Source organism: Escherichia sp. MOD1-EC6162, assembly GCF_002965125.1.
Classification (GTDB): domain Bacteria; phylum Pseudomonadota; class Gammaproteobacteria; order Enterobacterales; family Enterobacteriaceae; genus Escherichia; species Escherichia marmotae.
Genome location: NZ_PTSB01000001.1, coordinates 173,014 through 287,181 on the forward strand (window position 1 = coordinate 173,014; position 114,168 = coordinate 287,181).

Sequence of the window (114,168 nt, forward strand, 5' to 3'; positions counted from 1 at the left end):
GTTCCGTCGCCGGTAACGACCCATGAATGTCCGATGCAAACATCAGTTTCATCACTCACTCCTCGTCGAAAAAACGTAAGCTATGATACTGGATTCTGTCGTTGCTATCAGCCAGATTGCTTTGCTGAAAGTGCAATAAAACGCTGAACTGAAGCCCGCTGCCACTGGAATGCCGCATAATCCACCAGACGTTCCGACACCTCATCACCATGTAGTACCAGACGATTAATCATTAACGCTAAATCAGTATCCGCAATACACCATTCGCCAAACAGATTCGGCTGACCATGCGCCAGTAAATGTTCTGCCATCGCGAACAGTTTCTCCGCGCTGGCTTTTCCCATTGCCGATAGTGGCGCTTTCTTCGCACCGGCAAAAACGACATCCGTAGAACGTTCTTCGCGGATGGGCATCAGATCGCTGCGTAGCCAGGCCTGAATCTGCCGTGCCCGCGCCCGGTGTTGTAAATCAAGCGGATAAATACGCTCCCAGGTCGGCGGCGCAAAACAGTCCTCCAGATATTCTGCAATGGCAGAGGATTCACTCAACTCAAAATCATCAATTTGTAACAACGGCACGCGCCGTGTCTGCCCATAACCTTGCCACGTCGGCTGCAAATGTTCACCGCTGTCGAGGTCGATGGTCTTCATATGAAAAGGCAGACCTTTTTCCTGCAACGCCACCCAGGCGGATAACACATAAGGGGAGAAAAAATGGGCATCTGACCAAAGCGTGATAGCGGGTTTACTCATTATGTCCTCAGCGATAAATGGGCTTGCTATCAAACTATAGAGCCTTTTTGTCACCGTTACGTGATGAAAACTCACACAAGTCGCCACGGTTTCTATACTTGAGATGTTCAGATTATTAGATAACCGGAGCTGCGATGATCGATCTCTATTTCGCCCCCACACCGAATGGTCACAAAATCACGTTGTTTCTCGAAGAGGCAAGGCTGGATTATCGCTTAATCAAAGTTGACCTCGGTAAAGGCAGTCAGTTTCGCCCGGAGTTTTTGCGCATTTCACCGAACAATAAAATTCCGGCAATTGTCGATCACTCCCCAATTGACGGCGGCAAACCATTAAGCATGTTTGAGTCGGGGGCTATTTTGTTGTATCTGGCAGAGAAAACAGGACTCTTTTTGAGCCATGAACCACGTGAACGCGCCGCCACATTACAGTGGTTATTCTGGCAGGTTGGCGGCCTGGGGCCGATGCTCGGGCAAAATCATCATTTTAACCACGCTGCACCACAAAGCATTCCTTACGCAATTGAACGTTATCAGGTTGAAACCCAACGTCTCTATCACGTACTGAATAAGCGGTTGGAAAACTCCCCCTGGTTGGGCGGAGAAAACTACAGCATTGCAGATATTGCCTGCTGGCCGTGGGTCAATGCCTGGGCTCGCCAGCGCATTGACCTCGCGATGTATCCGGCAGTAAAAAACTGGTATGAGCGAATCCGTTCGCGTCCTGCTACCGGGCAGGCGCTGCTAAAAGCGCAAGTAAATGATGAGATTTCGAATAGTTAACAGAACCGGGTTCTCGTGTATTATTTAATCCTAAATAAAACAACGGAGAACCTGCAATGGCACAACCTGCCGCTATTATTCGTATAAAGAACCTTCGTTTACGTACGTTTATCGGAATTAAAGACGAAGAGATTAACAACCGTCAGGATATTGTTATCAACGTTACGATCCACTACCCCGCCGATAAAGCGCGCACCAGCGAAGATATTAACGACGCGCTGAATTATCGCACCATTACTAAAAACATCATTCAGCATGTAGAGAATAACCGTTTCTCTTTGCTGGAAAAATTAACTCAGGATGTGCTCGATATCGCACGTGAACATCACTGGGTGACGTATGCTGAAGTGGAGATCGATAAACTTCACGCGCTGCGCTACGCCGATTCGGTATCAATGACCTTGAGCTGGCAGCGTTAACCGCCATATCGGGAGGCTGCATGAATATAGTGATCACCGGAGGGACGGGATTAATTGGTCGTCATTTAATCCCTCGTTTGCTGGAGTTGGGGCATCAGGTCACGGTGGTGACGCGTACCCCGCAGAAAGCCAGCTCCGTCCTCGGCCCTCAGGTGACACTATGGCAAGGGCTTGCCGATCAACGCAATCTCAACGGCGTGGATGTGGTGGTCAACCTGGCTGGTGAACCCATTGCTGATAAACGCTGGACTCACGAGCAAAAAGATCTCCTCTGTCAAAGTCGCTGGAATATCACGCAAAAACTGGTGGATTTGATTAACGCCAGTGACTCGCCGCCGTCAGTGCTTATTTCAGGCTCGGCGGCGGGATATTATGGCGATTTAGGTGAAGTGGTGGTCACCGAAGAAGAACCGCCGCATAACGAATTTACCCATAAACTCTGTGCCCGCTGGGAAGAAATAGCTTGTCGGGCACAAAGTGACAAAACACGAGTATGCCTGCTACGAACCGGTGTGGTGCTGGCACCAGATGGCGGTATCCTCAGCAAAATGCTGCCACCGTTTCGCCTTGGTCTGGGAGGTCCGATTGGCTCCGGTCGGCAGTATCTGCCCTGGATTCATATTGATGATATGGTTAACGGTATTCTCTGGCTGCTGGATAACGATCTGCGGGGACCATTTAATATGGTTTCGCCATATCCGGTACACAATGAACAATTTGCCCACGCGCTAGGCCATGCACTGCATCGCCCGGCGATTATGCGCGTCCCTGCCGCAGCCATTCGCTTGCTGATGGGGGAATCATCGGTTCTGGTATTGGGCGGACAACGTGCGCTGCCAAAAAGGCTGGAAGAAGCGGGGTTCGCTTTTCGCTGGTACGATTTAGACGAAGCGCTGGCGGATGTTGTTCGCTGATACGCTTTGCCGCGAACATCCGCCAGGTAGCCTCGGGGTTTACTGGATCAGTGACTTTGCGCCAGAAGCTCGTCTGGCGAAAGTCGGGTTACCATCAGAACTAACTCTCTGTCTAAACCTCTCTCCAGCATCTCCTGGGCAATACGCAGAGCTTCTTCGCGTTTACCCTGCATTGCGCCCTCTTCACGTAATCTGTCAGCAATAGTCATCAGTTTCTCCTTTTCTTGTGGTGCTCGTTCCGCTATCTCACCAATAAATGCACGGAAACGCTGGGCATCCCCCGTTTGTAAAACGTAATTAAACAGTGCTTGTAGCTGCCTGTCATTAGTGTTCCCTGTAACTAAAAGAGAAACAATTTGCTCCACTAAACCCAATAAGTCGCGCTGGCGAATATGTTTCTGAATTAACTCCAGCAATGCCATTTTACGGTGTTGCATAATCTCGTCATCCGGCACTACAGTAATATCTACCAACGGAAAAGCCGATGAGTAAATTTTGCGGGCAATCGCAGGTTCTGCAAATTCATCAAGCCAGCAGAGAGAATAAGGATAAGGACTTCTGCAACCATGATAAAACAGCATTGGGATCACCAAAGGAAGTTCTTTATAGCCCGCATCCAGATGGTTTTGCATCGCCGCGATGGAATAACGCATCATGCGAAAAGCCATTAATTCTTCCGCCTTACTTTGGTGTTCAATGACGACATAAATATACCCCATCCCCTCCTGTGTTTTCACTGACCACAAGACGTCGGAGTAATATTGTCGCAGGTTTTCATCAATAAAACTGTTTGGTTCCAGTTTTAACGTTGTTAAATCACACAGATTGCGCAGCGGTGCTGGAAGATGAATATCAATAAAATCTCGTGCTGTATCTGGATGGCGTAAAAAGGATTTAAATACTGCATCATGCGGCGTGGAAGTGGTCAATATTGTCATGGCGTTCCGTCACCCATCAAATTTAAGAGGACGAGACAATAACTACCCTTTATAACCAATGCAGTAGGCAGTTTTTATATTTGGACAACGAATTCAGAAGTATTTTAAGTGGGCTGAAATATATACATTTCAATGGAAGCTAACTCGCAAATTAGCCTTGAAAATACTCCGGCAGCATTAGCCGCCGGAGAGGCAATTATTTCAGTGATCCTTTAAGGAACTGTTGCAGACGCGGGCTTTGCGGGTTGCCAAATAACTGTTCCGGCGTCCCCTCTTCTTCTATTTTCCCCTGATGGAGAAAAATGACGTGGGTAGAGACATGGCGAGCAAAGCCCATTTCATGAGTCACCACCACCATGGTTTTCCCCTCTTCCGCCAGTTGCTGCATAATGCGCAGAACTTCGCCTACCAGCTCTGGATCGAGCGCTGAGGTAGGTTCATCAAACAGCAAAACTTCCGGTTCCATTGCCAGCGCCCGTGCAATGGAAACACGCTGTTGCTGACCACCGGAAAGATGCACCGGGTATTTCCCCTGCGCACGTTCGTCTATGCCAACTTTCGCCAGATATTTCACTGCCCGCTCGCGTGCTTCCTGCTTGCTCAGCCCCAACACCTGAATCGGCGCTTCCATGACGTTTTCCAGCACCGTCATATGGCTCCAGAGATTGAAGTGCTGAAACACCATCGTCAGGCGCGTGCGCAGTAAACGTAGCTGATTTTTATCGGCAACTTTGAGTTGGCCGTCTTTATCGCGCACCAGATTGATGTTCTGCCCGTTAACCACGATCGCGCCTTCGCTCGGTTTTTCGAGGAAGTTAATACAGCGCAAAAAGGTACTTTTCCCCGATCCCGACGATCCGATGATACTGATCACATCCCCGGCGTTCGCTTGCAGTGAAACGCCTTTCAGCACTTCGTGTTCGCCGTAGCGTTTGTGCAAATCGATAACGTTTAATTTATTCTCGGACATCGTATTCTCAGTGCGTTGAAGAAGGTTTCACATGCTGCAACCAGCGTTTTTCCGCTTTGCGAAAGAGACTGATCAGGACATAAGAGATGATTAAATAGAGCACCGCGGCAATGCCAAAGGCAGTAAAAGGTTGATACGTGGCGGCGTTGATATCGCGGGCAATTTTCAGCAGATCCGGCACCGTGGCAGTAAACGCCAGCGCAGTAGAGTGCAGCATCAGAATCACTTCGTTGCTGTAGGCCGGTAATGCAATACGCAGTGCCGACGGCAAAATAATGCAGCGATACATTTTAAAGGTTGAGAAACCATAGGCTCTGGCAGCTTCAATTTCCCCATGCGGCACCGACCGGATCGCCCCGGCAAAAATCTCAGTGGTGTAAGCACAGGTGTTGAGCGTCAATGCCAGCACGGTACAGTTCAGGCCACTGCGGAAAAAGGTGTTAAGGAACTCGGTGCCTTTAACAATCTCCAGCGTGTACATGCCGGAATAGAACACCAGCAACTGAACATACAGCGGCGTACCGCGAAAAATATAAGTAAATAACCAGATGGGAAACTGAATGTATTTATTACTTGAGACGCGCCCAATCGCCAGAAACAGCGCCAGAATCCCCCCCATCACCACCGACAGAATCAGCAACCAGAGAGTGATCGCCACACCGGTAAAGCGATAACCGTCAGTCCACAGCAGCGGTTTCCAGTATTCATGTAAGATTTCGATCACAGGTCGGCCCTCTTCACACCCACGGAGTAGCGGCGCTCAAGGAACAGCAGCACACCATTGGAAACGGTGGTAAAAACCAGATAAATCACGCCACAGACGATGGCGAAATAGAATGGTTCCCAGGTACTTTTGCCTGCCAGTTGAGTGGCTTTCACCACATCTTCCAGTCCGAGTAACGAAACGAGAGCCGTTGATTTAAGAATGACCTGCCAGTTGTTGCCAATCCCCGGTAGGGCGTAACGCATCATCGCCGGGAACATAATCCGCCGAAACACTTGCCCACGGGTAAAGCCGAATGCTGTTGCCGCCTCAATATGCCCTTTCGGCACCGCCATAAACGCGCCGCGGAACGTTTCGGTGAAGTAAGCGCCGTAGATAAACCCCAGGGTTATAATACCGGCGACCATCGGGTCGATATCAATCTGTCCGACGCCCATCGCCTCCGTCACCGTGTTTAGCGCGATCTGCAAACCGTAGAATATCAGCAGCATTAACACTAAATCCGGCACACCGCGTATCAGCGTGGTATAGCCTTCGAAAATCAGTCCCGATAACCGATTTTGCGAAAGCTTACCGCCAGCGCCAATAAGACCGATAATTACAGCGAGCACTACAGAGCTGATAGCCAGCTCCAGCGTGACGAGCGCCCCCTGTAAAATTACACCTGAAAACCCATACAACATGCTGCCTGTCCTGTTGTGTGTGGTGAATTTACCGCCTCTTATCTCCCTCCGGTGCCTCGAAGGGAGCGGGCTTTCTTTCACCGATGGCGATTAGCCACCATAAACATCAAAATCGAAGTACTTTTTCGCTAATTTCTCGTAAGTACCGTCAGCGCGCATTTCAGCAAAGGCTTTGTTCAGTGCCTCGCGCAGTTCGTTATCTTCTTTACGCAGCCCCATGCCGGTGCCTACGCCAAACAGTTTTTCATCTTTAACAGACGGACCACCGAATTTGTAATCTTTACCGACTGGCTGTTTGAGGAAACCTTCACTGGCGGCAACTTCATCCTGGAACGCGGCATCAATACGTCCGGCAGTCAGGTCTGAGTAAATATTGTCCTGCCCCTGATAAGAGACGATTTCAATGCCTTTGGGAGCCCAGTGTTCGTTACCAAATGTCTCCTGGGTGGTGCCCTGCAATACCCCTACCCGCTTGCCTTTCAGCGATTCTACTGTCGGCTGGATGTCAGAATTTTTCGCCACCACCAGACGAGAATCGGCAGCATACAGTTTGTCGGTGAAGGCAATTTCCTGCTGACGTTTTTCCGTGATGGAAAGTGATGACATGATGGCGTCAATCTTCTTCGCTTTTAATGACGGAATTAACGCATCCAGCGGATTCTCAACAAAGGTACATTGCGTATTGATGCGTTTGCACAACTCCTTCGCCAGATCAATATCAAAGCCAACCAGTTCGCCTTGTGAATTTTTTGATTCAAATGGTGCATAGGTTGGATCGGTGCCGATACGGATATTTTGCGGAATAGCAGCAAACGCAGCGGTTGCGCTGGAGAAGGCCAGAACCAGAGAGAGCGATAGCACCAGTTTTTTCATAATGTCCTCAACTGACAGTCTTTTTATAGGGAATATTTACAGGTTTGTTACAGTTATCGTGCCATAAAATTGACCAACAAGGCAAAATATCCAGGCCAGTTAGCCGTATTTTTTTTCATTAAAATTGCTTAAGTATGCATTTTAATGCACCACGATAGTGCAACAAACCTGGAATGCACCATGATGATTCCCCATCAGGCGCTACTTCCCTGCGACGTATCAGCCACCATAGACATTAAAGTCGAAATACTTTTTTGCCATCTTGTCGTAAGTGCCATCCTGACGCAGTTCGCCAAGCGCCTTATCAAAGGCGGCTTTCAGTTCGGCATCATCTTTACGTAGCCCTACACCTGTACCATCACCGAAGTATTTTTTGTCTTTCACTGATGAACCAGCAAAGGCGAACTCTTTACCGGCGGGTTGCTTGAGGAAACCTTCGCTGGCAGCGACTTCATCCTGCAGAGCGGCATCCAGACGACCTGCATCCAGATCGGAATAGACCAAATCCTGGTTAGCATAGGCCACCACATCGACGCCTTTACTGCGCCAGTTGTCATTGGCGTACGCTTCCTGGGTGGAGCCTTGCAGCACACCGACATGTTTACCTTTCAGCGAATCCAGCGTTGGTTGGATCGGTGAACCTTTAGCTGCAATCAAACGAGAATCCGCGGCATACAGCTTGTCGGAGAAGGCAATCTCCTGCTGACGTTTATCAGTAATAGAGAGCGATGAAATAATGGCATCGATTTTTTTCGCTTTCAGTGACGGGATCAGCGCATCAAAGTCACTGGCAACCCAGGTACATTTAACCTGCATGCGTTTGCACATCTCGTTACCCAGATCGATATCAAAGCCAACAAAGTCACCTTTGGCATCTTTCGATGAGAACGGCGCATAGGTGGTATCCGTTCCGATACGTACCGTCTCCGGCAGTGCCGCAGAGCTGGAAGCTGCTGCGGACAGACCGACTAACAAAGACAGAGCAAGAATCGACTTCTTCATACATAACCCTCAAGTGAAATGGCTTTTTTATGTTGTGTATTGTGTTGTGTGTTTGCAGGCTCGTTCATGCAGGTCTTATGCCATCTTGACAACAGCTCAAACATATAACGTTAAATATGTTAATAAGACGTTGCATTATTGTCCTAAAGTTGAAGATAGCAGGTATGCCGGTTGAATCGCAGCGTTTCGATTCAATGGCAGGAACAAAATGTCGAGGATTTGATCACGGTTGCAAAATTGCCCCGAAACAGGGCAACAGCAAAGTTATGCGCCCTGCCAGCGGGCAAAGAGATCTTCGGGAAGGGTTATCGTAAACTGATCAAGTACACGGTTAACCGTTTGATTTATCACATCATCAAGCGATTGCGGACGATGATAAAACGCCGGAACGGGAGGCATAATTACCGCACCAATTTCCGCAGCCTGAGTCATTAAACGCAAGTGTCCTAAGTGCAGCGGCGTTTCACGCACGCAGAGCACCAGTGGGCGACGCTCTTTCAGTACCACATCTGCTGCTCGGGTCAGTAAACCATCGGTATAGCTATGGACAATGCCGGAAAGGGTTTTGATTGAACAGGGTAAAATCACCATCCCCAACGTCTGGAAAGACCCGGAAGAGATGCTGGCGGCAATATCGCGCGCATCATGGGTGACATCGGCTAATGCCTGAACTTCGCGCAGGGAAAAATCCGTTTCGAGGGATAAAGTCTGGCGCGCTGCCTGGCTCATCACCAGATGCGTTTCAACATCTGCGACATCACGCAGAACCTGTAATAAACGTACGCCATAAATCGCGCCGCTGGCACCGCTGATGCCTACAATGAGTCGTTTCATAGATAATTGCCCTGTCAGACTTGCAGGCAGACTTTGCAGGATTTCGGCGGGAGTTGCAAGTCAGGGTGCCAGACCGGCACCCTGAACGAAGGTATTATCCTTCGTTATGCATTTCCAGGTTTTCAACTTCGTTCTGACGTTGCACTGCTTTAGCGTCGTCATTACGTAAAGTATCGAGGAAATCGAGGTAGCCTTGATCAACGTCTTTGGTGACATAGACGCCATTAAACACCGAGCATTCGAACTGCTGAATATCCGGATTTTCAGCGCGAACGGCTTCGATCAGATCGTTTAGATCCTGGAAGATAAGCCCATCAGCACCGATGATCTGGCGGATTTCATCCACTTCACGACCGTGTGCGATCAGTTCCGTGGCGCTCGGCATATCAATACCATAAACGTTCGGGAAACGAATTTCCGGCGCGGCAGAGGCGAGATACACTTTCTTCGCTCCGGCTTCACGCGCCATCTCGATAATCTGCTCAGAGGTGGTGCCGCGGACGATGGAGTCATCGACCAGCAGAACGTTTTTATCGCGGAACTCAGCGCGGTTGGCGTTCAGTTTACGACGAACAGACTTACGGCGCAGTTGCTGGCCCGGCATGATAAAGGTACGGCCAACGTAGCGGTTTTTCACGAAGCCCTGGCGGTACGGTTTACCCAGAATGCGAGCGATTTCCAGTGCGATATCGCAGGAGGTTTCCGGAATCGGGATCACCACGTCAATATCCAGATCTTCCCATTCACGGGCAATTTTTTCGCCAAGCTTGGTGCCCATATTAACGCGGGCGCTATAAACGGAAATTTTGTCGATGAACGAATCCGGGCGGGCAAAGTAAACATACTCGAACAGGCACGGATTGCTGACCGGATTGTCGGCACACTGACGGGTAAACAACTGCCCTTCTTCAGTGATGTAAATCGCTTCGCCCGGTGCGACGTCACGCAGGAACTCAAAGCCCAGGGTATCGAGCGCAACGCTTTCAGAGGCAACCATATATTCTGTGCGATTGTCATCAACATCGCGTTTTCCCAACACCAGCGGACGAATGCCGTTAGGATCGCGGAAAGCAACCATACCGTGGCCGATAATCATCGCCACACAGGCATATGCGCCACGGATCAGACGGTTAGTGGCGGCAATGGCGGCGAAAATGTTATCGGCTTCCAGCGGATAGTGGCGGAAGTTATCCAGTTCGCTGGCGAAGATATTAAGCAAAATTTCCGAGTCAGAAGTGGTGTTGATGTGGCGGCGTTTTTCTTCAAACAACTTTTTACGCAACTCGTGAGCGTTAGTCAGATTGCCATTATGGGCAAGCGTGATGCCATACGGAGAGTTAACGTAAAACGGCTGCGCTTCAGAAGCGCTGGAGCTGCCAGCCGTAGGGTAACGCACATGACCAATGCCCATATTGCCCTGCAAACGCTGCATGTGGCGAGCTTCAAATATATCGCTCACCAGACCGTTCGCTTTACGCAAACGAAAGCAGTTATTGGCATCAATGGTGATGATGCCTGCGGCATCCTGACCGCGATGCTGAAGCACCGTTAAGGCATCATAAATCGACTGGTTAACCGGCATAACACCGGCGATACCGACAATACCGCACATACGTCTTTTTCCTCGTTAAGCCACATCTCAGAGCACTTACGCTCTGGGCAAGAAACTTGACGAGCTTTGCAGATAATCAAAAAACCATCTGATGATAAAACTGAACTGTGGGATCAGCTGTGATTTGCTCCAGTCTTCGCTTTTCGACACTCCGGTAAAGGAGTCGAGAAAGAAAAGAATAGCGGCAACAATCAATACGCCGCGCAACGCACCGAAACAGACGCCCAGCACCCGATCGGTGCCTGACAACCCCGTTTTCTCCACCAACTGACCTATCACGAAGTTCACGATAGCGCCAACGATAAGCGTAGCGATAAACAGTACCGCGATGGCAATCCCATTTCGAACCAGTTCGTCTTCAAAGCCCGTAAACCAGGCTGACAGGTAAGTGTAGTAATGACTGGCGACAAAGAACGCACAACCCCATGTCACCAGCGATAATGCTTCACGAACAAAGCCGCGGATCAGGCTAACCAGAGAAGAAAAAGCAATCACCGCGATTATGGCGTAATCAATCCAGACCATATGTGTCCCACGATTTTACGCCCTGTCATCCTGTTCGGGGCGCATTCTAACAGAAAAAGAAAACGTTTGCGTAGGGATTTCCTTCCCGCGCATCAATAAAAATGGCGCTGAAAAAATATTCAACGCCATCGACTTTTTGTGCCTTTGCGGCACCGGCTATACGTGTCGGATGCGGCGTGAACGCCTTATCCGACCTGGGGTTATGCTCCCGCGTAGACCTGATAAGACGCGTTAGCGTCGCATCAGGCAAACCGTATTAATTCGGCGTATAGCCCATCACCACGCCGCTCAAGCCAGAAAGCTGCCTCAACTCACCCAGCGAACCTTTCAGCTTCTCTTTAGAAGCATCCGGCCCAACCAGAATGCGGGTGATTTTACCCTGCACTGGCGTCGACGGCGACGTATAAACGCGATATCCCGCGCCACGCAGCTTAGCAACAATCTCATTCACTTTATCGGCATTTTTCAGCGCGCCCAGTTGCACTACATACGCTTTACCCGTCGGTGCCGCTTTTTCTTCGACGGCAGGTTTTGGTTCTGGCTTCGGCGCTGGTGGCGTTTCCACCTTCGGCTTCGGCGGTTCCACAGGTTTCGGCTTCGGTGGAGCAACCGGTGCAGGTTCCGGTTCAAACTCAGTATTATTGGCTGCAATGATTGCCGGATCGAGTGACGGTGCCGCTGCATCTCCCGCACGCACCTCCTCTGCAGCCCCTTCTGGCGGCTGTGTCGGCAACGCCTGAGTGGCGGCTGGCATCATATCAGGCTCGTCACGATCGCCAGCTTTCGGCACCAGCGGGATCGCTGCGAACTCATCCTGATAATGTTTTTTCTGCCCATCGAGCAGCCCTGGAAGCACAATCACCCCCAGCGCCACCAGCACTATTGTGCCAACTAACCGATTCTGAAACTTACTCGCCACCGCTTCTCCTCGCGTCAATCACTTCCATGACATGTGCGACCGTATGGAATGAACCACACACCAGCACGGTATCTTCCGGTTTAGCGTCCGCCATCGCGGCATCCCATGCCTGCGCAACGCTGTCAAATGGTTTGCCATTACCCAGATGTTCCAGCAGTTGCTCTGCTGTAGCACCGCGTGGCCCTTCCAGTGGCGCACAATACCAGTCATCAACTACGCTTTTCAACCAGGCCAGAGTTCCGGCAATATCTTTATCATGTAGCATACCGATAACCGCCAGCACGCGCCCGCTTTTCGGTAACGCTTGCATACGTCCGGTGAGATATTCTGCCGCATGTGGATTATGGGCGACATCAAAAATGACGCGTGGCAACTCACTCACAATCTGGAAACGTCCCGGTAAAATTGCACTGGCAATGCCCTCGCGAATTGCCTGTTCACTGACCTCCAGGCCGCTGGCGCGAAGTGCTGCCAGCGCCGTTGCGGCATTTGGTTGTGGGACAAGCGGCAACGGCAGGTTTTCTAGCGTACCGTGAGCATCGGTAAACGACCAGTCATGGTCTGTGACAGAATAATTCCACTCAACACCGCGACGTTGCAGCAATGCACCTTTTTCCTGCGCCACATCGGCAATGGTGTACGGCATTTCCGGTTCACCGACAATCGCCGGTTTTTCACTGCGGAAGATCCCCGCTTTCTCGCGACCAATGCTTTCGCGATCTGGCCCCAGCCAGTCGGTATGATCAAGCGCAATGCTGGTCACTACCGCGACATCAGCATCAACAATATTGGTGGCATCCAGACGACCGCCCAGCCCGACTTCCAGAATCACCACGTCAAGTTGTGCCTGTTTGAATAGCCACAACGCCGACAGCGTACCGTATTCGAAATAGGTCAGAGAAATATCACCGCGTGCCGATTCAATCTCAGCAAAAGAGGCAGTATGGGCCGATTCCGGTAATTCCTGACCCTGCACACGAACGCGCTCGGTATAACGCACCAGATGCGGCGAACTGTAGACCCCCACTTTGTACCCTGCCGCCATCAGAATCGACTCCAGCGTGCGACAGGTTGTGCCTTTGCCATTAGTACCCGCGACAGTAAACACAAACGGTGCTGGTTTCAGAACGCCGAGACGCGCTGCCACCTGGCTTACGCGCTCAAGGCCGAGATCGATAGTCTTACTGTGCAGGTTTTCCAGATAAGAAAGCCACGAAGCCAAAGGCGACGCGGCTTGAGGTGTGCGTTTGATAATCATGGTATCCGCTGATTCATTACGGGGATAATAGCAAAAGGGCAGAGCCAGCGGCCCTGCCCTTATCAGTTATCAGGCCTCTGGTTCCTGATCCGGTGCTGGTGGCACCACTTCGCCTTCGCGTGGCGCTTCAGGATTTGGCGCTGGCAGATTCATCAGCTTCGCCAGGATGCTCGCCAGTTTCAGGCGCATTTCCGGGCGGCGGACAATCATGTCGATCGCGCCTTTCTCGATCAGGAACTCACTGCGCTGGAATCCCGGCGGCAGTTTTTCGCGAACGGTCTGTTCAATAACACGCGGACCGGCAAAACCGATTAACGCTTTCGGTTCAGCAATGTTGAGATCGCCCAGCATCGCGAAACTCGCAGAAACACCGCCCATGGTTGGGTCAGTCAGCACGGAGATGTACGGCAGACCGCGCTCCTGCATTTTCGCCAGCGCAGCAGAAGTTTTCGCCATCTGCATCAGCGACATTAGCGCTTCCTGCATACGTGCGCCACCGGAAGCGGAGAAGCAGATCAGCGGGCAGTTGTCTTCCAGCGCCTGCTCAACGGCACGCACGAAACGCGCACCCACCACAGATCCCATTGAACCACCCATAAAGGCAAATTCGAATGCCGCAGCAACGACCGGCATTCCATACAAGGTGCCTTTCATTACTACCAGCGCGTCTTTTTCGCCGGTTTCTTTCTGTGCAGATGCCAGACGGTCTTTATACTTTTTGGAGTCACGGAACTTCAGCACATCTTTCGGCTCAAGCTCGCTACCCAGCTCCACAAGGCTTCCTTCATCCAACAGGCTATGCAGGCGATTACGCGCCGTCATACGCATGTGATGGTCACACTTCGGACAGACCTCAAGATTACGTTCCAGCTCAGCACGGTATAAAACCTGACCGCAGCTATCACACTTAGTCCACACGCCTTCAGGAATGCTCGCCTTGCGGGTGGGAGTAATGTTGCTTTTAATTCGTTCAATCCAGCTCATTAGGGACCTTTCTGTCTGAACCTGGTTCGATGCCAGCTTTATCTTTGGGGACGCATAATGCCATTTTTGCCCCCAACAGACCATGAATGTTGCACATTAAAACATAACAGCCCGAAACTTTGGATAAAAAAGTGGTCGAACCGCGGAGTTACTTTTTATTTTGCGGCGCGTGCCGCAGCGCGTTTGTGACGGATAATTTCGATGACGCCCGGCAGAATGGAAACCACAATAATCCCGACGATCAGCAGCTTAAGGTTATCCTGAACCATTGGGATTGTACCGAAGAAATAGCCTGCGTAGGTAAAAAGTAGAACCCACAACAGCGCGCCGATCACGTTATAAGCGGCGAAATGACGGTATGACATGTGGCCCATCCCCGCAACGAACGGGGCGAACGTTCTGACAATTGGCACAAAACGGGCGAGAATAATGGTTTTGCCGCCATGTTTCTCATAAAACTGATGGGTTTTGTCGAGATAACTGCGACGGAAAATTTTCGAGTTCGGATTGCTGAATAATTTCTCACCGAACAACCGCCCAATAGTGTAGTTAACGGCATCGCCAACAATCGCGGCAACCAGCATCAGTACTACCATCATATGGACATTGAGATCGTTAGTTCCCAGCGAGGCCAGCGCCCCGGCAACAAACAGCAGCGAATCTCCCGGCAGAAACGGTGTCACTACCAAACCAGTTTCACAGAACAAAATCACAAACAAAATGGCATAAACCCAGACGCCATACTGCGCGACCAGTTCCGCCAAATGCACGTCAATGTGCAGGATAAAATCGATGAGGAAATAAATCAGGTCCATATTTGCCTATGCCTTGTACGACTAAAATTAGTCCGCCAGAAAGAGCGGGCCCATTGGCGGCTTTGGAAGATCGAATCTGTCCGGGTAATCCACCGCGACCAGATACAACCCTTCCGCTTTCGCCGTTGCTGCCGCCAGCGTCCTGTCCTTAGCCGCCAACAGCTCTGCTATCCAGCTCTCCGGCTGGTTGTGGGCACCCACTTCCATCAGGCTGCCGACAATATTCCTCACCATATGATGTACAAAGGCATTCGCTTTGATATCTACCACCACATAGGGACCGTGACGCGTGACGTTGATATGCATAACGTTACGCCACGGCGTTCGGGACTGACACTGCACCGCGCGGAACGAGGTGAAATCATTCTCGCCCAACAGGCATTGTGCCGCCCGATGCATCCGTTCGGCATCCAGCGGTTCGTAAAAGTGGGTAACACCTTTACTCAGTACCGCCGGACGCAGTCGATGATTGTAGATGATGTAGCGATAACGGCGAGCCGTAGCGCTAAATCGGGCGTGAAAATCATCGGGTACAGCTTTAACCCAACGCACGGCGATGTCACCAGGTAAATTCGCATTTACGCCTAACGTCCACGCAGCGTCTTTGCGTAACGCGGTGGTTTCAAAATGCACTACCTGCCCGGTGCCGTGTACCCCTGCGTCGGTTCGCCCGGCACAGAACACGGTGATGGGTTCGTTCGCTACCTGCGAGAGCGCCTTTTCCAGCTTTTCCTGCACACTGCGGACTTCATTCTGCCGTTGCCAGCCGTAATATCTGCTGCCGTCGTACTCAATACCCAGCGCAATTTTATAAACTGGCGGTTGTTGCTGGTCGGACATTAGTACAGGTACTCCTGCACCAGTTTTTCAGCGATCTTCACCGCCATCAGTGCCCCCCCAAAACGGACGTTGTCGGCCACCGACCAGAACTGGATTTGCTCTGGCATACCATAGTCATTACGAACACAGCCGACAGAAAGATGCGGAGAACCAGACGCATCACCCACCTGCGTTGGGAATTCATTCTCTTCAGAAAGCACAATATCTTCGCTTTGGGAAAACGCATCACGCGCTTCTTCTGCCGCCAGCGGACGTAATGCTTCGAAGTTGACCATCTGAGCATGACCGTAAAATACCGGTGCCTGAACGACACTAGCCGAAATCATCAGCCCTTCGTCCTGCATAATTTTGCGCACTTCATCGACAATACGGCGCTCTTCGCGTACGTTACCTTCGCGATCCGGTAGCAAGGGCAGCATATTAAACGCCAACTGACGACCAAAGAAATCATCTTCATCAATCGGAATACCGTTGAGCAATTTCGCGCTCTGCCCTGCTAATGCATCCACCGCTTTTTTGCCCTGAGCGGAGGCAGAAATCAGGCTGGTAACGCTGATGCGCGACAAACCGCCCTGATCGATTAACGGTTTCAGTGCAGCCAGTAACTGGCTGGTCAGGCTATCAGGAACAGCAATAACGTTACGGTTACGGTAGTCCGCCAGTACAAACGGATTCACGTCCGGCACCACCAGCGGAACATCAGGTTCGAGAGCAAACAGGCCGCTGCTATCAATGACCAGACATCCCGCGTTAGTGGCTTCTTCAACCCAGGCGGCGGTAGCTTCTTTACCTGCAACAAAAAACGCCAGTTGCGCCTGCGTCCAGTCAAAATCGGCAGCATCCTGCACGGTGATTGTCTTACCACCAAAACGCAGATGTTCACCTGCGCTTTCGTTACGTGCCAGTGCATAAATTTCCCCAACCGGGAACTGACGTTCAGCCAGCGTTTCAATCAGGGCTTCGCCCACAGCGCCAGTTGCGCCCAGGACAGCAATGTTCCAGCCTTCAGACATGGTGGTTTACTCCAGAAATAACAAAACTCCCTGCCGATATTACAGCAGAGAGCATGAAGAAGAGATTAACGTGCCGGATGATGAACGGCGTTAAAACCCAATTTACACAGTAATGCCGCCGCGTTGGCGTCATCGCAAATCACATACAGAGACGACCATTCACGGCGTTCAAGGTAATTTTTGCGCAGTTTATCGAACTCACCCGGTATCCCGGCGACTTTACGCAGCGGTGCGTCATCGCGGCGCACATCATACACCAAATGCACCAGCCTTTTTAGCGTTGGCTGATCGAGCGAGCCATGCAGCGTAATACGGCCAAATTCTGGTGTTGGCAATAAGGTATCCAGCGCGATGTGCTGTTCATGACCAATAAACTTGCTATAAGCCTCAAACACTTGCGTGGTGCCACGCGCTTTACCTTCGAGGGTATAGCCCGCGATATGCGGCGTGCCGATATCCACTTTTTGCAGCAGCTCGACGTTGAGTTCTGGCTCGCCCTCCCAGACGTCCAGCACCACGCTTAACTTCTGGCCTTCATTCAGACAGGTCAGCAGTGCGGTATTATCGACGACTGCGCCACGGCAAGCGTTAATCAGAATCGTCCCCGGCTTCAGGCTGCGGATCAGTTTTTCATCCGCCAGATGCCGCGTTTTGTACGGACCATCTTTAAAGAGTGGTGTATGGAACGTCAGAATATCCGCGTGCTGAACCAGCTCATCAAGAGAACGGAAATCTCCCTCATCCCCACGATCGGCGCGTGGCGGATCGCAAAGCAAGGTTTTAATTCCCAACGCCTCCAGCCGCGCCTGTAATCGACGACCAACGTTACCAACTCCCACGATCCCCACGGTACGGTCATGCAGTGAAAATCCATCGCGTTCGGCAAGCATTAGCAACGACGAGAAAACATATTCCACTACCGCAATCGCATTGCAGCCAGGTGCGGCAGAAAAACCGATCCCTGCCTGCTGCAACCATGCCTCATCAACATGGTCGGTCCCCGCAGTGGCGGTGCCAACAAATTTTACTGATTTCCCCGTCAGCAGCGACGCGTTCACTTTCGTGACCGAACGCACCATCAACGCATCCGCGCCATCCAGTTCTGCGACTGGAATTGGACGCCCCGGAACCGCTTTCACCTCACCCAAACGGCTAAATAATTCGCGGGCATAAGGCATATTTTCATCAACAAGGATTTTCACGTTTGTGCTACCTGTATGAGAACGAGAGTTAACCGGACAAGTGTGCCATAATCTCGCGGCCAGGCATACTTGCGATGATTTCAGGTATAAGGATACGTAATGATACAACCTCTTTCAGGCCCTCCTCCTGCGCAACCACCAGGTCAGGGGGATAACCTGTCGTCTGGCGCAGGCAATCAGCCTTTATCCAGCTTGCAACGTACCGCGTTGGAAAGTTTGATGATCAAAGTGACTTCGCTAACGCAACAGCAGAGCGCAGAGTTGTGGGCCAATATAAAGCACGACATCGGTCTGCCGGGTGATTCACCTTTGCTTTCACGCCATTTCCCGGCAGCAGAACAAAACCTTGCGCAACGTTTGCTGTCTGCGCAAAAAAGTTATTCTGTCCGCCAACTTTTGGCCCAATTGGGGGAGTATTTACGTCTGGGAAATAATCGTCAGGCCGTCACGGATTATATCCGGCATAACTTTGGTCAGACGCCGCTAAATCAACTCTCACCAGAGCAATTAAAAACCGTCCTGACGCTACTACAGGAAGGGAAGATGGTTATCCCGCAGCCGCAACAGCGCCAGGCGACCGACCGACCTTTATTACCAGCGGAACACAATACGCTCAAGCAACTGGTCACCAAACTCGCGGCGGCAACAGGGGAACCCAGCAAACAGATTTGGCAATCGATGCTGGAACTTTCAGGGGTGAAAGATGGCGAGTTGATTCCGGCGAAACTGTTTAACCATCTGGTCACCTGGTTACAGGCTCGTCAGGCGTTAAGTCAGCAACACACTCCGACGCTGGAGTCACTCCAGATGGCGCTAAAGCAGCCACTGGATGCAAGCGAGTTGACGGTATTATCGACGTATGTTGAGCAAAAGTATGGGCTTTCAACACAATCAGCCCTGACGTCTGCACAGGCCGAAGATATCCTTAACCAGCTCTATCAGCGGCGGGTGAAAGGCATTGAACCGCGTGATATTCAACCGCTGCTCAATCCCTTTACCCCATTAATTGACACGATGAAAGAAATGTCAATGCGCCCCAGCCTGTGGATATTATTCGTCGTCATCATTGTGATGTTGATCTGGCTAGTGGGTTAACCCCGGCGAAACGACAGTATCGTCACAATAATCCCCAGCACCGCCGATATCGCCCCGGCAAGAAATACCGAAGAGTAGCCAAACGAGGTCGCCAGAACACCCGCCAGCGGCCCGGAAACACCGAGGGCGATATCCTGAAACGCGGCATAGCCACCGAGCGCTGTGCCGCGCACCTGGGAAGGAACGCGTTTAACCACTTCCACACCCAGGGCCGGGAATATAAGCGAACACCCAGCCCCGGTTAACGCCGCGCCCGCTAATGCGACCCACGCTCCCGGTGCCTGCCAGAGCATCAACAAGCCGGCCGTTTCTACCAGCAGAGAGACTATCGCCACTTTTACGCCACCAAAACGGTCTGGCATCCAGCCAAACATTACGCGCATTACGACAAATGCGCCGCCAAAGGCGGTGAGCGTAAAGCCCGCCATCGCCCATCCTTTGCTGGCAAAGTAAAGCGAAACGAAGGTCCCGATAACCGCAAAGCCCACGCCCTGAAGCGCCAGGCCCAGCCCAGGCTTCCAGATAAGACCGACGACACTCCACAGCGAGGGGCGTTCTCCCGCCAGAGCTGGTACTTTGCGCACCGTGCCATTGCAGGCCCACGCCAGCAACGGCAGTATCATTGTCGTAAGTGCCAGGACGGCAAAACCGTAATGACTATGGATCAGTAAGCCAAGCGGTGCGCCGACAGCCAGTGCGCCGTAAATCGCCATCCCATTCCACGACATCACTTTTCCGGAGTGTTTTGGCCCGACGATGCCTAATCCCCAGGTCAGAGCACCAGTCAGCAACTGACTTTCACCAAAGCCAAGGATCAAACGCCCGACGACCAGCAGGGCAAATTTAATCGGCGCAGAAACAGGTAAAAGCGCAGCCAGCAATAAAGCACCACCGGCCAGGCCACAGGATAACATGCCCTGAAGTGCTGAACGTTTTGCCCCATATTGATCGGCCAGCCGTCCGGCATAACCTCGTGTTAATACCGTAGCCAGAAACTGAATGCCAACGGCAATTCCGACCATGGTGTTGCCATAGCCTAGCTCATGATGGACAAAAAGTGGGATCACCGGCAAAGGTAACCCTACGGTCATGTAGGTCAAAAAAACCGCAAAAGCGATGCGAAAAAGCGAAAAATTGGCAGAAGATCGTGTTTCTGTTTGGCTTACAGCAGTCATGCATTACTCCAGAATGCAGCGCAAGGCGAAGAATTTCCCCGTCTTATCTCTCTGGTTTTCAGGGTTACAGTGCGTTGGAAGGGTTTAACGCGTACGTATTTTCAGCAGGAAATCGACAAAGCAAGAAGTTTGCCTGGAACAAACAGCGATTGTCAATGATGTGAAAAAGGGAACCATCAGGCTCCCTTTTGCGTTACTGCCGAATGCGGAGCTGGCGCGTAATGTCGGATGCGACGCTTACGCGTCTTATCCGACCTGCTCCAACCGACTCCGACATGTCGCAGAATTAATCTTTCAGCTTACGCATTACCAGCGTGGCGTTGGTGCCGCCGAAGCCGAAGCTGTTAGACATAACGGTGGTCAGCTCGCGATCGGTCGTTTCGGTTACGATGTTCAGTCCCGCAGCCTGCTCGTCCAGCTCTTCAATGTTAATGCTTGGGGCGATAAAGCCGTGTTCCAGCATCAGCAGAGAGTAGATTGCTTCCTGCACACCCGCAGCGCCCAGTGAGTGACCGGTCATCGCTTTAGTTGCAGAAATCGCCGGGCTATTATCACCGAACACTTCCCGGATAGCTGCCAACTCTTTCACATCGCCAACCGGAGTCGAAGTACCGTGAGAGTTCAGGTAGTCGATTGGGGTATCAACGCCGTGCATCGCCATCTTCATGCAGCGAACCGCGCCCTCGCCAGACGGAGCAACCATGTCTGCGCCATCAGACGTTGCGCCGTAGCCAACGATTTCAGCGTAGATGTGAGCACCACGAGCCAGCGCGTGTTCCAGCTCTTCAACCACCACCATACCGCCGCCGCCAGCGATAACGAAACCATCGCGGTGAGCGTCATAAGTACGGGAGGCTTTTTCCGGGGTGTCATTGTATTTGGTAGACAGCGCGCCCATCGCGTCAAATTCGCACGCCATTTCCCAGCACAACTCTTCGCCACCACCAGCAAACACGATGTCTTGTTTGCCCAGTTGGATCTGCTCGACTGCGTTACCGATACAGTGTGCGGAAGTCGCACAAGCGGAGCTGATGGAGTAGTTAACACCGTGGATTTTAAACGGTGTGGCGAGGCAGGCAGAAACGCCAGATGCCATCGCTTTGGTGACCACATACGGGCCAACCGCTTTCAGGCCACGCGGGCCGCGCATTGCGTCAGCACCGAACACCTGGAAACGCGGGGAACCGCCGCCAGAACCTGCAATCAGGCCAACGCGCGGGTTATTCTGGTAAGCTTCCGGGGAGAGGCCAGCATCTGCGATTGCCTGCTCCATAGAAAGGAATGCATAGATGGATGCGTCGCTCATAAAGCGCACAACTTTGCGGTCAATGAGGCCAGTGGTATCCAGTTTTACGTTGCCCCAGACGTGGCTACGCATGCCGGAATCCTTCAGCTCCTGAGAGAAAGTGATCCCTGAACGTCCTTCACGCAGAGATGCCAGGACTTCCTGCTGGTTATTACCGATGCTGGAAACAATGCCCAGGCCAGTAATCACTGCACGTTTCATTCAATACCTCTGTAAGTCGCACATAGAGTAAGTTTCGAATGCACAATAGCGTACACTTGTACGCCGAACAAGTCCGATCAGACAATTTATAGAGAAATTTGCGCAGCCTGACACACATCGCTAAGATCGAGCCACCGCCTGTAAGACGAGTAACTTACGTGAAACACTACGCTATACAACCTGCCAACCTCAAATTTAATGCTGAGGGTACACCTGTTTCCCGAGATTTTGACGATGTCTATTTTTCCAACGATAACGGACTGGAAGAGACGCGTTATGTTTTTCTGGGGGGTAACCAATTAGAGGCACGTTTTCCCACACATCCACATCCTCTGTTTGTGGTAGCAGAGAGCGGCTTCGGCACCGGATTAAACTTCCTGACGCTATGGCAGGCATTTGATCAGTTTCGCGAAGCGCATCCACAGGCACAATTGCAGCGATTGCACTTCATTAGTTTTGAGAAATTTCCCCTCACCCAGGCTGATTTATCGTTAGCACATCAACACTGGCCAGAACTGGCACCGTGGGCGAAACAGCTTCAGGCGCAGTGGCCTTTACCCTTGCCCGGTTGTCATCGTTTATTGCTCGATGAAGGCCGCGTAACGCTGGATTTATGGTTTGGCGATATTAACGAACTCACCAGCCAACTGGACAATTCACTAAATCAAAAAGTGGATGCCTGGTTTCTGGACGGCTTTGCGCCAGCGAAAAACCCGGATATGTGGACGCAAAATCTGTTTAACGCCATGGCGCGTCTGGCACGTCCTGGCTGCACGCTGGCAACCTTCACGTCTGCCGGTTTTGTCCGCCGGGGCTTGCAGGAAGCTGGATTCACGATGCAAAAGCGTAAGGGTTTTGGGCGGAAACGGGAGATGCTTTGCGGCGTGATGGAACAGACATTATCACTGCCCTCTTCCGCACCGTGGTTTAATCGCACAGGTAGCAACAAACGGGAAGTGGCGATTATTGGCGGCGGTATCGCCAGCGCGTTGTTGTCACTGGCGCTGTTGCAGCGCGGCTGGCAGGTAACGCTTTACTGCGCGGATAACGCTCCCGCGCTTGGTGCTTCTGGTAATCGTCAGGGAGCGCTGTATCCGTTATTAAGCAAACACGATGAGGCGCTGAACCGCTTTTTCTCTAATGCATTTACTTTTGCCCGTCGGCTTTACGGTCAATTACCCGTTAAATTTAATCATGACTGGTGCGGCGTAACGCAGCTAGCCTGGGATGAGAAAAGCCAGCACAAAATCGCGCAGATGTTATCGATGGATTTACCCGCAGATCTGGCGATGGCGGTCAACGCAAATGAGGTTGAAAACATTACAGGTGTTGCGACAAATTGTGGCGGTATTACTTATCCGCAAGGCGGCTGGCTATGTCCGGCAGAACTTACCCGTAATGTACTGGAACAGGCGGAACAGCAAGGTTTGCAGATTCGTTATCAACATCAGTTGCAGGATTTATTGCGTAAGGATGACGGGTGGCAACTGACATTTGCAGATCATCAGCAGGTGATGCATAGCGTGGTGGTACTGGCGAACGGGCATCAAATCAGCCGATTCAGCCAGACGTCACCTCTACCGGTGTATTCGGTTGCCGGACAGGTCAGTCATATTCCGACAACGCCGGAACTGGCGAAACTGAAGCAGGTGCTGTGCTATGACGGTTATCTCACACCACAAAATCCGGCGAATCAGCACCATTGTATTGGTGCCAGTTATCACCGCGGTAGTGAAGATACGACCTACAGTGAGGACGATCAGCAGCAGAATCGCCAACGGTTGATTGATTGCTTCCCGCAGGCGCAGTGGACGAAAGAAGTTGATGTCAGTGATAAAGAGGCTCGTTGTGGTGTACGTTGTGCCACGCGCGATCATCTGCCCATGGTGGGAAATGTCCCCGATTATGACGCCACGCTCGCGGAATATACCTCGCTGGCGGAACAGAAAGATGAAGCGGTAAGCGCACCAGTCTATGACGATCTCTTTATGCTTGCTGCTTTGGGTTCGCGCGGTTTGTGCTCTGCCCCGCTGTGCGCCGAGATTCTGGCGGCACAGATGAGTGAAGAGCCTGTTCCGATGGATGCCAGTACGCTGGCGGCATTAAATCCAAATCGGTTATGGGTACGGAAGTTATTGAAGGGTAAAGCGGTTAAGGTAGGGTAATCTGCTTTGGCATTGTTTGTCGGATGCGGCGTGAACGCCTTATCCGACCTACGTGTGACCTGTAGGCCTGATAAGACGCGGTAAGCGTCGCATCAGGCATGGTGCTCCCAATGTCGGATGCGGCGTGAACGCCTTATCCGACCCACGTGTGACCTGTAGGCCTGATAAGACGCGATAAGCGTCGCATCAGGCATGGTGATCCAGACGCCACAACTTACTGCTGTGAAGCCTGCTGAAACAGGTGTTCCCACATATCGGTCACCAGCGCCTGATCGCGTGGCGACAATTCACCCGCACCAATCGCTTTCTCCAGACTCTGGCTAACGGTTGTATGCACCGCCTGGGCGGAGTGGTCATCACCACTTTCCAGTTCTGCGATGGCTAACGTCAGGTGGCCACGCAAATACCCACTGGCAAACAACTCATCATCACTGGCATGGTCAACCATACCGTCGATTAATGCCAGAATGCGTGATTCAAACTCCGCGATCATCTTCTTTCCTCATTGTAAACGTGGCGCTGGCTTCAGTTGAGCGCTTCCGGCCACGGGAACTGTTCCGCCGTAAGTTCCGGCGTGTGATAATAATTTCGTAATGCTTTTATGAAGCGTGCCGGACGTTCAGGAATACCGTTCGCCAGATAATCCATCACCTGCGCATGAACCCGTCGTTGGAATACCACACGATCCGGTTCGACGTCGCCTTCCAGGTTGTCGCAACTGACGTTAAACGGATATCCCGCCGCCACGCAGAACAACCAGTCAAGCGCCTGCGGCTTAACTTCAACATCTTCAAACTGGCTTTGCGTCCGGGCATCGCGTCCGTCAGGGCAATACCAGTAACCAAAATCAACCAGTTCACGGCGCGCTTTCCCGGCAATACACCAGTGCGAAATCTCGTGGATAGCACTGGCGTAAAAGCCATGAGCAAAGACGATTCGGTTATATGGAACTTCCGCATCAGCAGGAAGATAGATCGGTTCGTCGTCGCCTTTAATCAGACGGGTATTAAATTCATCGGCAAAGCAGCTATTAAAAATTTCAATCAACTGCTTGTAGTGGTGTGTACTGTTCATTAGTTCATCCCCAACCAGTGGAGGATCTCCTGTCCATGGCTATCATAAAGTAATTTGGCACTCATCACCGCCGAGACGATAACGATCATCGGGCGGATCAGTTTTTGTCCTTTGCTCAACACCAGTCTTGAACCCATACGCGCGCCGAGGAACTGCCCCACCAGCATCACGAATCCTGTCGCCCAAATCACTTTGCCGCCGAGAATAAACAGCAGCAGACCGCCGATGTTTGACGTTGCGTTAAGTAATTTGGCATGGGCGGTGGCTTTGGCGAGGTTAAAGCCGCACAGCGTAACGAAGGCCAGTGCGTAAAACGATCCGGCTGCCGGGCCAAAGAATCCGTCGTAAAAACCAACGCAGCCCCCTGCGACCAGCGCAAATGGCAGCCCATACATCCGACGCTGGCGATCTTCTTCTCCCAGTTTGGGCATCAGTAAGAAATAAAGACCGATACAAATCACCAGAATCGGTAAAATTTGCCGCAGCACATCAGCTTTAACATACTGCACCAGCAGTGCGCCGCTCATCGAGCCGACAAAGGTCATGGCGATATTGAGTTTCTGATCGCTTAAGCTGACGACTTTGCGGCGAATAAAGTAGATGGTGGCGGAAATAGAGCCACCGCAGGCTTGCAGTTTGTTAGTTGCCAGCGCGTTAGCCGGAGACATCCCCGCCGCCATCAATGCCGGAATAGTGAGTAACCCACCACCACCGGCAATCGAGTCGATAAATCCCGCCAGTATCGCGACAAAAAAGAGAACTCCCAGCAACAGCGGGGAAACCATAAACAGGCTATTAAACGTTTCCATTAGATCACGTGCTCATCCAGTAGCGCCTGGCAGGAAGGCGGCAACGGAGGCGGTGTCTTCTTCTCAGGCTTTGTTGTTCCCGGTTTTGGTGGTTCAAACCAGCTTTGCAGTTCTGCCCCGCAACCATCGCCCGGCGGTGGTAAAGGTTGGTCTTCACACTCCAGGCTATCGGCAGGACAACGTAATCGTACATGCATATGTGCGCGATGCTGGAACCAGGGTCGCACTTTCCGCAACCAGTCACGATCGGTGCCTGCATCAAGGCAAAGTTGTTGTTTAATCGCCGGATTAACAAAAATGCGCGTCACGTCTTTGTCCTGCGCAGCAAGTTTGATCAGACTGAAAATTTCCGGCTTCCACAGCGTTGGGACGACATGCTTGCCATCACGGGAAACCAAATCCAGCGCCTGCGGACGCAAAAGTTGCGCGGCGGTCCAGCGAGTTTTCGGCAGTTGCAGGAAGATATCGACATCCAGTCCGGTCTGGTGGCTGGCGTGGCCGCCGTTGAAACGCCCACCTGCGGGCATCCCCATATCGCCAATCAGCACCGTCCCCATACCCAGATTGTTCACCTGGCTACTCAGACGCTGGATAAACATCACCAGATCCGGATGACCGAAATAGCGACGCTGATCGGTACGCATCACCTGATAATGTTCGGACTGTATCGGCAGCGTGTCAGCGCCGACGATACAGCCATTGGAAAAACTGCCTATCGATTGTGCGCTACCCGGCACAGGTTGGGTAATTTTTTGCCACGGCGTTGCTGCCAGGCTGGTGCTACTGGCAAGCAGGGCCAGCAGCGCAATCGCAGTTTTGTTCATTTTTTACCAGCGTGGAATATCAGTCTTCACATCGGCATTTTGCGCCCGTTGTCGTAACAGGTGATCCATCAAAACGATTGCCAGCATCGCTTCAGCGATCGGCACCGCGCGGATCCCGACACAAGGATCGTGACGGCCTTTGGTGATCATCTCAACTTCTTCGCCAAAGCGGTTAATTGTACGCCCAGGCACGGTAATGCTGGAGGTCGGTTTTAGCGCCATATGGGCAATGATTTGCTGCCCGCTGCTGATACCACCGAGAATACCGCCCGCATGGTTGCTCTGAAAACCTTCTTTGGTGATTTCGTCGCGGTTCTGGCTGCCACGCAGCGCCACCACGTCAAAACCGTCGCCAATTTCCACGCCTTTCACCGCATTAATGCTCATCAACGCGTGGGCGATGTCAGCATCCAGGCGATCAAATACCGGTTCGCCAAGTCCGGCGGGTACGCCACTGGCAACAACAGTCACTTTCGCACCGATGGAGTCGCCCTCTTTTTTCAGCGCGCGCATCAACTCATCTAACGCGTCGATTTTATCCGGGTCCGGGCAGAAGAACGGATTTTGTTCAACCTGCGACCAGTCTTTGATTTCCAGTGGAATGTCGCCCATCTGGCTCAGGCAGCCGCGAATTTCGATGCCAAATTTTCCGGCGAGATATTTTTTAGCAATTGCTCCAGCCGCAACGCGCATGGCGGTTTCACGGGCGGAAGAACGTCCGCCGCCGCGATAATCGCGCAGGCCGTATTTTTGTTCGTAGGTGTAATCAGCATGACCCGGACGGAAAACGTCTTTAATTGCGCTGTAATCTTGAGAGCGCTGGTCGGTGTTTTCGATCAACAAGCCAATACTGGTGCCGGTGGTGACACCTTCAAAAACGCCGGAAAGAATTTTGACCTGATCCGGTTCACGACGCTGGGTGGTATAGCGCGATGTCCCCGGGCGACGCCGGTCGAGATCGTGTTGCAGGTCTGCTTCCGTCAGCGGGATGCCTGGCGGAACACCATCGACGATGCAACCGAGCGCAAGCCCGTGCGATTCACCGAAGGTGGTTACGCGAAAGAGTTGTCCAATTGTGTTTCCAGCCATCACGGCTCCGTTATTGTTGTGTTTGCATTTTTTACTCTAAATAATTCAAGTTGCAGGAAGGCGACAAGTGAGTGAATCCCCAGGAGCTTACAGAAGTAAGTGACTGGGGTGAACGACAAATCCGCATGGAGCGGATTTGAACGCTACTTGCAGCGGCCCCGTAAGGGGGAGGCCCATGGATGAGCCGAATAACCCGCAGACGCAGCACATGCAACTTGAAGAATGACGAGTAAATTTAATCTTTATAAATACCAAAATGTTCTCGTGCCGCAATAAGCTGCGCTTTGGTGAGCATAAACACACCATCGCCACCGTTATCAAACTCCAGCCAGGTGAACGGAACATCCGGATATTGTTCCATCAGATGTACCATGCTGTTGCCGACTTCACAAATCAGTACACCATCATCAGCAAGATAATCCGCCGCGTTGCCGAGAATGCGACGTGTCAGTTTCAGGCCATCAGTGCCAGACGCCAGCCCCAGCTCCGGCTCGTGACGGTATTCGTTTGGCAGGTCGGACATATCTTCCGCATCGACATACGGCGGGTTGGTGACGATCAGGTCGTACTGCACTTTCGGCAAATCACGGAACAGATCGGAACGAATCGGTATGACGTTGTGGATCAGACCATGTTCTTCAATGTTCTGTTCGGCTACCGCCAGCGCGTCGGGAGAGATGTCCACCGCGTCGACTTCCGCTTCCGGGAAGGCATAAGCGCAGGCAATAGCAATGCAGCCACTACCGGTACACATATCCAGAATATGTTGCGGTTGCTTGCTGATAAGTCCGGCAAATTTATTGTTGATCAGTTCACCAATCGGTGAACGCGGCACCAGCACGCGTTCATCGACGTAAAATTCATGGCCGCAGAACCAGGCTTTGTTGGTCAGATAGGCAACCGGAACGCGCTCGTTGACGCGGCGGATCACGCGCTCAACAATACGGTGTTTTTCGCTGGAGGTCAGGCGGGCGTTGCGCATATCTTCCGGAATATCCAGCGGCAGGTAGAGCGACGGCAATACCAGTTGCACCGCTTCGTCCCACGGGTTGTCGGTGCCATGACCGTACCAGATATTTGCCGCGCTGAAGCGGCTAACCGACCAGCGCAACATGTCCTGAATGGTTTGCAGTTCATTTACTGCTTCATCAACGAAAATTTTATCCACGTATTCCTCCAGGGCATGGTCGCATTAATTTCGGCGGCTAGTTTGCCATGAAGATGACGATAAATCAGCATTCACGCGGCAATGACGCAGGAAAATTATGTTTTGGCCGATCGATTGCGCTACGAGTCGGGTAAACTGTAGGAAAAATAAAATAGAGATGCATAGATGAAAAAGAAAACAACTCTCAGCGAGGAGGATCAGGCCCTGTTTCGCCAGTTGATGGCGGGTACTCGCAAGATTAAGCAGGACACGATTGTCCATCGACCACAACGAAAAAAAGTCAGCGAAGTGCCGGTCAAGCGGTTGATTCAGGAGCAGGCTGATGCCAGCCATTATTTCTCTGATGAATTTCAGCCGTTATTAAATACCGAAGGCCCGGTTAAATATGTCCGCCCGGATGTCAGTCATTTTGAGGCGAAGAAACTGCGACGCGGTGATTATTCGCCGGAGTTGTTTCTTGATTTGCACGGCCTGACGCAGCTACAAGCCAAACAGGAACTGGGCGCATTAATTGCCGCCTGTCGCCGTGAACATGTGTTTTGCGCCTGTGTGATGCATGGGCACGGTAAGCATATTTTGAAGCAACAAACACCGCTGTGGCTGGCACAGCATCCGCATGTGATGGCATTTCACCAGGCACCAAAAGAGTACGGCGGCGACGCGGCGTTATTGGTATTGATTGAAGTGGAAGAGTGGCTGCCGCCAGAACTTCCCTGACATTCAATACAACAAGAGCCACTTAAGTGGCTCTCTGAAAGTTGATATGCGATATAAACGTTGCGTAATTATATCGCTTTTGCCATTTTCAAATTACACGGGCTCATCTGCCAGTTAAATTCGCCTTTTCCGCTTTCATCAAGCGTTACGCTGGCAATAGCTGAAGTGGTAAACATAGGCGGCGTTTCGCCCGGACATAACTCGGCTACCAGATAACCGACTAAGGGTAAGTGAGAGATAACCAGTACCGACCCGACTCCCTCGTTGGTCAATGCCTGAAGATAAGCACTAACCAGACCGACATCGCCGCAGGGCGTCAATTCTGGCAGAACTTCGACACTGGATGGCAGTTCCATACAATCACCTACGACATCCAGAGTTTGCTCGGCTCGCAGGAACGGGCTCACCAGAACACGTTCGACTTCCACTTTTTGACCTTTCAGCCAGTTCGCCATCAGGCGAGATTCGTCACAACCGTTAGTGGTCAGAGGACGAACCGAATCACTGGCGGCATCGAGGGCTGCATCGCCATGACGCATGATAAAAACTTGCATATTGCACCGCTTTTGTTAACCAGATTCACCCGTCTTCTTTCATCTGAAACCAGAGAAAGAAGACGGTGGCCGGCATTGTGCCTTATCCATTCACCGAATGAAACGCTGTTTTTTACCTCAATGGCGTAAGTATAGTCAATATGCGTTTACATTTTAACCAAAGCTCCACCATTCAGCGCGGATTCATATAGCTTTGACCTTCTTATTGCAGGTCAGTTGCAGTTGTTTTCCAAAAACTTTCCCCATGCTCACTCATCTCAAGTAAACGCTCGCAAGGGGTAAAACGGGAACCATATTGCGCGGCCAGTCGTTGCATTATTGCAACCACTTCGCCCGCGCCGAGAGAATCGATATAGCGGAACGGACCACCGAGAAATGGCGGAAAACCAATTCCAAATACTGCGCCAATATCCCCGTCTCGCACGCTACGGATAACCTGCTCGTCCAGACAACGTACTGCTTCATTCAGCATCAACATCACACACCGTTCAGCAACCTGCGGTGCGGACAGTCGCCCCTGCCCTTGCGCGCCAATCAACGGGTAAATGGCGGGATCAACCTGTTTTTTGCTTTTACGCCCTTTTTGGCGGTAAAGATAGAAACCCCGGCCATTTTTTCTACCTTTGCGATCGTCGTTCAAAATTGAAGAAACAACATTTGCAGGCGCACTAAAACGTTCTCCATAAGTTGCTTCCAGTACAGGAATAATTTTAGTCCCTGTGTCGATTCCTACCTCATCCAAAAGTTGGATTGGTCCCACCGGAAAACCAAATTTAACCAGTGCGGCATCAATGTGCTCAACACGCTCACCTTCGGTCAACATGCGGATAGCTTCATTAATGTAAGGAGCCAGAATGCGATTAACGTAAAATCCGGCTTTATCCTGCACCACGATTGGCGTTTTGCCCTGTTTTTTCGCCAGTTTTACCGTGGTGGCGAGGGTTTGCGCCGATGTCCCGGCGTGAGGAATGATTTCTACCAGCGGCATTTTTTCCACCGGGCTGAAGAAATGCAGGCCGATAACCTGCCCTGGTCGTGAGGCGTGAGCGGCAATATCGCTAATCGGTAAAGATGAGGTATTGGAGGCAAAAATTGTATGAGGGGCGCAGTTTTGCTCCACTTCCGCCACCATCTGTTGTTTTAATTCGAGATTTTCAAACACTGCTTCAATAATCAGATCGCGATGGGAAAAACCGTGATAATCCATAGAACCTGAAATCAGCGCCAATTGTTTGTCGCGTTCACTGGCTTTGATATGCCGGCGGCGCACTTTCCCCTCCAACTGATCCCAACTGTATTTCAAAGCATGATTTATGCCCTGGGCGTTGATATCTTTAATTCTTACAGGTAGCCCCGCTTTACCGGCTGTAACGTAAGCAATACCACCGCCCATCAAGCCACCACCTAATATCCCCACGCTATTTAATGGGGCGGGGGCAACATCGCTGCCAGGATCTTTCTTCACGTCGGTACTGGCAAAAAAGATATTACGCAGAGCCTGTGATTGCGATGTCATTGCCAGTTCGCCAAAGGCTCGTGCTTCAGCGTCATAACCGCTACTGGAGCCCTGCGCTAATCCTGTTTCGATAACCTCAAGAATGCGTTCTGTCGCCGGGTAGTTGCCCTGGGTTTTCTGTTCTGTTTTCTTGCCTGCCATTTTGAATAACAGCGCACGACCTAATGGCCCGGCCATCACTCGTTCACGAATCGGGAGAGTCCGAGAAACTGTACGCTCCTGCTTCGCCAGCTCTACAGCGGCTTCCAGTAAAATAGAATGCGGAACGACGTCATCCACCAGCCCCAGCTTTAACGCCTGCTTTGCCCGTAGTTGCTTGCCAGTGAGGATCATCTCTAGTGCTGTGCTGACGCCGATCAGGCGCGGTAAACGCTGGGTGCCGCCTGAACCAGGTAACAACCCAAGTTGTACTTCCGGCAAGCCGAGCACGGTTTTAGGGTCGTCTGTACAGATACGACCGTGGCACGCCAGTGCCAGCTCCAGACCACCGCCCAGGCAAGCGCCGTGAATGGCGGCAATAACAGGAACTGGCAAAGCATGAATTTCCGCCATCAACTGTTGGCCCTGCCGCGCCAGTGCTTCCGCTTCTTGCGCGGTTTTGCAGTTGCCAATCATGTTGATGTCTGCACCGGCAATAAAGTTGTCCGGTTTAGCGGAGATAAACACTACGCCTCGAAGTTCTTTATTTTCGCGGAGTTGTTTAATAATGGCGCGCACCTGCGAGGCAAACTCTGCCTTCAGGGTATTCATTCTTTCGCCGGGAACGTCAATGGTGATGACGGCAATATTGTCCAGACGTACATTGAGGGTAAAAGCCGATACCATTTCCATTATTCCGCCTCCAGAACCATTGCCGCACCAAGTCCACCTGCGGCACAGGCGGTCACTAAACCAAATCCACCGCCGCGACGGCGAAGTTCGTGTAATGTCTGGGTAATCATCCGCGCGCCTGTTGCCGCGAAGGGATGACCATAAGCAATGGAACCGCCAAGCACGTTAAATTTGCTATCGTCCACTTCGCCAGTGGCATGTGCACGCCCCAGCACATCGCGGGCAAAACGTTCGCTACCCAGCAACTGAATATTTGCCAGCGTCTGGGCGGCAAATGCTTCATGCATATCAATCAATGTCAGATCGGCCATCGTCAGGCCTGCTCTCTCCAGCGCCAGCGGCGTTGACCAGGCCGGACCAAGCAACATATCCTGCCAGACATCAATAGCGGTAAACGCGTAACTGCGCAGATATCCCAGCGGCACCAGTCCTAATTCTTTCGCTCGCGATTCGGTCATCAGGATCACTGCCGCCGCGCCATCGGTCAGAGGCGTACTGTTCGCCGCAGTTACCGTTCCGTGTTTACGGTCAAATGCCGGACGCAGTTTTGCGTAATCAGCAAGCGTGGAATTACCGCGAATATTGTTGTCTTCCGCGAGGGGTTGTTTATAAGGAGGGATAAAGGCGGTCATCACCTCTTCTTTGAGTTTGCCTTCTGACCATGCCTGGGCAGCACGCTGGTGCGAACGGTGCGCCAGTGCATCTTGCTGTTCGCGGGTGATACCGTAGGTTTTCGCCATTTGTTCGGCGGTATCGCCCATTCGCAAACCTGTGGAATATTCCGCTACCGCAGGCGGAACAGGCATTAAGTCACGCAAACGCAAGCTGGAGAAAAGTTTAAGACGCTGGCTCAGCGTGCGGGCTTTGTTGACATCAACCAACACGCGCGCCAGTTTTTTACTGACGCCAATTGGCAATACCGAAGAGGAATCGGCCCCGCCAGCAATACCGGCGCGGATGGTTCCCGCCATCAGGCTTTCGGCCACGTTCGCAACCGCCTGGAAACTGGTAGCGCAAGCTCGGCTGACGCTGTATGCGTCGGTATGGACGTTCATTCCAGTGCCAAGAACAATTTCACGCGCAATATTGGGAGCCTCTGGCATTTGCACAACCTGACCAAAGACCAGTTGTTCAATCACTTCGGCGGGGATCTCACTACGTGCCAGCAGCTCACCGACGACCATCTTCCCCAAATCAACAGCGGGAATGCCATGAAAAGCCGTTGCCTGGCGAGCAAAAGGCGTACGTAACCCGCTAACGATGGCGATGCGATCGCCCTGGCGGGTAACCAGCGGTAAAACCTGACCCATAACACTCCCCTGTAAAAAAAGACATAAAGTGGTCTGACCTGATCATAGTCTTAACTATTTTTTTACATTTAGCCAAGTGGAGAAAAGGGAAAGTGGGAGCTATGACACAGAGAGAAAAGAAGAAGAGAAAATAAAACGCCCCTGCCAACAACCTGGCAGGGGCGTATGTACCCGAGAGGAATTAACGCAGACCCAACTGGAAAATCAGCATTTCAGCTTCGCAGGCAAAAGTGAAATCAATATCCAGGCGAACACCGTCAGACTCTTCAGTGAAAGTCGGGGTGATTTTGCATGGTTCGGATTCTACGCTACGGGCTTTTTCAGTCAGCGCCGCCAGCGTTTGTTCTGCTTCTGCGCGGTTTGCAAACACGCGGCTGTAAGACGCGGTGCAATCGGAGTTGTCCATAATGGTGCCAACATCCATACAGCAGCAAACCGGGGTTTCATCAGCACTACATTTACTCATCGTTGATTTCCTCTGTATGTGCACCCAAGGTGCCAGATAAACGTTACGGATATTTTACGCTTCTGAAAAGTGCTGCTCCAGTTGTTAATTCTGCAAAATCAGATAAGTGACCGAAATCACACTTAAAAATGATCTAAAACAAAATTCACCTGGATGAATGAGTGCGCCACCTCCAAATTTTGCCAACTGGATCGCGTTTCTTAGATCATATTTGAAAAAATATAGAAACATAGTTGCAACATTCCATCTGGTCAGACCTATACTCTCGCCACTGGTCTGATTTCTAAGATGTACATCAGCCCCTACACTTCGCGCTCCTGTTACAGCACGTAACATAGTTTGTATAAAAATAAATTATTGAGGTTATGGTCATGAGCCAGAAAACCCTGTTTACAAAGTCTGCTCTCGCAGTCGCAGTGGCACTTATCTCCACCCAGGCCTGGTCGGCAGGCTTTCAGTTAAACGAATTTTCTTCCTCTGGCCTGGGTCGGGCTTATTCAGGGGAAGGCGCTATTGCCGATGATGCTGGTAATGTCAGCCGTAACCCCGCGTTGATTACCATGTTTGACCGCCCGACTTTTTCTGCGGGTGCGGTTTATATTGATCCGGATGTGAATATCAGCGGAACTTCTCCGTCTGGTCGTAGCCTCGACGCGGATAACATCGCACCTACAGCATGGGTTCCGAACGCACACTTTGTTGCGCCGATTAACGACCAATTTGGTTGGGGGGCTTCCATTACCTCTAACTATGGTCTGGCGACAGAGTTTAATGACACTTATGCAGGCGGTTCTGTCGGTGGTACAACCGACCTTGAAACCGTGAATATGAATTTAAGCGGTGCCTACCGCTTAAACAACGCCTGGAGTTTCGGTCTTGGTCTTAACGCCGTCTATGCTCGTGCAAAAATTGAACGTTTTGCAGGTGATCTGGGGCAACTGGTTGCTGGTCAGATTATGCAATCTCCCGCCGGACGGACACCACAGGGACAAGCGCTGGCTGCAGCCGCTAATGATATTGAAAGTAACACCAAAATTGCTCATCTGAACGGCAACCAGTGGGGCTTTGGCTGGAACGCCGGGATCCTGTATGAACTGGATAAAAACAACCGCTACGCGTTGACCTACCGTTCTGAGGTAAAAATTGACTTCAAAGGTAACTACAGCAGCGACTTGCCAATTGGCCTGAATAACTACAATCTCGGTTTGCCTGGTGCTACAGGTGGCGCAACGCAGTCGGGTTATCTGACGCTGAACCTGCCTGAAATGTGGGAAGTGTCTGGTTATAACCGTGTTGATCCGCAGTGGGCGATTCACTATAGCCTGGCTTACACCAGTTGGAGTCAGTTCCAACAACTGAAAGCAACCTCAACCGGTGGCGATACGCTGTTCCAGAAACATGAAGGCTTTAAAGATGCTTACCGCATCGCGTTGGGTACAACTTATTACTACGATGATAACTGGACCTTCCGTACCGGCATTGCCTTCGATGACAGCCCAGTTCCGGCACAGAACCGTTCTATCTCCATTCCGGATCAGGACCGTTTCTGGCTGAGCGCAGGTACTACTTATGCATTTAATAAAGATGCTTCTGTAGATGTCGGCGTCTCTTATATGCACGGTCAGAGCGTGAAGATCAACGAAGGTCCATATCAATTCGAGTCTGAAGGTAAAGCCTGGCTGTTCGGGACTAACTTTAACTACGCGTTCTAATAACACGTTAGCTTAATAAGAAAAAAGGTGAGTTTTACGACTCACCTTTTTTATTTGCATCTTATTCAGAATCGATATCTTTTAAATCATCCTGAATCGCTTGCGCGTTCGGGTTTTCCTGCGGTTTGAGTTCGCCGCCATTGGCGATGAAATCATGACGCTGGAAGTAAGCCTCGCGAACCATAATATAAGGATCGGACGACTGACGAAGCAGACCGTCGGAATCCAGCAACTGCGCACGGGTTTCGATCCCTTCAAGCGTCCATTTACCCACAGACATCGGCCAGGTCAACCAGGAAAGTACCGGGTAAAGAGCATCTGCCATATCACCGCCGTCATCACGCAGCGTGAAACTACCGTAGAACGGTAACTGAACATACGGCCCATAGCCCACGCCATAGTGACCGAGCGTACTACCAAAACGGTGAGGTTCAGTACGTTGCAGTTTCGGATTCGCCATCCCCGCAACATCAATAAAGCCACCCATCCCCAAAATGGTGTTCAGGAAAAAGCGGGTAAAGTGAACCATCCCCTGATAAGGGTCGCCCTGCAGGAAATAGTTAACCATCACCGCAGGTTCTTCAAGGTTGCCGGTAAAATTGCTCAAACCGTTACGCGCCGGTTGCGGAACATAATCACGCCAGGCGACAGCTACCGGTCGAACCACATACGGGTCTAACACATTGAAGTTAAAATTGTACATGGTGCGGTTGAACCCTTCTAACGGGTCTGAACGCCCTTGCTGATCTGTACCGGAACTCGCACACCCCACCAGAAGCGTAGTTCCCAGAGCAAGCGCCGACAGGCGAAGCTTCATAAATGTCTCCCTGTTTTTTATGGCTTTTTATGGCTTATGCAGTTTGCCATCCATGACGGAACGATACCGTATCCGCCTGTTTAGGTGTGGGCGATTGTAGCAGCACGTCAACTGATGTCCAGACGCCCTGAAATGCTGATTTGATCATAGCCTGGTAATCGCCGCCCTGTAGGCTACTTGATTCCGTAGAAACAGAAAAAGGCAAACGCGGCCTTTTATACATTTTCAGAGTAACTCCCGCCAGTTGCGAGCAAAAAAGCCGCTACGCTTTAGCTATGCGTGCTAATTCAAGAGACGACACCATGGATAACGACAAAATAGATAAACACAGCGACGAACTTGAAGTAGAGAGTGAAGAAAAAGAACGCGGGAAAAAAATAGAAATAGATGAAGACCGACTCCCCTCCAGAGCGATGGCTATTCACGAGCATATCCGCCAGGACGGCGAAAAAGAGCTGGAACGCGACGCAATGGCGCTACTGTGGTCAGCTATTGCTGCGGGCCTGTCGATGGGCGCTTCGCTACTGGCAAAAGGTATATTTCATGTCGAACTGGAAGGTGTACCGGGGAGTTTTTTGCTGGAGAATCTGGGTTATACCTTTGGTTTTATTATCGTCATTATGGCACGCCAGCAATTATTTACTGAGAATACCGTAACTGCGGTACTGCCGGTAATGCAAAAACCGACTATCGGCAACATCGGCTTACTGATGCGGTTATGGGGCGTCGTGTTGCTGGGTAATATTCTTGGAACAGGTATTGCGGCGTGGGCGTTTGAGTATATGCCTATCTTTAATGAAGAAACCCGCGATGCGTTTGTCAAAATCGGCATGGATGTAATGAAAAACACCCCCAGCGAGATGTTTGCCAACGCGATTATCTCCGGCTGGCTGATAGCCACAATGGTATGGATGTTCCCTGCGGCAGGAGCGGCAAAGATTGTGGTAATTATATTAATGACGTGGCTTATCGCCCTGGGTGACACCACCCACATCGTCGTGGGCTCTGTAGAGATCCTCTATCTGGTATTTAACGGCACGCTGCACTGGAGCGATTTCATCTGGCCATTTGCGCTACCTACTCTGGCGGGGAATATTTGCGGCGGCACTTTCATCTTCGCGTTAATGAGCCATGCACAGATCCGCAACGATATGAGTAACAAGCGTAAAGAAGAGGCCCGCCAGAAAGCAGAATGTGCGGAAACCATTAAGAAAAATGATAAAAACCCGGTGTAAGTGGCGAGGGTTTAAGCAATCGAGCGGCGGTGTACTTACTCCGCTGTTTAATAGCGGTTATACTCATGCCGCATTGTCCTCTTAGTTAAATGGATATAACGAGCCCCTCCTAAGGGCTAATTGCAGGTTCGATTCCTGCAGGGGACACCATATCTCCCCCTCATTACCGCCTTCCATACCCCACCATAAAGCGGATCATCAAGCCACAAGCCGGGGCAAGAAACATAAATATCCCCGTTGCCAGCTCATTACCGCCAGTTAACCACATAGTGAAGTAATAAATGAGTGCGGCAAGGATCACCATGCCAAAAAAAGAAGAAACGGCAGATGCTATATTCAGTACCTGACCGATATACCCACTAACACAGACAATGCAAAGCGCGAGAAACATCCATAAATAAATCATAGCTCAACCTCCTGCCGTGCTAAAAAACCTGTAACTTCAGTTACTTTTATAGTAAGACAATCCTTATATACTTGCAATTTATGCAACAATTTATCAACATTCTTCTCTTACCCGACCAGCAGTGGAGTTAAAACAAGGTGTTACAAACGGTTCTTTGTCAGGTGGAAAAATATTTATTCAGCATGATTAATAAAAAGTGGCTGAAAACGATCTGCCAGTGTTACAGTAGAAGTACCGCATTCATGCTCCTCGTGGTTTTGTCCTGGCTAGTCTTTACACTCTTTACAGGAACCATTGTCGTACATGATGGCCTAATATATTGAGTGTACCGCTGTCGACATGGAATCTTCTGCGATACAACAATTAGTATCTACAGAAGGTAACTATGTTTCCACAACGCAAATTTTCCCGCGAGTTTCTCCATCTTCGCTACTGGCTCACGTGGTTTGGTCTTGGCGTACTCTGGCTTTGGGTACAACTTCCTTATCCTGTTCTGTGCTTTCTTGGCACACGTATCGGCACGATGGCCAGACCATTTCTGAAACGTCGCGAATCCATCGCGCGTAAAAACCTTGAACTTTGTTTCCCGCAGCATTCTTCTGAAGAACGCGAGAAGATCATTGCCGAAAACTTTCGCTCGCTTGGTATGGCGCTGGTTGAAACCGGAATGGCGTGGTTCTGGCCCGATCGTCGCGTGCGTAAGTGGTTTGATGTCGAAGGCCTGGATAACCTGCAACGCGCACAAATGCAAAATCGTGGCGTAATGGTCGTCGGCGTACATTTTATGTCGCTGGAACTGGGTGGCCGCGTAATGGGACTTTGCCAGCCAATGATGGCAACTTATCGTCCGCATAATAACCAGTTGATGGAATGGGTACAGACTCGTGGTCGCATGCGCTCTAACAAAGCGATGATCGGCAGAAATAATCTGCGCGGTATTGTCGGCGCTTTGAAAAAAGGTGAAGCCGTATGGTTTGCCCCCGACCAGGATTATGGTCGTAAGGGTAGCTCCTTCGCCCCGTTCTTTGCGGTAGAAAATGTCGCAACAACCAATGGCACCTACGTATTGTCTCGCCTTTCAGGTTCCGCCATGTTGACTGTGACAATGGTTCGAAAAGCCGATTACAGCGGATACCGTTTGTATATCACCCCAGAAATGGAAGGTTACCCGACTGATGAATGTCAGGCTGCCGCTTATATGAACAAGGTTATTGAGAAAGAGATTATGCGTGCACCGGAGCAATATCTCTGGATCCACCGCCGCTTCAAAACACGTCCGGTGGGTGAAGCGTCGTTATACGTTTAACAAACGACCCGTTCTCTTTCCCTCTTCAAATTAGCCACAATAACTCAATGGTTTTTATGGCTTTTTTCTTAAGGCTTTTCCCTTCGCTAAATCGTGAATTATTACTGGCAGAAATTAAACTGTCGTCGATATGAGACACTCGTAAGTTACTAAAAGTAAATAAGAAAATGCCACTTGTTTCAATTTAGTTTTAGGCGTACATTAGCGCCGTCTCGAGCAAATCAGCTCAGAATTCTGGGATGATGCCCACGGCAAAGCTGAGGACTTTTAAGGTCGTTTTGCCCGGTGTCAACTCACTGTACCAGATGTAGTGAAGTCATTCAGGCGTAACAGTAATTACGCGGAGAGATGTAAAGTGAAATATTTCTTTATGGGCATTTCTTTTATGGTCATCGTTTGGGCCGGTACTTTTGCCCTGATGATCTAAAAGCAAACTGTGCAATGAAAAACAGGAGCCGTCTGGCTCCTGTTTGCTTTTCTGAGAATACATTTATTCGCCGTTTTCGTGAATATGTTTACTGCTGGCTGGCAGTAAGCCATCAGCGCGGAACATTGCTTTGATGCCTCTGACAGCCTGACGAATGCGGTCACGGTTTTCAATTAACGCAAAGCGTACATGGGTGTCACCGTAGTCACCAAAACCGATACCCGGCGAGACGCAAACCTTCGCTTCATTGAGCAGCTTTTTGGCAAATTCCAGAGAGCCCATCGCTGCATATGGTTCCGGGATTTTTGCCCAAACATACATTGAGGCTTTCGGTATTTCGACCATCCAGCCCGCTTCATGCAGCCCTTTTACCAGCACATCGCGACGGCGCTTATACTGTTCGGCAATGTCGCGCACACACTGCTGATCGCCTTCCAGCGCCGCAATAGCCGCCACCTGCAACGGTGTAAAGGTGCCGTAATCGTGATAGCTTTTGATGCGTGCCAACGCGCTGACCAGCGTTTTGTTGCCAACCATAAAGCCGATACGCCAGCCTGCCATGTTGTAACTTTTCGACAGCGTAAAGAACTCGACCGCTACGTCGCGTGCGCCCGGAACCTGCATAATTGACGGCGCTTTCCAGCCATCGTAGACGATATCGGCATAAGCCAGGTCATGAACCACCAGCACATCGTAGCGTTTCGCCAGCGCAACAACCTTTTCGAAGAACTCCAGTTCCACACATTGCGCGGTTGGGTTCGACGGGAAGCCGAGGATCATCATCTTCGGTTTCGGATAACTCTCGCGAATAGCACGTTCCAGTTCATTGAAAAAATCAACACCCTCCACCAGCGGTACTGAACGTACCTGCGCCCCGGCAATCACCGCACCGTAGATATGAATCGGGTAGCTGGGATTAGGCACCAGCACCGTGTCACCGTGATCCAGCGTCGCCAGCATCAGGTGCGCCAGCCCCTCTTTCGAGCCAATGGTGACGATGGCTTCTGATTCCGGGTCGATTTCAACGTCGTAACGATCCTGATACCAGCGAGAAATGGCGCGACGTAACCGTGGAATGCCGCGTGAAGTGGAGTAACCGTGCGTATCCGGGCGCTGTGCTACAGTGCATAACTTTTCAACAATATGCGGCGGAGTTGCGCCGTCAGGGTTACCCATACTGAAATCGATAATATCTTCGCCGCGCCGACGCGCAGCCATTTTCAGTTCAGCGGTAATGTTAAAAACGTAAGGCGGGAGACGATCAATACGCGTAAAGCGACGTTCAGGGCGAGTGTCAGCCATAATTTCCTCAGATTAACGTGAGCGCCCGGACCGTCCGAGCGACGCTACCACGATAGGTGGCTGTTTTGAAAATAGCCTGAATAAAATCTGTCTGTCGAGCGTTTTAGCAAAAAAATTTTTGCTGCCATAAAAGAGGAACATCAGTAATAAAACAGGAAATTCTCACCTTTTCCCAAGAAAATACCACCACATTAATTAACATTATAATTTCAATAAATTTACCAACCTGATGTGCATTATCAAGATATGTATTGCCAATGCACCATTTACCTGACAATCCCCTTTTAAATTTGTGGTTTTTCCTCAAAAATGGTCTGCTGGTCATCAGCCCTCAGGTTACCTATCATAGAGGTTTAATCCTTATCCAGAGTTACCCGTGCACGAAATATTCAACATGCTGCTGGCGGTCTTCGATCGGGCAGCGTTAATGCTTATCTGCCTGTTCTTCCTTATTCGTATCCGCCTGTTTCGCGAGTTGTTACACAAGTCGGCGCACTCACCAAAAGAGTTGCTTGCCGTTACCGCCATTTTCTCGTTGTTCGCCCTGTTCAGCACCTGGTCCGGCGTGCCGGTGGAAGGCTCGCTGGTTAACGTGCGTATTATTGCGGTAATGTCAGGCGGGATTTTATTTGGCCCGTGGGTGGGCATCATTACCGGCGTAATAGCCGGGATTCACCGCTATCTTATTGATATTGGAGGCGTGACGGCGATCCCCTGCTTTATCACCAGTATTCTGGCGGGCTGTATTTCTGGCTGGATTAACCTGAAAATCCCCAAAGCGCAGCGTTGGCGCGTCGGTATTCTGGGCGGTATGCTCTGCGAAACACTAACCATGATTCTGGTGATTGTCTGGGCACCAACCACCGAGCTGGGGCTGGATATCGTCTCCAAAATCGGGATTCCGATGATCCTCGGCAGTGTCTGTATCGGCTTTATTGTACTGCTGGTGCAAAGCGTTGAAGGCGAAAAAGAGGCCAGCGCTGCGCGGCAGGCCAAGCTGGCGCTGGATATTGCCAATAAAACCCTGCCGCTGTTTCGTCACGTGAATAGCGAATCGTTACGTAAAGTCTGTGAAATTATCCGTGACGATATTCACGCCGACGCGGTGGCGATTACCAATACCGAGCATGTACTGGCCTATGTCGGTGTGGGCGAGCATAACTACCAGAATGGCGATGACTTCATTAGCCCAACGACGCGTCAGGCGATGAATTATGGGAAAATCATCATTAAAAACAATGATGAAGCCCACCGCACACCGGAAATCCACTCGATGCTGGTGATCCCATTGTGGGAGAAAGGCGTTGTGACCGGAACGCTGAAAATTTACTACTGCCACGCGCACCAGATTACGTCCTCATTACAGGAGATGGCGGTAGGACTGTCGCAAATTATCTCCACCCAACTGGAGGTTTCCCGTGCCGAGCAGTTACGTGAAATGGCAAATAAGGCAGAGCTTCGCGCCCTGCAAAGTAAAATTAATCCCCATTTCCTGTTTAACGCACTGAACGCAATCTCCTCATCGATTCGTCTGAATCCAGATACCGCTCGCCAGTTGATCTTTAATCTGTCGCGTTATCTGCGCTATAACATTGAATTAAAAGACGATGAGCAAATCGATATTAAAAAAGAGCTATATCAAATCAAAGACTATATCGCCATTGAGCAGGCCCGCTTTGGTGACAAGCTGACGGTTATCTATGATATTGATGAAGAGGTGAATTGCTGTATTCCCAGCCTGCTGATTCAGCCGTTGGTGGAGAACGCCATTGTCCACGGCATTCAACCCTGTAAAGGAAAAGGTGTTGTAACTATTAGCGTCGCAGAGTGCGGTAATCGGGTCCGCATTGCGGTCAGAGATACCGGGCATGGCATCGATCCACAAGTGATTGAACGAGTCGAAGCGAACGAAATGCCAGGTAATAAAATAGGCCTGTTGAATGTGCATCATCGCGTGAAGTTATTGTATGGCGAGGGGTTGCATATCCGCCGTCTGGAACCCGGAACGGAAATTGCGTTTTACATTCCTAACCAACGCACCCCTGTCGCCTCACAGGCTACGTTATTGCTTTGAGCCGGAGTGATATTGTGAAAGTCATCATTGTTGAAGACGAATTCCTGGCGCAACAGGAACTGAGCTGGCTAATTAAAGAGCATAGCCAGATGGAGATTGTCGGCACCTTTGACGACGGTCTGGACGTGTTGAAGTTTTTGCAACATAACCGCGTCGACGCCATTTTTCTGGATATCAATATTCCGTCGCTGGATGGCGTGCTGCTGGCGCAAAACATCAGCCAGTTCGCCCATAAACCGTTTATTGTGTTTATCACCGCGTGGAAAGAACATGCGGTAGAAGCGTTTGAACTGGAGGCGTTTGACTACATTCTCAAACCGTATCAGGAATCACGCATCACCGGGATGCTACAAAAACTGGAAGCGGCCTGGCAGCAACAGCAAACCAGCAGTACGCCTGCGGTAACAGTAACGCGGGAGAATGACACCATTAATCTGGTGAAAGATGAGCGAATTATCGTCACGCCAATTAATGATATTTATTACGCCGAAGCGCACGAAAAAATGACCTTTGTCTATACGCGGCGTGAATCCTACGTGATGCCGATGAACATCACCGAGTTTTGCAGCAAATTGCCGCCGTCGCATTTTTTCCGCTGCCATCGCTCATTTTGTGTCAATCTGAACAAAATCCGCGAAATCGAACCGTGGTTTAATAACACCTACATTCTGCGACTGAAAGATCTGGATTTTGAAGTGCCTGTCAGCCGCAGCAAAGTTAAAGAATTCAGACAATTAATGCATCTATAAATCGGGGATATCCATGAAAGCAACAGGCTTGCCCGCCGATCAACAATTTTTCGCAGATCTGTTCAGCGGCCTGGTGCTTAACCCACAGCGACTGGGGCGCGTCTGGTTTGCCAGCCAGCCCGCCTCGTTGCCGGTAGGCAGTTTATGTATTGATTTCCCCCGGCTGGATATTGTGCTGCGCGGCGAATACGGCAATCAACTGGCAGCAAAACAGCAACGCATGGTGGAAGGGGAAATACTGTTTATTCCGGCGCGCGCGGCTAATTTACCGGTCAACAACAAACCTGTTATGTTGTTAAGCCTGGTGTTTGCACCAACATGGCTGGGGTTGTCGTTTTACGATAGCCGTACCACCACACTGTTACATCCGGTTCGCCAGCTCCAGCTTCCCAGCCTGCAACGCGGTGAAGGTGAAGCAATACTCACCGCCCTCACCCATCTCAGCCGTTCGCCGCTGGAGCAGAATATCATTCAACCGTTGGTACTCAGTTTGCTGCATCTTTGCCGCAACGTGGTAAATATGCCGCCGGGTCATTCGCAGCCGCGCGGCGATTTTCTCTATCACAGCATTTGTAACTGGGTTCAGGATAATTATGCCCAGCCGCTCACCCGCGAGAATGTGGCGCAGTTTTTTAATATCACGCCAAATCACCTGTCAAAACTGTTTGCGCTGCATGGGACGATGCGATTTATCGAGTATGTGCGTTGGGTGCGGATGGCAAAGGCGAGGATGATTTTGCAGAAATACCACCTGTCAATTCATGAAGTAGCACAACGCTGCGGCTTTCCGGATAGCGACTATTTTTGTCGCGTCTTCCGGCGTCAGTTTGGTCTGACGCCAGGAGAGTACAGCGCCCGTTTTCAGGGCTAAATTTAAAAAGTTAGCTCTGTTTCGAGCAGTGTCAGAATACTTTGAGCATCTTTGGCGGCAAACAGCGATTGGCGGAAGTTTTTATTCACCAGTTTGCGCGCCAGTTGCGAAAAGACTTTCACATGGTTCATTCCTTCGCTAGCGCCCAGCGTCAACATGATCACCAGTTCGACATCGCCCATCTCTGACTGCCAGTCGACAGGTTTCACCAGGCGGGCAATACTGATACTGGAATGGCGGATCCACTGAGATTTGGTGTGCGGGATCGCCACGCCAAAACCAACGCCAGTGGTGACAATCTCCTCACGCTGCCAGACATCTTCTTCCAGCTCGAACGGATGCTCAGTACGCCCGTTAACGCCAAGGTTGCCGCACAGGAACTGAATAGCCTGCTCTTTATTGCTAAAAGTCTGATCAACGAAGATATTCTCCAGCGCCAGCAGCGGACGAACGTCTTCTTGCGGTGTAAACGCAGTGAGTAACGCTTCAATTTCCTGCGCGCTGCGGCACTCGCACGCCTGACGCGCCAGTTCCTGACACGCCTCGCTATCCAGTTGCCGAAGCTGGTTTTTCACCGCCGGAATGCGTGGGCTACTCATACTTAACTCATCCAGACCCAGCCCAAGCAGTAGCGGCAGATAGCGGCTTTCGCCACCCAGCTCCCCGCAAATTCCCACCCATTTGCCCCGCTGATGCGCAGTGGTAATGATCTGCCGCAACATGCGCAGGAACGATGGCGTAATCGGGTTATACAGCGGCGATACGCGCGGATTATTACGATCGACCGCATACAAATACTGGGTCATATCGTTGGAGCCGATACTGAAGAAATCGACCTCATCACAGAAGTGGTCGATGATGTAACACACCGACGGCACTTCCACCATGATCCCAAGCGGGAGCGATTCTGCATGGCGCAGGCCATCGCGTTTAAGCTCAACGATTGCCTTCTGGATCTCACTCTTTACCCATAAGATCTGATCGAGGCTGTGCACCATTGGGATCATCAACTGAGCGTTGCCAAAACTGGCAGCACGCAAAATAGCCCGCAGTTGAGTGCGGAACAGACCAGCAAATTCCGGGTAAATACGTACCGCACGATAGCCGAGGAACGGGTTCTCTTCCTGGGGAATGTTGAGGTAAGGAATGCTTTTATCGCCGCCGATGTCCATCGTACGGAAGATAATCGGCTTTTCGCCCGCTGCCAGTAACACCTGCTGGTAGGCTTCAAACTGTTCCTGCTCGTCCGGCGCACTATCGCGATCCATATACAGCATTTCGGTACGGAACAGCCCGACGCCTTCCGCGCCGTTAGCAAACGCGCCTGGTGCTTCCAGAGCAGTGCCAATATTCGCAGCAATATCAATACGCTTGTGATCGCGGGAGTACGCCTGTTGCGCAGCGGCAAGTGCTTGTTGCTGCTGACGTTTATCCGCCAGCGTCTGTGCCACCTGGTAATAACCACTCACCGCGTCATCAGGATTAATCGCCAGCACGCCGCACTGGGCATCAAGCACCGCCGGTTGTCCGGCATAGCGTGCTATCGCATCCAGCGGCAGGCCGCTAAGAACGGGGATCATCGAAGCACGTGCCAGAATCAGGGTATGCGAGGTGCGCCCGGTTTTCTCCAGAATCATGCCCGCGAGATTTTTTAGATCAAGGCTCAAAAACTGGCTTGGCGTTAAATCCTCAGCAACCAGAATGGTCGGTTTTTCAAGCACCAGATTATTGCGTGGCTTCAGCTCCGGCCAGGTGATATGCAACAACTGTTCGCTGATATCGCGGATATCGCTGACCCGCTCACGCAGGTAATCGCTGGCAGAGGCAGAAAGTTTGTCGCAAACCTGTTCCATATTACTGATGATCGCCGCGCCCAGCCCCTGATGCTGTTCAGCCATCAGCCGACGGATATTGCCTGAAAACTCGTCATCCTGAATCAGTGACAAATGGGCGCTGAGAATAGTTTTGCTTTCGCCGTCACGCTCACGCAGTTGCTGGTTCAGTTGCTCGGCAAGCGTTGCCAGGCTGTGTTCCAGTCGGGTGGAATCTTGTGCACAGGCGGGGATCACGCGATAACTGTCGAGATTATCGCTCTGTAATAAGGTCAGTGTACCAACGCCGATACCGCTCGCCAGCACATTTCCATACAACAAATCTGGATTCAGGCGGCTTAATGAACGCGGTAACGGATGTGCCATCAGCTCTGCCTGCGTCGGCTGGACGCTGTCGCTGTCGATAAAGCGCACCTGGATATATTCTTCCAGCACGCGCCGCGCCTGCTCTTCATCGCTGCCGCTAATGTTCAGGCTGCAACTGTCATTAAATAAGGTTCCGGTGCCAATCAGTGCCAGCGAGCTTTTTGCATCGGCCTTCGCATTCTGGCGATGGTTGATGAAGGTCACTGCACTTTGCCACTGGCTGCACTGTTCTTTAAGTTCCCACGCCGGGCGAGCATGAAGACCGTTAGGCAAAGGGCAAAGAAATTGAATCGTTAACATAACCGCTCCGGGTTAATCAGGAGATCATCTGAAATCCGTCAGTTGAACAACGGTCTCACGCGTAATACGTTGAATAAGTGCAGATAAAAGTTGCTGCATCTGCAAAATGTCGCGGCAATCGGCAATCGACGCGGCACAATGGCCGTGGCGGGTGGCAGGGCCCATCACCACTGTGGGTATGCCTGTGCCGGTTAAGTGAATCGCTCCACCGTCCGTGCCGCCGTTGCTGAGCATATCCGCCTGCAACGGCACACCAATTTCTGCCGCCACGCTTTCAATCCACGCGATGAATTTTGGCGGCACAATCAGCGATTTATCACTTAACACCAGCATCGGGCCGTTACCAATCTGGCGATGGTTAGCCGCGCCATAATCAAAGTTTTTCGCCCAGCAGGCGGTATCCAGCACAATGGCGACGTCCGGCGACACTGCGCGGGTGGCGGTTTGCCCGCCGCGTAAGCCAACCTCTTCGCTGGAACTGGCCACCAGCCAGACTTCCACAGGGAGTTCGGCGTCGTGCAGCTCGCGCAGTAAAGTCACCAGCAGGTAGCAACCGAGGCGGTCATCAAAGGCTTTGCCCATTACCCGCTGGTGAGGGAGAACCTGAAAAGTGGTATCGAAGGTGACGCGATCGCCCGGACGAACTCCCGCCTGCATGACTTCGTCATAAGAACGTGCGCCAATGTCCACGCGCATTGCGCTAACGTCATTTCCCTGCCTTTCGCCATCGAGCAGGCCTGGAATTTTGCATTCTTCACGGGTGGTGATCCGCACCGGCTGAAGCTGGCGGGCGGCCATGCGCACATTACCAACCGGCAGCACGTCGATAGCACCCTCACAGGAGATGCTGCGTACCATAAATCCCACTTCGTCCATATGCGCGCAGATCATCACCTTCGGACCTGTCGATTCATTGAGGCGGATCAGCACCGATCCCAGACCATCAAAACGGACCTTTTTTTGCAGGCGATCCGCTTCCTCCAGCAGGATCTGCCGCACTTCCTGTTCCGAGGAGGCGATCGCATCTGCCTCGCTCAACGCTTTTAATAGCGATAAATCCATTATGCCTCTCCCGTGAGCAACACTGTTTTCGGCATGGCGTACAGCACTTCTGCGCCTTGCGGGGTAACCAGCACGACATCTTCGATGCGCACGCCCCCTTGCCCTGGCAAATAAATCCCCGGCTCCACGGTCAGTAACATACCTGGCAGGAGCATCGTGCTGTCCCGCGGTGAAAAGCGCGGATCTTCATGCACTTCAATACCGATGGCGTGACCGGTGTTATGACCGAAATACTCGCCATAACCAGCCTCGGTAATCACCCGACGCGCGGCGTCGTCAACCTGCTGACAACGCACACCGGGGCGAATCGCAGAGATTGCAGCCAGTTGCGCCTGCAGGACAATCTGATACACGTTAAACAGCGGGTGAGATTCGGCGCTCACCCCTTCGCCATTCACCAGAAAGGTGCGCGTCATATCAGAACAGTAGCCCTGATACAGCGCACCGAAATCGAGAGTGACAAACTCGCCCGCGGCAACAATCTTGTCGCTGGCCTTGCCGTGCGGTAGCGCCCCACGCCAGCCACTGGCAACAATGGTGTCAAAAGAGGCTTTTTCCGCGCCCTGCTGGCGCATAAACCACTCCAGTTCAGCGGCTATCTCACGCTCGCTCATCCCCGCCTGTATAAACCGGCGGATATGTTGCGCACCGCGATCGGCAATCCCACAGGCGAGGCGGATTTTCTCTACCTCCTCCGGCATTTTGATTTGCCGCAGTACGTCCGGCGTGGCGCTGACCAACGTTGCATTGAGTTCAGTCTGCCAGCGATGTGCGCTTTCCCAACTCACCTGCTGGCTTTCAAAACCAAGCGTTTGCAGTTGCTCATCGGCAATGAGCTGATTGACGATGGTTGCAAGCGTCTGCGCCGCATCGAGTAAATGTAGCTGGTAGCCTTGCGCACGGGCTTCCACATCCGCGTAATAGCGTGAGTCCACCAGAATGTGCGCGCTCTCACGGCTAATCACCACATAGCCTGATCCGGTGGAGAGTCCCAGATGTGGCTGCTTGTTCTGCCGTGAAGAGAGAAGCACCGCATCAAGCTGTTGTTCCGCAAGCCAGTCGCGCAGCGAAGCGAGTAATGTCATCAGGATTGTCCTTCTTACAGGCTATCGATTAACAATTTGCCTTTGCGGAACATCATCAGACGCAGGAACACCACCATCAGCGCAGTGATGATTGCCCCCAACGCGATCCCCGCCATATAGACGCCGAGGTTAGTAACCAGCGGCCATGCCCAGATAGCAGATTCCGGGAACCACTGCACTGCACCCAGCCAGACAGCGGCGGTGGAACCAACAATCGCACCTACCATATAGGACGGAATGGCGGTGATGGGACTTTCCAGCGCGAACGGAATAGCACCTTCACTGATACCCATAAACGCAAGGAACATGGCGGTTTTGCCCTGTGGATAAAGCTGGGCGTTGAACAGGCGTTTGCCGGTTAAACGACGGTCGATAATGGTCGCCAGGCCCAGACCAATCGGCGGAATAACAATAGCGATAGAACGCGCGGTGACGGGTAGTACGTGGTCTGTCGTAAAGCTGAAGGCAACGAAACCTGCCGCTTTGTTGATTGGCCCCCCCAGGTCAATTGCCGTTGCTGCGGCAATTCCCATTGCGTACATCAGCGCGCCTTTTTCACCTGCTGCCGTCAACATGGCGCGAATGCCACCGTTGATCCAGCCACCAAACGGCGTGATCACGTAATACATCGCCAGCATGACAAAAATGGCGGAAAGAATTGGTAATAAAAAAGTGGTTTTGAACGCTAACAGGAAATCCGGCATCTGGATTTTCTGGTTCATCCATTTCACGAGGTAACCCGCGACAATAGAAATAATCAGCGCGCCAATGAAGGTGGACGGCACGGGCGAAGAGGTCGCCCACTGCATGGTGCTGGGGTCAAAATTCAGCAGTTGCGTGGGCTGGGTAGACATCAACCCGCCGATAAACCCTGCCGGGAACGCCAGTTTGCCACCAATGGAGTTAGCCACAAAGGCGGCGAACATCGGAATGGCAAAGCCAAATAGCACGCCGCCAAACGACTGCGACAGCCAGGCAAATTTCAGTAACGAGAGGTCGAAACCGGTAAATTTCCCACTATTGAGCGCATCCATAATGCCAATGTCAGCGGGAATTTTCAGCCAGCTATAAGCAATCAACTGGCTGAAAGCGAGGATCACACCGCCCATAATTAAGGTCGGCACCATGCGTGAAATCCCTGACATCACGTGCTGCGGGAGTTCACCCCAGAAGCTGCTTTTAGAGGCCTGCGGATTCTTAACTGCCGCTGCCGCACCGGATGCGCCAGGCACAACGGTTGCACTGCGTTTTTTAATGGCCATAACAATATCCCTGTAAAAAATTACGCCTGTTCAGCGGCAATCATCTCTTCGATTTCTTTGATGATGCCCGCAGCGTTTTTAATTGCGTCCTGCAAAGTGATTTCATAAACATCGCGTGACTCAAAACGTTCGTTATCTTCCGGGGTAACCGCCACGGAGTGGATGATGATGGTCGCCTCTGCGATATCTTGCGCCGTAAGACGGTTCTGGATGCCATCTGCGCCCTGGGTTTCAATTTTCACTTCATAGCCTGCTTCTACCGCCGCTTCTTCCAGCGCCTGGGCAGCCATAAAGGTGTGCGCCAGCCCCATCGGGCAAGCACACAGGGCAATCAGTTTCTTACTCATCGTTATTTCCTCGCTTGGTTATAGTTAGCGAGTGAAATTATGAACGTGCAAAATAAATCGCTGTTACCAGACAAATAATGCTTTTACTGGATAATTAATCCCGTTATACGGAAGTGTGACGCAGGTCGGCCTTGTGATGAAACACAAAGAAAAATCTAATTAACTCTATGATTTAAATGACTATCGGGAGAGATTCCTCCCGATATGACAGGAAGGTTTTACAGGATGTGGCCTAAGGTCTGGCGTAGATGTGCGCCCGAACCGAGAAGTCCCGGATTGTCATGGACGATGAGATAAACCGGAATATCATGGACATATTCTTTAAAGCGGCCTTTGTCTTCAAAAGCGGCGCGGAAACCAGAAGCTTTGAAGAACTCGAGGAAACGCGGCACGATACCGCCTGCAATATACACACCGCCAAATGTCCCGAGATTGAGCGCCAGATTGCCGCCAAAACGTCCCATTATGACGCAAAACAGCGACAATGCCCGACGACAATCGGTGCAACTGTCGGCCAGTGCACGTTCGGTAATATCTTTCGGCTTGAGATTTTCCGGCAGGCGGTTATCGGCTTTCACAATCGCACGATACAGATTCACCAGCCCAGGGCCAGAAAGCACGCGCTCCGCCGAGACATGGCCAATTTCCGCACGCAGTATTTCGAGGATAATGGCCTCTTCTTCGCTATTTGGCGCAAAATCAACGTGACCGCCCTCACCCGGCAGGCTGATCCAGCGTTTATCTACATGGACCAGATGCGCAACCCCAAGCCCTGTTCCGGCACCGTACACCGCGATTGGTTTACCTTCTACTGGTTCTGCTCCGCCAAACTGGATCAGGTGCTCTTTTTTCAGCATCGGGATCGCCATCGAAACCGCCGTAAAATCATTGATAATTTCCAGATGGCTAAAACCGAGGCTCTTTTTCATTTCAGCAATCGAAAATGCCCAGGTGTGGTTGGTCATTGCCACCCAGTCACCGGTGATTGGGCAAGCGATGGCAATACAGCCGTCTTTCACCTCAACCTTATGTTCTTCGAGATAAACGCGAATGACCGCTTCCAGGCTGGGATAATCAAGCCCTGAATAGGTTTTAGCCTGCGAGATTTCGCCACTGGCAATATCACACAGGGCAAGACGTGCGTTGGTGCCGCCCACATCACCGACTAATGCATACTTTGTCATTCTTCTACTGCTCCGCTAAAGTCAAAAGAATTCTTTCTCACACTGTAAATACCTGGGGGCATAACAACAACGCCGGAAAGGCTGGCTCCCTGTAAATATCGATCTGGGTCACACAATTACTTTATCGTTTCAGCACCAATTGCAGCGATGCCTTTATGCAAGCTGGGCAAACTAAGTATCTGATCCCGCATAAGGAATAGAACATGCTCCATCCGCGAGCCAGAACCATGTTGTTATTATCGCTTCCCGCGGTGGCAATTGGGATTGCGTCCAGTCTTATTCTGATTGTAGTGATGAAAATCGCCTCGGTATTACAGAGTTTGCTCTGGCAACGACTACCGGAAAGTCTGGGGTTAGCTCAGGACTCACCGCTGTGGATCATCGGAATATTAACGCTGACAGGGATCGCGGTAGGACTGGTTATCCGTTTCAGCCAGGGTCATGCCGGGCCAGATCCGGCCAGTGAACCACTGATCGGCGCACCGGTTTCCCCCTCTGCGCTACCGGGACTGATCCTGGCATTAATTCTCGGTCTTGCTGGTGGCGTCAGCCTCGGGCCGGAACATCCGATCATGACCGTTAATATCGCTCTCGCAGTGGCGATTGGCACTCGTCTGTTACCACGAGTTCACCGGATGGAGTGGACTATTTTAGCCTCAGCCGGAACTATCGGCGCGCTGTTTGGTACACCTGTTGCGGCAGCGTTGATATTTTCGCAAACCTTAAATGGCAGTAATGAAGTCCCGCTATGGGATCGGCTCTTTGCACCGTTAATGGCGGCGGCGACTGGTGCTCTGACCACAAGTCTATTTTTTCATCCTCATTTTTCGCTACCCATTGCGCATTACGAACAGATGCAGATGACCGACATCATCAGCGGTGCCATTGTGGCGACGATTGCCATCGCTGCGGGGATGGTTGCTGTGTGGTGTCTGCCACGGTTGCACGCGATGATGCATCAGATTAAAAACCCAGTACTCATGCTGGGAGTTGGCGGTTTTATGCTGGGTATTCTGGGCGTCATCGGCGGATCTGTCTCACTGTTTAAAGGACTGGATGAGATGCAGCAAATGGTGATGAATCAGGCTTTGAGCGCCAGCGATTACTTTTTGCTGGCGCTCATTAAACTTGCCGCCCTGGTTATTGCCGCCGCCAGCGGATTTCGTGGTGGGCGAATCTTCCCGGCCGTGTTTGTTGGCGTAGCGTTAGGGTTGATGCTGCATGAACATGTTCCCGCAGTCCCGGCGGCAATTACCGTTTCCTGCGCTATTCTCGGCATAGTACTGGTGGTGACGCGCGATGGCTGGTTAAGTCTGTTTATGGCGGCGGTCGTTGTACCTGATACCACTTTGCTACCGCTGCTTTGTATCGTCATGCTTCCGGCGTGGCTATTGCTGGCAGGTAAACCAATGATGATTGTGAATCGCCCGAAGCAACAGCCCACCCACGATAAGCTTTAACAAAAAATGCTCTCCCTCACGATTTAAGAGTTATGGCGATGAAACGGGGCTTTACCTCCCCGTAATATTGCGTTAACAGGCCGCTGACGGCTTCGATCGTGAAGGAGAATAACAATGTTCAGGTCACTGTTTCTGGCGGCCGCCCTGATGGTATTTACCCCACTTGCGGCAAACGCAGGTGAAATTACCCTACTGCCATCGATAAAATTACAAATTGGCGATCGCGATCATTACGGTAATTATTGGGACGGTGGTCACTGGCGCGACCGTGATTACTGGCACCGTAATTACGAATGGCGTAAAAACCGCTGGTGGCGTCACGATAATGGATACCACCGTGGCTGGGATAAGCGTAAAGCGTATGAACGAGGCTACCGCGAAGGCTGGCGCGACCGTGATGATCATCGCGGAAAAGGTCGTGGACATGGGCACCGTCATTAAACACATTCGCCAATGGAGTACGATGCCTGATGCGACGCTGGCGCGTCTTATCAGGCCCACAAACCCGCGCCATTAAACACGTAGGGCGGATAAGGTGTTTACGCCGCATCCGCCAGTGGCACCACATGCGACGCCAGTTGAACTACAACCCCAGTGCCGTTCCCACCAGCAGCCAGATATTCAACGCGACCACCAGTACTACAATCACCCAACCGGTTTGTTTAACCCATTTGCTGTTAACCAGATCGCCCATCAACTTACTGTCACTGGTGAAAATCAACAGTGGCACCAGCGCCAGGGCAATACCAAAACTTAGCAGCACCTGACTCATGACCAGAATCCGCGTCGGATCCAGCCCCATCAGAATAACAATAAAAGATGGCAACATGGTCACGGTACGGCGCACCCACAGCGGAATATGGAAGCGAATGAATCCCTGCATCACTACCTGCCCCGCCAATGTTCCCACCACCGTTGACGAAAGCCCCGCCGCCACCAGACTTAAACCAAAGACCGTCGCGGCAGCATTGCTTAACAGCGGTTGCAGCGTCAGGTAGGCTTCGTCAAGATCAGCGACCCCCGTATGACCGGAAAAATGGAACGCGGCGGCAGCCGTTGCCATCATCGCCAGATTAACAAAACCGGCAATAGTCATGGCAATAGCCACATCCCATTTGGTGGCGGAATAACGTTGTTGACGCGAACCACCATGTAAATGCTGAGTGAGCGAAGAGTGCAAATAAATCACGTGCGGCATAATCGTCGCCCCTAACACGCCAGCCGCCAGGAAGACCGCCTCCGAGGTTGGTAAACTCGGAATCACCATCCCTTTACTCAACTGCGCCAGGTTAGGCTGAGAGAAAATCAGCTCGACAATGTAAGCCGCGGCGACAAACAGCAGTAGCCCGCCAATCACTTTCTCCAGCGGTTTTTGCCCGCGACGTTGCAGCATTAAAATCAGGAAAGTCGCGATACCCGTCAGCACCGCCCCCTGCAACAACGAAACACCAAGAATCAGTTTGAAACCGATCGCTGCGCCAATAAATTCCGCCAGGTCGGTCGCCATCGCAATAATTTCCGCCTGAACCCAATAGAACCACACTACGGGGCGCGGGTAGTGATCGCGGATTTGCTCTGCCAGATTTTTACCGGTGGCTATCCCCAGTTTGGCTGAAAGAATCTGAATCAGCATCGCCATCAGGTTCGCCCAGACAACAACCCATAGCAGTTGATAGCCGAAGCTGGCTCCCGCCTGAATATTGGTCGCAAAGTTACCGGGATCGATATAACCAATCGCTGCAATGAACGCAGGTCCCATTAATGCGAGCCTCATCTTGCGCGCCGCCCGTCCACTGCTACTCTCAACGCGATAGTTTGTCATCTTGTTGTGCCTCTAAAACATAGCCTTTGCTATGTTTCATGCTATGCTAAACGAGAATGATTATCAAATTCATTTAATTGGATTAGGGTGATTTCTCTGATAGGCCAGGATTATGACTACGAAAAGATTGATGAGTTAAATGTTATGATTATGTTTAATGTTAGCACATTTACATAACTTTCAGCTTCCATACACAACATAGCAGAAATGTATAACAGCTCACTATTTTTGAAGCTTGTCACAGGACATCATTATAGTGTGTGTCAGATCTCGTTTTCCTTAACCATGTTACATAGAATGTGCACGGAAACTTAACCTGCCTCATATTTGGAGCAAATATGGACCGCGTCCTTCATTTTGTACTGGCACTAGCCGTTGTTGCGATTCTCGCATTGCTGGCAAGCAGCGACCGCAAAAAAATTCGTATCCGTTATATAATTCAACTGCTTGTTATCGAAGTGTTACTGGCGTGGTTCTTCCTGAACTCTGACGTTGGTCTGGGCTTCGTGAAAGGCTTCTCCGAAATGTTTGAAAAACTGCTCGGGTTTGCCAACGAAGGTACTAACTTTGTCTTTGGTAGCATGAATGATCAAGGCCTGGCGTTCTTCTTCCTGAAAGTGCTGTGCCCAATCGTCTTTATCTCTGCATTGATCGGTATTCTCCAGCACATTCGCGTGTTGCCGGTGATTATCCGCGCGATTGGCTTCCTGCTTTCCAAAGTCAACGGAATGGGCAAGCTGGAATCTTTTAACGCCGTCAGCTCCCTGATTCTGGGTCAGTCCGAGAACTTTATCGCCTATAAAGATATCCTCGGCAAAATCTCCCGTAATCGTATGTACACTATGGCAGCCACGGCGATGTCCACCGTGTCGATGTCCATCGTTGGCGCATACATGACGATGCTGGAACCGAAATACGTGGTTGCAGCGCTGGTACTGAACATGTTCAGCACCTTTATCGTACTGTCGCTGATCAACCCGTACCGTGTTGATGCCAGCGAAGAAAACATTCAGATGTCCAACCTGCACGAAGGTCAGAGCTTCTTCGAAATGCTGGGTGAGTACATTCTGGCGGGCTTCAAAGTAGCCATTATCGTTGCAGCAATGCTAATCGGCTTTATCGCCTTGATCGCAGCACTGAACGCCCTGTTTGCTACCGTGACTGGCTGGTTTGGCTACAGCATCTCCTTCCAGGGCATCCTGGGCTACATCTTCTATCCGATTGCATGGGTGATGGGTGTTCCTTCCAGTGAAGCACTGCAAGTAGGCAGCATCATGGCGACCAAACTGGTTTCCAACGAATTCGTTGCGATGATGGATCTGCAGAAAATTGCCTCTACGCTCTCTCCGCGTGCTGAAGGCATCATCTCTGTGTTCCTGGTATCCTTCGCTAACTTCTCTTCTATCGGGATTATCGCGGGCGCGGTTAAAGGTCTGAACGAAGAGCAAGGTAACGTGGTTTCTCGTTTCGGTCTGAAACTGGTTTATGGTTCTACGCTGGTGAGTGTGCTTTCTGCATCAATCGCAGCACTGGTGCTGTAAGGCAATCCATTAAAAAAGCCGGGGATTATTTATCCCCGGCTTTTTTATCCCTGCTAATCAACTAATGGCTGCGGGCGACCAATTAAATATCCTTGCAGATATTGCACCCCAAGTTTATGCAATAGCGCTTGCTGCTGTTGCGTCTCTACAAACTCTGCAACCACACTTAACGACTTCGCTTTCGCCAGATCGGTAATCGAGCGCACAATCATCGCATCCAGCGTGTTCGTGACGATATCTTTCACAAAGACGCCATCAATCTTGATGATATCGGCCTTCAAACGTTTTAACCGCTCGTAGTTGGCATAGCCAGTGCCAAAGTCATCAATCGCAATACGGAAGCCAAATTTATGCAGTTGTTCAATGTTATACATACTGCTTTCTGCGTTAGAAAACGCCTGCTCCTCGGTGATTTCGAGAATGACAGCCTCCGGGGAGATGTGATAACGCTTAAACAGGCGAATAATCCGTCCGGCGATATTTTTTTGTAGCAGAGTGAGCGGCATTAAATTTACCGAATATCGCGGTCCTTTTTTGTCACAAGGGTGAGTTGCCAGCCACTTCAACAGGGATTCCAGCACCTGCAAATCGAAACGCGCGCTTAGGTTAAACTGGGCGATAAGTGGCAGAAATTTATCCGGCGTCATAATGCCGCCGTCATATTTCAGACGAGCAAGGATCTCATCATAGCCTTGTCCCTCTTTGTTACGAATGGGCTGGGCGTAGAGAAGCAAATCACCATTATCTAATGCTTTACGAATGGTGTTCAGCAATAGCACCTGTTTGGTAGTCTGCCCGGACGCCATCTCCTCTCGATTATCCAACGCCAGAACGTGATGATGAACGCAGGATTGTTCCGCCAGCCAGCTTAACTGCCCCAGCATGGGCTGCAGGGTTTCCTGATTGCCATCAAAACGCCCCCAGGCCGCGCCGTAGCCCATATCCAGGCCGGTGTTGTTCCAGTGAATCTGCCGACTATTGAGGACATTAACCATATGCTGTAGCCGCCCTTCCGTTTCCGGCCCGGTCAGTACCAGCAGCAATTCACTGCCCGGTAGTTGATACAACTTTTCGTTTTCCTGCATCAACGGTAGCAGTGTACGGTAAATTGAGCGGATGCAATGAACGCGCATCACCAGACCGTAATGACGACTCATAAACTCAAGATTATCAATACGCAGGCAGCAAAAACTCTTTCCGGCCTCTTGCTCTTGCGATTGCTCCAACGCGCGAAAGTTGGGTAATAGCGTTAAAGGGTCGGTCAGCGCCTGCAAATGCCAGCGACGGTTAAGCCATTCACTACGATAATAAATGCGCACCATGTAGAGCAGGCAAACGCTAAAAGAAATCAGTACCGCCAGAATAAATGCCAGCGAATATTCTGTTTCCACCCCTTGTAAAAAGTTCTGGTTGTAATTCAGGAGGAAAAGAGTCGAGACAGCCCAGGTGAGATTTAAAAACGGATAGCGAAGCTTACCGACACCAAGAGTAAAGATGATAAAGAAAACGGGCACCAGATAACCGGCAATGAAGTCGTTTTCATAAGGCGTACACATCAGAAGTAGCAGCACGGTAAGAACAGCAAGCCAGCTTAAGGTAAATGCACGTTTCTCTTTGTTCAGTGACGGTGCGATATCTCTGCGCCACAATATCTGCGCAAAGTGGGGACTTACAATCATGCGAGTGAGATAGTAAAAGAACATGTTGTAAATCAACACCGCAGTGAAAAGGCTAAGCAAATCAACGACCGTGAAAATAGCATCTGCATCCCCGAAAAATGTCGATATTTTTAGCGGGAAATCAAAGAAGTTGCCTACAAGATACATGCTGCATTTGATGCCGATCGGCGTCACCAAACCAAGCCAGAAGAGACGTTGCCAGACGTTTCGGGTGGTCAAGCCATAACGCCAACGCGTTCCCAACTGCCAGCGTAATATTGCACAGGCACACAACACAGCGAAAGTCTGGCTGCCAAGCATGACAGCGGTTTGCAAAAATGAGAGATGAAAATTCCACAGATTAGTGCAAAACATCCCGCATAAAACGGGAACGACACCACGCCAGCCAAAGATGAACACTATTGACAGCATTACGCACAGAGGCATCCACGCCAGAAAGATATAACTGGAATGGATAACTGCAAGTGGCGAAATAAAACGAGATAGCTGAATAAGTACCACGGTGAGCGTAAACGCCAGTGTGAATATCTTGATATTTTTTATCAGGTTATGCTCCACAAACATGAGTACACTACTCTCACTGATCGGGTTTTTCAGGCACACAAATAATAAGTTTATTCGCATCGCGAAGCAAACAGGGGCCGGCCTGCTGCTGTTTTTTTGTCCAGTGATGTTTTCACCAGGCGGCGCTAACCCGGGCGTGGACTGTATTACAAAAGCGGCAAAAAGCAGAGACAAAAAACCCCCGCTTCGCAGCGAGGGTTTGAAATTTGGTGGAGCTAAGCGGGATCGAACCGCTGACCTCTTGCATGCCATGCAAGCGCTCTCCCAGCTGAGCTATAGCCCCACGAGGCGTTTACGTACCAAATTTGCTGGGTGCAAAATTTGGTGGAGCTAAGCGGGATCGAACCGCTGACCTCTTGCATGCCATGCAAGCGCTCTCCCAGCTGAGCTATAGCCCCGTCACGTAAAGCTTGTCGAGTTGACGGGCGGCATCATATGAATTCCGCCCTTATGTGTCAACGGCAAATTGCAGCACCTGGTTTCAATCGCTGAAAAATCAGGCAAATGAACATTTTTGGATTACGTCTCGCATTCAGTAGTTATTCATATCACGGTTTCCTGTAAATTGATGCTATAAAATGAACACTTAATAGACCCACAACTATTCAGGGAATTGTTATGTTCAAGGAGAGGATGACGCCAGATGAACTTGCCAGACTGACCGGTTATAGCCGCCAGACCATTAATAAATGGGTACGCAAGGAAGGCTGGACGACATCACCAAAACCAGGCGTCCAGGGTGGCAAGGCCCGACTGGTACACATCAATGAACAGGTTCGTGAATATATTCGCAATGCAGAACGCCCACAGTGTCAGGGAGAAATACCCGCCCTGTCTGGCGATGCGCCGCTTGAAGTGCTGTTAGCGACGCTGGCGAAAGAGATGACGGCAACTGAACAAAAACAGTTTACATCCTTGCTTCTGCGGGAAGGGATTATCGGGTTATTACAACGCTTAGGGATTCGCAACAGCAAATAATATGAAAAGATTACGCAATAAAATGACCACCGAAGAACTGGCGGAATGCCTCGGCGTGGCTAAACAAACCGTTAACCGCTGGATTAGAGAAAAAGGCTGGAAAACGGAAAAATTTCCCGGCGTGAAGGGCGGCCGTGCCAGACTTATTCTGATCGATACGCAGGTTTGCGAGTTTATTCAAAACACACCGGCCTTCCATAACACGCCGGTTTTTCTCGAGGCCGAAGAACCTCTTGCTGAATACGCACCTGGTATGCGAACTCCGGCTTACCGGCAAATAATCAGCGCGATAGACAATATGACTCATAGTGAGCAAGAAAAAGTTGCGCAGTTTTTATCGCGTGAAGGGATTCGCAATTTCCTTGCCCGTCTCGACATTGACGAATCAGCATAAATAATAAGTAAAAAACGGCAGGATATTATCTCCTGCCGTTTATCTTTTAAGTATTAATTACTGCTGGTTTTCGCGTTCAGCAATAAATGCCAGCGCTTTATTGATGCGCTCAATGCTGCGTGCTTTGCCAATTGCGTGAACCGTAACATCCAGCGCCGGAGACTGACCCGCACCGGTAACAGCTACGCGCAGCGGCATACCGACTTTGCCCATACCCACTTCCAGCTCATCCGCAGTTGCCTGAATAGCGTGGTGAACATTTTCAGCCGTCCAGTCAGTAATTGCAGACAGTTTGTCACGTACCACTTCCAGCGGCTGGCGAGCGACCGGGCGCAGATGTTTTTTCGCTGCATCAGCATCAAACTCGGCAAAATCTTCGTAGAAATAACGGCAACTTTGTGCCATCTCTTTCAGGGTTTTGCAGCGTTCACCCAGCAGTTTCACCAGTTCCGCCAGTTGCGGGCCGTTGCGGGTATCAATATTTTCCTGCTCGATATGCCACTGTAAATGAGTAGCGACATACTCCGGCGGCAACGCGTTAATGTAATGATGGTTTAGCCACAGCAGTTTGTCTGTGTTAAACGCACTGGCAGATTTGCTAACCGCGTTCAGGGTGAAGTATTTGATCATTTCTTCACGGGTGAAGATTTCCTGATCGCCGTGGGACCAGCCCAGACGTACCAGATAGTTCAGCAACGCTTCTGGCAGGTAACCATCGTCGCGATACTGCATTACGCTGACCGCGCCGTGGCGTTTGGACAGTTTTTTACCGTCATCACCGTTGATCATAGAAACGTGCGCGTAAACAGGTACTGGCGCTTTCAGGGCTTTCAGAATGTTGATCTGACGCGGTGTATTGTTGATATGGTCTTCACCACGGATTACGTGGGTGATTTCCATATCCCAGTCATCAACAACCACACAGAAGTTATAGGTCGGAGAACCATCGGTACGGCGGATAATCAGATCATCCAGCTCCTGGTTACTGAACTCGATCGGACCACGGATCTGATCGTCAAAAACAACGGAACCTTCCTGCGGATTAGCAAAACGCACGACGCACGGTTCATCATCAGCATGATGTTCATGACTGTGGCGGCAGCGACCGTCATAACGCGGCTTCTCGCCTTTTGCCATCTGCTCTTCACGCAGTGCTTCCAGACGCTCTTTAGAGCAGTAGCATTTATAGGCCGTCCCCTCTTCCAGCATCTGATCGATAACCGCGTTATAGCGATCAAAACGTTTGGTCTGGAAGTACGGACCTTCATCCCACTCCAGACTCAGCCAGTTCATGCCATCCATAATGGCTTCGATAGCTTCCGGCGTGGAACGCTCAAGATCGGTGTCTTCAATACGCAGCACAAACTCACCACCGTGGTTACGTGCAAAAAGCCAGGAGTAAAGAGCAGTACGCGCGCCGCCAACGTGCAGATAGCCTGTTGGGCTTGGCGCGAAGCGAGTTTTGATTTTCATGAAATGGCCTTACGTTTAGAAAGATGCCGACAACCGGCAAATCCTGGAAAAATTGAGTGGGCGATATTCTATCACTCCAGCCTGATTCCTCAATGTAGTTCGGGTTGCTACATGATGCATTATTGTTTTCGTTGAGAAATTGCGCAACACGGTCTGTTTTGCGATCATCCTGCTTAAATTTACGACGAACGAACAATTTCTTTGGAAAAGGCGTTGACTCATTTTGAACTCTCCCTATAATGCGACTCCACACAGCGGGGGTGATTAGCTCAGCTGGGAGAGCACCTCCCTTACAAGGAGGGGGTCGGCGGTTCGATCCCGTCATCACCCACCAACTACTTTATGTAGTCTCCGCCGTGTAGCAAGAAATTGAGAAATGGGTGATTAGCTCAGCTGGGAGAGCACCTCCCTTACAAGGAGGGGGTCGGCGGTTCGATCCCGTCATCACCCACCACTTTCTCGCCAGCTAAATTTCTTGTAAAAATGTGAAGTACCGAAGTGGGTGATTAGCTCAGCTGGGAGAGCACCTCCCTTACAAGGAGGGGGTCGGCGGTTCGATCCCGTCATCACCCACCACTTCGGGTCGTTAGCTCAGTTGGTAGAGCAGTTGACTTTTAATCAATTGGTCGCAGGTTCGAATCCTGCACGACCCACCAATGTAAAAAAGCGCCCTAAAGGCGCTTTTTTGCTATCTGTGATTTGCGAAATTGCCTGATGCGCTTCACTTATCACACCTACTATTTCCGGCAATTCCTGTCCCCTCACCTACTGTGTCAATGCTGCCAACAGCTTAACCATCGCAGGCGTCACCTGCTGTGTTTCATAAACAATATATAAATCCGCAGGGATACGCTCTTTGAGCGGACGGAAAATGACACCTGGCCAGTTCATTTGTGCGTAGCTGTCCGCTATCAATGTGATACCAATACCCATACTGACCATGGCGAGTACCGTTTGCGGTTCATTAACTTCGCGAATAACAACCGGTGAAAATCCCACCTGCTGGCAAACTCGCTGCAAAAAATCCCAGTCAGTGTACACAGGCGGCATTGTAACAAAATACTCGTCACGTAGCGCCTCCAGTGGGACGGTGGAAAATGATGAGAGATGATGCTCTTCAGGCATCGCCACCAGAAACGCCGATTCATGCAACCGTAAGCTGGTAAAACCTGCCGGTGGTTCTGTCGCCATTCGCCAGATCCCGGCATCGAGTTCACGTCGTTCCAGCAGGGCCATTTGCATCGCGGGCATCTTTTCGCGAAAAAGAACTTCAACGTTAGGATTTTCCCTGAGGAATCGCCGCATAACCGGGCGCATCCGTCCCCACATTGCCGTTCCCACTACGCCGAGTTCAATCCGCCCTGCTTCTCCCCGACCTATTTGTTCAACCCGAGCCAATACATTATTTGCATTCACCAGCAATCGACGCGATTCTTCCATCAAGATTTTGCCCGCGTGTGTCAGTACGACGCTGCGCGAATGGCGAATAAAAAGCTGCGTGCCGAGTTGATTTTCCAGCTCTTTAATATGAATACTGAGCGGAGGCTGAGACATATTTAAACGCGCTGCTGCGCGGCCAAAATGCAACTCTTCCGCTACGGCAAGAAAATAACGGAGCAACTTAAGATCTGTTCTGTATACGCGTTCCATAATTAAGTGCTCCATATAATAAATACATCGTATTAAATTATCATGGCATAAAGTATTTCACCACCAGATATCCGACATACATAAACACAATGGATAATATACCCGGTAATACATTTGGTACAGGAATAGGCAAGCGCACGATTGTAAATAAAGCACCAATACCAAAACCAACGCCGGAAGAAAATAAAATATCTTTCACTAATTAACCTTTATCATAAAAGCAGCTCTGAAGAGCAGAGCTGCGAATCCTTTTAATGAGTCACCGCTTGATGCTTTATCTTTTCAGGGTCATGATTATATTTAAACCCAAAGAAAAATATCACTGCGAGAAAAAGAGCATATCCTGCAAACACCAGCCAGATAGTTTGCCAGTCTTTTATGCCATCTACCGAGAAGTAATCTACTGCCATACCACTCAGAATCGAGCCAACCCATGCGCCGACACCATTTACCATGGTCATAAAGAGCCCCTGCGCGCTGGCACGGATGCTGGAATCAACTTCCTGTTCGACAAATACCGAACCAGAAATATTGAAGAAATCAAATGCACAGCCGTAAACAATCATCGACAGCAGCAGCAAAATAAAGCCGGTTGGTGACGGATCTCCATAGGCGAAGAAGCCAAAGCGCAGCGTCCAGGCCACCATACTCATCAGCATGACGGTTTTGATGCCAAAACGCTTCAAAAAGAACGGAATCGTCAAAATGAAACCGACTTCAGCCATCTGTGAAACTGACAGTAAAATGGAGGGATATTTCACCACGAAGCTATCAGCAAACTCCGGGTTACGGGCGAAATCATGCAGGAATGGATTACCAAAAACGTTGGTAATTTGCAGTACCGCACCCAGCATCATGGCAAAGAGGAAAAAGATGGCCATGCGTGGATTTTTAAACAGCACGAAAGCATCCAGACCCAGCTTGCTGGCAAGCGACGTGGTCGATTTTTTCTCCGCAACCGGAATCTTAGGCAAAGTCAGCGCATAAGCCGACAGCAGCAATGACGCACCAGACGCAACATACAACTGCAGGCTGCTCAATTCCAGATGCAGTAAGCTGACCGCCCACATCGCGACAATAAATCCTACCGTACCAAAAACGCGAATGGGCGGGAAAGCAGATACGGGGTCAAGCCCTGCCTGAGCAAGACAGGAATACGAGACGCTGTTCGATAATGCGATAGTCGGCATAAATGCCATCGCATTAATTAACATCACCCAAAACATCGTATCCGGATCACTCACCGACGCCGCATAAAAAAGTACGCCAGCGCACACCAGATGACACAGCATATATGCACGTTCAGCGCGCAGCCATTTGTCCGCGATGATCCCCATAATACCGGGCATAATGATCGCGGCGATACCTTTGGAGCTATAGACCATACCGACGTTCGCGCCGGTGAAATGAAGGGTATTAATCATGTAAGATCCAAGGGTAACCAACCAGCTCCCCCAGATAAAATATTGCAAAAAGGACATTACCTTTAAGCGCATAGCGATGCTCATAATCGTTTCCTTGTCGCATCATATGGCCTCACCCGCGAGGCCGTTTCTTATTGTTTTTCTCAGGCAATTTTGCGCAGAAAGCCGCAAATAAGGTTGATGAAGTTCTGCTTAGAGAGCTCCGCAGCCGCCAGCGTTTGGGCATGTGACAATTTCACATCGCTTAAACCTTCCGCCATATTGGTAATCGCAGAGACCGCAACTACTTTAAGGTCGCAATGGCGAGCTGAAATAACCTCAGGCACCACAGACATACCAACAACATCCCCACCAATAATTTGCATCATGCGAATTTCCGCCGCAGTCTCGAAATTCGGCCCCGGATACGAGACGAACACGCCCTCAGTCAGAGGGAATCCCTCTTCTTTCGCCACTTTTTGTAACAGTGCGCGGTATTCCGCATCGTAGGCATTTGCCAGTGAGAAGAAACGCTCTCCAAAACGATCATCGTTAAGACCCACCATCGGCGTACCTGGCATGGTGTTGATATGATCTTTCAATGCGACCAGGCTGCCTGCCCCCACTTCCGGACGCAGTGAGCCTGCCGCATTGGTGCAGAACAGTAGCTCGCAGCCCAGCAGCTTAAAGGTACGAATTGCGTCAGTCATGATGGTCATTCCACGACCCTCGTAGAAATGTCCGCGACCTTTCATACATACCACCGGTACGCCCTGGAGATGGCCCAGCACTAACTCCCCCGCATGACCATGTACCGTACTTACCGGGAAACCTGGCAGCTTTTCGTAGGAAATTGCGACAGCGTTCTCAATCTGATCGGCCAGCGCGCCCAGCCCGGAACCTAAAATAAAGGCCACTCGTGGCGTGAAATTAGGTTTATAAGTCTTGATAATATCTACGCAAAACAGCGAGTTATGAGAAAATTGAACCTGAGACATATATATCCTTTTTCTGTAGGGTGGAATCTAACGCCTTTTTATAGCGAGGTTGTCCCGGTTCTTACCAATACACTTTTCTCACGCATTCAATAGCGATTCGATATCGATGGATTTATATCTTTTCTCTATTAATCAATGGTAAAAACTGTATTGGCGATATTAATTCCTTTGCATTAACAATATATCGTTTTTAACAAACCACTTTATTAAGCAATCTACTAATAACGATCAGCATAGGGATTTATGCTATGAAAAAACATCTTTTAACTCTGACTCTATCCTCTATATTAGCGATACCTGTTATATCTCATGCAGAATTTAAAGGCGGTTTTGCAGATATCGGCGTGCATTATCTGGACTGGACCAGTCGGACTACCGAAAAATCGTCAACAAAATCACACAAAGATGATTTTGGTTATCTTGAAATTGAAGGTGGCGCTAACTTTAATTGGGGAGAAATGTACGGGTTCTTCGACTGGGAAAACTTCTATAACGGTCGCCATAATAAACCAGGTAGCGAGCAGCGTTATACCTTTAAAAATACCAACCGTATTTACCTGGGTGACACCGGATTTAATCTTTACCTGCACGCGTATGGTACCTACGGATCTGCAAATCGCGTGAATTTCCACGACGATATGTTCCTGTACGGTGTCGGCTACAATTTCACCGGCAGCGGTTGGTGGTTCAAACCGTTCTTTGCTAAGCGTTATACAGATCAAACCTATTACACTGGCAACAACGGCTATGTAGCCGGCTGGGTTGCAGGTTACAACTTTATGCTGGGCAGTGAGAAATTCACTCTCACCAACTGGAACGAGTACGAGTTTGACCGTGACGCTACCTATGCGACGGGTAATGGCGGTAAAGAAGGGCTGAACGGCGCAGTTGCACTGTGGTGGAATGCAACATCACACATCACTACGGGGATTCAGTATCGATATGCGGATGACAAACTGGGCGAAGATTTTTACCAGGATGCGATAATCTACTCCATCAAATTTAACTTCTGATTAATTACTGCCGGGGCTCCCGGCAGTATGAATTCATTCTATATCTGATACAACGGATCCCCTTCCCGCTCAGCCATTAGCGCATGACCCTGGTCTCGTACCACATCCCATAACGCTTCAGCGGCAGTGGAAAGTGAACGGTTCTTCCTGCGCACCAACATCAACTGGCGTTCCACCACCGGCGTAATACGCTTTACCACTAGTGGGCTACCTTCAGGTAATGGCAGCGCCAGTGCGGGAAGAATACTGATGCCGATGCCTGCGGCTACCATCGGGAACAACGTCGCCGGATGACCAATCTCCTGCACAATATTCGCCTGAATACCGTTGCGCGCCAGCGCTGCATCAATCAGCGGTCGGCTGCCTGACGCGTAATCCTGCAACACCAGTTTCGCTCCCTGTAATGCCTGCCAGGGTACATAATCTTCCGCGGCCAGAGAGCTATCGCGATGGCAAAGCAAGAAGAAAGGCTCGGAAAGAATCGCTTCACATTGCAGATCGCCCACTGGGCCTGGATCGATGACGATGCCAAAATCGACATCTCCCTGGCGAATACTTTCCATCACCCACTGCTGCGGACGATCGTGCAGGACAAACTGAATATCTGGATAGCGGCGATGGCTTTCAGCAATGCATTGCGGAATAAGATGCGCGGAAATGGTCTGGCTGGCAGCGACCCGAACTTTTCCGCTCAGTTGTTGCCCCATACGCCCGGTATCGCGCAACGTGCTGTTTAGTTCATCCAGCAGTCGCTCAAGACGCAAAGCCAACTGCAGCCCTGCATCTGTAAGCACCACTTCACGCGTGGTTCTGTCCAGCAGGCGAACACCCGTATGGTTTTCCAGCTCCTTCACACTGTGACTCACTGCCGACTGGCTCAGGCCAATACGCTCTCCTGCGCGACTAAAACTTTTCTCCTGCGCTACTGTGACGAAAACCTTTAATTGTTTTAAAGAATAATTCATCTATTTTCTTCATAAATGGATGCAATAAATCAATTTTATTTCTCAAACTGGAAGAAGCACAATAGAACCATCGATCATCTGGAGTCTTTATGAAACTTTTTCGTATCCTCGATCCTTTCACCTTAACCCTGATCACAGTGGTATTACTGGCTTCCTTCTTCCCGGCCAGAGGCGATTTCGTCCCGTTCTTTGAAAATCTGACTACGGCAGCTATTGCCCTGCTGTTCTTTATGCACGGCGCAAAATTGTCGCGTGAAGCGATTATCGCTGGCGGTAGTCACTGGCGGCTACATTTGTGGGTAATGTGCAGCACCTTCGTGCTGTTCCCAATTCTGGGCGTACTGTTTGCCTGGTGGAAACCGGTAAATGTCGACCCGATGCTCTACTCCGGTTTTCTCTATCTGTGCATTCTTCCGGCTACCGTGCAGTCCGCAATTGCCTTTACCTCAATGGCGGGTGGTAATGTCGCGGCTGCAGTTTGCTCTGCGTCAGCATCCAGTCTGCTGGGGATTTTCCTTTCGCCGTTGCTGGTTGGTGTGGTGATGAATGTTCACGGTGCAGAGGGTAGCCTCGAGCAGGTCGGTAAGATTATGCTGCAACTGTTGCTGCCGTTTGTGTTGGGGCATCTTTCCCGCCCGTGGATTGGTAACTGGGTGGCGCGCAATAAAAAGTGGATTGCGAAAACCGATCAAACATCCATTCTGTTGGTGGTTTATACGGCATTTAGCGAAGCAGTCGTTAACGGTATCTGGCATAAAGTCGGCTGGGGATCGCTATTGTTTATTGTGGTGGTTAGTTGCGTGCTGTTGGCTATTGTGATTGTGATTAACGTCTTTATGGCGCGCCGACTGGGTTTCAATAAGGCGGATGAAATCACTATCGTCTTCTGTGGCTCGAAAAAGAGTCTGGCGAATGGTATCCCAATGGCAAACATTCTGTTCCCGACATCGGTGATCGGTATGATGGTGCTGCCATTGATGATTTTCCATCAGATCCAACTGATGGTTTGCGCGGTACTGGCGCGTCGTTACAAGCGCCAGACCGGGCAGTTACAGTCGCAGCAGGAAAGCCACGGAAAGGTTTAAAGCGGGCGCTTCAGGGGCTGGACCAGTTGCGTCAGCCCCTCCGTTTTAATCAGCAGCGTGATTTGCATTAGCTCACCGAGTTTCCCTGCCGGAAATTCATCTTTGCGGGCAAACCACAGCAGATACTCCTCCGGCAGGTCAATTAAGCGACGCCCTTTGTACTTGCCAAACGGCATTATCGTATTGGCTATTTCAATCAACTGCTCTTTTTCCATCTCAGTTGCCCAGCAAACGCAGCATTTCAGCTTCGTCGATCACTTCAATGCCCAGTTCCTGCGCTTTCGCCAGTTTAGAACCTGCGGCTTCTCCGGCAATCACCAGGTCGGTTTTCTTCGACACGCTGCCCGCCACTTTCGCGCCCAGTTCGACCAGGCGAGCTTTAGCGTCATCACGCGACATCTGACTTAAGCTACCCGTGAGCACCACCGTTTTACCAGCAAACGGGCTGTCGATCTCTTCCGCGTTGATGACTACCGGCGCAGGCCAGTGAACGCCTTCCGCCAGCAGTTCACTGATGACATTACGGTTACTTTCTTCGGCAAAGAAGTTGTGCACATGAGATGCGACGACAATTCCAACATCGGGCACTTTTTGCAGCTCTTCAATCGAAGCCGCTTCCAGCGCTTCCAGCGTGCCGAAATATGCCGCCAGACCTGATGCCGTTGCCTCACCGACTTCGCGTATGCCAAGCGCATAAAGGAAGCGGGCAAAGGTGGTTTCTTTCGCTTTTTCCAGTGCGTTAACCACGTTTTGCGCCGATTTCGGCCCCATTCTCTCCAGCCCGGTGAGCTTACCCGCCGTTAACTTGAACAGATCCGCAGGCGTATGGACATATTCTTTTTCAACCAACTGGTCGATGATTTTGTCTCCCATACCGTCAACGTCCATCGCGCGACGGGAAACAAAGTGTTTCAGCGACTCTTTACGCTGGGCGGCGCAAATCAAACCACCAGTACAGCGAGCCACAGCCTCGCCTTCCACTCGTTCCACGTCAGAACCGCATACCGGGCAATGCGTCGGGAATACTACCTCACGAGTATCTTCCGGGCGTTCAGAAAGCACCACGTTAACCACTTGCGGGATCACGTCGCCAGCACGGCGAATCACCACTTTATCGCCAATACGTAAGCCAAGACGTTCGATTTCATCGGCATTGTGTAGGGTGGCGTTGCTCACCAGCACACCCGCGACATGGACAGGTTCGAGACGTGCAACAGGCGTAATCGCGCCAGTACGCCCAACCTGAAACTCGACGTCACGCACAAAAGTCATCTGCTCCTGTGCCGGAAATTTAAACGCCACTGCCCAACGAGGGGCGCGCGCAACAAAGCCAAGCTGTTCCTGCTGCGCCAGGGAGTTGACCTTAATTACCACGCCGTCGATATCAAAGCCCAGCGTCGGGCGGTCTTCTTCTACTTTATGGTAGAACGCCAGCACCTCTTCCGCCGATTCGCATAACGTGACGCGATCGCTGACCGGTAATCCCCACTTTTTAAATTGCAGTAAACGACCAAGATGAGTATCTGGCAGCTCACCGCCTTCCAGCACGCCAACGCCGTAGCAGAAGAAAGTGAGCGGCCGCTTGGCTGTGATACGCGGATCAAGCTGACGCAATGAACCTGCCGCCGCATTACGTGGGTTAGCAAACACTTTTCCGCCCGTGCGTCGCGCATCTTCGTTGATCTTTTCGAAGCCCGCCTGCGGCAGGAACACTTCACCACGCACTTCCAGACGCGCCGGGATATTCTCACCGTGTAGTTTCAGCGGAATGGCGCGAATAGTACGGACGTTAGATGTGATGTCTTCCCCGGTAGTGCCATCGCCACGGGTTGCTGCACTCACCAGTACGCCATTCTCATACAGTATGCTGACGGCAAGGCCATCGAGCTTCAGCTCACAGCACCAGGTCACTTTTTCGTTACTTTTCAGACGATCCTGAACGCGTTTGTTGAAAGCAAGAAAACTCTCTTCATCAAAAACGTTATCCAGCGACAGCATCGGTACTTCATGACGGATCTGGCTGAAAGCCGCTAACGGTGCTGCACCTACACGTTGAGTGGGTGAATCAGGGGTAATCAGTTCTGGATGTTTGGCTTCCAGCTCGCGCAGTTCGCGCATCAGGCGATCGTATTCAGCGTCAGGAATTTCCGGCGCATCCATCACATGATAAAGATATTCATGATGACGAAGCACCGTTCGCAGTTCTGTCAGTTGTTGTTCGATTGATTCCATATCGCACCATCAATGCTAAAAACCCCCGACAAGCGGGGGTTCGAAGAGAAGTTGATTTAATTTAAGTGTATCAGGCGTTAGCGTCTTTCACTTCGCGGATGATGTCCTGATACTCGCGCAGTTTCTGCGGAGTCATCATACGGCGCTGATCATCAAGCACCACGCCGCCCACTTCATCAGCGATATGCTGCGCAGATTGCAGCATCAGCTTGAAGTTTTGCAGTTCATCACCATAAGACGGCACCTGCATAAAGATAGTGACACCCGGTGTAGTGAAATCCTTCATTTCAGGATCAAATGTTCCCGGTTTCACCATATTCGCCAGGCTGAATAACGCCGGGCCACTGCCGTCCGGGCTAAGATGACGATGGTAAATATTCATATCGCCAAAGATAAAGCCCGCCTGCTGAATGCTGTTAAGAAGCAGTTCACCATTCAGCTCGTTACCGTGATGCGCTGCGACGTTCATAATGATCACCGCTTCTTTGCGCTTCGGCTTATCCATGACAGGCACCGGTTCAGCCACAGGCTCAGGCTGCGGTGCTGCTACGGGTTCCGCAGTCTGGAAAGCCTGCTGCGCCGGTTGTGGCGCTGGCTGTGTCGGCTGCGGAGCTGACTGTACCTGCGAAGCAACAGGCTGTTCAGGCTGCGGCGGGTAGGCCGGCTGCTGTACTGGCTGTGGTTGCTGAACAGGATGCGCTGAATGCGGAGCATGTTGCGGCGATACCTGCGCTTCAGGCGGCTGCTGAACCGGTTGACGCGGCTGCGCAGACGCATAAGGCGGTTGGTACTGGTGTTGCGGCGACGGACGAGCAGCCTCATGCTCCAGGGCGTTAGCCGGGGCATGATTTACGCGGTGAACACGAACCTCACCAACGCCCTCATCATCTTCGACATCCTCGTCATAAGAATCGTCGTCACGTTTTGACTTCATTCGTTTTAATGGCCGATCGCGGAACATAGAAGATCGTTCTTTACGGCTGGTCCAGAAACCATGTACCAGTAAAGCGATTATGGCGATCGCGCCAACAATGATTAATATCAGACGCAAATCCTGCATCATTATATTCTCTGTTGTTCTAACACCTTGCCACCACGGCAAACATTTACTCACTAAGAGTATTTGCCGATTACCTCAAGTGCAAGTGCACTCTTAACTTTCACAGCACAAAGATAGATGAAATCGTGCTTTTTGCTGTTTTTTCGAACATATCCTAACTGTCCATTGCGCAATTACCCGGTAAAATACGCAGAATTTTCCTGGGATTGGTCAAAAGGAGCATATCCTGATTATGATTTCAACATTCACATCTTCCCCACGCAGCGGTTTTTACTATTTTGCGCAAGGCTGGAAGCTCGTCTCGCAACCCGGGATTCGGCGTTTTGTTATTTTACCTCTGTTGGTCAATATTTTGTTGATGGGAAGTGCATTCTGGTGGCTCTTTACTCAACTGGATGCCTGGATCCCATCATTAATGAGCCACGTGCCTGACTGGCTGCAATGGTTGAGCTATTTGCTGTGGCCTGTCGCGGTTATCTCCGTTCTACTGGTTTTTGGCTATTTTTTCTCAACTATTGCGAACTGGATTGCCGCACCGTTTAACGGTTTATTGGCTGAACAGTTGGAAGCCAGGTTGACAGGCGCTACGCCGCCGGATACCGGCATCTTTGGCATCATGAAAGATGTGCCGCGAATTATGAAACGCGAATGGCAAAAATTTGCCTGGTATCTGCCACGCGCCATCGTATTGCTGCTCCTCTACTTCATCCCGGGCATCGGGCAAACCGTCGCGCCAGTACTGTGGTTCCTGTTCAGTGCCTGGATGTTAGCCATTCAGTACTGCGACTATCCGTTCGACAACCACAAAGTGCCGTTCAAAGAGATGCGCACTGCCCTGCGCACGCGCAAAATCACCAATATGCAGTTTGGCGCATTAACCAGCCTGTTCACGATGATCCCGGTGCTCAACCTGTTCATCATGCCAGTGGCCGTCTGTGGCGCGACAGCAATGTGGGTCGATTGTTATCGCGCTAAACATGCATTGTGGAAGTAACAGTCTCCTGGTTATTTTGTAAACTTTTTGTATGGAAGAGGGGTGGCTTATGCCACCCTTATTCCATCTTGCAAGCCATTATTTCCCTTCTGCATATAGATATGCTAAATCCTTACTTCCGCATATTCTCTGAGCGGGTATGCTACCTGTTGTATCCCAATTTCATACAGTTAAGGACAGGCCATGAGTAAGATTTTTGAAGATAACTCGCTGACTATCGGTCACACACCGCTGGTTCGCCTGAATCGCATCGGTAACGGACGTATTCTGGCGAAGGTGGAATCTCGTAACCCCAGCTTCAGCGTTAAGTGCCGTATCGGTGCCAATATGATTTGGGATGCCGAAAAACGCGGCGTGCTGAAACCCGGCGTTGAATTGGTTGAACCAACCAGCGGCAACACAGGTATTGCTCTGGCTTATGTGGCTGCCGCTCGCGGTTACAAACTCACCCTGACCATGCCAGAAACCATGAGTATTGAACGCCGCAAACTGCTGAAAGCTCTGGGCGCAAACCTGGTGTTGACCGAAGGCGCGAAAGGCATGAAAGGCGCAATTCAAAAAGCAGAAGAAATTGTCGCCAGCAACCCAGAAAAATATCTGCTGCTGCAACAATTCAGCAACCCGGCGAATCCAGAAATTCATGAAAAAACCACCGGTCCGGAGATCTGGGAAGATACCGATGGTCAGGTTGATGTATTTATTGCTGGTGTTGGTACTGGCGGTACGCTGACCGGCGTCAGCCGCTACATTAAAGGCACCAAAGGCAAGACTGATCTCATCTCTGTCGCCGTTGAGCCAACCGACTCTCCCGTTATCGCCCAGGCGCTGGCAGGTGAAGAAATCAAACCCGGCCCGCATAAAATCCAGGGCATAGGTGCTGGCTTTATCCCGGCTAACCTTGATCTTAAACTGGTCGATAAAGTTATTGGCATCACCAATGAAGAAGCTATCTCTACCGCACGTCGTCTGATGGAAGAAGAAGGCATTCTTGCTGGGATCTCTTCTGGCGCGGCGGTTGCCGCTGCATTGAAGCTGCAAGAAGATGAAAGCTTTACCAATAAGAATATTGTGGTTATTCTGCCATCATCGGGTGAACGTTATTTAAGCACTGCATTATTTGCCGATCTCTTTACCGAGAAAGAATTGCAACAGTAATGCCAGGTTGTTAGAAATGCGTAAAAAAGCACCTTTTTAGGTGCTTTTTTGTGGCCTACTTCAAATTTTCGCCCCTCCTGGCATTGATTCAGCCTGTCGGAACTGGTATTTAACCTGACTAATTATTTTGATGCGCGAAATTAATCGTTACAGGAAAAGCCTTAGCTGAATCGATTTTATGATTTGGTTCAATTCTTCCTTTAGCGGCATAATGTTTAATGATGAACGAAACGTCAGCGGCCAACATCCGCCAGCAATGGACTGCATAGAACACTTCGTGCGTCGCGTCTGTTAAAACTGGCGCTAACAATACAGGCTAAAGTCAAACCGCCAGGCTAGACTTTAGTTCCACAACACTAAACCTATAAGTTGGGGAAATACAATGTTCCAGCAAGAAGTTACCATTACCGCTCCGAACGGTCTGCACACCCGCCCTGCTGCCCAGTTTGTAAAAGAAGCTAAGGGCTTCACTTCTGAAATTACTGTGACTTCCAACGGCAAAAGCGCCAGCGCAAAAAGCCTGTTTAAACTGCAGACTCTGGGCCTGACTCAAGGGACCGTTGTGACTATCTCCGCTGAAGGCGAAGACGAACAGAAAGCGGTTGAACATCTGGTTAAACTGATGGCGGAACTCGAGTAATTTCCCGGGTTCTTTTAAAAATCAGTCACAAGTAAGGTAGGGTTATGATTTCAGGCATTTTAGCATCCCCGGGTATCGCTTTCGGTAAAGCTCTGCTTCTGAAAGAAGACGAAATCGTCATTGACCGGAAAAAAATTTCTGCCGACCAGGTTGATCAGGAAGTTGAACGTTTTCTGAGCGGTCGTGCCAAGGCATCAGCCCAGCTTGAAACGATCAAAACGAAAGCTGGTGAAACGTTCGGTGAAGAAAAAGAAGCCATCTTTGAAGGGCATATCATGCTGCTCGAAGATGAGGAGCTGGAGCAGGAAATCATAGCCCTGATTAAAGATAAGCACATGACGGCTGACGCTGCTGCTCATGAAGTTATTGAAGGTCAGGCTTCTGCCCTGGAAGAACTGGATGATGAATACCTGAAAGAACGTGCGGCTGACGTGCGTGATATCGGTAAGCGCCTGCTGCGCAACATCCTGGGTCTGAAGATTATCGACCTGAGCGCGATTCAGGATGAAGTCATTCTGGTTGCCGCTGACCTGACGCCGTCCGAAACCGCACAGTTGAACCTGAAGAAGGTACTGGGTTTCATCACCGACGCGGGTGGCCGTACTTCCCACACCTCAATCATGGCACGCTCTCTGGAACTGCCAGCCATTGTGGGTACTGGTAGCGTCACCTCTCAGGTGAAAAATGACGACTATCTGATTCTGGATGCCGTAAATAATCAGGTTTACGTCAATCCAACCAACGAAGTTATCGATAAATTGCGCGCTGTTCAGGAGCAAGTAGCTTCTGAAAAAGCAGAGCTTGCTAAGCTGAAAGATCTGCCAGCCATTACGCTGGACGGTCACCAGGTAGAAGTGTGCGCTAACATCGGTACTGTTCGTGACGTTGAAGGTGCAGAACGTAATGGCGCTGAAGGCGTTGGTCTGTATCGCACCGAATTCCTGTTCATGGACCGCGACGCGCTGCCGACTGAAGAAGAACAGTTCGCGGCCTACAAAGCTGTGGCTGAAGCGTGTGGCTCGCAGGCGGTTATTGTTCGTACCATGGACATTGGCGGCGACAAAGAGCTGCCGTACATGAACTTCCCGAAAGAAGAGAACCCGTTCCTCGGCTGGCGTGCTATCCGTATCGCGATGGATCGTAAAGAGATTCTGCGCGATCAGCTCCGCGCTATCCTGCGTGCCTCTGCTTTCGGCAAATTGCGCATCATGTTCCCGATGATCATCTCTGTTGAAGAAGTACGCGCACTGCGCAAAGAGATTGAAATCTACAAACAGGAACTGCGCGACGAAGGTAAAGCGTTTGACGAATCAATTGAAATTGGCGTGATGGTGGAAACACCGGCTGCCGCAACAATTGCGCGTCATTTAGCCAAAGAAGTTGATTTCTTTAGTATCGGCACCAATGATTTAACGCAGTACACTCTGGCAGTTGACCGTGGTAATGATATGATTTCACACCTTTACCAGCCAATGTCACCGTCCGTGCTGAACTTGATCAAGCAAGTTATTGATGCTTCTCATGCTGAAGGCAAATGGACTGGCATGTGTGGTGAGCTTGCTGGCGATGAACGTGCTACACTTCTGTTGCTGGGGATGGGTCTGGACGAATTCTCTATGAGCGCCATTTCTATCCCGCGCATTAAGAAGATTATCCGTAACACGAACTTCGAAGATGCGAAGGTGTTAGCAGAGCAGGCTCTTGCTCAACCGACAACGGACGAGTTAATGACGCTGGTTAACAAGTTCATTGAAGAAAAAACAATCTGCTAATCCACGAGATGCGGCCCAATTTACTGCTTAGGAGAAGATCATGGGTTTGTTCGATAAACTGAAATCTCTGGTTTCTGATGACAAAAAAGATACCGGAACTATTGAGATCATTGCTCCGCTCTCTGGCGAGATCGTCAATATCGAAGACGTGCCGGATGTCGTTTTTGCGGAAAAAATCGTTGGTGATGGTATTGCTATCAAACCAACTGGCAACAAAATGGTAGCTCCGGTTGACGGCACCATTGGTAAAATCTTTGAAACCAACCACGCGTTCTCTATCGAATCTGATAGCGGCGTTGAGTTGTTCGTCCACTTCGGTATCGACACCGTTGAACTGAAAGGCGAAGGCTTCAAGCGTATTGCTGAAGAAGGTCAGCGCGTAAAAGTTGGCGATACTGTTATTGAATTCGATCTGCCGCTGCTGGAAGAGAAAGCTAAGTCAACCCTGACTCCGGTTGTTATCTCCAACATGGACGAAATCAAAGAACTGATCAAACTGTCCGGGAGCGTGACTGTGGGTGAAACCCCGGTTATCCGCATCAAGAAGTAATTCTTGCCACAGTGAAAAATGGCGCCCGTGGGCGCCATTTTTTTATGCTTCCGCCAGCGGCGGCAAAATCAATTCATCGCTTTCATGCTGCTGGGTATAACACATCACCTCCAGCACGCGTAAACCTGCGCTGTGCACTGCGTCGGTTAACGCCTTCCCTTTCAGTAATCCACTGATAAGTTGAGCGCAAAACAGATCGCCAGTACCTTTAAGATCCGTTTTTACCCGAGAGTGGGAAATGACATTCACGCTATCGGCACTGACCACCACCACCTGCATATCCTGATTGTCTTCATTGCCGGAAGCGCTGGTAATAACCACCCATTTTAATGTCTCTGAAAGCAGGCTTTTTGCAGCGGCAATGGCGCTGTCGAGATCGCGGCAGTTTTTACCGGTCAGGATTTCCAGCTCAAAGATATTTGGCGTAATCCCCTGCGCCAGTGGCAGTAAATATTGCCGATACGCATCGGGAAGGTCAGGTTTGACGTAAATACCACTATCAATATCGCCAATCACCGGATCGACCATAATCAGCAAGTCAGGATGCTCTTCGCGTAAGACTGTCAGCCATTCGGCAAGGATTCTAATTTGTGACGCTGTCCCCATATAGCCTGTAGTCACCGCACGTAACTTACGCAGCGCATCACGCTCTTTCAGTGCGCGCAAATAACCGCTAAACCACTCGTCCGGAATCGCACCACCGTAGAACGTGTCATAATGCGGCGTATTACTCAGCAACACGGTCGGTACGGCAAAGACATTCAGGCCGTTCTGTTTAATGGCAGGCACGGCAATGCTGTTGCCTACGCTGCCATACACCACCTGCGACTGCACGGCGACGATATCCGCCTGCAACGCCCTGCTCTTATCGTTAAACAACAACAAACTACTCATTTAATAATTTCTCCTTGCCGATGATCCTCATCGTACCCCAACCGAAACTTTACCTGATTCTGGCAGTCAAATCGGCTAATACAACACAAGGATAAGGCAATTCAGTGAAGAAAATCATTTGTCTGGTCATCACACTGCTGATGGCACTCCCCGCTTACGCGAAGTTAACTGCCCACGAAGAAGTCAGAATTAACGCCATGCTGGAGGGATTAGCGCAGCATAAGGATTTGATATTCATACGCAATGGCGATCAACATACTTGTGATGAAGCAGTTTCGCATCTGAAGTTGAAGCTCGGCAACACACGCAACCGCATTGATACCGCCGAGCAGTTTATTGATAAGGTGGCTTCGTCGTCATCCATTACCGGGAAGCCTTACATCGTGAAGATGCCCGGTAAGAGCGATGAAAATGCGCAACCTTTTTTACATGCGCTGATTGCGCAGACGGATAAAACAGTGCCTGAGGAAGGGAATTAATCCGCTTTGGCAAGGCATTTACAGGAGGTAACATGAAAAAATGCTTTATTTATAACGATGAAAAATCGAGTAAATTTTGGTGGATAGATTACGAAGGGGATAGTTTAGCTGTCAACTATGGCATTTGTCGGCAGCAACAACTGCCGACAAATCAGATTATTGACAAAGTGCACTTTGTTTATGCCGGATGCGGCGTAAACGCCTTATCCGGCCTACAAAATATTGCTAATGCAATATATTACAGGAACCTTGTAGGCCTGATAAACGTAGCGCATCAGGCTGTTTTGCGTTTGTCATCAGCCTCCAATGCTATTAATCCTTAAATCCCCGCCCCCTGGCTAAAGTGTTCTTCGCCAAACACCCCGGTGGAAAGGTAGCGATCGCCACGATCGCAGATGATCGCTACCACCACTGCGCCAGGGTTGGCTTTTGCCACGCGTATCGCACCGGCAACCGCGCCGCCGGAGCTGACGCCGCAGAAAATCCCTTCCCGCACCGCCAGTTCGCGCATGGTGTTTTCCGCGTCGCGCTGGTGAATATCCAGTACCTCGTCCACCAGAGAAGCGTTAAAGATGCCCGGCAGATATTCCGCTGGCCAGCGGCGAATCCCCGGAATGCTGCTACCCTCTTCCGGCTGCAGGCCAACAATCGTTACCGGTTTGGATTGTTCGCACATAAACCGTGACACGCCGGTGATGGTGCCAGTCGTCCCCATGCTGGAGACAAAATGCGTAATGCGACCGCCGGTTTGCTGCCAGATTTCCGGCCCGGTGGTGGTGTAATGCGCATAAGGATTATCGGGGTTATTGAACTGGTCGAGCAGCTTGCCTTCACCACGATTCGCCATCTCCAGCGCCAGATCGCGTGCGCCTTCCATGCCCTGCTCTTTAGTGACAAGAATCAGTTCCGCACCGTAGGCACGCATCGCCGCGCGACGTTCCTGGCTCATGTTGTCGGGCATCAGCAATTTCATGCGATAGCCTTTTAGCGCGGCGATCATTGCCAGCGCAATGCCTGTGTTACCACTGGTGGCTTCGATTAACACATCACCGGGTTTAATTTCCCCACGCTTTTCCGCCTCGACAATCATTGATAATGCCGCGCGGTCTTTCACCGAACCCGCAGGGTTATTCCCTTCCAGTTTTAACCACACTTCACTGCCGTTATCCGGCCCCATTCGCTGCAACTTCACCAGAGGCGTATTGCCAATTGTTTGTTCTAATGTACTCACGATCTCTGTCCATACGTGGTGTTGCCTGATGCGACGCTTGCGCGTCTTATCAGGCCTACAGGTTACAAACCTTGCCATTAAAAAGCCCGGATCGCGGGATGCGCCTCCGGGCGTTTAACATTTACTCAACCTATCAGGCGCTTTGTGCGAGAGCAAGCTCCTCATCGCGGGTTTCAATACGCTGATCGCCGTTATACAAGCGCGCATGTTGCAGGCCAACGAATAAACGCTCACCGCGTTGCGGGGCGTCATCGCCATGCATCACAACTGTCAGCGGTTCGTTGTACCACCCCAGCGGTTGTACGACTAATTGGGTGTAGTGTCCTTTCGGACTGGCTTCCAGTACCTGTACCGGCAGCGGCGAATCGAGGCTGGTGCGGCGACTGATATCCACTTCCCACGGACGCAGGAAGAGATCCACCGGCCCCTGATATGCAGGCGTATACCCCAGCGGCCAGCGATGCGCGCCAACGTGGAACTGCCCGCCGCGAATAATTCCCTGTAAGCGGTTCACTTCGCCCATAAATTCGAGCACAAAGCGGGTCGCCGGTTCACGCCAGACCTGATCCGGCGCATCCGCCTGTTCGATATTGCCCTGGCTCATCACGACCACACGATCGGCAACTTCAGTCGCCTCTTCCTGATCGTGAGTGACGAACACACTGGTAAATTTCAACTCTTCGTGAAGCTGACGCAGCCAGCGACGCAGTTCTTTACGCACCTGCGCATCCAGCGCGCCAAACGGTTCATCAAGCAACAGAATTTGCGGTTCCACGGCAAGCGCACGCGCCAGCGCCACACGCTGTTTCTGACCACCAGAAAGCTGCGCCGGATAACGATCTGCCAGATGATCAAGCTGCACCATCTCCAGTAACTGGGTGACTTTCGCTTTGATCGCCGCCGCATTTGGGCGCTCTCGACGCGGCAGCACCGTCAGGCCAAAGGCGATGTTGTCGAACACCGTCATATGGCGGAACAGCGCGTAATGCTGGAACACAAATCCCACTTTACGATCGCGCGCGTGCAGGCGGCTGACGTCGGTGCCGTGGAAGCGAATATGCCCGCTGGTTTGATGCTCCAGCCCGGCGATAATCCTCAGCAGCGTGGTTTTCCCGGAGCCGGACGGCCCCAGTAACGCGACCATCTGACCAGAAGGAATATCCAGTGAGATATCGTTCAACACCTGGGTGCGACCAAATGACTTCTTAATCCTGGCAATCTCAATGCTCATGATGTACCTCCTGCTGCGCGCGTTTTTCCTGATTCTCCAGACGCCACTGCAACATACTCTTTAAAAACAGGGTGATAATCGCCATCAGCGTCAACAGCGCGGCGGCGGTAAAGGAGCCGACGGTATTGTAGTCCTGCTCCAGCAATTCAATCTGTAATGGCAGCGACAGGGTTTCGCCGCGAATCGAGCCGGAAACCACCGATACCGCACCAAACTCGCCAATCGCGCGGGCGTTAGTCAGCACCACACCATACAGCAGCGCCCAGCGGATGTTCGGCAACGTAACGCGGCGAAACATCTGCCAGCCAGACGCGCCAAGCAAAATCGCCGCTTCGTCTTCCTGGCTGCCCTGACTTAACATCACCGGCACCAGTTCACGCACCACAAACGGACACGTCACGAAGATAGTCACCAGCACCATTCCCGGCCAGGAGAACATAATTTGCAGATTATGTTCGTCAAGCCAGCCGCCCAGCGGGCCGTTGGAGCCGTAGAACAGCAGATACACCAGACCGGCGACTACCGGCGACACCGCAAACGGAATATCCAGCAGCGTCAGCAGCAACTGACGCCCCGGAAAATCAAAACGCGTCACCAGCCAGGCCAACAGGATGCCGAACACCAGGTTCACCGGCACAGCAATCAGCGCAATCATCACCGTCAGCCAGATAGCGTGCAGCATGTCCGGATCTGCCAGGTTCTGTAATACCGGCATGATCCCCTTGCTGAATGCCTGCACAAAGATGTAAATCATCGGCACGAGCAGGATGAACGCTGACACCAGCATCCCCGTACCAATCAAAAACCATTTGCCCCAGTTAATCGGGCGCGCGTCATAACGCTTCAACTGTGTAACTTCCGCCATTAATGACCTACCACACGCCGACCGAAGCGACTTTGCAGAGTGTTAATAGAGAACAGCAGCAGCAGCGATGCTGCGAGGATCACCGAAGCAATCGCGCTCGCCGCCGGGTAATCAAATTCCTGTAAGCGAACAAAAATCATCAGCGACGTTACTTCCGTCTTCCAGGCGATGTTCCCGGCGATAAATATCACTGCGCCAAACTCACCAAGACTACGGGTAAACGACAGCGCCACGCCCGCCACCAGCGCCGGAGAAAGCTCCGGCAGCACCACTTTGCGGAAACTCTGTAAACGTGTTGCGCCGAGCGTTTCTGCCGCTTCTTCGTATTCCGGCCCTAATTCTTCCAGTACCGGCTGCACGGTTCGCACCACAAACGGAATGCTGGTAAAGGCCATCGCCACCGCGATCCCCAGCCAGGTATAGGTCACTTTGATATCAAACTTCGCCAGCCATTCGCCGTAAAAACCGTTCACGGAAAAGAGCGACGCCAGGGTTAAACCCGCGACCGCTGTCGGTAGCGCGAAGGGTAAATCCATCAGCGCATCAAGCAGCGTGCGCCCCGGAAAGCGATAGCGGGTTAAGATCCACGCCATTAACAGACCGAAAACGCCGTTAAAAATCGATGCCACAAACGCTGACAGCAGCGTCACTTTGTAGGCCGCGACCACCTGCGGATTGGTGATCACCTCCCAGTACTGCGCCCAGCTCATCTCAGAAAGCTGCATCACCAGCGCGGAAAGCGGCAGTAACAATATCAGGCACACAAACAACAGACTGGTGCCAAGGCTTAAGGTAAAGCCCGGCAGCACGCGTCTTGAAGAAACTGCAAACATCAGTTACGCCCCGCAGCCAACAGCTTGTCTAACTCACCGCCGCTGGTAAAGTGGGTTTTCATCACTTCTGGCCAGGAGCCAAACTTATCTTCCACGCGGAACAGTTCGGTCTGCGGGAATTTATCTTTCAGCTTGTCCATGACTTCCGGGTTATTCACGCGGTAGTAATAGTCGGTGATGATGGTTTGCGCCTGCGGGCTGTAGAGCCAGTTCAGATAAGCTTTTGCGGCTTTTTCCGTACCGTTGGCCTGCACGTTTTTATCCACCCATGCCACCGGGAATTCCGCCAGAATATTGGTTTTCGGAATCACCACTTCAAAACCCTGCGCTTCATACTGTTTGCGGATGTTGTTCACTTCCGACTCAAAACTTATCAGCACGTCGCCCAGGCCACGCTCGGCAAAGGTTGTGGTCGCGCCACGACCGCCGGTATCGAAGACTTCAACGTTTTTCAGGAACTGGGTCATAAACTGTTCGGTTTTGGCTTTATCGCCGCCGTCCGCTTTATCGGCTGCGCCCCACGCTGCTAAGTAGGTATAACGCGCGTTACCGGAGGTTTTCGGATTCGGGAAAATCAGCTTCACGTCGGAACGCACCAGATCGTTCCAGTCGTGGATATTCTTCGGGTTGCCCTTACGCACCAGGAAACCCATCGTGGAGTAGAACGGCGAGCTGTTATTCGGCAGGCGCGACTGCCAGTCCGCCGGGATCAGCTTGCCTTTGTCGTGCAGGATCTGCACGTCGGTCACCTGGTTATAAGTTACAACATCGGCTTTTAAGCCCTGCAAAATCGCCAGCGCCTGTTTTGATGACCCGGCATGAGATTGTTTTATCGTCAGTTTGTCACCGCCGTTATCTTTTGCCCATTGTTGCTCAAACGGCGGATTCAGGGCAGCAAACAGCTCGCGGGAGACGTCATAAGAACTGTTCAGCAGTTCCGTTGCCTGCACGTGGCCAGCCAGCAGCAGAGAAGCGACCAGCGCGAGAGAGTTCTTTTTCAGTAAGTTAACGGCCATTGCGCACCCTTATATATTTAATGACTTTCTAATAGCCATCATATTTATAACGGGCGTGAAAGGAGTAACGGTTTTATATACCGTTTGGTGATTTGGAAGTTAAAAAGAGAATAAGGCGAAATCCTCCCCACTGATGCAGGGAGGAAACAGAGGTGAATCAGATGTCGACGCTGACCGTCTCTGGCAGTGTGCTGCCGCCATCGATCACATTCTGTGTACCCGTTAAATAGCTGGACTCATCCGACGCCAGGAAGGCTGCCAGCTCGCCTACTTCCAGCGGATCAGCGAGGCGACGCAGCGGAATTGCTTTCGCCATTTCAGTCAGTACTGATTCCGGATCTTGCGGATTCGACTGGCGAGCGATGTTTTCCGCCATTGGCGTGCGCACGTAACCAGGGCAGATTGCGTTAACGCGAATCCCCGACTGAGCATACTCCACTGCCAGCGATTTGGTCAGGCCAACAATCGCCGCTTTCGACAAGGCATACGCCGTTTCGCCCGGATCGGCCACCATATCGCCAGTAACCGAAGACATCATCACAATGCGACCATCTTTGCGGGCAATCATCTCCGGTAGAACTGCCTTCGTGACGTTCCACACGCCTTTGATATTGATATCAATATGGAAATCGCGATCGTCATCGCTCATTTCCAGAAAACTACCCAGACGGCAAACACCTGCGTTATTCACCAGAATATCAATGCGCCCTTCTTTTTCCTTCGCGCGCTTGATCGCTGCCGTAACCGACGCCGGGTCGCGTACATCGGCAATTACCGCCGTACAGCGATGACCGCGACCACACAGCTCGTCTGCCAGCTTTTCAATCTCAGGGGAGATATCCAGCAAGATTAGGTTTGCGCCATGACGCGCAAAGGTTCTGGCAATACCTTCGCCAATACCTTGCGATGCGCCCGTAATCAGTGCTGTCTTGCCCGTGAGTTTACCCATTTCAAGTTTCTCCTTTTGAATACAGAGCATTACGCCCTATTGTCCCTACCATACCTGAATGACAGATCAATGCTGAGGAGTGGATCTAAATTCAGGGAAATCTTAAGTAAAATCACCCATAACCACAACTCAGCCATTGCGCGAATTCACTGCTGTACATAATCAGGCAGGGAGATATGATTCACGCCAGATGAAATTATTTGAAGACAAATATTTAAGGTGATTGCCTATGCAACTTGAAAAGATGATTACTGAAGGCTCCAACAATGCCTCTGCTGAAATTGACCGCGTATCGACGCTGGAAATGTGTCGGATCATTAACGAAGAAGATAAAACCGTACCGCTCGCCGTTGAGCGCGTACTACCGGATATCGCAGCGGCGATTGATGTTATCCACACCCAGGTGAGCGGCGGCGGTCGTCTGATTTATCTCGGCGCGGGAACTTCCGGTCGTCTGGGTATTCTCGATGCCAGCGAGTGCCCCCCCACTTACGGCGTGAAACCAGGTCTGGTCGTTGGTTTGATTGCTGGCGGCGAATATGCCATCCAGCACGCGGTGGAAGGCGCGGAAGACAGCCGGGAAGGCGGCATCAACGATCTGAAAAATATTACTTTAACGGCGCAGGATGTGGTGGTTGGTATTGCCGCCAGTGGACGCACGCCATATGTGATTGCCGGGTTGGAATACGCGCGCCAGTTGGGTTGCCGTACGGTCGGTATTTCCTGTAATCCGGGAAGCGCGGTTTCCACCACCGCAGAGTTTGCTATTACGCCAGTCGTCGGGGCTGAAGTGGTTACCGGTTCTTCGCGGATGAAAGCAGGTACGGCGCAGAAACTGGTGCTCAACATGCTCTCCACCGGGCTGATGATTAAGTCAGGCAAAGTGTTTGGCAACCTGATGGTCGATGTGGTCGCCACCAACGAAAAATTGCACGTGCGCCAGGTCAATATCGTCAAAAACGCGACCGGATGTAGCGAGGAACAAGCGGAAGCGGCATTGATTGCCTGCGACCGTCACTGCAAAACGGCCATTGTGATGGTGCTGAAAAATCTCGATGCCGCAGAAGCGAAAAAACAACTGGATCAATACAATGGCTTTATTCGTCAGGTTTTAGACAGGGAATAACCCATGACAAATTTGAAGACATCTCCTGGCTGTTCATACACCTGAGCAGTGATCCGCTCAGTTGTGCCGTGCTGTTTACACCACGCTCTTTGGCTGCCATAACGTCAATCTGGACTAAGCAGTAGCTTAGAGACAAAACAGCCCGATGCGCTACGCTTATCGGGCCTACAGGTTGACTGCAATTTATTAAGTTTGAACGATCTTACACGCCGGATTAAGCATTTACGCCGCATCCGGCAAGACGCTACAAGTGCGTGAGTAAAACTTACAGCGCCATCAGTTTGTCCAGCGACGGTGCAAAGTAATAGCCGCCAGTGACTGGTTTGGTAAAACGTAACATTGCGTCACGTTTGCCATCGGTATCGCCAAACATACTCAGCAACTGCTGCTCAATGTTATGCAAACGTGCACAGTAAGCGCAGAAGTACAGGCCGTGCGTGCCGCTGGCGGTGCCATATGGCAGGCTCTGGCGAACAATCTTCAGGCCTTTGCCATCTTCTTTCAGATCAACACGGGTCAGGTGAGAAGTTTCCGGACGCTCATCGCCATCGATCTCTTCGTTGGCTTCTTTAGTACGGCCGATCATCATTTCCTGATCGTGAACGCTCATACGGTTGAGTTGCTTCAGGTTGTGTTCCCAGCGCTGCACAAACACATAGCTGCCGCCCGCATCCACACCGTCTTTGATGACCGCCACTTCGCGACGCGTCTCTTCACCCGCCGGATTTTCCGTGCCGTCAACAAAGCCGCTCAGGTCACGCTCTTCCACCCAACGGAAGCCGTGGATCTCTTCTTTTACCTCAATGCAGCCGCCAAAGGCTTCCATCGCCGCCTGGGCCACGGAGAAGTTTACGTCGTGACGCAGAGAAAGAATGTGGATTAACACATCGAACTGGGTCGTCGGCGCAAGACCTTTTCCGTAACCCGGAAAATCTTTTAGCTCTTCGGCTCCCACGCCGCCGCTCAGAGCACGCCAGGTGTTGTTGCCAAAGGCGACAACCGCGCCAAGATGCGCGTCCGGGTATTTTGCTTCAAAGGTTGCCAGTTTATCGGCAAAGTTTTTACTGGCCGCACGCAGGGCATCAACTTCCCCTTTTACGTTGGCTTCGATCCAAATCGCCGCGCGGCAATGTTCTGGCAAAATGCCACTCTGAACCTGAGACATTGTTCCTCCTGAAATAAGAATGCCACGCAATCCGTGGCATTGTTGAGCGCTATTTTACGTGTTTTTTGTGGCGACGGTTTGTTCAGACGCAAATTAACGCCGCCAGATGATTTTACTGACTTTCCAGTTTTTCAGGGTATCGTCAGAAGGCATTAACCCTTCAGGACCACTCCACTCACCGCTAAACTGGTAGCTAATATGTTGACTGCCTTCGGCTTTACATTCGACGGCACGATTATCATCACCGTCTGCTTTTTTGCAATTGCCAAATGCTTTGCTGTAAAGGTCACTAAACGGTGTACCGATTTTAACCCCCGTGTCAGCAGGAATATCGCTATCTGAGACATCAATGCGGCTGATTGTACCTTGATCACCGTTGATAACCATCGCCACGCTGTCGCCCTTCATCACTTCAAAAAAGCGCACCACATTACCGTTCGCGGTTTTCATTCCGCTGCGCAGCCGATAATCACCATCAAGCGCATCGGCAATGGCTTGTTCTTGTAGTGGCGTGGACGCCGTTAATTTGCCAACGCCTTGCTCGCTCACTTTAGTGGACGAGCCAAACCAGTTCCACGGATTAGCGGCAGACCAGTTAACTGACGACATGGTGGAACAGCCGGTCAGCATCAACGGCATAGCGCATAACATTAAACGCAGCGATTTCATGTCACTTCCTTTGGTTATTCAATAACGTTGCTTGGAGTGCGAATTTGCAAAAAAGTGCCGTTATTCTTTTTCTTCCACAAAACAAGCGCGTAAACGTCGATTGGTCAACAGCCAGATTAACGCCACAATATCCGCGATAACCAGCGCCAGACCGATACCGCTGACGGATTCACCATTTAGCCACAGCCACGGTTGCCAACAAAGCAAACCGAGCTGCGCCAACAGCAACAGAAAATAGAGCACGTGCCAGATACGGGGAAACGTATCCCGCCGACCACTCAGTAAGAATGCCAGCACCGCCGGAATGCCCGGTATCAACCCCAGCCAGAAATTATCGTGATCGGGATAAAACAGATTCAGCAGCGCAGTGCCCTGCTCGCGCGACGCACCGGCAATGACAAACAGCACCCAGGTTCGCGCCTGAAGCAATAGCACAAACCAGAAGAGGAAGGGTAAACGCAGGCGTCCGTGCACATCATAATGGACAGGATGAAACTCAGTACTCTTCATCTTCAATCAAACGCTTACCCAGACTCAGCACATCGGCGTGTTCATATCCCAGGCGTTCGTACATTCCGAGTACCATATCGTTGTCTTCCGGTACATTGATCTGAATTTTCGGACAGCCGCGAGCAATAAGCTTTTTCTCCAGCCGATTAAGCAATGCATTGGCAATTCCACGCCCGCGAAACTCCGGATGTACGCCAAGATAATAAGCAGACCCGCGATGCCCGTCATAACCGCCCATCACCGTTCCCACTACTTCGCCGTTAACTTCCGCGACCAGGAACAAACTGACGTCATGGTTCATCTTGCGCTCGATGTCCATTTCCGGATCGTTCCACGGACGCAGCAAGTCGCAACGCTCCCAAAGGGTGATGACCTCTTCGAAATCTGCCTGGCGAAATACGCGTATCTCCATGGTATGAGTTACCTTTTTGGGGGTTAAAAGGGTGATTATGGCGTGAACGACCGAATTAGCCAATATCTGACGAAAATCGGTTGAAAAAGTGGCATAATGACGCGTTGTCATTTATTGAAATGAAAAGTAAAACAATTCTCACCAGCAAACCGTCGTAACGGATTACGCGATACGATATAACATCTGGAACTTTATTATTACAACTCAGGCCGTATGAGCACTTTTAAACCACTAAAAACACTCACTTCGCGCCGCCAGGTGCTGAAAGCCGGATTGGCTGCCCTGACGTTGTCAGGAATGTCGCAAGCCATCGCCAAAGAAGAGCCTTTAAAAACCAGTAACGGACACAGTAAGCCGAAAGCCAAAAAAGCCGGAGGCAAACGGGTAGTCGTTCTCGATCCAGGTCACGGCGGGATTGATACCGGTGCGATTGGTCGCAACGGATCAAAAGAAAAACACGTGGTGCTGGCAATCGCCAAAAATGTCCGTTCTATTTTGCGCAATCATGGCATTGATGCGCGTTTAACGCGTTCTGGCGATACATTTATTCCACTGTACGATCGCGTTGAAATCGCCCATAAGCATGGCGCAGATCTGTTTATGTCAATTCACGCCGACGGCTTCACCAACCCGAAAGCCGCGGGGGCATCGGTCTTTGCCCTCTCCAACCGTGGCGCGAGTAGTGCGATGGCAAAATATTTGTCGGAACGCGAAAACCGCGCTGATGAAGTCGCCGGGAAAAAAGCGACTGACAGGGATCATCTATTGCAGCAAGTGCTGTTTGATCTGGTGCAAACAGATACCATTAAAAACAGCCTGACGCTTGGCTCGCATATTCTGAAGAAGATTAAACCAGTGCATAAGCTGCACAGCCGCAACACCGAACAAGCCGCGTTTGTGGTGTTGAAATCACCGTCGATTCCTTCGGTGCTGGTGGAAACCTCATTTATCACCAACCCGGAAGAAGAGCGACTGTTAGGCACGGCGGCGTTTCGTCAGAAAATCGCCTCTGCCATTGCCGAAGGCGTGATCAGTTATTTCCATTGGTTTGACAACCAGAAAGCACACTCGAAAAAACGGTAAGTTATGAAGCCCGACGCACACCAGGTTAAACAGTTCCTGCTCAACCTTCAGGATACAATTTGCCAGCAACTGAGCGCCGTAGATGGCACACAGTTTGCCGAAGATAGCTGGCAGCGCGAAGCTGGTGGCGGCGGGCGTAGCCGGGTGTTGCGTAATGGTGGTGTTTTCGAACAGGCGGGCGTCAACTTTTCTCACGTCCACGGCGACGCGATGCCCGCTTCTGCCACTGCTCATCGCCCGGAACTTGCCGGGCGCAGTTTCGAGGCGATGGGTGTATCGCTGGTAGTGCATCCGCATAATCCGTATGTTCCCACCAGCCACGCCAATGTGCGCTTTTTTATTGCCGAAAAACCGGGTGTCGATCCCGTCTGGTGGTTTGGCGGTGGTTTTGACTTAACCCCTTTCTATGGCTTTGAAGAAGACGCCATTCACTGGCACCGCACCGCCCGCGACCTGTGCCTGCCATTTGGCGAAGATGTTTATCCACGCTACAAAAAGTGGTGCGACGAATACTTCTACCTTAAACATCGCAATGAACAGCGCGGCATTGGCGGGCTGTTCTTTGATGACCTGAACACGCCAGACTTCGACCACTGCTTCGCCTTTATGCAGGCGGTAGGCAAAGGTTACGCCGACGCATACTTGCCGATTGTTGAGCGACGTAAAGCAATGGCATATGGCGAGCGCGAGCGCAATTTCCAGCTCTACCGTCGCGGTCGTTATGTCGAATTCAACCTGGTCTGGGATCGCGGTACGCTGTTTGGCTTACAAACCGGCGGGCGCACCGAATCAATCCTGATGTCAATGCCGCCACTGGTACGCTGGGAGTACGATTATCAACCGGAAGAAGGCAGCCCGGAAGCGGCGTTGAGTAAATTTATTCAGGTCAGGGATTGGGTGTAATTTCATCACCCTAACTCCTGCATCCGCTGATGCAGCGTCAGTGATGGCTTCTCGGCAAACAGTTGCTGATAATCCGTCGCAAATTGCCCAAGATGCCAGAATCCCCACTGCATGGCGGCGTCTTTTACCGTCAGACTTTGCGACCACGGACTTATCAGCTCGCGGCGCACGGCGTTCAGGCGAATGCGTTTCAGCCACGCGTTCGGGCCAATGCCCAAAATAGCGTGAAATGCGTTTTGTAAGGTGCGGCGACTGACGTGCAGTTGATTGCACAAGTCCAGCACCGTTACCGGTTCGGACATATTCTCCAGCACATATTCGCGGGCGCGGGAAAGCAATCGTCGATAGCCCTGATGGCTGATGCTTTCCGCCGTCACCATTGGCTGCGCTTCTTCCAGCATCACTCCCATCGCCAACAACAAGTTATCGCCAAGCACTTTACGCACAGCGGATTGATGTAAGTTCTCCGGATTCTCGCAAAACGTCGCCAGCGCCTGTTGAACAAAGCCCCACAGTGCGGCTTTATGCTGCTCCTTCACTTCCAGCGCCGACTGATTACGCAACATATGCAGCACCCTTTCCGGGTTATGCAGAAAGTTTGCGTGACGGGAAATGACATCTTCCGAGATCACCACGCCAAGAATGGTGTAATCGTCCGGCGTACTTAATTCAAACTCAGTGCCGCCGGGCCGCGTGGCTATTTCTGCGCTTCCCAGACATTGCGAACCGATAAATCCCTGTTCACCGCGCGTCGCCGGAATACCAAACCAGAATGAGTTCGGCCAGACCAGACACGACTGGCGCAGCGCCAGACCGGTGTATTCACGGAAAACCTGAATATCATCAAGCAGGATTTCCGTAAATTCACCATGAAACTTTCCCGGATGCAGTTGATCATAAATCTGCTGCCAGGCGGTAATTGTCAAAGCATGTTCATAGACATCTGTTGTCTGTTGTTGATGAACATTATCCACTTCAACCTTCGGCGTGAGCCTCAGATTTTCGGGTAAGGGTTCATGATAAAGATGGTGCAAGTTGGTTGTACGGGTCTTTTTCATGATGTTAATGCCGGGTGTTATATGACACCCGGCACCTCCGACAGGTTAATGGGGCTTGAGACGATAACGACTACTGCGTTTACGTAACGTCCCGGCAGAAAAGAGCTGTTCGAGCGCATTTCTGGCTTTTTCCAGCGGCCAGCCAAAGTGGGCGGCAACTTCTCCGACCGTCATTCCCTGACGTACTGATGTTAACAACGCCAACAACTCGTCGGCAGATTCCGTGACGATCGCTGGCGCGCCAGGTTGCTTTAGCTGTCGGTTAAAGCCAGCAACCAGCCACTGGGTGTCATCATCAGGTCGACCAATTTCCTTGCGGCTGATAACTCGCCCGGTACGCATTGCGGCGGCATAACCGGCATCCAGCGCCGCACGACACGCCGCCAGATCGCCTTCCACCACCAGCGTTAAGCGACCGGGGTCAAGCACTTCATGACTGAGCAGACGCACGTTTGCCGCTTTCAGCATGGCATCTGCCGCATCGATTGCGGCGACCATGCCGTCAACTTCCAACAAACCCAGTGCATTGTTCATCGGCAACCTCCGTTACGCACGTTGGATTGGATTACGCGCGATTTCCAGCACTGCATCAGTAAAGGCGTTACAGGCCGCTTTACACGCTGCCTGGCTACCGGTCAAAAATGCCGCTGAATAGTTGGTTTCTGACGGTGGCGGAACATAAGTCACCAGTTGCACATCAGCAGATTTCAACGCAGCATCAATGCCGTAGGTCGCTTCCAGCGGCGGTGCCACCAGATACGCCATCGGATCACCGAGCGTAATGCCTGCAGTGGAAGAGAGATAAGAACCGGTACGCGAAACCACATGAGCGAGGAATGCCGTATCTTGCTTATCGTTCGCCCACTGGAACGCCGCGCCGTTTTCAATATGCGCGACCATCGCATCCAGACCGGCACGCACTTCCGCCGGGTTTGGCCCGCCGAGCATAATCAATACTTCACCGGCAGTCGGTGACGGGCCGTGCGCCGCGCCGGCATACAGCGAGCGACCATACACCACTTCAACCATCGCCTGTTTTGTCGCTTCATCAGCCGCAATGTAGGTGACATCATCAGAATCGGCGGAAATCAGCCCGAGGCTACGAATATGCGGCGGCAATTTCAGTTCACGCGCAAAATCAGCGTTAACGGAGGCAATCACCCGCATGGCAGTGACCGACGGTCGAATCAAATCTAAAGCTGGCATGATGCCTCCTTATCGGGTCATGTTGATGCCGGATGCTTTCTGCTCCAGCATACGTTTCGCCAAATCCACAATGACGGCTGCGGCTTCAACCGGCGGCGTGCCACCCTGGTGAATGTTAGAGATACAGGTGCGATCGGCCTCCACGGTAGTTGCCATACGCGGTGAGTAAACGGCGTAACAGGAGAGGCTCTCTGACTGCCCTAACCCCGGACGTTCGCCCACCAGCAGGATCACCACTTTCGCGCCAAGAAGCTCGCCAATCTGGTCTTCAATTTTCACGCGACCATAACGCACAAAAAACGGCGTGCCGACTTTCAGCCCCGCATGTTGCAAGCCCGCCATCAGCGGCGGCAGAATTTCTTCGTAGTTCACAGTGATGGCATCCGTAGACAGACCATCGGAGACAACGACCTGCACGTCAGGATTGGCGACACATTGCGCTTTCAAAGCCTCGACGGCTTCCGCACACAGACGACGTCCCAGATCCGGGCGCGTCAGATAAAGGTTTTTGTCGCTAATTTCAGAACGTACTTCCAGCAGCCCCTGCGCTTTCACCCACTCTTCCGGCACCTCTTTCAGCACCGTATCTTTAGAGCGCGAGTGGTCGGCCAGGAAACGCAACAGCGCCTGGGTACGCGGACGCGGACCGGCACGACCGGTACAGACGCGGGCCACGGTGCTGCGGCGCAGTTCGGTTAATACGTCTGCGCGATGCGGATTTTCAACGCCAATCCACGCCTTCGCTTCAGCAGAACCTAAATCCAGCACGCAGCTTTCCGAGGTCACCGGTGTTGCACAGGTTGTGGTGGCGCATTTTGCTTCTGACGGCGCGGCGGCCGCTTGTCCCATTGACGCCATCACGCTGCGTACAATTTCTTCAATCTGTTTTTGATCCATGATGTGTTATCTCCGCGTCATCAGAAGAACAGTGACGGATCGCCCGCCCGTTTGGTCAGGCGACCGTTTGCCATAATGCCCATGCTTTCCAGCCAGCGTTCAAACTCCGGTGACGGACGCAGATTCAGTAACTGACGCACAGTAGCGGTGTCATGGAACGCCGTGGTCTGGTAGTTGAGCATGATGTCGTCACCCAGTGGCATCCCCATGATGTAGTTGCAGCCTGCGGTAGCGAGCAGGATCATCAGGTTTTCGTTGAGGTTCTGGTCAGCGTCAGCGTGGTTGGTGTAGCAGCAGTCACAGCCCATAGAAATGCCGCTCAGCTTGCCCATAAAGTGATCTTCTAAGCCCGCACGGATAATCTGCCGGTCGTTGTAGAGATACTCCGGCCCAATAAAACCGACCACGGTGTTGACGATAAACGGATCGTAATGACGCGCCAGCCCGTAGTTACGCGCTTCCATCGTCACCTGATCTGCACCGAAGTTGGCACCAGCGGAGAGTGCAGAACCTTGTCCGGTTTCGAAGTAGAGGCAGTTTTCCCCGGCGATACGGTTGAACTCTGCGCCCACTGCGCGGGCTTCGTCCAGCATTGCCAGTTCCACGCCGAACTCTTTCAGCCCTTTCTCGCTGCCACAAATACTCTGGAAAATCAGCCCGCCCGGTGCGCCGCGACGAATCGCTTCAATCTGGGTGGTGACGTGCGCCAGCACGCAGCCCTGAGTCGGAATGTTGAATTTGTCGATCACCCCGTAGATGGTGTCCAGCACGCGGCTTAAGTTTTCCACATCGTCCGTCACCGGGTTGACGCCGATCACCGCATCGCCTACCCCGAAGGAAAGCCCTTCATAGATTTGCGCGGCGATACTTTGTACGTCATCACGGGTATCGTTTGGCTGCAAACGGGCGCTGAAAGTGCCTGGAATACCGATGGTGGTATTGGCCTTTTTGATAATCGGCATTTTCTTTGCGCCGTAGATCAGATCCGCGTTAGAGCAAATCTTCGCCACTGCCGCGACCACTTCCGAGGTCAGCCCTTTACGGGTAAAGGCAATATCATCAACGCTGGTTTCGTCGCTCAGGACGTACTCACGCAGCTCGCTGATGCTCCAGTTTTTAATCTGGTTGTAGGCCGTTTCGTTAACGTCATCCTGAATCAGCCGCGTCACGCAGTCTTCTTCATAGGCAATCACCGGGTTATTGCGGATATCCGCCACGGTCATTTCCGACAACACCTGCTTTGCCGCTACCCGCTCCTGCGAGCTTGTTGCCGCAACCCCCGCCAGCACATCCCCCGAACGCAGTTCGTTGGCCTTCGCCAGCACCTCTTTTACATCCTTGAATTGATAAACATTGCCAAACAATGTGGTCTTTAGTTTCATAAGTCGTTCCCTCAGGAAGGAAATGCGAGTGATTTCACCGTCACCGGCACAACCGATCCGCCAAAAAGAGGCGTACCAATGTCGATATAGTCCCCCGCGCGAACAATCACTTCGTCAATGACTGCCAACGGGAGTTGTTGTAGCTGTGGGCGCAACAACATGCCCAGAGCTTTACCAAAGTCCTGCCCGGCCACCACCAGCAGGGGATGCGGATTCGGAAAACGCGCGACGAAATCGACCAGCGCGTTGATGACCGTCAGTACCGCGGCGTAACGCACGGGAAGCCCGGCGGGAAGCGCCAGCACGTACGCGTCAGAGTTGGGATCAAGATCGAGCTGAATCAGCGCCTGTTGCCAGCCATTCACCAGATCCGTTTCATCAATCGGGATCGCCACCGGCAAATTGCGCAGCGGCAGTTGCACGCCCTCCAGCCAGATAGTGCTGCCAGAGAGCGAAAGGGTATGCGCACCCGCGCCAATCACCGTGGCGCGCACGGTTTGCGCCGGAAACTGCACGCGCATCTCACGCAGGCGCGGATGGTCATGCAGCGCTGTTGCCAGCAGCGGCCCAATATCGGCAAAACAGAACGGGTCAGCGGGCTGATGGCGATAACATTCGCCCACGCCGCCAGAAAGAGTAATGATTTCGGGCGTAACGCCTGCGGGCAGCAAACCGGTTTGCATCAATGCCTGCGCGAGCGGCGAGAGCGTTCCTTCAATCACTTCGACAATCAGTTCCGCCATCCGCCGGGTAACCTGCACCAACTGCGCACCGGTCAGTAAACGGGCGTCAGTGCCTGTGCCGAAGCACTCATCCACAATCATCTGCCCCGGTTTATGAGCGTAAATCACGCGCCCCTGGCAGTCGGTTTCCAGCAGCCGACCGCCGACGTTGAGGCAGGCAGTTCCACTGATTTTTCCGGCATCGAACAGGGCGTAGTTCGCCGTGCCGCCACCGATATCGATATTCAGCACCCGACATAACCGTTGTTCAGAGAGGGTTTGCGCTCCGGCACCGTGCCCGGCAATCACCGATTCGAGATGCGGTCCGGCACTGGCGACGACAAAATCGCCCAGCGATTGAGAGAGCGTCATCACCGCCGGACGGGCATTGCGGGTTTTCGCGCTTTCGCCGGTGATAATAATGGCACCGGAATCGACGCTCTCCGGTGCAATGCCCGCAGCCTGATATTGCTCAAGGATTAAAGTTTTCAGTTCCGCTTCTTTTAATCCACCCTGTTTGTCGACAGGGGTAAAGAACACCGGGCTTTGCCAGCTAATTTCGCGTTTGATGAATTCGTAACGCGGCACCTGCGACACTGCCGCACGGTTAACCAGTTCCAGGTGGGAGAAGATCACCTGGGTGGTGGTGGTGCCGATATCGATACCGACGCTCAGTAGCTGGCGAGTGTTCACGATTGCGCCTCCGCTTCGGTTTTAGCCGTGGTCGCATCTTCTTTTGGCACCAGCATCATCGCCACGCCAATCGCCGTAACACCGCCGATCAGCTTGCCGACAATCATCGGGAAGATCATGGCGTTCATGTTGGCAGCGGCGAAACCTAAGTGGTCGCCCAGGGCAAAGGCAGCGGAAACGGCGAAGGCACAGTTGATCACTTTGCCGCGGGTATCCATCTGCTTCATCATGCCGAACATCGGGATATTGTTGGCAAGCGTCGCCACCATACCCGCCGCCGCAATATTGTTCATATTCAGTAGATTACCGACACTCATCAGCGGTTTTTCAAACCAGCGGGTCAGCAGCAGCACCATCGGGTACGCCCCCAACAGAACGCAGGAAATCGATCCGATCACTTCAATGGCGCGCATCACTTCGCCGGGTTTGTCGCCAAGAGACATAAAGATGGGATCAAGACCGGGGATCAGTTCCCAGCCAAGCAGGAATTTCACCACCGCAGCGGCAAGACCGATGGTGATTAATGCCACGAGAAATTTGGCGAAGATCTGGAAACCGTTGATCATTTTTTCCGGGATGAATTTCAGCCCCAGCGCCACCAGAATCGCGACAATGATCACTGGGATCATATTCATCAGGATCAGCGCGAAGGTAAATTCCACCGGCTGGCCGTTGATCTGCACACCGGAATACATCGCCACCAGACCACCGGCGATACAACCAATCGGAATGGTCACAATACCGGCCAGCACGCCGAGTGCGAGATAACGGCGGTCAGACGGTTCGATGATGCCAAGCGCCACCGGAATGGAAAACACAATCGTTGGCCCCATCATCGACCCGAGAATTAACCCAGAGTATAGCCACGCTGCCACATCGCCGCCCGCCAGTTCTTTGGCGAGGAAGAAGCCGCCCATATCGCACGCCAGCAGTGTTCCGGCGAACATTGACGGGTTTGCGCCGAGCATTTCGTAAACCGGGATGATTACCGGCCCAAGTACGTGTGCCAGTACAGGCGCAAGCGCGGTCATACCGACCATCGCCAGACCCAGAGCGCCCATTGCCATAAAGCCTTCTTCAAACTGGCCGCCCGATCCCTCAATGCTTTTACCGAATTTACCGAGGAAACGCGCTGAACCGCCGAACTGCGACAGAACCCTGTCTACGGCAGCTATCAGCATAAAGAACATCATGATGTACATGATGATTTCATTAATTCCCATCGCCTTTACTCCCTGTTAGTTATTATTTATTGGCGGATGCGGCGTGAACGCCTTATCCGCCCTGCATGTGCAATCCTGCAGGCCGGATAAGACGCGACAAGCGTCGCATCCGGCACTTGTACCACGTCACTGGCGGATGCGGCGTGAACGCCTTATCCGCCCTGCATGTGCAATCCTGTAGGCCGGATAAGACGCGACAAGCGTCGCATCCGGCACTTGTACCACGCCACTGGCGGATGCGGCGTGAAGCCTTATCCACCCTGCATGTGCAATCCTGTAGGCCGGATAAGACGCGACAAGCGTCGCATCCGGCACTTACACCACGCCACTGGCGGATGCGGCGTGAACGCCTTATCCGCCCTACATATGCAATCCTGTAGGCCGGATAAGACGCGACAAGCGTCGCATCCGGCATCTGCACCGCGCCACTGGCGGATGCGGCGTGAACGCCTTATCCGCCCTGCATGTGCAATCCTGTAGGCCGGATAAGATGCGACAAGCGTCGCATCCGGCATCTGCGCCGCGCCACTGGCGGATGCGGCGTGAACGCCTTATCCGCCCTGCATGTGCAATCCTGTAGGCCGGATAAGACGCGACAAGCGTCGCATCCGGCACTTGCACCACGCCACTGGCGGATGCGGCGTGAACGCCTTATCCGCCCTACATATGCAATCCTGTAGGCCGGATAAGACGCGACAAGCGTCGCATCCGGCATCTGCACCGCGCCACTGGCGGATGCGGCGTGAACGCCTTATCCGCCCTACATGTGCAATCCTGTAGGCCGGATAAGACGCGACAAGCGTCGCATCCGGCACTTGTACCACGCCACTGGCGGATGCGGCGTGAACGCCTTATCCGCCCTGCATGTGCAATCCTGTAGGCCGGATAAGACGCGACAAGCGTCGCATCCGGCGTTTATTGCGCCGCTGCGTACAGGCTGACAATCTGCTCCAGGCTGGCGGTACGCGGGTTGCTACGCAGACAAATATCTTCCTGCGCGGCCTGCGCCCATGCATCGTAATGCGCAGATGTCGCACCAACATCGCCCAGCCGTTTACCAATCCCAACTTCCACAATCAGCTCACTTACCGCGTTAATAGCGTCACGATCGTCCGATTTTTTAGTTCGCAGCGCCCGACCAACCTGGCTAAAGCGTTCACGACAAACCATTCGGTTAAACTCCATCACCGTTGGCAGCAACATGGCGTTCGCCAGACCGTGCGGAATATGCAGCGCCGCACCCGACTGATGCGCCATCGCGTGACACAACCCAAGCCCCGCGCTGGAAAACGCCATTCCGGCCATACATGAAGCCAGCAACATGCTCTCGCGCGCAGCAAGGTCATGCCCGTAGCCCACCGCTTTCGGCAACGATTTACCGATCATCGCGATTGCGCCAATCGCCAGACTGTCGGTAAACGGTGTGGCGTTCAGCGCGCTGTACGCTTCAATGGCATGAGTTAACGCGTCGATACCGGTCATCGCCGTGACATGCGACGGCACGCCTTCGGTCAGCGCGGCGTCGAGAATGGCAACATCCGGCATCAGCGAAGCATGTGCTAATACCTGCTTGCGCCCGCTCACTGCGTCGATAATCACCGTCACGTTAGTGGTTTCAGAGCCGGTTCCGGCAGTCGTTGGAATGGCAATCAGCGGCAGGCGTGATTGCAGAACGCTGTTTTCTGACATCCCGGCCAGTGTGCTATCGGGGTTCGTCACCAGCAACGCAACGGCTTTCGCCGCATCCAGCACCGAGCCACCGCCAAACGCGATCACCCCATCACAACCCGATTCACGCAGTTGCGCCACAGCCGCACAAACGTCAGTAATACACGGTTCGCCCACCGGACACGGCCAGAGCGTGATGGCAATTCCTTTGACGGCCAGACTACGCATAAGGCCAGCGGTCATCCCCGCCTGATGTAAAAAGCTGTCTGCCATTACAAACAGATGTTTCAGGCCACGGGTTTGCGCTTGTTGTCCACAACCGCTCACCGCGCCCAGACCGCTGAGCGTCACTGGCGGAACGCTAAATGTTTTTACCCGTTGCAGATTCAGGGTATCGAATGCCTGAAAGAGCGCCGTTTGCAATTCATTTTGCATAGATCCCCTCCGCTTTCTCTCGCCCGCTACTGGCTATCGCCAGCGGGGTCATAAACAAACTGTGCTGCGGTAAATGCACCTGTAATGCCGGGAATTGTTTGCGAAACAGTTCCGCCACGCCCGGTTGCATACAGGAACCACCTGCCAGCCATAAATCAGTAATGCTCTGCCCTGCGATATGTCGGGCGACAATGTCCGCCATTTTTTCGTATACCGGCTTCACCGCAGGCCAAATTTCTTTGCCGTGACCGCGCTTGTAATGCTCCGCCTCTTCCAGCGGAATGCGACGATTTCCGGCGAGGGTCAGAGAGATATGATGTCCGCCAGTCGCTTCATCTGCCGAGTAAGTCACTTTGCCCTGTTTCACAATGGCAATACCGGTGGTGCCACCGCCGATATCCACTACGCCAGCGTTGTCCAGTTGCAGCAGGTCTGCCACCACCGTTGGCTCATCCAGCACATGACTCACTTCCAGTCCGGCAGATTCCAGCACGTTGATGGAAATACGCGCATCCGTCCCCGGGGGAAATGACGTCGCCGCATGACTAAAACGGCGACCCAATTGCTGCTCAAGGGTGTCAAGATGGCGACGAACAATGGTGACTGCGCCGAAGAAATCCCAGACGATGCCGTCGCGGACCACATCGGCCCAGTCGAGGCATACCGCCACCGGCTGACCGTCGCGGTCGACGACCATTGACACCACATCGCAGGTGCCCAGATCCACCCCCAACCACAGCGGAGATTCCGTCGCCGCTGGCGTCTGGTTACACAACGTTGCCGCTGTTTGCAGACGTGGGGTGAGCCATTGTTCGTCGTGCGCCATCTGTTACTCCTTAAACAATGCGAAACGCATCGACTAATACACAGCGGCGCAGACGAACAAACGTCCGCGCGCTGGTTACCCCTTCACCGGTTGGCGTGGTGATGGTCATCGTGATCCAGCCTTCTCCGCCCAGCCCCAGCCCGGCAATGCACGACCCGTTCTTGACGAAAATGCTGGTATCAATGGCGTTTGCCATCTGGTTCATGTTGTCGATATTGCGCGAGTGCATTGCCGCCGTGTGGTGGCAACCACCTTCCAGTTTCACCGCCAGCGCAATGGCATCAGCCACGTTGGTGACGCGCACGACAGGCAACACCGGCATCATCAGCTCGGTAACGGCAAAGGGATGTTCTGCAGTGGTTTCCACAAACAGCAAACGCGTTTCTTGCGGGACGTTCAGGCCAATTGCTGCCGCGATTTTCGCCGCGTCACGACCTACCCAGTCACGGCTGACGGTGCCTTTTCCGCGCTCGTCGATATTTTTCAGCAACACAGATTGCAGTTGCTGTGCCTGCTCTGCGGTCAGTTTCACCGCGTGCTGGCCTTCCATCAGGCGCATCAGTTCATCGGCTACGCTATCAACGACAATCAGTACCTTTTCATCGGCACAAATGATGTTGTTATCGAAAGAAGCGCCTTTGACGATGGACTGCGCGGCACGGGCGAGGTCGGCGGTTTCATCCACCACCACCGGCGGATTACCGGCACCTGCGGCAATCAGGCGTTTATTGGTGTGTTTGCGCGCCGCTTCCACTACCGCTTCGCCACCTGTCACCACCAAAAGGCCAATGCCCGGAAACCTGAACAAGCGTTGCGCGGTTTCGATATCCGGATTTGCCACGGTAACCAGTAAATTTTCTGGCCCGCCTGCGGCGACAATCGCCTGGTTGAGTAACGTAATCGCCCGCTGAGAGACTTTTTTCGCCGCCGGATGTGGGGCGAAAATGACGCTGTTGCCCGCGGCGATCAGGCTGATGGCGTTATTAATTACAGTTGCCGCCGGATTGGTTGACGGTGTCACCGAAGCCACCACGCCCCAGGGTGCGTTTTCAATCAAGGTCAGGCCGTTATCACCGGTCAGCACCTGCGGAGAAAGGCATTCAACACCCGGCGTACCGCGCGCCTGAGCGACGTTTTTGGCAAATTTATCTTCAACGCGACCCATGCCGGTTTCACTAACGGCAAGTTCCGCTAAATCTCTGGCGTGCTTTTCGCCTGCTTCACGAATAGCAGCAATGGCTAACTGGCGCATCGCCACACTTTTTAACTCAGGTTGCGCCACTTTAGCAGCCGCAACGGCGTCATCCAGGGAAGCAAAAACGCCCATCTCATGAACGGCGGCGGGCGGTGTATCACTGCTTTGCATTTTCAGCAGCACCGCTTTCACCACCTGTTCAATATCCTGTTGATTCATGATGTTCTGCCTTATTTGTGGAAAATGACCTGACCGCCAGACACCACCTCATCGACAATGCCAATCACGCACAAGTCGACCGGCGACGTTTCGCTTTTATGCGCCTGGCGGGCGGAACTGCCACTCACCAGCAACACCCACTCTCCGGTTCCTGCGCCAATATTGTCGATAGCGACGGCACACTGCCCATCGGGATTTCCCTGTGGATCAATCATTTCCACCATCAGCAATTTGTCATGCGCCAGTCCGTGGTGGCGCACGGTGCAAACAATTTGCCCAGTGACGACAGCCAGTTTCATACCCGCCTCCGTGGCGTATTTCAGGTAAAAGCTCCCCCTACCCTCCGCAGAAGGTAAAATGAACAAGGAGAGAGCGTGACGCCCGAATCGACGTCACACAGGGTGATTACAGGTTGCTGCTGTCGCCTTTCAGGCCGATCGGAAAGACTTCTTCCAGGTCGCCGTGCGGACGCGGGATAACGTGTACGGATACCAGCTCGCCAATACGCTGTGCCGCTGCGGCACCGGCATCGGTCGCGGCTTTACAGGCAGCAACATCACCACGAACCATTGCAGTCACCAGACCGCCACCAATCTGCTTAACACCAACCAGTTTGACGCGCGCGGCTTTCACCATCGCATCAGAAGCCTCAATCAGTGCAACCAGGCCCCGGGTTTCGATCATTCCTAATGCTTCCATTGTGTTTTCCTCTTTATAGGGGTCCAGAACGGGACCGTTCATTCAACCAGTGTGGGTAAACTGCTTTCGCGGTTCACTTTTGTCTGACGCGGTACGGCGGCCACCAGCGCCAGCTCGATAATTTCCTGCACGCTACAACCACGCGAGAGATCGTGCATCGGCGCGGCAAGTCCTTGTATCAATGGCCCGACGGCACGATATCCGCCAAGTCGTTGTGCGATTTTGTAGCCAATATTTCCCGCCTCTAGCGACGGAAAAACCATCACATTGGCGTTGCCCTGAAGCGGGCTGGCAGGCGCTTTTTGCGCTGCCACTTCCGGCACAAAGGCGGCGTCAAACTGCAACTCGCCATCCACTACCAGTTGTGGCGCGCGTTCACGGATTATTTCTGTCGCCTGCTGAACGTTAGCAACGCAGGGGTGGCGGGCGCTGCCGTTGCTGGAAAATGACAGCATCGCCACGCGCGGCTCTTCTCCGGTGATAGCCCGCCATGTTTCGGCGCTGGCAAGCGCGATATCAGCCAGTTGCGCCGCCGTTGGTTGCGGCACTACGCTGCAATCGGCAAAACCCAACGCCGGGCCGCTGTACTGCGGCAACATCAGGAAAATGGAGGAGAGCGTTTTACAGTCAGGTTGCAAACCAATAATGCGTAATCCGGCACGCAACACATTCGCCGTGGAAGAGAGATTGCCCGCGATACAGACATCCGCTTTACCGGCGCTAACCATCGCGGCGGCGAACATCAACGGGTCGGTGAGTTTTTCCAGCGCATCCGGCGGCGTTTTTTCTCCCGCACGGGTCAGCCAGCGCTGGGCAAATTCTTCCCGCATTGCGAGGTTGCCATGCGGATCAATGGCCTGTAGTCCATCCATCGCCACACCATGAGTGAACGCAAACTGGCGAAGTTCAAACGGACTGGCGACCAGAATGGGCGTCGCCAGGCCTTGCTGATGCAGATATTGCGCAGCTTTCAGCACACGCTGGTCTAACGCATCCGGAAAAACCACTCTGGCGGGCGCTCGCAACGCCAGTTCACGACAACGTTCAATAATCATTGCGTTTCCCCCAGTCGTTGTTGGATCTGTTTCACCGTTAGCGGCTGCTTCGTTACGCTCAAAATCATCATCACGTAAACCGTGCTGGAAAGGCGGTTCAGCGCCTGCAAGATATCTGGACGCAGTACGTTAAAACTGCGGGTAATAAACACCTGCGCCGCGACGGTTTCGGTTTCCCGCACTTTGGTTCGCAGCAAGTTCAGCAACGCCGCATCGCGTCCGTGGCTGGCTTCCGGCACCAGATGATCGTGGTCGAGATAACGCAGCGGCTGGTGAGAAAGCCGATGCAGCTCTTCGTCAGAAAACCCGACAATCGCCTGATCGGCCAGCGGTTCCCCCAACGCATCGGCACGCATAATGTTGCCAAGACGCGAACGGATATCCGCCAGCCACGGCTGCCACGGTTCCGCCAGTTCAATTTGCAGCCACACTGTCAGCGCAATGGTGCTGTCGAGGACAGCGCGAAAACCCAGGCGCGGATCGCTTTTAGCGACCATTTTTTCCGCCGACAGGTGAGTCAGCGTGTCAGGCTTTTTTGCCACCGGCTGGCGACACAGTTCGCAGCACGCTTGCGGATATTCATCGCTACTGGTCAACCCGTGAACACGCTGCGGCTGCTGCAGTTCATCGTCAACAAACAAACTCCCCTGCTCATCAATAAACTTGATGCGCAGATGGCGGCTTTCCAGCAACTCCCGGGCAGAGGGCGTCAGGCGACTGTCCGCAGGGAGATGGATCTCTGCGCCTTCGCTGAGCGTATGGTTTGCTCTTAGCCATGCTTCGGTGATGAAATCTTTCATAGGGATTGCCAGTTCGCCGGCCAGGCGACATACAGGAACTTCACGCTGGATGTCGTACCAAATTCGATGCTGGAACCTTTCGGGATAAACATCACATCGCCCGCTTTGGCGATCATGGTTTCGCCTTCGTGGCGAACATGCAGTTCCCCTTCCAGTACCATGTCGATTTCGTCGTAGTTCAGGGTCCACGGGAAGAAGGCGTTCTCCCACTGCATAAAACCGGCGGCCATGCTGCTGCCGTCGTCTCCGGTCACGAGATCAGTCAAGCCCACGCAGTGCGGTTGTGCGCCATCGAAACGACCAAATTTCACGCTGCCGCCATCAATCACTTTGATGCCGCCTTTGCCGGTCACCGATTTAAAGCTCGGCTGCATTGCGCCCTGCTCCAGCGACTGTTTTTCCTTCATCACTTTTTCCATCAGTTGCGCGACCAGGCTTTCGGTAAACTGGCCTTCCGGTAACTGGGCGATGATGGTTTCGCGGATGCGCTGGTTTTCGGTTTTATCGGCTGGCGCGCTGGCGGGAACGGATGCCGTTACCGGCGTCGATTCATCGCACTCGATGATGGTAACCCCCAGCAGGGCCGCCACTTCTCGCGCTTCCGGGGTAATAATGCTGGCACGCAGAACCACGGACATTGCCTGTTCGCCGCGTGAATGTGCTTCACGAATATCATTCGCTGTGATGAGTTTTTTCACCTGCTTCCTCCTGTTCGGTGAGAGATGCCAGATAATCCACCAGTTGCTGCACGCTTTGCGGGTCGTGGCTGTTTAGCGCGAAAATCGGTTCTTCGAAGCCCGTCTCAAGCAATAGCTGTCGCGTAGCGGCGATGTCAGCATCTGGCATGTCCGTTTTACTGATGACGGCGATTTGCCGTTTAATAACGCCAATATCCAGCAACCCGGCAGGTAATCGGCTTTCCGGGTCATTCGCGCCGTGGACATAGATCAGCATGTCCACATCCTGTAGCGTGGTAATTAAGGCGTGATACAGGCGGGGATGGCTAAAATATTCGCCTGGAGTATCAATATCACCCTTATCATTAAATTCCACAGCCTGCGTTTTTCTGGCGAGAGCGTAATTCCCCTGCAAAGCATTAAAAAGCGTTGTTTTTCCTGCCCCGACGGCCCCCACAAACGCGATTCGTTTCATGAATGCCTCGTATTAACTTTTCGTCATTTCACACAGCGTATAATTTAATAAGCGCCCTAAACCGCTAACGGTTTGTAATAAAGCTTCTTCCACTGCGCCCACCGAGCCATAAATCACCAGAGCACCACTGAAGCGGTCGAGAAAACCAATGTGTACGTCGGCGGCTTTCAATGCTAAATCACCGGCAATCATCGCCGTTTCGCCGGGAGTTAGCGTCATAATGCCGATTGCACCTGCATCCGGAACACCGATTTTCTTCGCCAGTTCCTCGCCAGGGTGCGCAATGAGATGTGCCAGCGTGACCTGTTTCCCGGGCACAAATTCCTGAATGATGCGTTCTTTATCCATGAGTCGCCGCCTGTGAAAAACTTGCGGCTATCGTGACAATTTTTCGTCAGAGTAAATAACAAAATTCGGCAAGCGAGTTTGAAAGGTGAGGTAGATCACTAAGAATGGGGAGATATTTTATGTAATGCATATATTTTCACGTGCAGCACATGAATATAATTAAATTGATATTGATTTATTTTTATATGGCGTACTTTATTATTCGAAAAACCAGTAATAATCCCTTCTGATATATTGCGGTAAATCGCTTACCCCGAATAATTCAGGGTAAGCGTGATTTAACATTAAGAATTACAGCGGTTGAGTTTGCGCTTCAACCACGGCCAGCGCCACCATGTTAACGATACGACGCACTGACGCGATTGGCGTTAATACGTGAACCGGTTTTGCCACGCCCATCAGCACCGGGCCGACCGTCACACCTTCCGAGCTGGAAACGCGCAACAAGTTGTAACTAATGCGGGCGGCTTCCATGTTCGGCATCACCAGAATATTGGCGGAACCTTTCAAAGGGCTGTCCGGCATACGGTCGTTGCGAATCGCTTCTACCAGCGCCGCGTCACCATGCATTTCACCATCAATCATCAGTTCAGGAGCACGTTCTCTCACCAGCTCCAGCGCTTTACGCATCTTGCTTGACGACGGGCAGTCAGAAGAGCCGAAGTTGGAATGCGACAGCAGAGCAACGCGCGGCTCAATACCGAAACGACGGACCGTTTCTGCCGCCATCAAGGTGATCTCCGCCAGCTCTTCTGCATCTGGCTCATTATTGACGTAAGTATCAGCAATAAAGGTGTTACCACTCGGCAGCAGCAGCGCGTTCATTGCGCCAGCGGTGTGAACACCATCGCGATAGCCAAACACATTTTTCACCACGCTGAAGTGTTCGTGATATTCGCCCACCGTACCGCAGATCATTGCATCGGCTTCGCCACGCTGAACCATGATCGCGCCGATCACAGTCGGGTTGCTGATCAGAGCACGCTGCGCCTGTTCCTGAGTTACACCACGACGCTTCATGATCTGGAAGTATTCGCTCCAGTACTCTTTAAAGCGCGGATCGGATTCGTTATTGACGATCTCAAAATCAACGCCCGCTTTGATCTGCAAACCCAGTTTCTGAATGCGCATTTCGATCACATTTGGACGACCAATAAGAATTGGTTTTGCCAGTCCCAGCGTTACCAGTTCCTGAGTCGCGTGCAGAACGCGCGCCTCTTCCCCTTCAGGCAGGACAACGCGCTTCGGCGCTTTGCGAGCCTGGGAGAAAATCGGCTTCATAAACAGGTTGGTTTTGTAAACGAACTCGGTCAACTTGTCGATGTAGGCGTCAAAGTCGGCAATCGGGCGCGTCGCCACACCGGACTCCATTGCCGCTTTTGCCACCGCTGGCGCGATCTTGACGATCAGACGTGGATCGAACGGTTTAGGAATAATGTATTCCGGGCCAAAGCTCAGATCCTGATCGCCATAGGCAGAAGCAACCACTTCGCTCTGTTCCGCATGAGCCAGTTCAGCAATTGCGCGTACCGCTGCCAGTTTCATCTCTTCGTTGATGGCCGTTGCGCCAACGTCCAGCGCGCCACGGAAGATGAACGGGAAGCAAAGCACGTTGTTGACCTGGTTCGGATAGTCGGAACGACCGGTACAGATGATGGCGTCCGGACGCACTTCTTTCGCCAGCGGCGGCAGAATTTCCGGTTCCGGGTTCGCCAGCGCCAGAATCATCGGCGCGCGAGCCATTTTCTTCACCATCTCCTGGGTCAGCACTTTCGGGCCGGAACAGCCGAGGAAAATATCCGCGCCTTCAATCACATCGTCGAGGGTACGTTTGCCGTCATCCACAACTGCATATGCCGCTTTGGTTTCCGCCATATTCGGCTCGCGCCCCTGATAGATAACGCCTTTTGAGTCGCAAACTACGATGTTGTGTTTTTGCAGACCCAGCGCCACCAGCAGGTTCATACAGGCGATTGCCGCTGCACCTGCGCCAGAAACCACCATCCTTACGTCGGAGATATTTTTCTCCACCACGCGCAAGCCGTTGAGGATGGCGGCGGTGCTGATGATTGCCGTACCGTGCTGGTCGTCATGGAATACCGGAATGTTCATTCGCTGGCGCAGTTTCTGCTCAATGTAGAAACATTCTGGCGCTTTAATGTCTTCAAGGTTGATACCACCGAACGTCGGTTCGAGTGCGGCGACCACTTCAATAAATTTATCCGGGTCCAGCTCATCAACTTCGATGTCAAACACATCTATCCCGGCGAATTTCTTAAACAGAACGCCCTTGCCTTCCATTACCGGTTTGCCTGCCAGTGCTCCAATGTTACCGAGCCCCAGCACTGCCGTACCGTTAGAGATCACCGCCACCAGGTTACCGCGCGCTGTATATTTGTAGGCTTTTAACGGATCTTTTTCGATTTCAAGACAAGGCGCGGCGACGCCAGGCGAATAGGCCAGCGCCAGATCGCGCTGCGTTGCCAGAGGTTTGGTCGGAGAAACCTGGATTTTCCCTGGGACTGGAAATTCATGGAAATCAAGTGCACTTTGTTTTAACTGGTCATCCATTTGGTTGTTCCTTTCACGTAACGTTCACAAAAATGTGTGGGTTGCTGCCTTCGCCCACAACGTGGCGCACATTATCACCTTGCCGGAGCTTTCAGACTTTGAGCAAGTCCAAACTCTCCACATCGAAATAATGTTTCGGTAATAATCCTATAACACTGATGTTACCTGCTTAATCCAGCAATACCATGCCTGTCTGCTATGCTTTTTTGATGCGTTTCGCGAAATTTGTCAGAAGTGTGAATTAACGCACTCATCTAACACTTTACTTTTCAAGGAGTATTTCCTATGAACGAGTTAGACGGCATCAAACAGTTCACCACGGTCGTGGCAGACAGTGGCGATATTGAGTCCATTCGTCACTACCATCCTCAGGATGCCACCACCAATCCTTCGCTGTTACTCAAGGCTGCCGGATTATCACAATATGAGCATTTAATAGACGATGCTATTGCCTGGGGTAAAAAAAACGGTCAAACCCAGGAACAACAAGTCGTCGCGGCCTGTGACAAACTGGCGGTCAATTTCGGTACAGAAATTCTCAAAATCGTACCCGGTCGTGTGTCGACAGAAGTTGATGCACGCCTCTCTTTTGATAAAGAAAAGAGTATTGAGAAAGCGCGCCATCTGGTGGATTTGTACCAGCAGCAGGGCGTTGAGAAGTCACGCATTCTGATCAAGTTGGCTTCGACATGGGAAGGAATTCGCGCGGCAGAAGAGCTGGAAAAAGAAGGTATTAATTGCAATCTGACGCTGCTGTTTTCCTTTGCTCAGGCACGAGCCTGCGCAGAAGCAGGCGTTTTTCTGATTTCACCGTTTGTGGGCCGTATTTATGACTGGTATCAGGCGCGCAAACCAATGGACCCATATGTGGTAGAAGAAGATCCGGGCGTCAAATCAGTACGCAATATCTACGACTACTATAAACAGCACCGTTACGAAACCATCGTGATGGGCGCAAGTTTCCGCCGTACCGAGCAAATCCTCGCTTTAACCGGTTGTGACCGTCTGACCATCGCGCCGAACTTGCTGAAAGAGTTGCAGGAAAAAGTCTCGCCGGTGGTACGTAAATTAATCCCGCCTTCTCAGCATTTCCCGCGCCCTACCCCTATGAGCGAAGCGGAATTTCGTTGGGAACACAATCAGGATGCGATGGCGGTAGAAAAACTGTCTGAAGGCATCCGCCTGTTCGCTGTCGATCAACGCAAACTGGAAGATCTTCTTGCCGCCAAACTGTAAACCAGCCACGGAGTGTTCTATGTCCCGAAAAGACCTTGCCAATGCGATTCGCGCGCTCAGTATGGATGCGGTGCAAAAAGCCAATTCTGGTCATCCCGGCGCGCCGATGGGCATGGCCGATATTGCCGAAGTGCTGTGGAACGATTTTCTTAAACATAACCCCACCGACCCGACCTGGTATGATCGCGACCGCTTTATTCTCTCTAACGGTCACGCATCGATGCTGCTCTACAGTTTGCTGCATCTGACCGGTTATGACCTGCCGCTGGAAGAGCTGAAGAACTTCCGTCAGCTACATTCAAAAACACCAGGTCACCCGGAGATTGGCTATACGCCGGGCGTAGAAACCACCACGGGGCCGCTGGGTCAGGGGCTGGCGAACGCAGTCGGACTGGCGATAGCAGAACGCACGCTGGCGGCGCAGTTTAACCAGCCGGATCATGAGATTGTCGATCACTTCACTTATGTGTTTATGGGTGATGGTTGCCTGATGGAAGGTATCTCCCATGAGGTCTGTTCACTGGCGGGAACGCTAGGACTCGGTAAGCTGATTGGTTTTTACGATCACAACGGGATTTCGATTGATGGTGAAACTGAAGGCTGGTTTACCGACGATACGGCAAAACGCTTTGAAGCCTATCACTGGCATGTTGTCCACGAAATCGACGGTCACGATCCGCAAGCGGTGAAGGAAGCTATTCTCGAAGCACAAAGCGTGAAAGATAAGCCGTCGCTGATTATCTGCCGCACGGTGATTGGCTTTGGCTCGCCTAATAAAGCGGGTAAAGAAGAGGCGCACGGCGCCCCACTGGGTGAAGAAGAAGTGGCGCTGGCACGGCAAAAACTGGGCTGGCATCATCCACCCTTTGAGATCCCCAAAGAGATTTACCACGCCTGGGATGGCCGCGAAAAAGGCGAAAAAGCGCAGCAGAGCTGGAATGAGAAGTTTGCCGCGTATAAAAAAGCCCATCCACAACTGGCAGAAGAGTTTACCCGCCGGATGAGTGGCGGTTTGCCGAAAGACTGGGAGAAAACGACTCAGAAATATATCAATGAGTTGCAGGCGAATCCGGCGAAAATCGCGACCCGCAAAGCCTCGCAAAATACGCTTAACGCTTACGGCCCAATGCTGCCGGAGCTGCTTGGCGGTTCAGCGGATCTGGCTCCCAGCAACCTCACCATCTGGAAAGGTTCTGTGTCGCTGAAGGAAGATCCGGCAGGGAATTATATTCACTACGGGGTGCGTGAATTTGGTATGACCGCTATCGCCAACGGCATCGCGCACCACGGTGGATTTGTACCGTATACCGCAACGTTCCTGATGTTTGTTGAATATGCCCGCAACGCCGCGCGTATGGCGGCACTGATGAAAGCGCGGCAGATTATGGTTTATACCCATGACTCGATTGGTCTGGGGGAAGATGGCCCGACGCACCAGGCGGTTGAGCAACTGGCCAGTTTGCGCTTAACGCCGAATTTCAGCACCTGGCGACCGTGCGATCAGGTAGAAGCGGCGGTGGGCTGGAAACTGGCGGTTGAGCGCCATAACGGACCGACGGCGCTGATCCTCTCCAGACAAAATCTGGCCCAGGTGGAACGCACTCCGGAGCAGGTGAAAGAGATTGCTCGTGGCGGTTATGTGTTGAAAGACAGCGGCGGCAAGCCGGATATTATCTTGATTGCTACCGGTTCAGAGATGGAGATTACCCTGCAAGCGGCAGAGAAACTGGCGGGCGAAGGACGCAATGTGCGCGTGGTTTCCTTACCCTCGACGGATATTTTTGACGCCCAGGATGAGGAATATCGTGAGTCGGTGCTGCCCTCAAACGTTTCTGCCCGCGTAGCGGTAGAAGCAGGTATTGCCGATTACTGGTACAAATATGTCGGTCTGAAAGGGGCGATTGTCGGAATGACGGGTTATGGCGAATCTGCTCCGGCGGATAAACTATTCCCGTTCTTTGGCTTTACTGCCGAGAATATTGTGGCAAAAGCGCATAAGGTGCTTGGGGTAAAAGGCGTCTGATGCTGATTACCGGATGCTGATTGCCGGATGCGACGCTGACGCGTCTTATCCGGCCTGGCGCGTCTTATCCGGCCTGGCGCGTCTTATCAGGCTTACATGTTCCCGCCATGATGTTTAACGGGTGATCCACAACGTGGGCCAGGCGTCTGGTCCATGCCAGTTATCGCAGGTTGGCTCTGCGGCGTAACGCACCAGACGAAAGCGCTGGCCGTCAAAACGCCAGCGAGTCTGGATACCACAATCGCTTAACCCACGCCCTTTCGCTAACGTCACCAGTTCACGCGACTTTTCATCAAATGTCGCGTTCATCAACTCCAGTTCATTCGTCTCCTGACCGTTGTTGAACGGTAAGCGCAACCTTACCGGGCGCGATGCCAGCGGTTTTTTACGCGAAACGATCCACGCCAGATCAATGGTGTTATACGCGCCAGCCTCACAGCCAATCATCATTAATGCCTTGTCGTCGGTCAGCGCCGTGACGCTCACTTCACGACGCAACGGGTCAAGCGAACAACGCAGCCCCTTCATCCGCCAGTTACCGTAATCCAGCAAATCATTACGTTCTTCAAGTGAGAGTGGCGTTGGCGTTGGATTCACTACTGCGACCTCTTTCAGTGCAGGCGCAGGCGGCACGCTAAGCGGCGGCTCATCCCCTTTCTTGATCCACGCGGTTTCACTACCAACGCGCTTTTGTTGGGCATCAATAAATATCAACGCCGCTTTTAAACCGCTCAAAGAAATGGTCTGCTCGCCGTCACGTAAGGTGATTGCCTTCCCATCCTGAACCCTCTTTAAAAACGCGGTGATGGTCGCCGTATCATCGGTCACTAATAACCACGGCGAAATTCGCCACTTATCTCCTATTAATGCCAGCGGCTTGCCATCTAATAGTAGTCGTGGCGCTATCTCCTCTTCCAACGCATCCGGTGATTTCAAACCACCACGCTCAATACGTAAAACGGCGTCGGTATGCGCCCCGGCACTGCGGCTAAGAGTCATCACCAACCCATTGTGATCGCCTGTGTTGCGCGCTACGCAGAAATTTTGATTATTACAAGTGACCTGCCAGTCGGAAAACGTCCGTTGCGCTGGTGCTGCCCACGCTAAAGACGTCGGCAACAAAGCGATAAACATGAGAAGGAAAATGCGATAGCGCATGGACGGTACGACCCCAGAAGTTCAAACAAACAGCACAAGTCGTATCTTCGTTGCGCAGATAGCGCGGCTCAATCGGATTTATCGGATTGAGCCAATAATAATCAGCGAAATA

Annotated in this window: 112 protein-coding genes, 7 tRNA genes and 1 pseudogene (1 of these 120 only partly in view); 37 read left to right on the top strand and 83 right to left on the bottom strand. The window is 51.8% G+C overall.

The annotated features are described in order from the left end of the window. Nucleotides 1-52, bottom strand: partial view of a phosphodiesterase gene (yfcE, locus tag A9587_RS00780; protein WP_001516787.1) — the 5' portion only. 500 nt of this gene lie to the left of the window's left edge; the window shows 52 of its 552 coding nt (coding positions 1-52); the start codon lies at nucleotides 50-52; the stop codon falls past the left edge of the window. 55 nt (nucleotides 53-107) lie between these two features. Continuing rightward, nucleotides 108-752, bottom strand: a complete 645-nt coding sequence (yfcF, locus tag A9587_RS00785; RefSeq protein ID WP_000042426.1) for a glutathione transferase — start codon at nucleotides 750-752, stop codon at nucleotides 108-110. A gap of 134 nt (nucleotides 753-886) precedes the next feature. On the opposite strand from yfcF, the gene yfcG reads away from it, so the two are divergent. The 3 genes from yfcG to A9587_RS00800 are packed head-to-tail and all read left to right on the top strand — an operon-like array spanning nucleotide 887 to nucleotide 2,867. Continuing rightward, on the top strand, nucleotides 887-1,534 hold the full coding sequence (gene yfcG / locus A9587_RS00790; RefSeq protein WP_000566507.1) for a GSH-dependent disulfide bond oxidoreductase: 648 nt from the start codon (nucleotides 887-889) through the stop codon (nucleotides 1,532-1,534). A gap of 56 nt (nucleotides 1,535-1,590) precedes the next feature. Continuing rightward, a complete protein-coding gene (gene folX, locus A9587_RS00795) occupies nucleotides 1,591-1,953 on the top strand; it encodes a dihydroneopterin triphosphate 2'-epimerase (RefSeq protein WP_016249014.1) in 363 nt (120 codons plus the stop codon). A 20-nt stretch (nucleotides 1,954-1,973) separates the two neighbouring features. After that, a complete protein-coding gene (locus tag A9587_RS00800; protein ID WP_001516790.1) occupies nucleotides 1,974-2,867 on the top strand; it encodes a TIGR01777 family oxidoreductase in 894 nt (297 codons plus the stop codon). Between the two features lie 47 nt (nucleotides 2,868-2,914). Here A9587_RS00800 and rpnB read toward each other — a convergent pair whose 3' ends face one another. From rpnB to pdxB, 16 genes are all read right to left on the bottom strand, one after another. Further along, complete coding sequence (gene rpnB / locus A9587_RS00805; protein WP_105263447.1) at nucleotides 2,915-3,805, bottom strand: recombination-promoting nuclease RpnB; 891 nt, start codon at nucleotides 3,803-3,805, stop codon at nucleotides 2,915-2,917. Between the two features lie 196 nt (nucleotides 3,806-4,001). Further along, on the bottom strand, nucleotides 4,002-4,775 hold the full coding sequence (gene hisP, locus A9587_RS00810; RefSeq protein WP_001293593.1) for a histidine ABC transporter ATP-binding protein HisP: 774 nt from the start codon (nucleotides 4,773-4,775) through the stop codon (nucleotides 4,002-4,004). A 7-nt stretch (nucleotides 4,776-4,782) separates the two neighbouring features. Beyond that, nucleotides 4,783-5,499: an ABC transporter permease gene (locus A9587_RS00815; protein WP_105263448.1), complete on the bottom strand. Its 717-nt coding sequence runs from the start codon at nucleotides 5,497-5,499 to the stop codon at nucleotides 4,783-4,785. Beyond that, nucleotides 5,496-6,182, bottom strand: coding sequence for a histidine ABC transporter permease HisQ (gene hisQ / locus A9587_RS00820; RefSeq protein ID WP_000965518.1), 687 nt, complete (start codon nucleotides 6,180-6,182; stop codon nucleotides 5,496-5,498). Before hisQ ends, A9587_RS00815 begins: the two co-directional genes overlap by 4 nt. 90 nt (nucleotides 6,183-6,272) lie before the next feature. After that, nucleotides 6,273-7,055 carry a histidine ABC transporter substrate-binding protein HisJ gene (gene hisJ / locus A9587_RS00825; protein ID WP_000737621.1) on the bottom strand — a complete coding sequence of 261 codons (783 nt, stop codon included), beginning with the start codon at nucleotides 7,053-7,055 and terminating at the stop codon, nucleotides 6,273-6,275. Nucleotides 7,056-7,274: 219 nt separating this feature from the next. Further along, a complete protein-coding gene (argT, locus tag A9587_RS00830) occupies nucleotides 7,275-8,057 on the bottom strand; it encodes a lysine/arginine/ornithine ABC transporter substrate-binding protein ArgT (protein WP_000748242.1) in 783 nt (260 codons plus the stop codon). A gap of 264 nt (nucleotides 8,058-8,321) precedes the next feature. After that, nucleotides 8,322-8,891: a flavin prenyltransferase UbiX gene (ubiX, locus tag A9587_RS00835; protein ID WP_000825693.1), complete on the bottom strand. Its 570-nt coding sequence runs from the start codon at nucleotides 8,889-8,891 to the stop codon at nucleotides 8,322-8,324. A gap of 94 nt (nucleotides 8,892-8,985) precedes the next feature. After that, a complete protein-coding gene (purF, locus tag A9587_RS00840) occupies nucleotides 8,986-10,503 on the bottom strand; it encodes an amidophosphoribosyltransferase (protein ID WP_000334207.1) in 1,518 nt (505 codons plus the stop codon). 36 nt (nucleotides 10,504-10,539) lie between these two features. Beyond that, nucleotides 10,540-11,028 (bottom strand): colicin V production protein, encoded by a 489-nt coding sequence (cvpA, locus tag A9587_RS00845; RefSeq protein WP_000262105.1) that lies wholly within the window; start codon nucleotides 11,026-11,028, stop codon nucleotides 10,540-10,542. Between the two features lie 256 nt (nucleotides 11,029-11,284). Next, nucleotides 11,285-11,947 carry a cell division protein DedD gene (gene dedD, locus A9587_RS00850; protein WP_105263449.1) on the bottom strand — a complete coding sequence of 221 codons (663 nt, stop codon included), beginning with the start codon at nucleotides 11,945-11,947 and terminating at the stop codon, nucleotides 11,285-11,287. Further along, a complete protein-coding gene (gene folC, locus A9587_RS00855; RefSeq protein ID WP_016262186.1) occupies nucleotides 11,937-13,205 on the bottom strand; it encodes a bifunctional tetrahydrofolate synthase/dihydrofolate synthase in 1,269 nt (422 codons plus the stop codon). Before folC ends, dedD begins: the two co-directional genes overlap by 11 nt. A gap of 69 nt (nucleotides 13,206-13,274) precedes the next feature. Next, a complete protein-coding gene (gene accD, locus A9587_RS00860) occupies nucleotides 13,275-14,189 on the bottom strand; it encodes an acetyl-CoA carboxylase, carboxyltransferase subunit beta (protein WP_000118402.1) in 915 nt (304 codons plus the stop codon). A 155-nt stretch (nucleotides 14,190-14,344) separates the two neighbouring features. After that, the gene (locus A9587_RS00865; RefSeq protein ID WP_000364342.1) at nucleotides 14,345-15,004 is read right to left on the bottom strand and encodes a DedA family protein; all 660 of its coding nucleotides are present in this window, start codon (nucleotides 15,002-15,004) and stop codon (nucleotides 14,345-14,347) included. A 27-nt stretch (nucleotides 15,005-15,031) separates the two neighbouring features. Continuing rightward, the gene (gene truA / locus A9587_RS00870) at nucleotides 15,032-15,844 is read right to left on the bottom strand and encodes a tRNA pseudouridine(38-40) synthase TruA (protein WP_001283594.1); all 813 of its coding nucleotides are present in this window, start codon (nucleotides 15,842-15,844) and stop codon (nucleotides 15,032-15,034) included. Next, nucleotides 15,844-16,857 (bottom strand): aspartate-semialdehyde dehydrogenase, encoded by a 1,014-nt coding sequence (locus A9587_RS00875; RefSeq protein ID WP_001289148.1) that lies wholly within the window; start codon nucleotides 16,855-16,857, stop codon nucleotides 15,844-15,846. The genes truA and A9587_RS00875 overlap by 1 nt, the downstream gene beginning before the upstream one ends. A 65-nt stretch (nucleotides 16,858-16,922) precedes the next feature. Further along, nucleotides 16,923-18,059 carry a 4-phosphoerythronate dehydrogenase PdxB gene (gene pdxB, locus A9587_RS00880; protein WP_000699165.1) on the bottom strand — a complete coding sequence of 379 codons (1,137 nt, stop codon included), beginning with the start codon at nucleotides 18,057-18,059 and terminating at the stop codon, nucleotides 16,923-16,925. Nucleotides 18,060-18,158: 99 nt separating this feature from the next. Between pdxB and flk the strand changes: the two genes are divergently transcribed. Further along, nucleotides 18,159-19,154, top strand: coding sequence for a flagella biosynthesis regulator Flk (gene flk / locus A9587_RS00885; protein WP_000615850.1), 996 nt, complete (start codon nucleotides 18,159-18,161; stop codon nucleotides 19,152-19,154). On the opposite strand, the gene A9587_RS00890 is transcribed toward flk, so the two are convergent. Beyond that, nucleotides 19,151-20,329, bottom strand: a complete 1,179-nt coding sequence (locus tag A9587_RS00890; protein ID WP_000127795.1) for an MFS transporter — start codon at nucleotides 20,327-20,329, stop codon at nucleotides 19,151-19,153. The genes flk and A9587_RS00890 overlap by 4 nt on opposite strands. A gap of 286 nt (nucleotides 20,330-20,615) precedes the next feature. Further along, a complete protein-coding gene (fabB, locus tag A9587_RS00895) occupies nucleotides 20,616-21,836 on the bottom strand; it encodes a beta-ketoacyl-ACP synthase I (protein ID WP_000817180.1) in 1,221 nt (406 codons plus the stop codon). A gap of 158 nt (nucleotides 21,837-21,994) precedes the next feature. Here fabB and mnmC point away from each other — a divergent pair, with 158 nt between their 5' ends. Beyond that, nucleotides 21,995-24,001 carry a bifunctional tRNA (5-methylaminomethyl-2-thiouridine)(34)-methyltransferase MnmD/FAD-dependent 5-carboxymethylaminomethyl-2-thiouridine(34) oxidoreductase MnmC gene (gene mnmC / locus A9587_RS00900; RefSeq protein ID WP_105263450.1) on the top strand — a complete coding sequence of 669 codons (2,007 nt, stop codon included), beginning with the start codon at nucleotides 21,995-21,997 and terminating at the stop codon, nucleotides 23,999-24,001. A 214-nt stretch (nucleotides 24,002-24,215) separates the two neighbouring features. On the opposite strand, the gene A9587_RS00905 is transcribed toward mnmC, so the two are convergent. From A9587_RS00905 to prmB, 6 genes are all read right to left on the bottom strand, one after another. Then, nucleotides 24,216-24,494 carry a YfcL family protein gene (locus A9587_RS00905; protein WP_000559761.1) on the bottom strand — a complete coding sequence of 93 codons (279 nt, stop codon included), beginning with the start codon at nucleotides 24,492-24,494 and terminating at the stop codon, nucleotides 24,216-24,218. A 32-nt stretch (nucleotides 24,495-24,526) separates the two neighbouring features. Beyond that, nucleotides 24,527-25,075: an elongation factor P hydroxylase gene (gene epmC, locus A9587_RS00910; protein WP_001516797.1), complete on the bottom strand. Its 549-nt coding sequence runs from the start codon at nucleotides 25,073-25,075 to the stop codon at nucleotides 24,527-24,529. After that, nucleotides 25,075-25,884, bottom strand: coding sequence for a sulfite exporter TauE/SafE family protein (locus A9587_RS00915; protein WP_000447350.1), 810 nt, complete (start codon nucleotides 25,882-25,884; stop codon nucleotides 25,075-25,077). The genes epmC and A9587_RS00915 overlap by 1 nt, the downstream gene beginning before the upstream one ends. Then, nucleotides 25,884-26,708: a penicillin-insensitive murein endopeptidase gene (mepA, locus tag A9587_RS00920; protein WP_001043833.1), complete on the bottom strand. Its 825-nt coding sequence runs from the start codon at nucleotides 26,706-26,708 to the stop codon at nucleotides 25,884-25,886. Before mepA ends, A9587_RS00915 begins: the two co-directional genes overlap by 1 nt. A 3-nt stretch (nucleotides 26,709-26,711) precedes the next feature. After that, the gene (gene aroC, locus A9587_RS00925) at nucleotides 26,712-27,797 is read right to left on the bottom strand and encodes a chorismate synthase (protein ID WP_016249027.1); all 1,086 of its coding nucleotides are present in this window, start codon (nucleotides 27,795-27,797) and stop codon (nucleotides 26,712-26,714) included. Between the two features lie 235 nt (nucleotides 27,798-28,032). Further along, nucleotides 28,033-28,965: a 50S ribosomal protein L3 N(5)-glutamine methyltransferase gene (gene prmB, locus A9587_RS00930; RefSeq protein WP_001516801.1), complete on the bottom strand. Its 933-nt coding sequence runs from the start codon at nucleotides 28,963-28,965 to the stop codon at nucleotides 28,033-28,035. A gap of 165 nt (nucleotides 28,966-29,130) precedes the next feature. Here prmB and smrB point away from each other — a divergent pair, with 165 nt between their 5' ends. Beyond that, nucleotides 29,131-29,682 (top strand): endonuclease SmrB, encoded by a 552-nt coding sequence (gene smrB / locus A9587_RS00935; RefSeq protein WP_000730816.1) that lies wholly within the window; start codon nucleotides 29,131-29,133, stop codon nucleotides 29,680-29,682. Between the two features lie 68 nt (nucleotides 29,683-29,750). On the opposite strand, the gene sixA is transcribed toward smrB, so the two are convergent. The 4 genes from sixA to A9587_RS00955 all read right to left on the bottom strand — a co-directional run bounded on the left by sixA (nucleotide 29,751) and on the right by A9587_RS00955 (nucleotide 34,359). Further along, on the bottom strand, nucleotides 29,751-30,236 hold the full coding sequence (gene sixA, locus A9587_RS00940; RefSeq protein WP_001195823.1) for a phosphohistidine phosphatase SixA: 486 nt from the start codon (nucleotides 30,234-30,236) through the stop codon (nucleotides 29,751-29,753). 202 nt (nucleotides 30,237-30,438) lie between these two features. Continuing rightward, nucleotides 30,439-32,583 carry a fatty acid oxidation complex subunit alpha FadJ gene (gene fadJ / locus A9587_RS00945; protein WP_001516802.1) on the bottom strand — a complete coding sequence of 715 codons (2,145 nt, stop codon included), beginning with the start codon at nucleotides 32,581-32,583 and terminating at the stop codon, nucleotides 30,439-30,441. Then, nucleotides 32,583-33,893 (bottom strand): acetyl-CoA C-acyltransferase FadI, encoded by a 1,311-nt coding sequence (fadI, locus tag A9587_RS00950; RefSeq protein ID WP_001516803.1) that lies wholly within the window; start codon nucleotides 33,891-33,893, stop codon nucleotides 32,583-32,585. Before fadI ends, fadJ begins: the two co-directional genes overlap by 1 nt. 181 nt (nucleotides 33,894-34,074) lie before the next feature. Next, nucleotides 34,075-34,359 carry a YfcZ/YiiS family protein gene (locus A9587_RS00955; protein ID WP_001296261.1) on the bottom strand — a complete coding sequence of 95 codons (285 nt, stop codon included), beginning with the start codon at nucleotides 34,357-34,359 and terminating at the stop codon, nucleotides 34,075-34,077. Between the two features lie 371 nt (nucleotides 34,360-34,730). Here A9587_RS00955 and fadL point away from each other — a divergent pair, with 371 nt between their 5' ends. After that, on the top strand, nucleotides 34,731-36,071 hold the full coding sequence (gene fadL, locus A9587_RS00965; protein WP_001516804.1) for a long-chain fatty acid transporter FadL: 1,341 nt from the start codon (nucleotides 34,731-34,733) through the stop codon (nucleotides 36,069-36,071). Nucleotides 36,072-36,132: 61 nt separating this feature from the next. Here the strand turns inward: fadL and mlaA are convergent, their stop codons facing one another. Further along, a complete protein-coding gene (gene mlaA, locus A9587_RS00970) occupies nucleotides 36,133-36,888 on the bottom strand; it encodes a phospholipid-binding lipoprotein MlaA (RefSeq protein WP_000776778.1) in 756 nt (251 codons plus the stop codon). 302 nt (nucleotides 36,889-37,190) lie between these two features. Between mlaA and A9587_RS00980 the strand changes: the two genes are divergently transcribed. Beyond that, nucleotides 37,191-38,123, top strand: coding sequence for a formate/nitrite transporter family protein (locus A9587_RS00980; RefSeq protein WP_000368110.1), 933 nt, complete (start codon nucleotides 37,191-37,193; stop codon nucleotides 38,121-38,123). A 75-nt stretch (nucleotides 38,124-38,198) separates the two neighbouring features. Beyond that, a tRNA-Arg gene (locus A9587_RS00985) sits at nucleotides 38,199-38,273 on the top strand. 13 nt (nucleotides 38,274-38,286) lie between these two features. Here the strand turns inward: A9587_RS00985 and A9587_RS00990 are convergent. Beyond that, nucleotides 38,287-38,529 (bottom strand): YfdY family protein, encoded by a 243-nt coding sequence (locus A9587_RS00990; protein ID WP_000639873.1) that lies wholly within the window; start codon nucleotides 38,527-38,529, stop codon nucleotides 38,287-38,289. A 385-nt stretch (nucleotides 38,530-38,914) separates the two neighbouring features. Here A9587_RS00990 and lpxP point away from each other — a divergent pair, with 385 nt between their 5' ends. After that, the gene (gene lpxP, locus A9587_RS01000) at nucleotides 38,915-39,835 is read left to right on the top strand and encodes a kdo(2)-lipid IV(A) palmitoleoyltransferase (protein WP_105263452.1); all 921 of its coding nucleotides are present in this window, start codon (nucleotides 38,915-38,917) and stop codon (nucleotides 39,833-39,835) included. 355 nt (nucleotides 39,836-40,190) lie between these two features. Continuing rightward, a complete protein-coding gene (gene ypdK / locus A9587_RS01005) occupies nucleotides 40,191-40,262 on the top strand; it encodes a membrane protein YpdK (RefSeq protein ID WP_010723117.1) in 72 nt (23 codons plus the stop codon). 63 nt (nucleotides 40,263-40,325) lie between these two features. On the opposite strand, the gene alaC is transcribed toward ypdK, so the two are convergent. Next, on the bottom strand, nucleotides 40,326-41,564 hold the full coding sequence (gene alaC, locus A9587_RS01010) for an alanine transaminase (protein ID WP_000785926.1): 1,239 nt from the start codon (nucleotides 41,562-41,564) through the stop codon (nucleotides 40,326-40,328). A gap of 376 nt (nucleotides 41,565-41,940) precedes the next feature. Here alaC and ypdA point away from each other — a divergent pair, with 376 nt between their 5' ends. The 3 genes from ypdA to A9587_RS01030 are packed head-to-tail and all read left to right on the top strand — an operon-like array spanning nucleotide 41,941 to nucleotide 45,258. Then, a complete protein-coding gene (gene ypdA / locus A9587_RS01020) occupies nucleotides 41,941-43,638 on the top strand; it encodes a two-component system sensor histidine kinase YpdA (RefSeq protein WP_000544386.1) in 1,698 nt (565 codons plus the stop codon). A gap of 14 nt (nucleotides 43,639-43,652) precedes the next feature. After that, nucleotides 43,653-44,387, top strand: coding sequence for a two-component system response regulator YpdB (ypdB, locus tag A9587_RS01025; RefSeq protein WP_001516812.1), 735 nt, complete (start codon nucleotides 43,653-43,655; stop codon nucleotides 44,385-44,387). A gap of 13 nt (nucleotides 44,388-44,400) precedes the next feature. Next, complete coding sequence (locus A9587_RS01030; protein ID WP_000648321.1) at nucleotides 44,401-45,258, top strand: AraC family transcriptional regulator; 858 nt, start codon at nucleotides 44,401-44,403, stop codon at nucleotides 45,256-45,258. Nucleotides 45,259-45,260: 2 nt separating this feature from the next. Here A9587_RS01030 and ptsP read toward each other — a convergent pair whose 3' ends face one another. The 6 genes from ptsP to glk all read right to left on the bottom strand — a co-directional run bounded on the left by ptsP (nucleotide 45,261) and on the right by glk (nucleotide 52,696). Continuing rightward, nucleotides 45,261-47,756: a phosphoenolpyruvate--protein phosphotransferase gene (gene ptsP / locus A9587_RS01035; protein ID WP_105263453.1), complete on the bottom strand. Its 2,496-nt coding sequence runs from the start codon at nucleotides 47,754-47,756 to the stop codon at nucleotides 45,261-45,263. Nucleotides 47,757-47,780: 24 nt separating this feature from the next. Next, complete coding sequence (gene ypdE, locus A9587_RS01040) at nucleotides 47,781-48,818, bottom strand: aminopeptidase (protein ID WP_000366068.1); 1,038 nt, start codon at nucleotides 48,816-48,818, stop codon at nucleotides 47,781-47,783. Continuing rightward, nucleotides 48,818-49,903, bottom strand: coding sequence for an aminopeptidase (gene ypdF / locus A9587_RS01045; protein ID WP_016249032.1), 1,086 nt, complete (start codon nucleotides 49,901-49,903; stop codon nucleotides 48,818-48,820). The genes ypdE and ypdF overlap by 1 nt, the downstream gene beginning before the upstream one ends. Nucleotides 49,904-49,917: 14 nt before the next feature. After that, complete coding sequence (locus A9587_RS01050; protein ID WP_001516817.1) at nucleotides 49,918-51,165, bottom strand: PTS fructose transporter subunit IIC; 1,248 nt, start codon at nucleotides 51,163-51,165, stop codon at nucleotides 49,918-49,920. A 20-nt stretch (nucleotides 51,166-51,185) separates the two neighbouring features. Beyond that, complete coding sequence (locus A9587_RS01055) at nucleotides 51,186-51,512, bottom strand: PTS fructose transporter subunit IIB (protein WP_000038452.1); 327 nt, start codon at nucleotides 51,510-51,512, stop codon at nucleotides 51,186-51,188. A gap of 218 nt (nucleotides 51,513-51,730) precedes the next feature. After that, nucleotides 51,731-52,696 carry a glucokinase gene (gene glk, locus A9587_RS01060; protein WP_000170363.1) on the bottom strand — a complete coding sequence of 322 codons (966 nt, stop codon included), beginning with the start codon at nucleotides 52,694-52,696 and terminating at the stop codon, nucleotides 51,731-51,733. Between the two features lie 203 nt (nucleotides 52,697-52,899). Between glk and A9587_RS01065 the strand changes: the two genes are divergently transcribed. After that, a complete protein-coding gene (locus tag A9587_RS01065) occupies nucleotides 52,900-54,156 on the top strand; it encodes an ion channel protein (protein ID WP_105263454.1) in 1,257 nt (418 codons plus the stop codon). A gap of 114 nt (nucleotides 54,157-54,270) precedes the next feature. After that, entirely contained in the window at nucleotides 54,271-54,597 is a 327-nt protein-coding gene (ypeC, locus tag A9587_RS01070; RefSeq protein ID WP_000490087.1) for a DUF2502 domain-containing protein YpeC, read from the top strand. Nucleotides 54,598-54,739: 142 nt separating this feature from the next. Here ypeC and A9587_RS01075 read toward each other — a convergent pair whose 3' ends face one another. Further along, nucleotides 54,740-55,978, bottom strand: coding sequence for an Nramp family divalent metal transporter (locus A9587_RS01075; protein WP_000186376.1), 1,239 nt, complete (start codon nucleotides 55,976-55,978; stop codon nucleotides 54,740-54,742). Beyond that, entirely contained in the window at nucleotides 55,959-56,018 is a 60-nt protein-coding gene (locus A9587_RS25600) for a hypothetical protein (protein WP_420842036.1), read from the bottom strand. The genes A9587_RS01075 and A9587_RS25600 overlap by 20 nt, the downstream gene beginning before the upstream one ends. A 298-nt stretch (nucleotides 56,019-56,316) precedes the next feature. Between A9587_RS25600 and nupC the strand changes: the two genes are divergently transcribed. After that, complete coding sequence (nupC, locus tag A9587_RS01080; protein ID WP_001516818.1) at nucleotides 56,317-57,519, top strand: nucleoside permease NupC; 1,203 nt, start codon at nucleotides 56,317-56,319, stop codon at nucleotides 57,517-57,519. A 53-nt stretch (nucleotides 57,520-57,572) separates the two neighbouring features. Here nupC and A9587_RS01085 read toward each other — a convergent pair whose 3' ends face one another. The 3 genes from A9587_RS01085 to A9587_RS01095 all read right to left on the bottom strand — a co-directional run bounded on the left by A9587_RS01085 (nucleotide 57,573) and on the right by A9587_RS01095 (nucleotide 60,160). Further along, nucleotides 57,573-59,762: a bifunctional diguanylate cyclase/phosphodiesterase gene (locus A9587_RS01085; RefSeq protein WP_001516819.1), complete on the bottom strand. Its 2,190-nt coding sequence runs from the start codon at nucleotides 59,760-59,762 to the stop codon at nucleotides 57,573-57,575. 207 nt (nucleotides 59,763-59,969) lie between these two features. After that, nucleotides 59,970-60,045 (bottom strand) — tRNA-Ala (locus tag A9587_RS01090). 39 nt (nucleotides 60,046-60,084) lie between these two features. Further along, a tRNA-Ala gene (locus tag A9587_RS01095) sits at nucleotides 60,085-60,160 on the bottom strand. 220 nt (nucleotides 60,161-60,380) lie between these two features. Between A9587_RS01095 and A9587_RS01100 the strand changes: the two genes are divergently transcribed. Beyond that, nucleotides 60,381-60,740, top strand: coding sequence for a YfeC-like transcriptional regulator (locus A9587_RS01100; protein ID WP_000472019.1), 360 nt, complete (start codon nucleotides 60,381-60,383; stop codon nucleotides 60,738-60,740). Between the two features lies 1 nt (nucleotide 60,741). Continuing rightward, entirely contained in the window at nucleotides 60,742-61,134 is a 393-nt protein-coding gene (locus A9587_RS01105) for a MerR family transcriptional regulator (protein ID WP_000826489.1), read from the top strand. 57 nt (nucleotides 61,135-61,191) lie between these two features. On the opposite strand, the gene gltX is transcribed toward A9587_RS01105, so the two are convergent. After that, nucleotides 61,192-62,607, bottom strand: coding sequence for a glutamate--tRNA ligase (gltX, locus tag A9587_RS01110; RefSeq protein WP_001516821.1), 1,416 nt, complete (start codon nucleotides 62,605-62,607; stop codon nucleotides 61,192-61,194). A gap of 258 nt (nucleotides 62,608-62,865) precedes the next feature. Here gltX and A9587_RS01115 point away from each other — a divergent pair. From A9587_RS01115 to A9587_RS01130, 4 genes are all read left to right on the top strand, one after another. Further along, nucleotides 62,866-62,941, top strand: a tRNA-Val gene (locus tag A9587_RS01115). Between the two features lie 44 nt (nucleotides 62,942-62,985). Further along, a tRNA-Val gene (locus tag A9587_RS01120) sits at nucleotides 62,986-63,061 on the top strand. A gap of 46 nt (nucleotides 63,062-63,107) precedes the next feature. Next, nucleotides 63,108-63,183, top strand: a tRNA-Val gene (locus tag A9587_RS01125). A 4-nt stretch (nucleotides 63,184-63,187) separates the two neighbouring features. After that, nucleotides 63,188-63,263, top strand: a tRNA-Lys gene (locus A9587_RS01130). A gap of 109 nt (nucleotides 63,264-63,372) precedes the next feature. Here the strand turns inward: A9587_RS01130 and xapR are convergent. From xapR to xapA, 4 genes are read right to left on the bottom strand one after another with little or no spacing between them, the layout of a single operon-like run. Continuing rightward, nucleotides 63,373-64,257, bottom strand: coding sequence for a DNA-binding transcriptional regulator XapR (gene xapR, locus A9587_RS01135; RefSeq protein WP_001516822.1), 885 nt, complete (start codon nucleotides 64,255-64,257; stop codon nucleotides 63,373-63,375). 40 nt (nucleotides 64,258-64,297) lie between these two features. Continuing rightward, nucleotides 64,298-64,456 carry a DUF1427 family protein gene (locus A9587_RS01140; RefSeq protein ID WP_000651752.1) on the bottom strand — a complete coding sequence of 53 codons (159 nt, stop codon included), beginning with the start codon at nucleotides 64,454-64,456 and terminating at the stop codon, nucleotides 64,298-64,300. 52 nt (nucleotides 64,457-64,508) lie between these two features. After that, a complete protein-coding gene (gene xapB, locus A9587_RS01145) occupies nucleotides 64,509-65,765 on the bottom strand; it encodes a xanthosine/proton symporter XapB (RefSeq protein ID WP_105263359.1) in 1,257 nt (418 codons plus the stop codon). Between the two features lie 59 nt (nucleotides 65,766-65,824). Continuing rightward, nucleotides 65,825-66,658, bottom strand: a complete 834-nt coding sequence (xapA, locus tag A9587_RS01150; protein WP_000084579.1) for a xanthosine phosphorylase — start codon at nucleotides 66,656-66,658, stop codon at nucleotides 65,825-65,827. Between the two features lie 248 nt (nucleotides 66,659-66,906). On the opposite strand from xapA, the gene A9587_RS01155 reads away from it, so the two are divergent. After that, on the top strand, nucleotides 66,907-67,671 hold the full coding sequence (locus tag A9587_RS01155) for a nucleoside-specific channel-forming Tsx family protein (RefSeq protein ID WP_000716416.1): 765 nt from the start codon (nucleotides 66,907-66,909) through the stop codon (nucleotides 67,669-67,671). A gap of 38 nt (nucleotides 67,672-67,709) precedes the next feature. On the opposite strand, the gene A9587_RS01160 is transcribed toward A9587_RS01155, so the two are convergent. Further along, nucleotides 67,710-68,636 carry a LysR family transcriptional regulator gene (locus A9587_RS01160; RefSeq protein WP_016249038.1) on the bottom strand — a complete coding sequence of 309 codons (927 nt, stop codon included), beginning with the start codon at nucleotides 68,634-68,636 and terminating at the stop codon, nucleotides 67,710-67,712. A gap of 89 nt (nucleotides 68,637-68,725) precedes the next feature. Here A9587_RS01160 and A9587_RS01165 point away from each other — a divergent pair, with 89 nt between their 5' ends. Beyond that, complete coding sequence (locus tag A9587_RS01165; RefSeq protein WP_000765619.1) at nucleotides 68,726-69,721, top strand: bile acid:sodium symporter family protein; 996 nt, start codon at nucleotides 68,726-68,728, stop codon at nucleotides 69,719-69,721. Here A9587_RS01165 and A9587_RS01170 read toward each other — a convergent pair. The 3 genes from A9587_RS01170 to zipA all read right to left on the bottom strand — a co-directional run bounded on the left by A9587_RS01170 (nucleotide 69,718) and on the right by zipA (nucleotide 73,016). After that, nucleotides 69,718-69,936 (bottom strand): DUF3820 family protein, encoded by a 219-nt coding sequence (locus tag A9587_RS01170; RefSeq protein WP_000410201.1) that lies wholly within the window; start codon nucleotides 69,934-69,936, stop codon nucleotides 69,718-69,720. The two genes, A9587_RS01165 and A9587_RS01170, sit on opposite strands and share 4 nt — an antisense overlap. A 1-nt stretch (nucleotide 69,937) precedes the next feature. Further along, nucleotides 69,938-71,953, bottom strand: a complete 2,016-nt coding sequence (ligA, locus tag A9587_RS01175; protein WP_000443718.1) for an NAD-dependent DNA ligase LigA — start codon at nucleotides 71,951-71,953, stop codon at nucleotides 69,938-69,940. 70 nt (nucleotides 71,954-72,023) lie between these two features. Next, nucleotides 72,024-73,016, bottom strand: coding sequence for a cell division protein ZipA (zipA, locus tag A9587_RS01180; RefSeq protein WP_105263360.1), 993 nt, complete (start codon nucleotides 73,014-73,016; stop codon nucleotides 72,024-72,026). A gap of 229 nt (nucleotides 73,017-73,245) precedes the next feature. Between zipA and cysZ the strand changes: the two genes are divergently transcribed. The 5 genes from cysZ to crr all read left to right on the top strand — a co-directional run bounded on the left by cysZ (nucleotide 73,246) and on the right by crr (nucleotide 78,124). Continuing rightward, nucleotides 73,246-74,007 carry a sulfate transporter CysZ gene (cysZ, locus tag A9587_RS01185; protein WP_105263361.1) on the top strand — a complete coding sequence of 254 codons (762 nt, stop codon included), beginning with the start codon at nucleotides 73,246-73,248 and terminating at the stop codon, nucleotides 74,005-74,007. Between the two features lie 183 nt (nucleotides 74,008-74,190). After that, nucleotides 74,191-75,162, top strand: coding sequence for a cysteine synthase A (gene cysK / locus A9587_RS01195; protein ID WP_000034402.1), 972 nt, complete (start codon nucleotides 74,191-74,193; stop codon nucleotides 75,160-75,162). A gap of 382 nt (nucleotides 75,163-75,544) precedes the next feature. After that, nucleotides 75,545-75,802: a phosphocarrier protein Hpr gene (ptsH, locus tag A9587_RS01200; RefSeq protein WP_000487600.1), complete on the top strand. Its 258-nt coding sequence runs from the start codon at nucleotides 75,545-75,547 to the stop codon at nucleotides 75,800-75,802. Nucleotides 75,803-75,846: 44 nt separating this feature from the next. Then, entirely contained in the window at nucleotides 75,847-77,574 is a 1,728-nt protein-coding gene (gene ptsI / locus A9587_RS01205; protein WP_000623129.1) for a phosphoenolpyruvate-protein phosphotransferase PtsI, read from the top strand. A gap of 40 nt (nucleotides 77,575-77,614) precedes the next feature. Further along, a complete protein-coding gene (gene crr, locus A9587_RS01210) occupies nucleotides 77,615-78,124 on the top strand; it encodes a PTS glucose transporter subunit IIA (RefSeq protein ID WP_000522247.1) in 510 nt (169 codons plus the stop codon). Nucleotides 78,125-78,166: 42 nt separating this feature from the next. Here crr and pdxK read toward each other — a convergent pair whose 3' ends face one another. Then, entirely contained in the window at nucleotides 78,167-79,018 is an 852-nt protein-coding gene (gene pdxK / locus A9587_RS01215) for a pyridoxine/pyridoxal/pyridoxamine kinase (protein WP_000096626.1), read from the bottom strand. 104 nt (nucleotides 79,019-79,122) lie between these two features. On the opposite strand from pdxK, the gene A9587_RS01220 reads away from it, so the two are divergent. Continuing rightward, nucleotides 79,123-79,497: a YfeK family protein gene (locus A9587_RS01220; protein ID WP_016262231.1), complete on the top strand. Its 375-nt coding sequence runs from the start codon at nucleotides 79,123-79,125 to the stop codon at nucleotides 79,495-79,497. 32 nt (nucleotides 79,498-79,529) lie between these two features. Continuing rightward, nucleotides 79,530-79,619, top strand: a pseudogene (locus A9587_RS01225) (WGR domain-containing protein); the annotation flags it as partial. Between the two features lie 197 nt (nucleotides 79,620-79,816). On the opposite strand, the gene cysM reads toward A9587_RS01225, so the two are convergent. From cysM to ucpA, 6 genes are all read right to left on the bottom strand, one after another. After that, nucleotides 79,817-80,728 carry a cysteine synthase B gene (gene cysM, locus A9587_RS01230; RefSeq protein ID WP_105263362.1) on the bottom strand — a complete coding sequence of 304 codons (912 nt, stop codon included), beginning with the start codon at nucleotides 80,726-80,728 and terminating at the stop codon, nucleotides 79,817-79,819. A 133-nt stretch (nucleotides 80,729-80,861) separates the two neighbouring features. Next, nucleotides 80,862-81,959, bottom strand: coding sequence for a sulfate/thiosulfate ABC transporter ATP-binding protein CysA (gene cysA / locus A9587_RS01235; RefSeq protein WP_105263363.1), 1,098 nt, complete (start codon nucleotides 81,957-81,959; stop codon nucleotides 80,862-80,864). Then, complete coding sequence (cysW, locus tag A9587_RS01240; protein WP_000852694.1) at nucleotides 81,949-82,824, bottom strand: sulfate/thiosulfate ABC transporter permease CysW; 876 nt, start codon at nucleotides 82,822-82,824, stop codon at nucleotides 81,949-81,951. Before cysW ends, cysA begins: the two co-directional genes overlap by 11 nt. Then, a complete protein-coding gene (gene cysT, locus A9587_RS01245; protein WP_000458417.1) occupies nucleotides 82,824-83,657 on the bottom strand; it encodes a sulfate/thiosulfate ABC transporter permease CysT in 834 nt (277 codons plus the stop codon). The genes cysW and cysT overlap by 1 nt, the downstream gene beginning before the upstream one ends. After that, nucleotides 83,657-84,673 (bottom strand): thiosulfate/sulfate ABC transporter substrate-binding protein CysP, encoded by a 1,017-nt coding sequence (cysP, locus tag A9587_RS01250; RefSeq protein WP_000290223.1) that lies wholly within the window; start codon nucleotides 84,671-84,673, stop codon nucleotides 83,657-83,659. Before cysP ends, cysT begins: the two co-directional genes overlap by 1 nt. A gap of 157 nt (nucleotides 84,674-84,830) precedes the next feature. Beyond that, nucleotides 84,831-85,622: an SDR family oxidoreductase UcpA gene (gene ucpA / locus A9587_RS01255; RefSeq protein ID WP_105263364.1), complete on the bottom strand. Its 792-nt coding sequence runs from the start codon at nucleotides 85,620-85,622 to the stop codon at nucleotides 84,831-84,833. A gap of 229 nt (nucleotides 85,623-85,851) precedes the next feature. Here ucpA and murQ point away from each other — a divergent pair, with 229 nt between their 5' ends. Then, a complete protein-coding gene (murQ, locus tag A9587_RS01260; RefSeq protein ID WP_001516831.1) occupies nucleotides 85,852-86,748 on the top strand; it encodes an N-acetylmuramic acid 6-phosphate etherase in 897 nt (298 codons plus the stop codon). 265 nt (nucleotides 86,749-87,013) lie between these two features. Here the strand turns inward: murQ and yfeX are convergent, their stop codons facing one another. From yfeX to A9587_RS01280, 4 genes are all read right to left on the bottom strand, one after another. Further along, nucleotides 87,014-87,913, bottom strand: a complete 900-nt coding sequence (gene yfeX, locus A9587_RS01265) for a porphyrinogen peroxidase (protein ID WP_000084587.1) — start codon at nucleotides 87,911-87,913, stop codon at nucleotides 87,014-87,016. Between the two features lie 93 nt (nucleotides 87,914-88,006). Further along, complete coding sequence (locus tag A9587_RS01270; protein WP_000838961.1) at nucleotides 88,007-88,582, bottom strand: RpoE-regulated lipoprotein; 576 nt, start codon at nucleotides 88,580-88,582, stop codon at nucleotides 88,007-88,009. 60 nt (nucleotides 88,583-88,642) lie between these two features. Continuing rightward, nucleotides 88,643-89,092 (bottom strand): DUF2919 domain-containing protein, encoded by a 450-nt coding sequence (locus A9587_RS01275; RefSeq protein ID WP_105263365.1) that lies wholly within the window; start codon nucleotides 89,090-89,092, stop codon nucleotides 88,643-88,645. Continuing rightward, the gene (locus A9587_RS01280; RefSeq protein ID WP_000405994.1) at nucleotides 89,079-89,504 is read right to left on the bottom strand and encodes a GNAT family acetyltransferase; all 426 of its coding nucleotides are present in this window, start codon (nucleotides 89,502-89,504) and stop codon (nucleotides 89,079-89,081) included. The genes A9587_RS01275 and A9587_RS01280 overlap by 14 nt, the downstream gene beginning before the upstream one ends. Nucleotides 89,505-89,717: 213 nt before the next feature. On the opposite strand from A9587_RS01280, the gene amiA reads away from it, so the two are divergent. Further along, entirely contained in the window at nucleotides 89,718-90,587 is an 870-nt protein-coding gene (gene amiA, locus A9587_RS01285; protein ID WP_000102900.1) for an N-acetylmuramoyl-L-alanine amidase AmiA, read from the top strand. A 3-nt stretch (nucleotides 90,588-90,590) separates the two neighbouring features. After that, nucleotides 90,591-91,490 carry an oxygen-dependent coproporphyrinogen oxidase gene (hemF, locus tag A9587_RS01290; RefSeq protein ID WP_016262236.1) on the top strand — a complete coding sequence of 300 codons (900 nt, stop codon included), beginning with the start codon at nucleotides 90,591-90,593 and terminating at the stop codon, nucleotides 91,488-91,490. 5 nt (nucleotides 91,491-91,495) lie between these two features. Here hemF and eutR read toward each other — a convergent pair whose 3' ends face one another. The 18 genes from eutR to maeB all read right to left on the bottom strand — a co-directional run bounded on the left by eutR (nucleotide 91,496) and on the right by maeB (nucleotide 109,639). Continuing rightward, nucleotides 91,496-92,548 carry an HTH-type transcriptional regulator EutR gene (eutR, locus tag A9587_RS01295; RefSeq protein ID WP_105263366.1) on the bottom strand — a complete coding sequence of 351 codons (1,053 nt, stop codon included), beginning with the start codon at nucleotides 92,546-92,548 and terminating at the stop codon, nucleotides 91,496-91,498. 45 nt (nucleotides 92,549-92,593) lie between these two features. Further along, complete coding sequence (gene eutK / locus A9587_RS01300) at nucleotides 92,594-93,082, bottom strand: ethanolamine utilization microcompartment protein EutK (RefSeq protein ID WP_001516840.1); 489 nt, start codon at nucleotides 93,080-93,082, stop codon at nucleotides 92,594-92,596. Between the two features lie 12 nt (nucleotides 93,083-93,094). Then, the gene (eutL, locus tag A9587_RS01305) at nucleotides 93,095-93,754 is read right to left on the bottom strand and encodes an ethanolamine utilization microcompartment protein EutL (RefSeq protein ID WP_001111029.1); all 660 of its coding nucleotides are present in this window, start codon (nucleotides 93,752-93,754) and stop codon (nucleotides 93,095-93,097) included. A 9-nt stretch (nucleotides 93,755-93,763) separates the two neighbouring features. Next, on the bottom strand, nucleotides 93,764-94,651 hold the full coding sequence (gene eutC / locus A9587_RS01310) for an ethanolamine ammonia-lyase subunit beta (RefSeq protein WP_016249048.1): 888 nt from the start codon (nucleotides 94,649-94,651) through the stop codon (nucleotides 93,764-93,766). Between the two features lie 20 nt (nucleotides 94,652-94,671). Further along, complete coding sequence (gene eutB / locus A9587_RS01315; protein ID WP_001516843.1) at nucleotides 94,672-96,033, bottom strand: ethanolamine ammonia-lyase subunit alpha; 1,362 nt, start codon at nucleotides 96,031-96,033, stop codon at nucleotides 94,672-94,674. A gap of 11 nt (nucleotides 96,034-96,044) precedes the next feature. Beyond that, nucleotides 96,045-97,448: an ethanolamine ammonia-lyase reactivating factor EutA gene (gene eutA, locus A9587_RS01320; RefSeq protein ID WP_001097493.1), complete on the bottom strand. Its 1,404-nt coding sequence runs from the start codon at nucleotides 97,446-97,448 to the stop codon at nucleotides 96,045-96,047. After that, nucleotides 97,445-98,671 (bottom strand): ethanolamine utilization protein EutH, encoded by a 1,227-nt coding sequence (gene eutH / locus A9587_RS01325; protein WP_105263367.1) that lies wholly within the window; start codon nucleotides 98,669-98,671, stop codon nucleotides 97,445-97,447. Before eutH ends, eutA begins: the two co-directional genes overlap by 4 nt. A 915-nt stretch (nucleotides 98,672-99,586) precedes the next feature. Then, complete coding sequence (gene eutG / locus A9587_RS01330; RefSeq protein ID WP_001516845.1) at nucleotides 99,587-100,774, bottom strand: ethanolamine utilization ethanol dehydrogenase EutG; 1,188 nt, start codon at nucleotides 100,772-100,774, stop codon at nucleotides 99,587-99,589. After that, nucleotides 100,764-101,600: an ethanolamine utilization protein EutJ gene (eutJ, locus tag A9587_RS01335; RefSeq protein WP_105263368.1), complete on the bottom strand. Its 837-nt coding sequence runs from the start codon at nucleotides 101,598-101,600 to the stop codon at nucleotides 100,764-100,766. Before eutJ ends, eutG begins: the two co-directional genes overlap by 11 nt. A gap of 10 nt (nucleotides 101,601-101,610) precedes the next feature. Continuing rightward, entirely contained in the window at nucleotides 101,611-103,014 is a 1,404-nt protein-coding gene (locus A9587_RS01340) for an aldehyde dehydrogenase family protein (RefSeq protein WP_105263369.1), read from the bottom strand. 11 nt (nucleotides 103,015-103,025) lie between these two features. Next, nucleotides 103,026-103,313 carry an ethanolamine utilization microcompartment protein EutN gene (eutN, locus tag A9587_RS01345; RefSeq protein ID WP_000762196.1) on the bottom strand — a complete coding sequence of 96 codons (288 nt, stop codon included), beginning with the start codon at nucleotides 103,311-103,313 and terminating at the stop codon, nucleotides 103,026-103,028. Between the two features lie 106 nt (nucleotides 103,314-103,419). Beyond that, entirely contained in the window at nucleotides 103,420-103,713 is a 294-nt protein-coding gene (gene eutM, locus A9587_RS01350; RefSeq protein ID WP_000387719.1) for an ethanolamine utilization microcompartment protein EutM, read from the bottom strand. A gap of 38 nt (nucleotides 103,714-103,751) precedes the next feature. Beyond that, nucleotides 103,752-104,768 (bottom strand): phosphate acetyltransferase, encoded by a 1,017-nt coding sequence (gene pta, locus A9587_RS01355; RefSeq protein ID WP_000583002.1) that lies wholly within the window; start codon nucleotides 104,766-104,768, stop codon nucleotides 103,752-103,754. Then, entirely contained in the window at nucleotides 104,765-105,568 is an 804-nt protein-coding gene (gene eutT / locus A9587_RS01360) for an ethanolamine utilization cob(I)yrinic acid a,c-diamide adenosyltransferase EutT (protein WP_000651314.1), read from the bottom strand. Before eutT ends, pta begins: the two co-directional genes overlap by 4 nt. Further along, the gene (gene eutQ, locus A9587_RS01365; protein ID WP_000733938.1) at nucleotides 105,565-106,266 is read right to left on the bottom strand and encodes an ethanolamine utilization acetate kinase EutQ; all 702 of its coding nucleotides are present in this window, start codon (nucleotides 106,264-106,266) and stop codon (nucleotides 105,565-105,567) included. The genes eutT and eutQ overlap by 4 nt, the downstream gene beginning before the upstream one ends. Further along, a complete protein-coding gene (gene eutP, locus A9587_RS01370; protein ID WP_038355470.1) occupies nucleotides 106,241-106,720 on the bottom strand; it encodes an ethanolamine utilization acetate kinase EutP in 480 nt (159 codons plus the stop codon). The genes eutQ and eutP overlap by 26 nt, the downstream gene beginning before the upstream one ends. 12 nt (nucleotides 106,721-106,732) lie before the next feature. Then, on the bottom strand, nucleotides 106,733-107,068 hold the full coding sequence (gene eutS, locus A9587_RS01375; protein ID WP_000356954.1) for an ethanolamine utilization microcompartment protein EutS: 336 nt from the start codon (nucleotides 107,066-107,068) through the stop codon (nucleotides 106,733-106,735). A gap of 291 nt (nucleotides 107,069-107,359) precedes the next feature. Next, on the bottom strand, nucleotides 107,360-109,639 hold the full coding sequence (gene maeB, locus A9587_RS01380) for an NADP-dependent oxaloacetate-decarboxylating malate dehydrogenase (RefSeq protein ID WP_000342663.1): 2,280 nt from the start codon (nucleotides 109,637-109,639) through the stop codon (nucleotides 107,360-107,362). Between the two features lie 285 nt (nucleotides 109,640-109,924). Here maeB and tal point away from each other — a divergent pair, with 285 nt between their 5' ends. Both tal and tkt read left to right on the top strand, forming a co-directional pair. Next, nucleotides 109,925-110,875, top strand: a complete 951-nt coding sequence (tal, locus tag A9587_RS01385) for a transaldolase (RefSeq protein ID WP_001003730.1) — start codon at nucleotides 109,925-109,927, stop codon at nucleotides 110,873-110,875. Nucleotides 110,876-110,894: 19 nt separating this feature from the next. Continuing rightward, nucleotides 110,895-112,898, top strand: a complete 2,004-nt coding sequence (gene tkt / locus A9587_RS01390) for a transketolase (protein WP_000087315.1) — start codon at nucleotides 110,895-110,897, stop codon at nucleotides 112,896-112,898. Nucleotides 112,899-113,012: 114 nt separating this feature from the next. Here tkt and A9587_RS01395 read toward each other — a convergent pair whose 3' ends face one another. After that, nucleotides 113,013-114,056, bottom strand: coding sequence for a DUF1176 domain-containing protein (locus A9587_RS01395; RefSeq protein ID WP_016249056.1), 1,044 nt, complete (start codon nucleotides 114,054-114,056; stop codon nucleotides 113,013-113,015). Between the last annotated feature and the right edge of the window lie 112 nt (nucleotides 114,057-114,168).

Excerpts from the sequence above, each read along its gene's own strand:
- hemF (WP_016262236.1), top strand. The coding sequence starts at position 90,591 with ATGAAGCCCGACGCACACCAGGTTAAACAGTTCCTGCTCAACCTTCAG.
- nupC (WP_001516818.1), top strand. The coding sequence starts at position 56,317 with ATGGACCGCGTCCTTCATTTTGTACTGGCACTAGCCGTTGTTGCGATT.
- mepA (WP_001043833.1), bottom strand. The coding sequence starts at position 26,708 with ATGAACAAAACTGCGATTGCGCTGCTGGCCCTGCTTGCCAGTAGCACC.
- eutM (WP_000387719.1), bottom strand. The coding sequence starts at position 103,713 with ATGGAAGCATTAGGAATGATCGAAACCCGGGGCCTGGTTGCACTGATT.
- A9587_RS01165 (WP_000765619.1), top strand. The coding sequence starts at position 68,726 with ATGAAACTTTTTCGTATCCTCGATCCTTTCACCTTAACCCTGATCACA.
- A9587_RS00955 (WP_001296261.1), bottom strand. The coding sequence starts at position 34,359 with ATGAGTAAATGTAGTGCTGATGAAACCCCGGTTTGCTGCTGTATGGAT.
- A9587_RS01105 (WP_000826489.1), top strand. The coding sequence starts at position 60,742 with ATGAAAAGATTACGCAATAAAATGACCACCGAAGAACTGGCGGAATGC.
- A9587_RS01340 (WP_105263369.1), bottom strand. The coding sequence starts at position 103,014 with ATGAATCAACAGGATATTGAACAGGTGGTGAAAGCGGTGCTGCTGAAA.
- fadI (WP_001516803.1), bottom strand. The coding sequence starts at position 33,893 with ATGGGTCAGGTTTTACCGCTGGTTACCCGCCAGGGCGATCGCATCGCC.
- xapR (WP_001516822.1), bottom strand. The coding sequence starts at position 64,257 with ATGGAACGCGTATACAGAACAGATCTTAAGTTGCTCCGTTATTTTCTT.
- yfeX (WP_000084587.1), bottom strand. The coding sequence starts at position 87,913 with ATGTCTCAGGTTCAGAGTGGCATTTTGCCAGAACATTGCCGCGCGGCG.
- A9587_RS00915 (WP_000447350.1), bottom strand. The coding sequence starts at position 25,884 with ATGGAAACGTTTAATAGCCTGTTTATGGTTTCCCCGCTGTTGCTGGGA.
- pta (WP_000583002.1), bottom strand. The coding sequence starts at position 104,768 with ATGATTATTGAACGTTGTCGTGAACTGGCGTTGCGAGCGCCCGCCAGA.
- eutT (WP_000651314.1), bottom strand. The coding sequence starts at position 105,568 with ATGAAAGATTTCATCACCGAAGCATGGCTAAGAGCAAACCATACGCTC.
- cysZ (WP_105263361.1), top strand. The coding sequence starts at position 73,246 with ATGATTTCAACATTCACATCTTCCCCACGCAGCGGTTTTTACTATTTT.
- accD (WP_000118402.1), bottom strand. The coding sequence starts at position 14,189 with ATGAGCTGGATTGAACGAATTAAAAGCAACATTACTCCCACCCGCAAG.
- tal (WP_001003730.1), top strand. The coding sequence starts at position 109,925 with ATGAACGAGTTAGACGGCATCAAACAGTTCACCACGGTCGTGGCAGAC.
- tkt (WP_000087315.1), top strand. The coding sequence starts at position 110,895 with ATGTCCCGAAAAGACCTTGCCAATGCGATTCGCGCGCTCAGTATGGAT.
- A9587_RS01275 (WP_105263365.1), bottom strand. The coding sequence starts at position 89,092 with ATGAAGAGTACTGAGTTTCATCCTGTCCATTATGATGTGCACGGACGC.
- smrB (WP_000730816.1), top strand. The coding sequence starts at position 29,131 with ATGAAAAAGAAAACAACTCTCAGCGAGGAGGATCAGGCCCTGTTTCGC.
- A9587_RS01075 (WP_000186376.1), bottom strand. The coding sequence starts at position 55,978 with ATGACAAACTATCGCGTTGAGAGTAGCAGTGGACGGGCGGCGCGCAAG.
- crr (WP_000522247.1), top strand. The coding sequence starts at position 77,615 with ATGGGTTTGTTCGATAAACTGAAATCTCTGGTTTCTGATGACAAAAAA.
- eutC (WP_016249048.1), bottom strand. The coding sequence starts at position 94,651 with ATGGATCAAAAACAGATTGAAGAAATTGTACGCAGCGTGATGGCGTCA.
- cysW (WP_000852694.1), bottom strand. The coding sequence starts at position 82,824 with ATGGCGGAAGTTACACAGTTGAAGCGTTATGACGCGCGCCCGATTAAC.
- eutN (WP_000762196.1), bottom strand. The coding sequence starts at position 103,313 with ATGAAACTGGCTGTCGTCACTGGGCAAATTGTTTGCACCGTGCGCCAC.
- eutP (WP_038355470.1), bottom strand. The coding sequence starts at position 106,720 with ATGAAACGAATCGCGTTTGTGGGGGCCGTCGGGGCAGGAAAAACAACG.
- yfcG (WP_000566507.1), top strand. The coding sequence starts at position 887 with ATGATCGATCTCTATTTCGCCCCCACACCGAATGGTCACAAAATCACG.
- cysP (WP_000290223.1), bottom strand. The coding sequence starts at position 84,673 with ATGGCCGTTAACTTACTGAAAAAGAACTCTCTCGCGCTGGTCGCTTCT.
- eutH (WP_105263367.1), bottom strand. The coding sequence starts at position 98,671 with ATGGGAATTAATGAAATCATCATGTACATCATGATGTTCTTTATGCTG.
- A9587_RS01280 (WP_000405994.1), bottom strand. The coding sequence starts at position 89,504 with ATGGAGATACGCGTATTTCGCCAGGCAGATTTCGAAGAGGTCATCACC.
- eutB (WP_001516843.1), bottom strand. The coding sequence starts at position 96,033 with ATGAAACTAAAGACCACATTGTTTGGCAATGTTTATCAATTCAAGGAT.
- ptsP (WP_105263453.1), bottom strand. The coding sequence starts at position 47,756 with ATGTTAACGATTCAATTTCTTTGCCCTTTGCCTAACGGTCTTCATGCT.
- lpxP (WP_105263452.1), top strand. The coding sequence starts at position 38,915 with ATGTTTCCACAACGCAAATTTTCCCGCGAGTTTCTCCATCTTCGCTAC.
- yfcF (WP_000042426.1), bottom strand. The coding sequence starts at position 752 with ATGAGTAAACCCGCTATCACGCTTTGGTCAGATGCCCATTTTTTCTCC.
- eutG (WP_001516845.1), bottom strand. The coding sequence starts at position 100,774 with ATGCAAAATGAATTGCAAACGGCGCTCTTTCAGGCATTCGATACCCTG.
- folC (WP_016262186.1), bottom strand. The coding sequence starts at position 13,205 with ATGATTATCAAACGCACACCTCAAGCCGCGTCGCCTTTGGCTTCGTGG.
- epmC (WP_001516797.1), bottom strand. The coding sequence starts at position 25,075 with ATGAACAGTACACACCACTACAAGCAGTTGATTGAAATTTTTAATAGC.
- eutS (WP_000356954.1), bottom strand. The coding sequence starts at position 107,068 with ATGGATAAAGAACGCATCATTCAGGAATTTGTGCCCGGGAAACAGGTC.
- A9587_RS01155 (WP_000716416.1), top strand. The coding sequence starts at position 66,907 with ATGAAAAAACATCTTTTAACTCTGACTCTATCCTCTATATTAGCGATA.
- A9587_RS01100 (WP_000472019.1), top strand. The coding sequence starts at position 60,381 with ATGTTCAAGGAGAGGATGACGCCAGATGAACTTGCCAGACTGACCGGT.
- fabB (WP_000817180.1), bottom strand. The coding sequence starts at position 21,836 with ATGAAACGTGCAGTGATTACTGGCCTGGGCATTGTTTCCAGCATCGGT.
- zipA (WP_105263360.1), bottom strand. The coding sequence starts at position 73,016 with ATGATGCAGGATTTGCGTCTGATATTAATCATTGTTGGCGCGATCGCC.
- A9587_RS00800 (WP_001516790.1), top strand. The coding sequence starts at position 1,974 with ATGAATATAGTGATCACCGGAGGGACGGGATTAATTGGTCGTCATTTA.
- hisJ (WP_000737621.1), bottom strand. The coding sequence starts at position 7,055 with ATGAAAAAACTGGTGCTATCGCTCTCTCTGGTTCTGGCCTTCTCCAGC.
- A9587_RS01085 (WP_001516819.1), bottom strand. The coding sequence starts at position 59,762 with ATGTTTGTGGAGCATAACCTGATAAAAAATATCAAGATATTCACACTG.
- alaC (WP_000785926.1), bottom strand. The coding sequence starts at position 41,564 with ATGGCTGACACTCGCCCTGAACGTCGCTTTACGCGTATTGATCGTCTC.
- mlaA (WP_000776778.1), bottom strand. The coding sequence starts at position 36,888 with ATGAAGCTTCGCCTGTCGGCGCTTGCTCTGGGAACTACGCTTCTGGTG.
- A9587_RS01170 (WP_000410201.1), bottom strand. The coding sequence starts at position 69,936 with ATGGAAAAAGAGCAGTTGATTGAAATAGCCAATACGATAATGCCGTTT.
- A9587_RS01395 (WP_016249056.1), bottom strand. The coding sequence starts at position 114,056 with ATGCGCTATCGCATTTTCCTTCTCATGTTTATCGCTTTGTTGCCGACG.
- cysK (WP_000034402.1), top strand. The coding sequence starts at position 74,191 with ATGAGTAAGATTTTTGAAGATAACTCGCTGACTATCGGTCACACACCG.
- pdxK (WP_000096626.1), bottom strand. The coding sequence starts at position 79,018 with ATGAGTAGTTTGTTGTTGTTTAACGATAAGAGCAGGGCGTTGCAGGCG.
- eutJ (WP_105263368.1), bottom strand. The coding sequence starts at position 101,600 with ATGGCGCACGACGAACAATGGCTCACCCCACGTCTGCAAACAGCGGCA.
- fadJ (WP_001516802.1), bottom strand. The coding sequence starts at position 32,583 with ATGGAAATGGTATCGGCTTTTACCCTCAATGTACGTCTGGACAATATT.
- rpnB (WP_105263447.1), bottom strand. The coding sequence starts at position 3,805 with ATGACAATATTGACCACTTCCACGCCGCATGATGCAGTATTTAAATCC.
- xapA (WP_000084579.1), bottom strand. The coding sequence starts at position 66,658 with ATGTCTCAGGTTCAATTTTCTCATAACTCGCTGTTTTGCGTAGATATT.
- aroC (WP_016249027.1), bottom strand. The coding sequence starts at position 27,797 with ATGGCTGGAAACACAATTGGACAACTCTTTCGCGTAACCACCTTCGGT.
- murQ (WP_001516831.1), top strand. The coding sequence starts at position 85,852 with ATGCAACTTGAAAAGATGATTACTGAAGGCTCCAACAATGCCTCTGCT.
- ptsH (WP_000487600.1), top strand. The coding sequence starts at position 75,545 with ATGTTCCAGCAAGAAGTTACCATTACCGCTCCGAACGGTCTGCACACC.
- hisP (WP_001293593.1), bottom strand. The coding sequence starts at position 4,775 with ATGTCCGAGAATAAATTAAACGTTATCGATTTGCACAAACGCTACGGC.
- A9587_RS01050 (WP_001516817.1), bottom strand. The coding sequence starts at position 51,165 with ATGGCCATTAAAAAACGCAGTGCAACCGTTGTGCCTGGCGCATCCGGT.
- truA (WP_001283594.1), bottom strand. The coding sequence starts at position 15,844 with ATGTCCGACCAGCAACAACCGCCAGTTTATAAAATTGCGCTGGGTATT.
- ptsI (WP_000623129.1), top strand. The coding sequence starts at position 75,847 with ATGATTTCAGGCATTTTAGCATCCCCGGGTATCGCTTTCGGTAAAGCT.
- A9587_RS00865 (WP_000364342.1), bottom strand. The coding sequence starts at position 15,004 with ATGGACCTGATTTATTTCCTCATCGATTTTATCCTGCACATTGACGTG.
- gltX (WP_001516821.1), bottom strand. The coding sequence starts at position 62,607 with ATGAAAATCAAAACTCGCTTCGCGCCAAGCCCAACAGGCTATCTGCAC.
- ypeC (WP_000490087.1), top strand. The coding sequence starts at position 54,271 with ATGTTCAGGTCACTGTTTCTGGCGGCCGCCCTGATGGTATTTACCCCA.
- A9587_RS00905 (WP_000559761.1), bottom strand. The coding sequence starts at position 24,494 with ATGATCGCGGAGTTTGAATCACGCATTCTGGCATTAATCGACGGTATG.
- eutL (WP_001111029.1), bottom strand. The coding sequence starts at position 93,754 with ATGCCAGCTTTAGATTTGATTCGACCGTCGGTCACTGCCATGCGGGTG.
- A9587_RS01160 (WP_016249038.1), bottom strand. The coding sequence starts at position 68,636 with ATGAATTATTCTTTAAAACAATTAAAGGTTTTCGTCACAGTAGCGCAG.
- ubiX (WP_000825693.1), bottom strand. The coding sequence starts at position 8,891 with ATGAAACGACTCATTGTAGGCATCAGCGGTGCCAGCGGCGCGATTTAT.
- sixA (WP_001195823.1), bottom strand. The coding sequence starts at position 30,236 with ATGCAAGTTTTTATCATGCGTCATGGCGATGCAGCCCTCGATGCCGCC.
- ypdF (WP_016249032.1), bottom strand. The coding sequence starts at position 49,903 with ATGACATTACTCGCTTCGCTGCGCGACTGGCTTGCGGAACAACAGCTT.
- A9587_RS01030 (WP_000648321.1), top strand. The coding sequence starts at position 44,401 with ATGAAAGCAACAGGCTTGCCCGCCGATCAACAATTTTTCGCAGATCTG.
- cysA (WP_105263363.1), bottom strand. The coding sequence starts at position 81,959 with ATGAGCATTGAGATTGCCAGGATTAAGAAGTCATTTGGTCGCACCCAG.
- amiA (WP_000102900.1), top strand. The coding sequence starts at position 89,718 with ATGAGCACTTTTAAACCACTAAAAACACTCACTTCGCGCCGCCAGGTG.
- ucpA (WP_105263364.1), bottom strand. The coding sequence starts at position 85,622 with ATGGGTAAACTCACGGGCAAGACAGCACTGATTACGGGCGCATCGCAA.
- A9587_RS00980 (WP_000368110.1), top strand. The coding sequence starts at position 37,191 with ATGGATAACGACAAAATAGATAAACACAGCGACGAACTTGAAGTAGAG.
- ypdE (WP_000366068.1), bottom strand. The coding sequence starts at position 48,818 with ATGGATTTATCGCTATTAAAAGCGTTGAGCGAGGCAGATGCGATCGCC.
- A9587_RS00990 (WP_000639873.1), bottom strand. The coding sequence starts at position 38,529 with ATGATTTATTTATGGATGTTTCTCGCGCTTTGCATTGTCTGTGTTAGT.
- maeB (WP_000342663.1), bottom strand. The coding sequence starts at position 109,639 with ATGGATGACCAGTTAAAACAAAGTGCACTTGATTTCCATGAATTTCCA.
- eutR (WP_105263366.1), bottom strand. The coding sequence starts at position 92,548 with ATGAAAAAGACCCGTACAACCAACTTGCACCATCTTTATCATGAACCC.
- purF (WP_000334207.1), bottom strand. The coding sequence starts at position 10,503 with ATGTGCGGTATTGTCGGTATCGCCGGTGTTATGCCGGTTAACCAGTCG.
- fadL (WP_001516804.1), top strand. The coding sequence starts at position 34,731 with ATGAGCCAGAAAACCCTGTTTACAAAGTCTGCTCTCGCAGTCGCAGTG.
- eutK (WP_001516840.1), bottom strand. The coding sequence starts at position 93,082 with ATGAACAATGCACTGGGTTTGTTGGAAGTTGACGGCATGGTCGCCGCA.
- cvpA (WP_000262105.1), bottom strand. The coding sequence starts at position 11,028 with ATGGTCTGGATTGATTACGCCATAATCGCGGTGATTGCTTTTTCTTCT.
- ligA (WP_000443718.1), bottom strand. The coding sequence starts at position 71,953 with ATGGAATCAATCGAACAACAACTGACAGAACTGCGAACGGTGCTTCGT.
- flk (WP_000615850.1), top strand. The coding sequence starts at position 18,159 with ATGATACAACCTCTTTCAGGCCCTCCTCCTGCGCAACCACCAGGTCAG.
- A9587_RS01055 (WP_000038452.1), bottom strand. The coding sequence starts at position 51,512 with ATGAGTAAGAAACTGATTGCCCTGTGTGCTTGCCCGATGGGGCTGGCG.
- A9587_RS00890 (WP_000127795.1), bottom strand. The coding sequence starts at position 20,329 with ATGACTGCTGTAAGCCAAACAGAAACACGATCTTCTGCCAATTTTTCG.
- xapB (WP_105263359.1), bottom strand. The coding sequence starts at position 65,765 with ATGAGCATCGCTATGCGCTTAAAGGTAATGTCCTTTTTGCAATATTTT.
- A9587_RS00875 (WP_001289148.1), bottom strand. The coding sequence starts at position 16,857 with ATGTCTGAAGGCTGGAACATTGCTGTCCTGGGCGCAACTGGCGCTGTG.
- folX (WP_016249014.1), top strand. The coding sequence starts at position 1,591 with ATGGCACAACCTGCCGCTATTATTCGTATAAAGAACCTTCGTTTACGT.
- glk (WP_000170363.1), bottom strand. The coding sequence starts at position 52,696 with ATGACAAAGTATGCATTAGTCGGTGATGTGGGCGGCACCAACGCACGT.
- hisQ (WP_000965518.1), bottom strand. The coding sequence starts at position 6,182 with ATGTTGTATGGGTTTTCAGGTGTAATTTTACAGGGGGCGCTCGTCACG.
- cysT (WP_000458417.1), bottom strand. The coding sequence starts at position 83,657 with ATGTTTGCAGTTTCTTCAAGACGCGTGCTGCCGGGCTTTACCTTAAGC.
- A9587_RS01270 (WP_000838961.1), bottom strand. The coding sequence starts at position 88,582 with ATGAAATCGCTGCGTTTAATGTTATGCGCTATGCCGTTGATGCTGACC.
- A9587_RS01065 (WP_105263454.1), top strand. The coding sequence starts at position 52,900 with ATGCTCCATCCGCGAGCCAGAACCATGTTGTTATTATCGCTTCCCGCG.
- argT (WP_000748242.1), bottom strand. The coding sequence starts at position 8,057 with ATGAAGAAGTCGATTCTTGCTCTGTCTTTGTTAGTCGGTCTGTCCGCA.